This is a genomic window from Streptomyces sp. NPDC030296, assembly GCF_055572815.1.
Window position 1 is genome coordinate 1 of sequence record NZ_JBVICQ010000020.1, and the last position, 85,038, is coordinate 85,038.

The window sequence follows — 85,038 nt, forward strand, 5'->3', positions numbered from 1 at the left end:
GTTACATTCCGAACCCGGAAGCTAAGCCTCACAGCGCCGATGGTACTGCAGGGGGGACCCTGTGGGAGAGTAGGACGCCGCCGAACAATCATTGAGAAAGCCCCCGCCGGGAAACCAGCGGGGGCTTTCTGCGTTTAGGGTCCTTGTATGAGTGACACGGGTGCGGAGAAATACACGGTTCGCTTCATACACGCGGAGGAATGGCCTGCGGTGAAAGAGCTGCGGCTGGCCTCATTGCAGGATCCCATGGCCCACGTCGCCTTTCTGGAGACGTACGAGCAGGCCAAAGGCAAGCCTGATTCCTTCTGGCAGGAGCGGGCCGCCGGCGGTGCCGAAGGGGCACGCGGGGTGCGGCAGATCATCGCCGAACGGGCGGACGGGACATGGGTCGGGTCCGTCACCGTACTGATCGAGGAAGCCGGGTCCACGGACTGGGCCGGGATGCCCGTGGAACGGCAGCAGGGCCATCTCGTCGGGGTGTACGTGCGGCCTGAGGAGCGGGGACGTGGGCTCACCGAGCGGCTTTTCGACGCTGCCGTGGAGTGGGCCTGGAGCCGCCAGGTGGAACGGGTTCGGTTGATCGTCCACGAGGAGAATCCGCGGGCTCAGGCGTTCTACCGCAAGGTGGGGTTCAGGCCGAGCGGGCGGACTGTGCCGGTGGCCGGGCATGGCGGGCAGTCCGAGTTGGAGTTCGTGCTCGACCGTGCGCTAGACCGGTAGCTCGGCGTGAGGCCAGCGGGCTCGGGCCTGCTCGCGGGAGCGGAGGAGGGCCAGTGTCGGCAGGCCCCGGTCCGTTCCGGTGGCGAGGAGGTCGGGCAGCTGGGGCAGCGGGGCCACGGCGGCCACGTCGTCGAGGACCAGGGTGAGTGGTGGGTCGAGGCGGCCGGAGGATGACCGTTCGGCCACGCGCCGGCCGCGCTCGACCACGCTTGAGGCGAGGGCCGTCAACAGCGGCATGGCGGAAGGGTTCGCCTTCGGGTCCTCGATGGGGTCGCCGACCACATAGAGCGTTCCCCCCTCGTGCACAAAGGAATCCAGGACCAGCGAGTCCGCTCGGTTCGGCGTGCAGGATTCCCGGACGTTGACCGTGGAGAGCGCCGAGAGCGCACGAGCCGTCAGAGCCTGGGCGATGTCCCGGCGTTCGGGGTGGGACGTGAGGGCCGACTCCAGTTCGCCCGCGGAGCCGGCCGCCGCCTTCGCGTTCGTACGGAGGATGCGTACGGCTTCCTGGACGTTCGTGCCCTGGGCCCAGCGGTGGAGGTGGCGGACGGTGCGGGAATCTATCGCCGCGGCGTGCAGATAGCTGCGGAGGAGGGTCTCCGCCGCGTCGGTCACTGCCTGGTCGATCTTGGCCGTGGGGCGGATCGGGGCGAGGAGGGCCGTGGCGCGGGCCGCCGCGGTGGGCTTGTCCTCGCAGCCGGAGATGGGGGACCAGTGGAGGCGGGCCGGAGTGTCGCAGCGGTGCGCCGGGTCGTAGAGGAGGACCGGACCCAGCTTCGCCCGGGCGTCCTTGGTGTCCGACCAGAGGACGGGGTCGGAGGTGACGACCAGGGCCGGGCCCTCGGCGTCACGTACCGCCTGGATGGCGGCGGGGCGACGGGTCTCCGCGCCGCCGAGGAGCAGAGCGGGGGTGGGCCGCACGCCCGCCGGCTTCCCGTCGGCCGGGAAGGGGGCCCCAGGGACTCCTGCCCTCGTCGGCAGGGAGGGCGCGGGGGCGGGAACTGGAGGGGCGGGCTGTGCCGTCGCGGCCGGAGTAACAGGGGCGGCCGGGGCGGGCGGAGCAGCGGGGGCGGCTCCTTGGGCGGCGCTCGTCTCGTAGGCGATGTCCGTCCCGGCGGTCACCGTCTCGCGTTCCGTGCCCGTGCCCGGGGGCGTCGCGAAGGGAACCGGGGCCGGGTCGGCGCCGGGGAGGGGAGCGGTGCCGTTCCTCGGTTCCGGGACCGGGGGTGTCGGGACCTGGGTGTGGGGCGGGAGAGGTGCCGGCTGGGCCCCGGCCTGTGCTCGTGCCGCCTTCTCCCTGGCGCGGACGGCTCTCCAGCGGGCCAGGGTGCCCGTGATGAAGACCGTGAGGACGAGCAGGATCATCAGCTGGCCGATGAGGAGGCCCCAGAAGAGGCCGTAGCCGGAGAGCTGGGCGGCCGGGGTGTCGGGCCAGGCGGCCGGGAGGTCCTGCGGGGCCGAGACCAGGCTGCGTACGGCCAGGGGCGTGCGCGTGAACGTGACGCGGTCCGGCCAGGCGCCGTGTGCGAACAGGCCGGCCAGGCCGGTCGCGGACCAGACGAGCAGGGTGAGGCCGACAAGGAAACCGAGGACGGCGATCAGCAGCCCGTCGGGGATGCCGCCTCCGCCCTGCTGGGGGTGCCGGTGTCGGTCGTCTGGTCTCATCGCACGCCGCCGTTCACGCCGTCTCCTCCTGCGCCGTTCACGCCCGTCCCTCGCCGGTACGGTTCGCTCGTCCGCCCGTACCGGCTCGTCCCTCGCTCGCTCAGGCCACCGTGGACTCGGAGGAGCCGTAGCCGTCGACGTCGCTCAGATGCTCCACGAACGCGGCGGCCCGTTGCTCGGCCTCCAGTTCGGCGGCGCGCAGGGCGTCGTCGTCCAGGAGGTGGTCGTCGGAGGACTCGGTCATGGCGCGGTCGGTGAAGACGAGGGGGCGTTCCGTCTCGGTGATCAGGTGTTTGACGACCTGGACGTTGCCGTTGACGTCCCAGACCGCGATGCCCGGGGTGAGGGTCGGGATGATCTCCACCGCCCAGCGGGGGAGGCCGAGGACACGGCCCGTGGCGCGGGCCTCGTCCGCCTTCTGGGCGTAGATCGTCCTCGTCGACGCCATCTTGAGGATGGCGGCCGCTTCCTTCGCCGCCGCTCCGTCGATGACGTCGGAGAGATGGTGGACGACCGCGACGAACGACAGACCGAGGCGTCGGCCGAACTTCAGCAGGCGCTGGAAGAGCTGGGCCACGAAGGGACTGTTGATGATGTGCCAGGCCTCCTCGACCAGGAAGATGCGCTTCTTCCGGTCGGGGCGGATCCAGGTGTGCTCCAGCCAGACACCGACGATCGCCATGAGGATGGGCATGGCGATGGAGTTGCGGTCGATGTGGGAGAGGTCGAAGACGATGAGCGGGGCGTCGAGGTCGATGCCCACCGTCGTCGGGCCGTCGAACATGCCGCGGAGGTCACCGTCGACGAGGCGGTCCAGGACCAGGGCCACGTCCAGGCCCCACGCCCGTACGTCGTCTATGGCGACGTTCATCGCCTCCGCGGACTCCGGCTCGGGGTGGCGGAGCTGCTCGACGATGTCGGTGAGGACCGGCTGGCGTTCGACGATGGTCTCGTTGACGTAGGCGTGCGCGACCTTCAGGGCGAAGCCGGAACGCTCGTCCAGGCCGTGGCCCATCGCCACCTCGATGATCGTCCGGAGCAGCGCGAGCTGGCCCGTGGTGGTGATCGACGGGTCGAGGGGGTTGAGGCGGATCCCGTGGTCGAGGGCGGCCGTGGGGTCCAGGCGGATGGGAGTTATCCCCAGCTCCTGCGCGATGAGGTTCCACTCGCCGACGCCGTCCTCGCCCTGGGCGTCGAGGACGACGACCTGGCGGTCGCGGAAGCGCAGCTGGCGCAGGACGTACGTCTTCTCCAGGGCCGACTTGCCGTTGCCGGACTCGCCGAGGACGAGCCAGTGCGGGGCGGGCAGCTGCTGGCCGTAGAGCTGGAAGGGGTCGTAGATGTAGCCCTTGCCGGAGTAGACCTCGCGGCCGATGATCACGCCTGAGTCGCCGAGGCCGGGCGCGGCGGTCGGCAGGTAGACCGCCTGGGCCTGGCCGGTGGACGTACGCACCGGGAGGCGGGTCGTCTCGACCTTGCCGAAGAGGAAGGACGTGAAGGCGTCGGTGAGGACGGACAGCGGGTCCCGCATGGCCCTACCTTCGGATTCCGGTGGCGAACGGGAGGGTGTTGACGAAGGACCGGTGGTGCTCGCGGTCGCACCACTCCAGCTTCAGGTACGACTTTCCGGCGGAGGCCCTTATGGTCCGCTTGTCGCGGGCGAGGGCCTCGGGGGAGCGGGACGAGACGGTGATGTAGCCGACGAGGTTGACGCCGGCGGCGCCGCTGGCCAGGTCCTCGCCGCGCTGGTCGAGGCGGGAGTGGGAGGCTACGTCGCGCGGGTCGACCGTGCGGTTCATCTTGGCGGCGCGGGACGCCTCCGCCTCGTCGTTGGTCTTCTCCGTGAGCATGCGCTCGATGGCGACCTCGGTCGGCTCCAGGTCCATGGTGACGGCGACCGTGCGGATCACGTCGGGGGTGTGGACGAGGAGGGGCGCGAGGAAGTTCACGCCGACCGGGGTCATCGGCCACTCCTTCACCCAGGCGGTGGCGTGGCACCAGGGGGCGCGGGTGGAGGACTCGCGGGTCTTGGCCTGGAGGAAGTCCGGTTCCGTCGCGTCCAGTTCGGCCGGCCAGGCGTTGCGCTTGGTCATGGCCTGGATGTGGTCGATCGGGTGGTCCGGGTCGTACATGGAGTGGATCAGGGAGGAGAGGCGGCCCTGGCCGAGGGGCTGCCGGACGCGGATGTCGGCCTCCTGGAGGCGCGAGCAGATGTCCGTCAGCTCACGGGCCATGACGACGGCGAGGCCGGCGTCCTTGTCGAGCTTGCGGCCCTGGGGGCGGGCGGCGCGGGCCATGGCGTGCGCCTCGGCGGCCAGTTCGCGGGTGTAGTGCATGCAGGCGACCAGGTACGCGCGGTGCTGCTCGCTGCTCGTGGACACCATGGACTGGAGCTGGTCGTACGACTGCCGCAGCCAGGCCGGGGAGCGGTCGTCGCCGCGCTGGGCGACGTCCTTGGCGTGGGCGTCCGGGTCCGCGGGCAGGGTGCGCGCGAGCATCTGGAGGCGGGTGACGAAGCCGTCGCCGTTGGCCACGTGCTTGAGGAGGGTGCCGAAGCGGTCGACGAGGGCTTCCTGGTCCTCGGAGTCGCGCAGGCCGACGCCGGGGCCCTCGATCTCGATGGCGGCGGTGACGGTCCTGCGGTCGGCGTGCAGCAGGACGGCGATCTCGTCCGGGCCGAACGGGGCGGCGAGCCAGGTGATGCGGCCGATGCCCGGCGGGGGGCCGACCTCGACCTCACGGCCGTCGAGGCTGGTGCCGGCCTCCATGGCGGCGGAGCGGTAGGTGGCGCCGCGGCGGACCGTCCGCTTGTAGCTGCGGTTGATCTCGAACCACTTGTAGAAGGTGCGCCGCTTGTACGGCACGTAGACCGCGGCGAGCGCCAGCATCGGGAAACCCGTCAGCAGGGCGATGCGCGGGACGAGCACCGGGACGAGGAGACCGCACATCATGCCGAGGAACGCGCCCGCGATGATGAGCGCGATCTCGCCGGACTCGCGGTTCCGGCCGATGATCGCGTTCGGCCGGGCACGGCCGATCAGATATGTACGGCGGGGCGTGACCGGATGGGACAGGTGGGACTCGGTCGTCAACGCCCTTCACCTCCCGTGCGGTTGCTGTTGCGGGTGTTACTGGCGTGGGGGGTGTTGGTGGGGCTCGTGCGGGGTGGGGGTGCGGCGGAGGGGACAGTTCCGCCGCCGCCCGCGCGTGAGCTGTGGGCGGCCACGCCACCGGAGACGGGGTTGGCGGGCCGGGGCCCGCCTCCGCCTCCGCCGCTGTTGTTGTCGGCCCGGGTGCTGTGGGTCTTGATGCCCTGGGCGACGAGGGTGGCGGGAGAGCTGATGACGGCGGCGGCCTTGCTTTCGGCGCCGCTCATCAGTCGGTTGTTGCGGGAGTTGGCGATCTCGTCGCCGAAGCCGGGGACGAAGCGGTAGATCATCGCCGAGGCGAAGATGGCCAGGAGGATGATCGCGAGGCCGGAGACGACGGCGGAGAAGGCGTCGGGGCCGTCGTCGGAGGAGAGGGCGCCGGCGAGGCCGAGGACGATCACGATGACGGGCTTGATGAGGATGACCGCGATCATGATGCCGGCCCAGCGGCGGACGTGGCCCCACAGGTTCTTGTCGACCAGGCCGGCGTAGACGACGGTGCCGAGGAGGGCGCCGACGTAGAGCAGGGCGGCGCGGATGACGAGCTCCAACCAGAGGACGCCGGCGGCGAGGATGGAGACGAGGGAGACGACGATGAGCATGATGGGCCCGCCGCCGATGTCCTCGCCCTTCTTGAGGGCGCCGGAGAACGTGCCGAAGAACGTGTCCGTCTGGTCGCCGGTGGCCTTGGCGAGGACCTCGGTGACTCCGTCGGTCGCCGAGACGATCGTGTAGAGGATCAGGGGGGTGAAGGCGGAGGCCAGGACGGTGAGCCAGAGGAAGCCGACGGCTTCCGACAGGGCAGTGGTGAGGGGGACGCCTCGTACGGCCCGCTTGGCGACCGCGAGCAGCCACAGGACGAGCGTGAGGATCGTCGACGCGGCGAAGACGACCGCGTACTGCTGGAGGAACTTGGGGTTCGTGAAGTCGACGTTCGCGGTCTCGTTGACGGCGGCGGACAGCTTGTCGATGGTCCAGGACGCGGCGTCGGCGCAGCCTTGGGCCAGGGAGGAGAGGGGGTCGAGGGTGCCGGTGATCTTGTCGGGGACGGTACTGGTGTCGCCCTTGTCGCCGGATTCTCGTTCGCAGTAGTCCTTGGCGGGGCCGGAGATCAGAGAGCAGGGGTCATTGCTCGACGAGGGGGAGGGCGAAGGGTCGGGTGCGGCGAAGGCACGGGTCGCCAGAAGGCTGGCGCTGACCTGGATGGCCGCCACAGCACCGGTGAGCGTGACTGCGCGACGCGGGCTACCGGGCATACGTGAACCCTCCGAACTCCTCGACCGCCTTGCCGATCTCGTCGGCTCCGGAGACCGGATCGTCTGCGTTGACGGGGGTCGGGCCGGTCTTCTGACTGGTCTCCATGACCTTCCAGTCACCGTCGGCCCACTTCAGCTTCAGGGTCACGGTGAACCAGCCGTTGGTCACCGGATTGGTGGTGTTCTCTCCGGTGAGGCCGAACAGGCTGTTGCACCAGACCTCGACCGTGGCGGCGTCAGAGTTGTACGACGTTGCCTTGGCGCCCACTGGGAGGGTGCGGTTGACGAAGGTGCTCCCCGACGGCGCGCTGCCGTCGTCGTTGAGGCCGAGCGTCTTCAAGAACGCGGCGGAGTAGTCGTCGTCGAATCCGGTTTGGAGGCGCTGCAAGGCATCCGGAGCAGCGATGGTTGCGACGATCTGGTGCCGCTCGGCGCTGTTGAACATGCCGTCCGAGCCCAGCGCGGCGGTGTAGTTGGTCGCCGCGCTCTGCGCACCCTGCTCGCTCCGCGCGTACCCCGTGGGGATACCTGCGGTCTTCGACTTCACCGGCCGCTCGCCCGAGGCCGCCGTAGGGGCCGTCTCCGGCTTGTCCCCGGTCGATGTCCCGTCCGTCGTGTCGTCGTTTCCTCGGTTCGCGAAGGCGATTGCGGCGATGAGGAGGACGATGACGCCGACGATGGTGACGAGGCTTCTGGAGGAGGAGCGGGGGCGGCGGGGGGCGCCGCCGTAGGGGTCGCTGGCGCGGTCGGGGAGTCGGGTGCGGGTCTGGCCGGTGCCGGCGTACCCCCCGTACGTCCCGTCGTCTGTGCCGCGCGAGGACTCGCCGTAGCCGTGGTCGTCGCCGAGACTCATGCCGCGTTCGCCCCTTCAACTTCGACGCCGTACGTGGACGCGTACGAAAACGCGTGGCAATACGACGGTAGCCGCGCTGGTTCCCGCGCGGGCGCGGTGTGGTGACTCGACATCAGGGAGACGCAACCTCAGCCGGTGGGCACGACGGACGGGTGGGGTAGTGGGGGACCGGAAAGCGGGCGAGCCCGGCCGGGACGTGGCCGGACCGCGGTGCTACACGGCCATGCCGTACACGATGGTGAAGAGCGTGCCCAGTGAACCGATGATGAAGACGCCGGTGAGACCGGCGATGATGAGGCCCTTGCCCTGTTCGGCGCTGAACGTGTCGCGCAGGGCGGTCGCGCCGATGCGCTGTTTGGCCGCGCCCCAGATGGCGATGCCCAGGCAGAGGAGGATGGCGACCGCCATCACGACCTCGATCATCACGCGTGCCTCGTTGCCCAGGCTGCCGAAAGGCCCCCAGTCCGGGGCGATTCCGCCGATGATGGTGGTGATGTCGCCCTTGTCGGCCGCAATGAACATGTAAGTCACCGCCCCTAGTGGGTAGTTCCGCTGGCTCTGCATCGCGTCCGGCTCGGCGTCCGCGCTGCGCCCCTGGCGCGGGTGCGCAGAGGTCGGGCCCATTCTCGCTGACAATGACGCTGTCGTATGTCGACTTGGCGTCATTGATTGGCGGGTTTCGTACGTATCCCTTGCTTCCGGCCTGCGTGGGACCCTAACGGGGGACGCGGAGCGGTACACGAAGGGTCGTATAGTCACTCTGTGTATCACGACAGGTTACGCCGGGCAACGAGGTTAAACCGGAACCTGTGGTGTGGTTCCGTCGTTAGTCCCCTTTTTCCGGGTGGTTCGGCCTGGTGGGGCCGGTGGTGGTGAAGCAGCCGGTCCGGTCCCGCTTCTGACGGGGTGTCGGTCCGGTGTTCGCCGGGTTTCGAGTGTGCCTGATGTGGACGCAAGGGGCGCGCCCGGGGCGGGGGTGTCCGGGCGGCCGCGCTCAGAAGGGGCGGGCCGCCTTCAGGAGGCGCGGCGGGAGGTACGGGGTGGTGACGTGTGTCGTCCATCCCCGGCGGTGGGCGTGGCAGGTCAGGGCCAGGATGTCGAGGTTGAGGGCGGCGTCGGTGGTGTTGGCGTGGTCGGCCACCCGGTGGTGGTCGCGGTGGGCCTCCAGGGCATCCAGCAGGGCCAGGTTGAAGCTCTCCTCGTCGCCCTCGACGAGCTGGGAGAAGAGGATCGCGGGCGGTGGGAAGAAGCCCCAGTCCCTGGCCTTGCCGTGGTCGTGCAGGGCCCGCTCCGTGACGGGCTCGGGGTCCTCGCCCCGCAGGTAGGTGAGCAGGGCCTCGCGGTAGGAGGCGAAGGCGGAGTCGTCCTGGGCGAGGCGGGCGGGGCCGGCGAGGACGAGCGGGGCCAGGTGCTCGCGTACGCCGGTGATCAGGGCCAGGTTGACGGCGGTGTGCCAGGCGCCCGGTCCGGCCTGGTCCCCGTGGTACGCCGGGTAGACGAGGCGCCGGCCGTCGATCGTGACCTCGACGTCCGTGCCGGGGGCGGCGAGCGTGGTGCGGAAGAGGGCGGCGCCCATCTCGGCGGCGAGGCGCAGATGGGCGAGCTGCCCGTCCGTGACGTCGGCGGAGTGCGAGGCGCGGGCCTTGAAGAGGATCTCCTGGTAGCCGACGGCCCACGCCAGCTTCGCCGGTGACAGGGGCTTGCCGGGCACCGGGGTGAAGGCTTCCCGCGTGTACTGCTCGTAGTCGGCCTCGCTGGCCGGATGGATCGGCTGAGGGTTCCCCGGGCGTTCGAACACCACCGGTCCGGCGGCCAGTTCGGCGACCGCGTCCCGGCGCCTGTCGCGGCCGAAACCCCGCACCCGCGGGCCGGGCGCCGTGAAGCCGGTGACCAGGGCGTGCGGCAGGTAGTCGGTGTCGAGGGGCGGCGGCCAGCCCTCCCTGCGGTGGGCCAGGGCCGCCAGGGCCAGGGGGAGGAGGGGCAGCAGGGTGGCGGGGCTGGTGACCGGGCCGGAGAGGGCGCTGTACGGCCGGAGCAGTGCCGCCAGATGGGTGCCGAAGGCGGACCGGTCGCCGCTCGCCAGGGCGTGCAGGGCGTGCAGGGCCGTGGTGTGGGGGTGCCGCAGGAGGCCCTGGGCGCCGCCGGTCATGTGGTCCAGGGAGTGGATCCGGGCGTACGCGGCGTCGAGCGCGGCGAGGACGTCCGCCCGGGTGGGCGGGTGGGCGGCGGAGTCGTCCCCGGTGTCGCCGATGACGTACGCCATGAAGCCGCTGATCAGTTCGACCGAGGGGAGGCCCGCGCCGCCTTCCCGGGCGGCCTCGCGGGCGAAGTGGAAGGCCTCGCCGTGCCGTTCGGCCTTGTCGGAGAGGACGGCCAGGCAGAAGGAGTCGAGCCAGCGGTGCGGGGTGGTCGGGGCCGGTGCCTCGGGGTGGCCCGGTTCGGGCTCGTAGTCCCGGCCGAAGTTCACGTAGTTGAGGAAGACCTGGAAGCGGTTGTGCGGGTGGTACACGGTGTACGCGACCGCGCCGGCCGCCGCCTCGGTGGCGTCGTCGAGGACGGCCTTGGCCTCCGGGACGTCGAGGTCGGGGTTCTGCAGGGAGAGGGCGGCCAGGTACTCCACGAGCCGGTCCGAGATCCACCACCACTCGTGGGCCGTCATGGCGCCGGCCCTCGACATCGACCAGACCTCTCCGACGATCCGGTTGTGGAAGCCCTCGCGAACCGCGGATATCGCCGCCGCGTCGACCTGGTGGCGTTCTCTGCGCACTGCTGTCCCGCTCCCCATGGAAGTGATCTTGTTCGCCAGCCTAGGCCGACCTCGGCGCTTGAGGGAGGCTCGGCGGATGGGGCGAGGCCCGGAGGCAGGCCCGAGGGAGCGGTTTCGGCCACCTGGACGGGGTCGCGGGCAGCAGGGGTTTCGGACGGTGGAAGGGGCGTGGGTGGGAGAGGGCGAGCAGGAGGCCGTACGGGCGTTCCTGGCCGGGGTGCGGGTCGGTGAGGTGCTGGGCGGGGTCGTCGCGGAGGTGACGTCCCGTGGGGCGGCCGTGGTGCTGGACGGGTTCCCGTCGCGTCCGCTCGGGGCGGTGGGGGCGCTGGATCTGACGTGGGGGCCGCGGGCGGAGGCGGGCCTGGTGGTGGGGCGGCGGGTGACGGGTGAGGTGATCGGGGTCGATCCGGGCCGGGGTGAGGTGCGGATGTCGACGGCGGCCACCCGACACCCGCTGCTCTGGCGGTTTCTGAGAGGGCTTCGGGCCGGGCGGGTGCTGAGCGGCACGGTCGCCTCGATCGAGAGCTTCGGCGTGTTCGTGGCGCTGGACGAGGGGCCGGCGCATCCGATCCACCCCGGCGTCGGGTTCGTCACCTTCCCCGAGCTCTCCTGGCGGTACTTCGACGACCCCGCGGACGTCGTACGGGTCGGGGAGCGGGTGTCCGGCGCCTTCCTGCACTTCGACACCAGCAACGGCGAGGCCCGGCTGTCCTTGCGGTCGCTGCTGCCGGACCCGTTCCAGGAGTTCGCCGACGCGGTCGCGGTGGGGCAGGAGCTGCGCGGGCGGGTCACCAAGGCGGTCCCGTTCGGGGTGTTCGTCGAGGTCGCCGACGGGGTCCAGGGGCTCGTCCGGCCGCCGAACGGGCCCGCGACCGAGCACCCGGCGGTTCCCGAGAGGGTCGGGGCGGAGGGGGAGGAGGTGACGGTGGCCGTCGTCGAGGTCGACCGGGAGCGGCGGACGCTTCTGCTGTCCCGGGTGCCGGCGCCGGGCGAGCCGGGCGGCGCACCCGGTTCCGGGCGCCCGCCTACTCGGCGGTGACGACGCGTTCGACCGCGGCGGTCACCAGCTGCTCCCGCTCGGCCTCCGAGAAGACGTCGGGGAGGGTGAGCTGTTCGACGATCAGCCAGTTCAGGGTGAGCATCAGGAGCTTGACGGCCATGGCGTCGCCGGGGAGGCCGGACGCCTCGTGGTAGGCGACGTTGGCGTCGACGTCGGCGCGGACGCGTTCGGTGAGGACCTTGCGCAGTTCGGGTCGGCGGGTCGCCTCCAGGCGGAGTTCGAGCAGGGCGAGGTAGCCGGTGCGGAAGGAGGCGACGCGGCCGACGAGTTCGCGCATCAGCTCCACGTACGTCTCCCGGTCGCGGCCGGCGGCCCGCTGGCGGGCGATCGTGGCCTCGTCGGGCTGGAGCCGCTCGTAGACGCGGGCGCCGGCCTGGGTGAGCAGGTCGTCGCGGTTGGCGAAGTAGTTGGACGCGGTGCCGCCCGGGACGGCGGCCTCGGCGTCCACCGCGCGGAAGGTGAGACCGCGGGCGCCTTCCCTGGCCAGGACCTCGATCGCCGCGTCGACGAGGGCGGCGCGGCGCTGGTCGTTCCGTCTCACCATCACACCACTCCATGCGTAGTACTACGTGCGGGACGCTTCAGTAGAGTACTGCGCGGGAGGGGCGCGCCGTGTACCTAGGGGGTGCCCGGCGCCTCGGCCGCGCCCGGCGTCTCGGCTGCCGCCGGTGCCGGGTCCGCAGCCGGTGTCTCGACCGACCCCGGTGTCGGCTCGAACCCCTCCACCCCCGCCACGAAATGGTCGAACTCCCCCGCCTGGACGCCCAGGACGAACGCGTCCCACTTACGGCGGTTGGTGGTGACGACGACGTCGGGGGCGCTGGTCTCGCGGATGTGGACGGGGGCCTCCGGGTCGTCCTCGCCGTCCCCCTCGCCGAAGGCCAGCTCGAACCAGGGGCCCGGGCCGGTGGCGTCCTCGGGGGCCGCGCGGATCCAGTCGAGATCCGGGGGGACGTCGGACATGGCGGGTGCTCCTTGTGGACGAAGGGGACGGAGTGCCGTGAGTGATCATTCCTAAGAAGGAGGGCCGCCTCTACACTTACCGTCGGCGGACTCGCGGGCGGTGAGGGGCGGTTGACGGTGCGTAAGGCATGGATCGTGGTGATCTCCGCTGTCGGCACCGGACTCGCTTTCGTCATGCTGCTGGTCGTCGGTGTCTATCTGGTCGCCGGGAACCTCGCCAACGGGGTCGGCGGAAAGGTCGTCGGACTGGCCAAGGGTGCCGTTCCCGCGGCGTACCAGCCTCTCGTGCAGAAATGGGGCAATCTGTGCGACGCCATCAATCCGGCGTTGCTGGCGGCCCAGCTGTACCAGGAGAGCGGGTTCAACCCGAAGGCGCAGAGCCCCGCCGCGGCCCAGGGGATCGCGCAATTCATTCCGGGGACGTGGGCGACGCACGGGCTGGACGGTGACGGGGACGGCGACCGTGACGTCTGGGACCCGAATGACGCGATTCCATCGGCCGCCTCGTACGACTGCAAGCTCGCCTCGTACGTGAAGGACGTACCCGGGGATCCGACCGCGAACATGCTCGCTTCCTACAACGCGGGCGCGTACGCCGTCATCAAGTACGGGGGCGTCCCGCCGTACAAGGAGACCCAGAACTACGTCAAGACGATCACGACGCTGTCGGAGAGCTTCGCCGCGCCCACGAGCCGCGTCGACCCGAGCGAGCAGGCGGCGGGCGCCATCGCGTACGCCCAGAAGAAGCTCGGCACGCTCTACCTCTGGGGCGGCAACGGCACCGCTGACCAGGGTGGACGCTTCGACTGCTCGGGGCTGACGAAGGCGGCGTACGCGAGTGTGGGGATCACGCTGCCCCGCGTCGCGAACGATCAGTACAACGCCGGGCCGCACCCCTCGCGGGACGAACTGCTGCCGGGTGATCTCGTCTTCTTCTCCGACGACCTCACCAACTCCCGCGCCATTCGGCACGTCGGGATTTATGTGGGGGGCGGATATATGATCAACGCCCCGCGGCCGGGCGCGGTCATCCGGTTCGACCCGATTGACACCCCCGACTACTTCGGGGCCACCCGGGTCACCGAGGATGGCGCGAAAGCGCTGCCCAAGACCGTCTGACGGGCCCGTAATTCTCCGTGAACCCGTGCCCTGAGCTGCGGCGACGCGTCTCTCTTCGATAACGTCTGAGTGATCATTCAGTGGAGGGTGGAACGCATTGGAGAGAAGTGTGCGTTCCTATTTGACGTAGCGCGTTGACGCCTACGGACACCACGGGGGTGGCAGCGCGGCGCACGTACGGGTGCGGTCGCGGGAACGATGACGAAAGGGCCGCAGCACGATGGCTGGACTCGCCGCGCATGCCGCACTTGCCGCTGATTCCGGATCCAATCCCGACGTCGAGCTGCTCTACGACATCAATGGCCTGGCCAAGGACGCCCCGACCTGGCTCGACCGGGTCATGGAGTTCGTCGGCGAGTACGGCCTGCTGTTCGCCATGGTGCTGCTGATCCTGTGGTGCTGGTGGGGCGTGCGCAAGCGCGGCGGCGAGGACGCGGCCTCGTCCGTGGCCGCGCTGGCGTGGGCGCCGCTGGCCGCCGGTGTCGCCGTCCTGATCAACGTGCCGATACGGGGCTTCGTCGAGCGGCCCCGGCCCTTCCTCGACCACGAGGGGCTGGAGGTGCTCGTCTCCGGCAAGACCGACTACTCCTTCGTGAGCGATCACGCGACCCTGATCATGGCGATGGCGGTCGGCCTCTTCGTCGCCAACCGGAAGTTCGGCCTCATCGGCCTCGTCATCGGCCTCCTCGGCGGCTTCATCCGGGTCTACATGGGCGTGCACTACCCGACCGACGTGATCGGCGGCTTCGCGCTCGGCACCGCCGTCGCCCTGCTGCTCTCGCCGCTCGCCATGGCGCTGCTGACGCCGCTGATGAAGGCGATCGAGCGGTCGCCCCGCGTGGCGTGGCTCGTCCGGGCGCGCGGGCGTGACGGTCAGCGCGCCGTGATCCCGGGCGCGCGCGTCGAGACGTCCTCCTCCGAGGAGCGGGACCTGGCGGCGTAGCCGCGACCGCCCGGCCCGACACGACCGAACGGCCCCCTCACCGCGTGTCGGTGAGGGGGCCGTCGTCATGGGGCCGCCGCGGGCCCCGGTGAGCGCTACAGCGCCTGGGGGAAGGTGAAGAAGCGGTTCGGGTCGTACTTCTTCTTCAGGGTGGTCAGCCGGCCGGCCGCGTCGCCGTAGTACGCCTTCCTCCAGTCCGTGAGAGTGGGGTCGGTGTAGTTCTGGTAGGCGGCGCCCGAGGCGTGGCGGGCCATCGACTTGTGGGCGCCGTCCAGCCAGGACTGGGCGGCCGTGCCGGAGGTGCCGGGCTTCCAGGAGGCGATGTACTGGGCCAGCATCCGCGAGCGGCGGTGGACGAAGGCCGTCGCCGTCGGCGAGACGCGGTTCACCTGGCCGCCGAGCGCGGTGAGGGCGATGCTGCCCGCGCCGCTCTTCACTCCGGTGATCCGGGTCAGCAGGGTCTGGATGCCCGCCGAGGAGATCGAGCGGTCGAAGAAGTCGGAGCGGGCGGCGTACGTCTCGCGGCCCAGCCTGCCCTTGGGCGAGCGGCCGGGCGTCGTGCCGGGCAGATGGCACTGGGCGTCCTCGGCGAAGGAGCCGCAGCCCGCGTAGCCCTCCATGGCGTCCTCGTACGTACGGCGCTTGAGGGAGACGCTGCGGGCCGGCGCGCCGACCCGGTCGGCGAGTCGGTCGACGGCGTTCTGGAGCTCGCCGTAGGTGCCGAGGGAGAAGGCGGCGACGGAGACGGTCGGGGTGCCGCCGGCCGCCTTCGCGATGTGGCAGGACGACCAGATCTCGTCGGCCTGGGTGGGCCCCCACTCCTGCCATGCCTTCAGGACGGCGGCGGCCCTGGACCAGGGCCAGGTGAGGTACGCGGTGACGCCGGGAGGGGCCGCGTGGGTCTTGAAGCGGAGTTCGGTGACCACGCCGAAGTTGCCGTTGCCGGCGCCGCGCAGGGCCCAGAACAGGTCCTGGTTGGTGGTGGCGTTCGCCACGAGCTGCTTGCCGTCCGCGGTGACGAGGGTGGCCTGGGTGAGGCTGTCGCAGGTCAGGCCGTAGGCGCGGGACGTCACACCATGGCCGCCGCCGAGGGTGAGGCCGGAGACGCCGACGGTGGGGCAGGAGCCGGCGGGGATCGTGACGCCCTTGGCGGCGAGCGCGCGGTAGACGTCGATGAGCTTCGCGCCGGCGCCGATCACGGCCTCGCCGCCGGAGGCGCGGACCTTGTTGAGCTTGGAGACGTCGACTATCAGCCGGCCGTTGCCGGAGGACCAGCCGGCGTAGGAGTGGCCGCCGTTGCGTATCGCGACCTTGAGGTCGTGGGCCCTGGCGTAGGCGAGGGTGGTGCGGATGTCGTCGGGGTGGGCGACATAGGCGACGGCGGTGGGCTTCAGGGTGTCGAAGCGGGTGTTGTAGAGCTGGCGGGCCGTCGTCCACGCCTTGTCACCGGGGCGGACCAGCGGCCCGTCGAGGTCGCGGGCGAGGGCGGCCCAGTTGACCGCCGTGGGCTTCCTGCCCGCGCCGTGGGCCGTGGTCGTCGTCCGGAGGGAGGCGTTCGTGGCCGTGGCCGAGGCGTCGGAGCCGCCGCCGGAGCCGCAGGCCGAGGCGGTCAGTGCGGTGAGTGCGGCCGCGCCGCCGCCGATGAACGTACGCCGTTCCATGTGCGCCTCCCGGTGCGCCGCGAGTGGGTGTCGTGAGACGAGACGGGGGTTGGTGGGGGTGGGGTTCCCTCCGCCGCCGTGTGCCTTCGGGTGCGCCTGATCGGGGCGCCCATGGGCTCGGGTGCCCGATGTCGTCGTGCGTGTGCGGGTGCTCGGTGGTTCCCCGCGCCCCTCACCCCGCCCGGGTGGACGTGTCTGGTATGGGTGGAGTTTCCTTTTCTTAAGGATTTCTCCGCCTGTGAATTGCATAGATGCCGATCGACCCCACCGCAGGGTGGCAGTGCGAGCGGGTGCTCGGTCCAGAGGGTGGTGGCCGCCGTAAGCATTCCGTTACCTCACCGCACTGTCGGCAGGGGTTCACTCGCCGTTCACTTCCGTCCATCGGCGGCTTCACCTGATCTGCCTAATTTCGGCCTTACCCGGTGCGGGATGTGGGCCGAGAACGCGGCCCCGCCTCCCGTGACGACAGCAGCCAGAGGGACGACGGTGCCCGCAAAAGCACTCCTGAGGCTGATACGACGACTTCGCACGCCGCCATGTGGACGGCGGCTCCTGGAAGGAACCCCCGAAAGTGAAGCTTCAGCGCAAGAACCGGCTGCGCGCCCTTTCTCTCGGTGCTGTCGCCGTCACCGGCGCCCTGACCCTGACGGCTTGTGGGTCGGACGACACGGGTGGCGGCAGCGCGGGCGGCAGCTCGGCGCCGGCCAACAGCAAGATCGACTGCGGCGACGCCAAGGGCCAGCTGCTGGCCGACGGCTCTTCCGCGCAGAAGAACGCCATCGACGCCTGGGTCAAGCAGTACACGGCCGCCTGCAAGAGCGTCCAGATCAACTACAAGGGCAGCGGTTCGGGCGCCGGTATCACCGCGTTCACCCAGGGCCAGGTCGCCTTCGCCGGTTCCGACTCCGCGCTGAAGCCGGAAGAGGTCACCGCCTCCAAGGAGGTCTGCAAGGGCGGTCAGGGCATCGACCTGCCGATGGTCGGCGGCCCGATCGCGGTCGGCTACAACGTCCCGGGCGTCGACAGCCTGGTCCTGGACGCCAAGACCCTCGCGCTGATCTTCGACAGCAAGATCACCAACTGGAACGACAAGGCCATCAAGGCGCTCAACCCCGACGCCAAGCTGCCCGACCTCAAGATCCAGCCGTACCACCGCTCGGACGAGTCCGGCACCACGGACAACTTCACCAAGTACCTGATCGCCGCCGCGCCCGACAACTGGAAGTACGAGGGCGGCAAGGCCTGGCAGGCCAAGGGCGGCCAGTCCGCGCAGGGCTCCTCCGGTGTCGCGCAGGGCGTGAAGGAGACCAAGGGCGCCATCTCCTACATGGAGCTGTCGTACGCCAAGGACGGCATGAGCACGGTCGACATCAAGACCGGCGCCACCGAGCCGGTCAAGGCGACCGTCGAGAACGCCACCAAGGCCATCTCCGAGGCCCAGGTCGTGGGCACCGGCAAGGACCTCGCGCTGAAGCTGAACTACACGCCGACCGCCGAGGGCGCCTACCCGATCACCCTCGTCACCTACGAGATCGTCTGTGACAAGGGCAACAAGGCGGACACCCTGCCCGCCACCAAGTCCTTCCTCACCTACATCGCCTCCGAGGACGGTCAGGGCCTGCTCGCCGACGCCGGCTACGCCCCGATGCCCGAGGAGATCATCACCAAGGTCCGCACGACCATCTCGGAACTGAGCTGACCTGAGTGCGGCCCAGCCCCCACCGGGACTGGGCCGCACCGTCCGGTGCACCGCCGCCAGGAGCCGTTCCGCCACCGCGGACGGCTCCGCCCCGAGTCGCCGTCCGCACGACGGCGGCTCCGCAGACCGGAGAACCTGATGGACATATCCACGACCAAAGACGCTCCCCTCCCCTCCACACCGCCACCGCCCGCCGCGGAGGAGAAGCGCGCCGCGCGCGGCGCCACCCGCCCCGGTGACCGGATCTTCCTCGGCCTCTCCCGCGGCTCCGGCATCTTCCTGCTGGCGATCATGGCGGCCATCGCCGTGTTCCTCAGCTACCGCGCCGCGCTCGCGATCGGCAAGGACGAGGGCAACTTCTTCACCACCTTCGAGTGGAACCCCACCGGCAACCCGCCGGTCTTCGGCATCGCGGTGCTGGCCTTCGGCACCATCGTGTCGTCGATCATCGCGATGGCCATCGCGGTCCCCGTAGCCGTCGGCATCGCCCTGTTCATCACGCACTACGCCCCGCGCAAGCTGGGCGGCCCCATCGCGTACGTGGTCGACCTGCTCGCCGCCGTGCCGTCCATCGTGTACGGCCTCTGGGGCGCCCTCGTGCTCGTCCCGCAGCTCGACGGCCTCTACGGCTGGCTGAACGACTACCTCGGCTGGACCGGCATCTTCGAATGGCAGGGCGGCGCGCCCCGTTCGATGCTCACCGTCGGCATCCTGCTCGCGATCATGATCCTGCCGATCATCACCAACGTGAGCCGCGAGGTCTTCCGCCAGGTCCCGCAGATGCACGAGGAGGCCGCGCTGGCCCTCGGCGCCACCCGCTGGGAGGTCATCCGCATGGCGGTCCTGCCCTTCGGGCGCTCCGGTGTCATCTCCGCCTCGATGCTCGGCCTCGGCCGCGCCCTCGGCGAGACGATGGCCGTCGCGATGGTCCTGTCCTCCAGCTTCGAGATCAACCTCAGCCTGCTCGACCCGGGCGGCGGCACCTTCGCCCAGAACATCGCCAGCAAGTTCAGCGAGGCCACCGAGATGGGCCGGGACGCGCTCATCGCCTCCGGTCTGGTCCTGTTCGTCATCACCCTGCTGGTCAACGGCGCGGCCCGCCTGATCATCGCCCGCCGCAAGGAGTTCTCGGGGGCCAACGCATGAGCAACGCAACTCTCTCCGACAAGCGCCCCAGCTCCCTGCGCGCCGCGTCCCTGCCGAAGTGGTTCTCCTGGGCGGTCGCCGCCGCCTCGGTCGCCCTGGGCCTCGGCATCTCCGCCGCGCTCGGCCTGGAGAGCTCCATCCAGTGGGCCCTGATCGCGGGCGTCCTCTTCGTCGCCGGGACGTTCGGCATCGCCGCCCGCGTCGAGGGCAAGCGGCAGGCCAAGGACCGCGTCGCGACCAGCGTCGTCTGGGTCGCGTTCCTCCTCGCCGTCGTCCCGCTGGCCTCCCTCGTCTGGGAGACCGTCAGCCGCGGTGTGAAGGTCCTCGACACCTACTTCCTCACGCACTCGATGGGCGTGGTCGCCGACACCGAGCCCGGCGGCGGCATCTACCACGCCATCCTCGGCACCCTGGAGCAGGTCGGCCTCGCCACCCTGATCTCCGTGCCGATCGGCGTGCTGACCGCGATCTACCTCGTCGAGTACGGCCGCGGCAAGCTCGCCAAGGCCGTCACCTTCTTCGTCGACGTCATGACGGGTGTCCCGTCGATCGTCGCGGGCCTGTTCATCCTCAGTACCTGGATCCTGATCCTGGACATGGGCCCGTCCGGTTTCGCCGGCGCGATGGCGCTGACCATCCTGATGCTGCCGGTCGTCGTCCGCTCCACCGAGGAGATGCTCAAGCTCGTCCCGAACGAGCTGCGCGAGGCCTCGCTGGCGCTGGGCGTGCCGAAGTGGCGCACGATCCTCAAGGTGGTGCTCCCGACCGCGATCGGTGGTATCACGACCGGTGTGATGCTCGCGGTCGCCCGTATCGCCGGTGAGACAGCCCCGGTCCTGCTGCTGGTGTGGGGTTCGAACTTCATCAACACGAACCCCTTCTCCGACCCACAGGCGTCGCTGCCGATGTACATCTACCTGCAGTACGCCAACAGCGGCGGCTCCGGAGCGGCGTACGACCGTGCGTGGGCGGCGGCCCTGACGCTCATCGCCTTCATCATGATCCTGAACCTGGCGGCCCGCGGCATCGCCCGCTGGAAGGCTCCCAAGACCGGTCGCTGACGCGGCCATACAGCGACCAGTTCCCCCAGCGGATTCCCCGCGAATTCCTCGCGAAAGAAGCAGTGATTCACATGGCCAAGCGAATCGACGTCAGCGGCCTCAACGCCTATTACGGTTCCTTCCGGGCCATCGAGGACATCTCGATGACCGTCGAGCCCCGCACCGTGACGGCCTTCATCGGCCCCTCCGGCTGCGGCAAGTCCACCTTCCTGCGCACCCTGAACCGGATGCACGAGGTCACGCCGGGTGGCCGCGTCGAGGGCAAGGTCATGCTCGACGACGAGGACCTGTACGGCGCCGGGGTCGACCCGGTGTCGGTGCGGCGTGAGGTCGGCATGGTCTTCCAGCGCCCCAACCCGTTCCCGACGATGTCGATCTACGACAACGTGGCGGCCGGCCTGAAGCTCGTCGGCACCAAGAAGAAGTCCGAGATGGACGACGTCGTCGAGAAGTCCCTCAAGGGCGCCAACCTCTGGAACGAGGTCAAGGACCGCCTGGGCAAGCCGGGCTCCGGCCTCTCCGGCGGTCAGCAGCAGCGGCTCTGCATCGCCCGCGCGATCGCGGTCGAGCCGAACGTGCTGCTCATGGACGAGCCCTGCTCGGCCCTGGACCCGATCTCCACGCTCGCCATCGAGGACCTCATCGGTGAGCTGAAGGAACGGTTCACGATCGTCATCGTGACGCACAACATGCAGCAGGCGGCGCGTGTCTCGGACCGTACGGCGTTCTTCAACCTGGCGGCCGTCGGGCAGCCGGGCAAGCTGATCGAGATCGACGACACCGAGCGGATCTTCTCCAACCCGTCGGTGCAGGCCACGGAGGACTACATCTCCGGCCGCTTCGGCTAGGCCGACGCCTCGGCCGGAGGGAGCCGCCGTCCCGGCCTCCGTCCGGCCATGAGAACCCCTCGTGGTGCTGCATGGCGGTGCCGCCACGAGGTAGGTAAAGGGCCCGTCCCCCGGCTCCCGGGGGACGGGCCCGCGCCCTTTTCCGACGGTGCTCCCGTCAGAGGAACGCCAGGTTCACGATCCAGAAACTGGTCGCGGCGACGATGGCAGCCGCCGGCATGGTGATGAACCAGCCGAGGACGATGTTCTTGGCGACGCCCCAGCGGACCGCGTTCACCCGCTTCGTGGCGCCGACACCCATGATCGCCGAGGTGATGATGTGGGTCGTCGAGATGGGGGCCTTGAAGATGAAGGCCGTGATGAACATGATCGACGCGCCGGTGGTCTCCGCGGCGAAGCCCTGCGGCGGGTCGAGTTCGATGATCTTCCGGCCCAGGGTGCGCATGATGCGCCAGCCGCCCGCGTACGTGCCGAGGGACAGCATGACGGCGCAGACGATCTTCACCCAGATCGGGATCGGGTCGCCGTAGTCCTCGACGTCCGCGATGACCAGGGCCATCACCACGATGCCCATCGTCTTCTGGGCGTCCTGGAGACCGTGGCCGAGGGCCATGCCGGCCGCCGACACGGTCTGCGCTATACGGAAGCCCTGCTTGGCCTTGTGCGGGTTGGCCCGGCGGAAGATCCACATGATCGCCGCCATCACCAGGTAGCCGACGACCAGGCCGACCACCGGGGAGACGAACATCGGGATGACGACCTTCTCCAGGACGCCGGACCAGTAGACCGTCGTACCGCCCGCGAGGGCCGCGCCCACCATGCCGCCGAACAGCGCGTGGCTGGAGGAGGACGGCAGGCCGAAGTACCAGGTGACGAGGTTCCAGGTGATCGCGCCGACGAGGGCGGCGAAAAGGATGCCCATCCCCTTCGAACCCTCCGGCGTGGAGATCAGCCCCTCGCTGACCGTCTTGGCGACCCCGCTGCCCAGGAAGGCACCCACGAGGTTCATGACCGCGGCCATGGCGAGGGCCGCGCGCGGGGTGAGCGCCCGGGTCGAGACCGAGGTCGCGATCGCGTTCGCGGAGTCGTGGAAGCCGTTGGTGTACGTGAAGAAGAGCGCGACCCCGATGGTCACGACCAGAGCGAAGGTGTCCATGAAGGGCTCAGGACTCCTTGACCGCGATGGTCTCCACCGTGTTCGCCACGTGCTCGAAGGCGTCCGCCGCCTCCTCCAGCACATCCACGATCTGCTTGAGCTTCAGGACCTCGATGGCGTCGTACTTGCCGCTGAAGAGATGGGCGAGCAGCTTGCGGTGGATCTGGTCCGCCTGGTTCTCCAGCCGGTTCACCTCGATCCAGTACTCGGTGAGGTTGTCCATCGTGCGGAGGTGGGGCATCGCCTCGGCCGTCAGTTCGGCCGCGCGTGCCAGCACCTCGATCTGCTGCTCGACGCCCTTCGGGAGGTCCTCGACGCTGTAGAGGACGACCAGGTCGACGGCCTCCTCCATGAAGTCCATGATGTCGTCGAGGGACGACGCGAGGGAGTAGATGTCCTCGCGGTCGAACGGTGTGATGAACGAGGAGTTCAGCTGGTGGAAGATCGCGTGGGTGGCGTCGTCACCGGCGTGCTCGGCTGCCCGCATGCGCTCCGCGATCTCGGCCCGGGCAGACGTGTCCGCCCCGAGCAGTTCCATGAGGAGCTTCGAGCCCGTGACGATGTTGTCCGCGGAGGCGGCGAACATGTCGTAGAAGCTCGTCTCCCTGGGGGTCAGACGAAAGCGCACAAGGGGTCCTCGGGGTGCATCGGTTTCGGTCAGGCTGATGCTAAGTGCATCATCCGGCCACGGCTAATGGGCCGTCCCCCAGTGTCGCCCATCGGCCGACGGCGTCGACAGGGGGGCTGCCCGGAGGCCGTATACCCGCCAAAGTTCGATACGATATACCCAGTAGGGGTATATGTCTGGAGGACGCGATGACGACCACCGGGGCCGGCGCGCAAGCGCCCTCCGTCGCGGACGCCGTGGAGCCGCCTGTCGTGACCGATCACGACCATGGAATCCATGGGTACCACCACCAGAAGGACGAGCATCTCAAGCGGCTCAGGCGCATCGAGGGCCAGATTCGAGGGCTCCAGCGGATGGTCGACGAGGACGTCTACTGCATCGACATACTCACGCAGGTCTCCGCCTCCACCAAGGCCCTGCAGTCCTTCGCGCTGCAACTGCTGGAGGAACACCTGCGGCACTGCGTCGCCGACGCGGCCCTCAAGGGGGGTGCCGAGGTCGACGCGAAGGTCGAGGAGGCCACGAAGGCCATCGGCCGGCTGCTGCGGACCTGAGCATCGTCCCGGCCGCCCGGTGATCGAATTTCGGCCACCGCCGCGTGCTCGGGGGAGGACTACGGGGCGTCCTGGGCGCGTTCCTCGCCCACGCGGAGGACTTCGTCGATGCGGTCGGGGCTGAGGCGGTCCCCGTCGGTGGCCGAGGCGGCGATGATCAGTTCACCGCAGAGCTCGATCTCGGCGAGGGCCACGTGGTCATGGACCGCCGTACCGCCTGCCGGAGCCACGCGCATCACCTCTTCTCCGCCGTCACCGACTTCCTAGGGTAGGCAGCGGCCCACAGGCCGCGCATGGCACCAACGGACCATTTCCGGCCCCGCACCTTCCCCGAGGGACGGCCGCGAACCGCGGCACGGGACCCGGCCGGAAGGCCCCTAGTCCTCCGCGATCTTCCCCGCGTAGATGTCCTCCGGCCGCGGCAGCCGCACCGCGACGTGGACGCCGAAGTCGTACAGCAGGGTCGTCGAGGCGACGGCCACCGTGTCCTGTTGCCGGCCGTTGACGAAGCTGAACCGGTGGCGGACCTTGCGGATCCGGCCCTCGTCGTCGAGGTACGCGTCGAAGGGGACCGTGGCGGTGGCGAACCCCCGGGCCGCGGCGCGCAGCGGGGCCCGGTTGCTCTCGGAGGCGGCGCGGGAGGCGGCGGTGAGGTCGGCGGTGCCGCGGTAGTGACTCACGGGCGTGCCGTCGACCTGGGCCCGCCCTACGTAGGTCGCGGAGCGGGCGCCGCGCAGCACCTCGGCGGCGGCGAACGGATCGGTGGCGCCGCCGGTGACCAGGTTGCCGTCGGAGAGGGTGCCGGTGTCGACGCGGACCCATTTGTCGGCGGGGACGCCCGCGCCCCGGTTCTTCATGAACAGCGCGCCGGGGGCGAGGAGTTCGGTGACGGGGCGGTGCTCGCTGGCGCCGGCCGGGTCCTGCGGCAGCAGCACCTTCAACCGGCCGAGCTGTCTGCCGTAGTCGTAGACGCCCTCGCCGTGGATGGTGACGCGGGTGCCGCCGGTGGCCATCTCCATCTCCGTACGGGTCTTGGAGCTCCCCGCGCGGACGAGGGCGGGAGCGGCGCGGTGGAGGAGGTCGACGGGGTCGGAGGCGGCGGGGTCGTCGCCGGGGGCGCCGGGGCCGCAGCCCAGGGGGGAGACCAGGAGTCCCGCGGCGACGACCACCGAGCCCGCCCTGCTGTGCCGTCGCCTCACCATCGCCCGCAAACCCCCTGGCCGGTCCGTACCGGGTCCTCCTGCCGTTCGGTTAACGACGGGTAGGGGCGGTCGTCACGCGGGTGCCTCCCGCGCGTGCGGGGACGCGAGTTGGTGAGACGTTCACCTGCCTTGGGTAACGTCACCGTGTGGCACAGCACGACGAGGCGGTATTACCGCAGGAGCACCGCACGACGACCGTCGAACAGGGCCGTTTCTGTGTGGCCCGCTGCACCTGCGGATGGCGCGGCCCGGCGCGCAGAGCCCGCAGCCTGGCCCGGACCGACGCCGAGGGGCATGCCGCCACGGGGTGAGGGGCGTGCGGGGCCGCCGGGGTCAGGCCAGGCGCAGGGCGGCCAGGAACTCGTCGACCAGTTCCCGGTCGCGGGGCTGGGTGAGCCGGGCGCGGGCGGCGGCCGGGCCCAGCCAGAGCACGTCGTCGACCTCGCGGCTGGGGGTGAAGGAGCCGGCGGTCGCCTCGGCGGCCCAGTACGTGACCCGCTTGGCGCGTCCGCCCACGAAGTAGTGGGTCGAGGGCAGCCGCGGGCCGGGCTCGCAGTGGTAGCCGGTCTCCTCCTCCACCTCGCGCAGCGCACCGTCGAGCGGGGCCTCGCCGCGCTTCAACTTGCCCTTGGGGTGGGACCAGTCGTCGTACTTCGGCCGGTGGACCAGACAGATCTCCAGTTCCCCGGCGTCGGGGGAGCGGCGCCACAGGACGCAGCCCGCCGCCTGGATGACGTCGTCGCTCATGACGTCCTCACCGCCTCCTTCTGCCAGGACTGCTGGAACGCGAAGCGGGCCGCCTCGACCTCGTGGCGCTGGTCGGCGTGCAGGACCCCGAGGGCGTAGGCCGTGGCCGGGGCGATCCGGGGGGTGCGGGCGGCGGCCGCCGCGGCGGAGGCCGCCTCGGAGGCGTCGCGATGCCGGTTGAGGGCCTCGCCGGCCGCGAGGAGGCGTACGTCCACGGGGACCGCCTGGGGGTGGAGGACCTCCAGGGCGTAGCGGTGGAGGCGCAGCAGGAGCCGGACCTGGTGCCAGGGGGCGTCCTGGGGGTGGGGGGCGGTGTCGGGGGAGAGGCCGTGGATGAGGGCCTCGGCGTTGTAGGGGTGGCCGGCGGTCAGCAGGGGAAGACCGGCGACGGCGTCGCGGAGGCGGTCGTGGGCGGCGGCGGCCAGGGGGCGCAGGTCCAGGGCGGGGGCGGTGGGGGTGAGGGGGACCTCGCTGGCGAGGACGGCGACGCTGTCGGCGACGGCGTGGAAGCGGGAGGAGCCGAGCGCCTGGAGGGCCGCCGAGTGGGCCCGGGTGCGGGCGAGGGTGAGCTGGCGGTCGAGGAGGGCGCCCGCTTTCGCGGCGCCGATGGTGAGGTTGCCGCGGTCGGGGGTGGCCGGGGCGCGGGTGCCGGTGCCCCCTGGCCCTGACGGGCCCGCGCGTTCCGCTCCGGCGGTGCGGCCGGCCGCGGGGGCGCCGGCCTGGGAGGGGAGGGCGGCGGTGGCTCCGGACAGCCGGTTCAGGGCCGCCACCAGGCGGTCCAGCCGGGCCGCGTAGGCGTGCTCGCGGCCCAGCGTGCCCGACAGCCAGGCCAGTTCGGGGCGGAGGGACTCCGACCAGTCGGCGTCGAGCAGCGGGCGGAAGGTGTGGAGGGTGCCGCTGATGCGGCGGGCCGAGCGGCGCAGGGCGAGCGCCGCGTCGGTCGACTCCTCGGCTCCGTTCGCCGCACCCCCACCGGTCTCCCGGTGGGTGCGCAGCGCGCGGAGGAACTCGGTGGCCTGGGTCCGCAGATACCCGGCGAGGGCGTCGGCGGCGACGGCCGTGGAGTTCCTGGGGTCAAGGTGTTGCTGTGCCACGCCGGCGCCTCCGGGCGTCAATGAGCATCTCCTGGACGTTGCGCAGGGGCTGGCCGTCCGGGTCGGTCGAGTGCCGGGTCCACTCGCCGTCGGGGCCGAGGTGCCAGGAGGAGGTCGTGTCGGACATACCGGTCTCCAGCAGGCGGTTGAGGGCCGCCCGGTGCGCCGGGTCGGTGACTCGTACGAGGGCCTCGATCCGGCGGTCGAGGTTGCGGTGCATCATGTCGGCGCTGCCGATCCACACCTCGGGCTCGCCGCCGTTGCCGAAGGCGAAGATCCGGGAGTGTTCGAGGAAGCGGCCGAGGACGGAGCGGACGCGGACGTTCTCCGAGAGGCCGGGGACGCCGGGGCGTACCGCGCAGATACCGCGCACCCAGATGTCGACGGGCACCCCGGCTTGCGAGGCCCGGTAGCAGGCGTCGATCAGGGCCTCGTCGACCATCGAGTTGACCTTGATGCGGACGGACGCGGGACGTCCGGCGCGGTGGTGCTGGACCTCCTTGTTGACACGGGCGATCAGTCCGTCGCGCAGGGACTTGGGGGCGACGAGGAGCCGGCGGTAGGTCTCGCGGCGGGAGTAGCCGGAGAGACGGTTGAACAGGTCGGAGAGGTCCGCGCCGACCTGCTGGTCGGCGGTGAGCAGTCCCAGGTCCTCGTAGAGGCGGGCCGTCTTCGGGTGGTAGTTGCCCGTGCCGACGTGGCTGTAGCGGCGCAGGGTCTCGCCCTCCTGGCGGACCACCAGGGACAGCTTGCAGTGGGTCTTCAGACCGACCAGGCCGTAGACGACGTGGCAGCCCGACTCCTCCAGCTTGCGGGCCCACTTGATGTTGGCCTGCTCGTCGAAGCGGGCCTTGATCTCGACCAGGACGAGGACCTGCTTGCCGGACTCGGCGGCGTCGATCAGCGCGTCCACGATCGGGGAGTCGCCGGAGGTCCGGTACAGGGTCTGCTTGATGGCGAGGACGTCCGGGTCGGCGGCCGCCTGCTCCAGGAACGCCTGCACGGAGGTGGAGAAGCTGTCGTACGGGTGGTGCAGCAGGACGTCCCGCTCGCGCAGGGCGGCGAAGATGTCGGGCGGCGACGCGGACTCGACCTCGGCGAGGTCGCGGTGGGTCCCGGCGATGAACTTCGGGTACTTCAGCTCGGGCCGGTCGAGGGCGCCGATGCCGAAGAGACCGGTGAGGTCGAGGGGGCCCGGCAGCGGGTACACCTCGGCCTCGGAGATCTTCAGCTCGCGGACCAGCAGGTCGAGGACGTACCGGTCGATGGACTCCTCGACCTCCAGGCGCACCGGCGGCCCGAAGCGGCGCCGCATCAGCTCCTTCTCCAGGGCCTGGAGGAGGTTCTCCGCGTCGTCCTCCTCGACCTCCAGGTCCTCGTTGCGGGTGAGGCGGAAGGCGTGGTGCTCCAGCACCTCCATGCCCGGGAACAGCTCCTCCAGATGGGCCGCGATCACGTCCTCGATCGGGACGTAGCGGCTGGGGGAGGCCTCCAGGAAGCGGGAGAGCAGCGGCGGGACCTTCACGCGGGCGAAGTGCCGGTGGCCGGAGACCGGGTTGCGGACGACCACGGCCAGGTTCAGCGACAGGCCCGAGATGTACGGGAAGGGGTGCGCCGGGTCCACGGCGAGCGGGGTGAGGACGGGGAAGATCTGGTGCCGGAAGAGAGTGAACAGGCGGGCCTGCTCCTTCTCGGTGAGCTCGCCCCAGCGGACCACGTGGATGCCCTCCTCGGCGAGTGCCGGGGCGATGTCCTCGTGGAAGCAGGCGGCATGCCGGGCCATCAGCTCACGGGAGCGGGCCCAGATCATCTCCAGTACCTCGCGGGGCTGGAGACCCGAGGCGGACTTGGTGGCGACGCCGGTGGCGATACGGCGCTTCAGACCGGCCACCCGGACCATGAAGAACTCGTCCAGGTTGCTGGCGAAGATCGCGAGGAACTTGGCCCGCTCCAGCAGGGGCGTGTTCGGGTCCTCGGCGAGCTCCAGGACACGCTCGTTGAAGGCGAGCCAGCTGCGCTCCCGGTCGAGGAAGCGGTTCTGCGGCAGGCGGTCGCCGTCGTACGGCGCCTCCTCGTAGGCGTCGAGGTCGGCGTCCATGTCGGGTTCGAGATCGGAGACGACCGCGGCCACCGTGTGCGGGCGGTGCGCGGCTATGGAGCCGACGGACGGCTGCGCGTGCTGGACCTGTGCCTGGGCGTTGGACTGGCTCATGGCACCATTCTTCCGCGCCGCGAGCATCACAGGCGCGTCGGAGAGCGCCGGAGGGAGCGCGACGGCGTTTCCGGCGATGTCCGCGTCGATCCGCGCGACGACGTCGTCGGTGCCGCCGGGGTGGGCCGCGGTGGCCGCGGGACGGCCGCTCCCCGCGCCCTTCCCGTTGCTTGGGCCGTTGCGTGGGGGAGGCGAGGGCTCGGGCGGGACGGGGTTCATTGCGGAAGCGTCGCAAGGTCGTCTGAATCGCCGGTTACGGAGACCTTACGTGCGGGATAGCGCAGGGAGGCCCGCCGGTTCCCCGAGTGCGCCCCTGCCCGCCCCCGAAGCACCGACCCCGGAAGCGCCCCGTGCCTGTGCACGCCTTCGGCACGCCCCTCCCCCCGTAGGAAGGGCGTGCCGGGTCCGGGGCGCGGTCAGCGGGTGCGGCGGCGCAGCAGCCAGTAGGCGGCGCCGGTGGCCACGACGGCGACGGTGAGGACGACGCCGGTGGTCATCAGGTGCAGGGGCCAGAAGTGGGAGGCGGGGTGGTCGCTGGGGAACCAGCCGCCGTCGGTGCCGGAGAGGGTCCTCGCGGGCCACAGCTCGTGCCAGTGCCTGTCGACGTACAGGTGGAACCAGAGGATCGAGCCGAACGCCACGGCCAGGGCGGGCAGCGAGCGCCGCAGGGCGATGCCCGCGAGGGCGCCGACGGCCAGGGCGCACAGGGCGTACGCGAGGACCGCCGGGCCGCGGTTGAGGAAGGGGTCGGGGTCGTGCCACTCGCCACCCCGCAGGTCCTGACTCGCCGTCCAGAACCAGCGGTAGACCAGGACCAGGACGGTGGTCCCGACGGTCAGCGCGACGGCCGGCACCGCCAGCTTGGCGGTGAGCCAGCGGGTGGGGCTGACGGACTGGGTCCAGGCCAGCTGGGCGGTGCCCCGCTCCAGCTCGCGGCCGATGAGGGAGGCACCGGCCCAGGCGGCGATGCCGTAGGAGGAGTACGCGATGAAGGTGCCGATCCAGCCCTCGTTCATGGAGTGGCTGAACGTCATGACGTCGATGCACCCGCCCTCCACCCTCCGGCAGGCGTCGAGCTCGGCGCGCACCCGCGCGCCCGAGACGTGCTGTACCCAGAGCATCCAGCCGACCATCAGCAGGACGTACGCGCACCACACCAGCAGGGCCGGGCGGTGCACGCGCAGCACGGTCCAGGTCAGGCCGCGCGGGCGGATCCCCCGGTGGGCGACGGGTGCGGTGGTGCCGACGGCGACCGTCATGACGTGCCTCCCGTTCGGTGGCGCAGCAGGTGGAAGGAGGCCAGGACCAGCAGGGCGGTGACGGCGAGGACGACGCCGGTCTCGACGAGCTGGAGCGGCCAGAAGTGGGAGGCGGGGTGGTAGTCGCGGTAGTAGCCGACGACATCCTCGCCGGGCATGCATTCCGTGCTGACCATGCAGAGGTCGGGGATCCGGACACCGCTGGGGGTGATGCCGCCCTCCTCGACGGTCATGCCGAGGTAGGTGGGGCGGCTCTGAGCGGACTGGGTCGTCGCGGTCCTCGCCGGCCACAGGTACGGCCGGGCCACTTCGAGGGCGTACAGCAGACCGCCCAGGGCGAAGAAGCTGTAGCCCATGGAGGCCAGGGAGCGGCGGGCGAGCAGGCCGGCCAGGACGCCGACGGCGAGGCCGAGCAGGACGTGGGCGAGGGCGACGGGACCGTTGGCGACGAAGATCTCGCTGTCGTGCCACTGCTGGACGCCCCGCGCCCCCCACTGGTCGGTGTGGGCCTGCCACATCGTCCGGTGCAGCTGGACCAGCAGGAGCGTGCCGGCGCAGAGCACGGCCGCGGGGAGGGCGAGCTTGGCGGCGAGCCAGCGGGCCGGGGTGACGGACTGGGTCCAGGCCAGGTGCGCGGTGCCGTTCTCCAGCTCCCGCCCGATCAGCGCGGCCCCCGCCCAGACGGCGACGAGCAGCGGCGCGACGGTGATGATCGCGGAGCCCAGGTACATGGCCGTGTCGTACAGCTCGATCGCGGGGGCGTTGAGGTTGCAGCCCTCGTCCACCACTCCGTTGTCGCAGCCCCCCGAGGCGTACGCGGCCCAGGCGGCGTCGACGCCCGCTACCTCGGCCCACAGCAGGCACCCGGCGGCCACGGCGACGAGGAGCGTCCAGAACCACACGGCCGCGGTGTGCAGGCGCAGCAGCGTCCAGGTCAGTCCGCGCGGGCCGCCTCTCGTAGGGGACGCGGTGGTCGTGAGGGCGGTCACGCGGCGCCTCCCGTGCGGCGGCGCAGCAGGTGGAAGGAGGCGAGGACCAGCAGGGCGGTGACGGCGACGACGATGCCGGTCTCGACGAGCTGGAGGGGCCAGAAGTGGGACGAGGGGTGGGACTGGGCCCAGTAGCCGACGACGTCGCTCCGGCCGCAGTCGAGGTCCTCGCAGAGGACGTTGGAGATCCGGTCGCCCGAGGCGGTGATGACGCCATGGTCGACGAGCATGCCCGTCCACAGAGGCTCCGAGGCGGCCCCGCGTGCCTCCGCCACGGGCCACAGGTGGTGCCGGTTCCCCTGGAGGACGACCATGAGGGCGGCCGTGCCCGCGAACCCGGCGGCGAGCGCGGGCAGCGAGCGGCGCAGCAGAAGTCCGGCCACCACGCCGACGGCCAGGGCGAGGAGGGCGTAGGCGGTGGCGAGGGTGCCGTTGCCCGTGAAGGTGGTGACGGCGAACCAGTCGCGGGTGGCCACCGCGTCCCGCAGCGGCTCCTCCCGCCACCACACCAGGCGGTTCAGCAGGGTCAGCAGGACCGTCCCCGAGGCGATCAGGGCGGCCGGGACCGCCAGCTTCGCGGTGAGCCAGCGGGCCGGGGTGACGGACTGGGTCCAGGCCAGTTTCGCCGTGCCGCTCTCCAGCTCGCGGCCGATCAGTGAGGCGCCCGCCCAGGCCCCGATGAGGGCGGGGACGACGGCCAGGGCGGCGGGGGCCAGGGTGACGGCCAGGTCGTAGCGCTGGTACGCGGGGCCCATGTCGCAGTAGTCGGCCTCCTTGCAGCCGCTCCTGAGGTAGGCGTCCCAGACGGCGTCGAACCCCGGTCCGGCGGCCCACAGCAGTCCACCGCCGAACACGGCCACCAGCAGCCCCCAGAACCACAGCGCCGACTGGTGCGGGCGGAGCACCGCGCGGGCCAGGGCGCGGGCGGGGTGCGCGGGGCGACGGTCCGGAGCCCCGGCGGACATGACGGTCACGGCGCTCATACGGAGGCTCCCCGGGTGTGCGTGCCGTTGGTCTCGCCGTCGCCGTCGCCGTCGCCGTCGCCGTCGCCCTCGTCGTACGCGTCGTCCTCCTCCGTGAGGGTGAGCGCCGGGGCGCCGGGGGCTCGCAGGTGGGCGAGGACCAGCTCCTCCAGGGTCGGCTCGGCGGTCTGCCAGCCGGGGGCGATCCGGCCCTCGGGCCGTATCAGCGCGGTGATCTGACGGCCGGTCGTACGGGACTCGACGACGGTGTGCGGGGCGAGGTCGCCGGTAGGGCCGGTGACCAGGGTGTGCGCGGCGATGAGGGCGTCGAGCGGGCCGGCCAGGCGGACGCGGCCGCCGCCGAGGAGGAACAAGTGGTCGCAGGAGCCCTCAAGTTCTGCCACGACATGCGAGGACATGACAACCGTGGTGCCGTGTTCGGCGGAGTCCGCGAGCAGGGTGCCCATCAGCTGGTGCCGGGCGAGCGGGTCGAGGTCGGCCATCGGCTCGTCCAGCAGCAGCAGTTCGGGCCGCTTGCCGAGGGCGAGGGCGAGCGCGACCCGGGTGCGCTGGCCGCCGGAGAGGGAGCGGATCTTGGAACCGAAGTCCAGCCCGCCCTCCTCGACGATCCGCTCGGCCACTGCCGCGTCCCAGCGGCGGGGGTTCAGCTCGGCGCCCATGCGAAGGGTCTCGGCGACGGTGAGCTGCGGGTACAGGGGCTTGTCCTGGGCGACGTACGCCATGCGCTCGCGGGCCGCCGACGGGGTCGTGCCCAGCACGCTGATGCCGCCCTCGGTGGGCGCGAGCAGGCCTGCCGCGTGGGCCAGCAGGGTCGACTTGCCCGCGCCGTTCGGTCCGACGACCGCGCAGACGCGCCCCACCGGGAGCCGCAGCGTGCAGTCGCGCAGCGCCCAGCCCTTCTGTCGCCACCCGAACCTCTTGCCGAGTGCGGCCGCCTCGATGGCCGTGTCGGTCATGCCTCGTCCCCCTGATCTTCCTTGAAGTGTTCATCCAGTACGGAGGTGAACAGCGCCTCGACGTCGCCCCGTTCGAGCCCGGTCTCCTTGGCCCGGACGGTCCACTGGTCCAGCTCCGCGCGCAGCGGGGAGTCGACCGGATGGGCGCCCAACGACTTCCGTACGAAGGTGCCGAGGCCGCGGCGGGCCTCGACCAGGCCCTCGCGCTCCAGCTCGCGGTAGGCCTTCAGCACCGTGTTCGGGTTGATGGCGGTGGCCTCCACGACCTCGCGGGCCGTGGGGAGCTTGTCGCCGGGTTCCAACAGGCCGAGCCGCAGGGCCTGTTTGGTCTGCTGGACGATCTGCACATAGGTGGCGACACCGCTGCGCCGGTCGATGCGGTACTCGACCACTCGAACAACCACCCTTTCACTAATTGAGTAGTGAAAGGGTGGTGCAAGAGAGGGGGCGGTGTCAACACACCGCCCCCTGCTCGTTCCCTGCCTGTCCCGCCTGTCAGGTTTCGCTGCGGTACATCAGATCCGTCTCGTACGTCACGAATCCGAGGCGTTCGTACACGGTCACCGCCGCCTTGTTGTCGGCGTCGACGTAGAGCATCGCGGTCGGCAGGCCCTGTGCGGCCAGGTGGCGCAGCCCGATCGTGGTGAGCGCCTTGCCGAGGCCGCCGCCCTGTGCGCCGGGGCGGACACCCACGACGTAGACCTCGCCGAGCTGTTCGGCGGCGTGCACCTTCGTCCAGTGGAAGCCGACGAGTTCGTCGCCCCGGAACGCCAGGAAGAAGCCGGCCGGGTCGAACCAGGGCTCGGCCTTGCGGTCGTCGAGGTCGCGCTGGGTGAGGGAGCCCTGTTCGGGGTGGTGGGCGAACGCCTCCGCGTTCGCGGCGAGCCAGGCCGCGTCGTCCTCGCCGGGCACGAACGCGCGGACGGTGACACCTTCGGGGAGGACCGGTTCCGGGGGGTCGAAATCGGCCAGCGAGCGGCGCATCTGGCGCAGTTCGCGGAACAGGGTGAGGCCGAGGACCTGGGCGAGGTGGCGGGCCGCGGAGTGGCCGCCGTGCGCCCAGACGCGCAGCCGCTTGCCGGACTCGGCGAGCAGCGCCGAACCGAGGGCCCGCCCGTGGCCGTGGCCCCGGTGCGAGGGGTGCACGACGAGTTCGGCCGCGGGGGCCTCGACGGGGTCGGTGTCCTCCAGCTGGGCGTAGCCGACCAGGGTGTCGCCGACGGTGAGGAGGAGGTGGCGGACGCCCTCGCGGGGGCCGCCGCGGAGTTGGAGGCGGCCCTGCTCGGACACCGCGGGCTGGCCGTCGACCTGGGCGGCCTCGTCGAGGAGGTCGAGGACGGCCGCCCTCTGGTCGGGCGTGAGTTCCAGGCGGGTCTCGATACTGCGGGCGGCTGAGTGGGGCCGGGCGGTGTCGTCGCTGGTCATGGGTTCGAGATTAACCGGGGGCCGCGACGGGAGGGCGCCTCGGAACCGGGTCGGTTCCCCGGGGCGGCGGGCGGGGGTGTGGACGACGAGATCCCGCCACCGCGGTCGAGCGTGCCCGGGGGGCATCCGTGCTCGCGGCGGAGCGGCGCAGGTGGCGCTCCCGCGTCCCTTCCGGGCGGACCGAACGCCCCGTTTTGTCAACCATCCTCCTCGATGGCAACCAGGTCGTAACCATGAACCCCCTGTCGCGCTACGCGCGTTGAATCTACGCTTCGGGCCGACGGGGCCTGTTCTCACGTTTTCCTTACGTCTCTTACGAACCAGGGGGGCACATGTCAGCCACACCCCACGCGCAACGCCGTGGCAGCCGCCGCAACCGGATCGTCGCGGTCGCGGCCGGCATCGCGACCGTCGGTGCGCTGGCCGCCGCCATTCCGGCGAGCGCCGGTGAGGCCAAGCCGGGCAAGACCGAGCCGAGCCGGTACCAGGACGTGCAGCTGCTGTCGTTCAACGACCTGCACGGCAACCTGGAGCCGCCGGCCGGTTCCTCGGGCCGGGTGACCGAGCTGCACGAGGACGGCACGACCACGACGATCAACGCCGGTGGTGTGGAGTACCTGGCCACGCATCTGCGCGACGCCCGCGGGGACAACCCGTACTCGATCACCGCGGCCGCCGGTGACATGGTCGGCGCCTCGCCGCTGCTGTCGGGCCTGTTCCACGACGAGCCCACCATCGAGGCGCTGAACCACCTCGACCTCGACGTCACCAGCGTCGGCAACCACGAGTTCGACGAGGGCGCCAAGGAACTGGCCCGCCTGCAGAAGGGCGGCTGCCACCCCACCGCCGGCTGCTACGTCAAGGGCAAGAAGTTCAAGGGCGCGGACTTCCCGTACCTCGCGGCGAACGTCATCGAGAACAAGACCAAGAAGCCCCTCCTGAAGCCCTACTGGGTGTGGAAGAAGAACGGCGTCAAGATCGGCTTCATCGGTGTGACCCTGGAGGACACGCCGGGCGTCGTCTCCGCCGAGGGCGTCAAGGGCCTCACCTTCAAGGACGAGGTCAAGACGATCAACAAGTACGCCAAGGAGCTGGAGCGCCAGGGCGTGAAGTCCGTCGTCGCGCTCATCCACGAGGGCGGTGCCCCCGCCTCCACGTCGTACAACTACGACTGCGACTCGCCCGGCGCCGGTGACGGCATCTCCGGCCCGATCGTCGACATCGCCAAGAACATCACCCCGAAGGTCGACGCCCTCGTCACCGGCCACACGCACGCCGCGTACGCCTGCACGATCAAGGACCCGTCGGGCAAGCCGCGCATGGTCACCTCGGCCGCGTCCTTCGGCCGCCTCTACACCGACACGACGCTGACGTACGACCGCAAGACCGGCGACATCTCCCGTACGGCCGTGAAGTCCGCGAACCACGTCGTCACCCGTGACGTGGCCAAGGCCGCCGACATGACGGACCTCATCAACCGGTGGAACACGCTGGCCGCCCCCATCGGCAACCGGCCCATCGGCTACATATCCGCCGACATCCCGAGCACCGGCACCGAGTCCCCCATGGGTGACCTCATCGCCGACGCGCAGCTCGCCGCCGGCAAGAAGCTGGACCCGGAGACCGACCTCGCGCTGATGAACCCCGGCGGTGTCCGCGCGCCCCTCACCTACGCGGCCAAGGGCAGCGAGGGCGACGGCGTCGTCACCTACGCGGAGGGCTTCACCGTCCAGCCGTTCTCCAACACGGTGAACCTGCAGAACTTCACGGGCGCCCAGCTCGTGCAGATCCTCAAGGAGCAGGTCAGCGGCTCCAACGCGGCCTCGCCGAAGATCCTGCTGCCGTCGACCGGCTTCACGTACACGCTGGACCTGACGAAGACCGGCGCCGACCGGATCGTCGTCGACTCCATCAAGCTCAACGGCGCGGCCATCGACCTCGCCGCCACGTACCGCGTCGCGACGAACAGCTTCCTCGCGGGCGGCGGCGACGGCATCACCACGCTCGGCCAGGGCACCAACGACCTGGTCGGCGGCGACGACCTCGCCGCGCTGGAGGCGTACCTGACCGCCAACTCGTCGGCGAGCAACCCGATCGCCCCGCCGGCGGCCAACCGCATCACGATCGTCAGCTAGTCCGTGGCTGGTCGGTAGCTGGTCGGTTCGCCGTCACAGTTGAATCCCCGCGTCCCCGTGTTCTCAGGGGCGCGGGGATTCGCGTTCCCGGCCCGCGCGTCTCGCTCAGTCGCCGACGGCGGTCCGCTCCACGGGGATCCACAGCTCCGCGTCCGCCTCGGTGGCGTCGTCCGAGAGGCGGGTGCGGAGGATCTCCGGGCCCGGCCTGCTCTGGTACGGGTTGGACGGGAACCACTGGGTGAAGACGTCCCGCCACAGGTACTGGAGGGACTGCGGGAACGGGCCGGAGTTCTCGAAGACGGCCCACGAGCCGGCGGGGACGACGAGCGAGTCCAGGTCCTCCGGGACGTCGGCCGCGGCGGACGACGTCACCACGGCGTGGTAGTAGTCGAGTTCGGTGCCCTCCGCCCGGCTCGGGTCGAGGTTGTCGCTCACCCCCAGGACGCCCGTCGGCTCCCCGGCGGACAGCGCGGCGATCCGTTCGATCGTGTCCCGCCCGAGCCCCCGGACGAACTCGACGATCCCGGGGTTCATCCCCTCATGGACCAGCGGCACCCTGACCTTCCTCCCCACCACACGGAACTCCTCCTTCTCCACGACCCTGTATCGCATGCTGCTCCTCCCTTCCACGACGAGACGGAAGGACATCCGAGGCTGCGACCGCAGCGCCGCGCGATCCCGCCGGGCCTCTCCCGGCCCCACCCCGTGCATCGCCTTGAACGCCCGTGCGAACGCCTCACCCGAGCCGTAGCCGTGGCGCACCGCGATCTCCAGCAGCGTCCGCTCCCCGGCGAGCACCTCGGCGCCCGCGACGGTGAGCCGCCGGCGCCGGATGTACTCCGACAGCGGCATCCCCGCGAGCGCGGAGAACAGCCGCCGGAAGTGGTACTCCGACGTGGCCGCGATCCGGGCCAGCGCGGTCACCTCGATCGGCTCGGCCGGTTCGGCGAGCCGCGACTCGATGTGATCCAGGGCCTCGTTCAGCCGCTCCAGCACCTCGGTCTCCTTCCCTTGCGCCGTCCACGCTAGGAAGAGGACACCGCACCGCACCCGACATCCTGTGCCCGGTCCGGTGGGGTGGGGTCACTCTGTGTCGGAGACGGGCGCGGCGGTCTCGTCGAGCCGTCGCCCCCGGCTGACGGCGATCCGTACGACGTCCTCCAACGACTCCACGGCCCGCGTGAGCGCGAACCGCAACGCACGCTCCCCGGCCACCGGGTCCGCCAGTACGGCCCTGCCACCGGCCGCGACCTCCTCCGCCGACCCCAGCTGCATCACCTCCACGTGGTCGGCGAGCAGGGACAGGGTGCCCGGGTGCGCGGTGTCCGGGTCGAGATAACAGGGCTTGCCGTCGGGGGAGGTCCAGGGCAGCAGCCGCAACCCGGGCATCACGCGGACACCCCGCCGAGGTCCACGCCGTAGACGTACAGCTCCTCGGGGCTCAGCACGTACGGCCGCACGAAGTTGTCGTAGGGCTCGAAGGGCCAGAGGTCGTCGATGGGCCGGGGGGAGGGGAGCGGAAGGGGCTCGGGTGGCTCGTGGGTATCCACAGCCTGTGGGTCCACGGCGGTGTGCCGTTGCATGAACACCCGGAGTCTCGCGACGAATCCGCGCATGGCAAAGCGTCCCCTTCTCGTCTCAGGGTTATTTCAGGGTCGGGATGACGAGCGGTGATTACCGTTCGCGATCAGATCGTCACGGCTGCGGCATACGTTGGGGAAGAGGCCAGGCGTTGCCTGGAGCGCCAGACAACGGGGAGGGGTGACGTGGGCGAATCGGTTGACGGAAAGTCCGGGTCGGGCCGGGCGGTGCTGGGTCAGACCCTGCGCTTCCTGAGAGAGAAGGCGGGCAGGACGTTGGGGCAGTTGGCCGACGAGACCGGGTACGACAAGAGCTATCTGAGCCGCCTGGAGTCGGGTGAGCGGCTGTCCAAGTTGACCGTGATGGAAGACCTGGACGGGTACTACGGCTCCGCTGACCTGCTGGTCTGCCTGTGGAAGGTGGCTCGGATCGATGCCTTCAAGGACAAGTACAAGGAGTACATGCGGCTGGAGGCGTCAGCCCGGATCGTGCACGTGTACACACCGGATGTGCCGGGGTTGTTGCAGACCGAGGAATTCGCCCGCGAGGTGTTGTCTGAGCCCCAGACAACACCCAAGGACGCCGAAGTGATCGAGGAGCAGGTGGCCGCGCGCCTGGGCAGGCAGCTGCTGTTGAACAGAGATCCGGCGCCCAGCATCCGCTTCGTGATCGATGAACCGGCGCTCCGACGTCGAGCGTCCAGCGCGGAGACGTGGCACGGCCAGTTGCTGCACCTGGAGGCAGCGGCACAGCGGCCCAACGTGGTGGTTCAGGTTCTGCCGTTCACCGCGGGGATCCACCACTTCGTGGGGAAGGGATCGCTGACCCTGTTGTGGCAGCAGGACGCAACCGGCGTGGCCTATACGGAAGGTGACAGCAGCGGACTGTTGATGGACGATCCGGAGGACGTGCTGCACCACCGTTTGTCCTACGATCGGCTTCGGGATCTGGCACTGTCCCCCTCGGACTCGCTGACGTTCATCAGGGACGTACTGAAGGAGCACAGATCATGACGCGCATCCCCGACCTCAGCACTGTCACTTGGCGCAAGTCGAGTTACAGCGACGGGGGAGCCAACAACTGCCTGGAGGTCGCCGACGGCCCCCTCCGCATGGTCCCCGTCCGCGACAGCAAGACCCCGAACGCTCGTCCCCTGATCTTCTCGGCCGCTTCCTGGGCCTACTTCGTGGACGGCGTCAAAGTCGGCCGGGCCTGGTGAACGTCTGCAGGCGGGGCGCTCTCGGCCCCACACCCCCGCGTCCAGCACATCCGTCGTGCCATCCAGGAGGAACCTCCGGCATGGTCTTCTGGCAGTAACCGCAGCCCTCGTTACGCTATCTCAGGTGGCTCCGGTGGAGGGGTGGCCGCGCCCGGCAGTCGAACCGTCGCCAGTGTGCCGCCGCCCTCCGCTCGGGTCAGGGTGACCTCGCCGCCCGCCTGTTGGACCGTGCGGGCCACGATGGACAGGCCCAGGCCGGAGCCGGGGAGGGCCCTCGCGCTGGGGGAGCGCCAGAAGCGGTCGAAGACGTGGGGGAGTTCGTCGGCGGGGATGCCGGGGCCGTGGTCCCGCACCGTGAGGACACCGGACTCCAGCGTCACCTCGATCGTGCCGCCCACGGGGCTGAACTTCACCGCGTTGTCCAGGATGTTGACGATCGCCCGCTCCAGCGCCGACGGCTCGGAGCGTACGTACCAGGGCTGGAGGTCCGACGTGATCGTCAGCTCCGGGCCCCGCAGCCGGGCCCGGCGCAGCGCGGCCTCGACCGTCTCCTGGAAGTCGACGATCTGCAGCCGGCCGCCGTTCTGACCGGAGTCGGAGCGGGACAGCTCCTGCAAGTCGCCGATCAGCGAGGCCAGTTCCGTCATCTGCGCCTTCACCGAGGCGAGCAGGGCCTTGCGGTCGTCGGCCGGGATGGGGCGGCCCGTCTCCTCGCTGCGGCTGAGCAGCTCTATGTTCGTCCGCAGGGACGTCAGCGGGGTGCGGAGTTCGTGTCCCGCGTCGGCGATCAGCTGCTGCTGGAGGTCACGGGAGCTGGCCAGCGCGCTCGTCATCGAGTTGAAGGAGCGGGACAGCCGGGCGACCTCGTCCTCGCTCTCGTCCTCCACCGGGATACGGATGCTCAGGTCCTCCGTGCGCGCCACGTGCTCGACGGCGTCCGTGAGCTTGTCGACGGGGCGCAGTCCCGCACGGGCCACGGCCAGCCCCGCCGCTCCGGCGCCGACCACTCCGATACCGGAGACGAGGAGGAGGATCAGGGCGAGGTCGTTGAGGGTGGCTTGGGTGCCGTGGAGGGGGAGGGCGGCGATCAGAGCCGCGTTGGACAGCTCGCCCGTCTCCGGATCGGCGATACTCACCGGCTGGGTCTTGACTCGTACGTCGTTTCCCTTGGTGTCGGTGCCGTTGTGGTAGATGGCCTCGGTGCGCTCGGTGCCGTTCACCACCTCCATGTCGGTGTGGGTCACCTTGACCAGACCCGAGGAGAAGTCCAGAACGCAGGATGTCTCATCGTCCAGCACCACCTGGAAGTAGGTGTTGCGGGGACCGAAGCGGGGGTTCTGCTCGCCGACGGTCTGCGTGCAGTTGTTGACCGCGTACCTGGCCTGGTCCTGGATCGCCCCCATGCCCATGGCCTTGTCGAGTTGGTCGTCGACCAGGTCGTACAGCTTCCCCTGCACGATGAACCAGCACGTCACCGATACCGCCGCCACCGCGAAGGCGACCGCTGCCGCGACCAGGAGGGACAGGCGGGTGCGGATCGGCAGCGTGCGGTAGCGGCGGAGGATCTTCTTCACTCCGCGCCGCCTTGTCGCAGGACGTACCCCACGCCCCGCACCGTGTGGACGAGGCGGGGCTCGCCCGCCGCCTCCGTCTTGCGGCGCAGATACATGACGTACACGTCGAGGGAGTTGGAGCTGGGCTCGAAGTCGAAGCCCCAGACGGCCTTCAGGATCTGCTCGCGGGTGAGGACCTGGCGCGGGTGCGCCATGAACATCTCCAGCAGCGTGAACTCCGTACGGGTCAGTTCCACCGGCCGGTCGCCCCGCCGCACCTCACGGGTCGCCAGGTCCATCCGCAGGTCCGCGAACGCGAGCGCCTCGTCCTCCTGTGCGGTCTCGGCGACGGCCGCCGCGTACGAGCTGCGGCGCAGCAGCGCGCGGACGCGGGCGAAGAGTTCGTCCAGTTCGAAGGGCTTGACCAGGTAGTCGTCGGCGCCCGCGTCGAGGCCGGTGACACGGTCGCCGACCGTGTCGCGGGCCGTCAGCATCAGGATGGGGGTCGTGTCGCCCGCGCCACGGATCCGGCGGGCGGCGGTCAGGCCGTCCATGCGGGGCATCTGGATGTCGAGGATCACCAGGTCCGGCCGGTACGCGATCGCCTTCTCCAGCGCGTCCGCGCCGTCGACCGCGACCTTCGTGTCGTACCCCTCGAAGGCGAGGCTGCGCTGGAGTGCTTCGCGCACCGCCGGCTCGTCGTCGACGATGAGGATGCGCTGGGGTTCACGGTCGCCTTCGGCGGGGCTCATGGTCGTGTCGTTCCTCGGGTGCGGTGGGACGTGGAGGGGGAGCGGGAGCGAGGAGTGGTCGATCCGGACTCAGCCTCGCACGTTCCAGGGCGCCGGGTTGGGCAGGGCTGTGGATAAGTCGAGCCTCAGCCGATCATCCGACTGTCGTACGGCGGCGGTGGGCCGCCGTGGCCATCGACGTCCGTCGGGGAGCCGTGGCCCGGGTCGGGGCGGGCGCGACCTCGGGGGCCCGTGTGACCGGCGGGTGCAGCTCGGCCGCCACCGCGAGGGCGAGACCGATTCCGGAGGGGCCGTCGGCGGCCGGGACGTCGTGCGCAACCTGCTTGATCATGTCGACCTCCAGGTCGAAGGAGAGTCAGTCGGTGGCCGCGGTGGCCGCGGTGGCTGCCACGGGCGCGGTGGCACGGTGGCCACCGTGGTCCTCAGTCCGAGCCGCCCGCCCGCAGCGTGCTCAGGTCGGACTTGACCGTGTTGATCGGGATGGCGAAGCCGAGGCCCGCGCTGCCGGCGTCGCCCGAGGAGGACGCGGAGTACATCGCGGAGTTGATGCCGATGATGTTGCCGTTCATGTCGATGAGGGCGCCGCCGGAGTTGCCCGGGTTGAGGGACGCGTCGGTCTGGAGCGCCTTGTACGTGGTCGTCGAGGAACCGGTGTCGCCGTTGAACTCCTGGCCGCCGAACTCGAACGGCCACCCGCCGCCACCGCCCTGCTGTTGCTGCTGGCCCTCGTCCGTCGAGACCGTCACGTCACGGTCGAGCGCGGAGACGATCCCGCTGGTCACCGTGCCGGTGAGCCCTTCGGGGGAGCCGATCGCCACGACCTGGTCGCCGACCTTGACCCCGTTGCTGTTGCCGAGGGTCGCCGCCTTCAGACCGGAGGCGTCCCGCAGCTTGATGAGCGCGAGGTCCTTCTTGCTGTCGGTGCCGACGACCTCGGCGCTGTACGTCTTGCCGCTGTGGGTCGTCACCTTGATCCGGGAGGCGCCGGAGACCACGTGGTTGTTGGTGACGATCTCGCCGTCGCTGGTGATGATCACACCGGAGCCGGTGGACTCACCCCCGTTCGAGCTGGCGTTGATCTCCACGATGCTCGGGCTGACCGCCGAGGCGACCCCGGCGACGGTGCCCTTCTGGCTGGTGGGCACCACACTCGTGCTGGTCGAGCTGGAGGCGACGGTGTCGTTGCCGGTCAGCTCCTGGATCCCGTACGCCGTACCACCGCCGATCGCCGCCGCGACGATCGCCACGGCCGCCACCAACGCGAGCGGGCCCTTGGCGCGCTTCTTCGGCGACGACGTGGACGGGGACGAGGCCGCCGCCGCGGGATCGGCACCGGAGGACACCGGCTCGGAGAGGAGAGCGGTCGGGGCGGACCCATACCCGGCCGAGCCGTGTCCGGCCGAGCCGTGGTGCGGTGCGCCGTACGCCGTCGAGCCATGGTGGGGCGCGCCGTACCCGGTCGAGCCGTATCCGGTCGAGCCGTGCTCGGCGGAGCCGTACGCGGGCGCCGCCGTCGGCGGAGTCGGCTCGTAGGCCGGCGGGGGCGGCCACTCCGGGTTCACCGGAGAGGTGCCGTGCTGCTGCTGGTCACCCTGATAGGGGTTCTCGTGTTCGCCGCTGCGGCGGAAGCTCTCGGTCATGGCACAGAGCTTCGCGCGCCACCATGAGAGCTCCCTGAGTGCTCCCTGAGAAGCCCGACAGAACCTCGTATGCCCCATATAAAGGCGCCCGGCCCCGGTCGCATGGGAAACAAAGGGGCGAGAGCCGTGGCGATGCCGCACAACGCGGCGGCCACCACGCCGTCCCGGCGCTCCGGTGCATCGAACGCCGCCGGGTCTTCCGACGAGGAGCTTGCCGAGCGGGCCGAGGCGGCACTGGCCGTTCTCGGGGACGGAGCGCTGGTGGAGGCCGGCGTGGAGAAGGCGATCGACGGAGTGCACACCGAACCTGACCTCAAGGACGGCAAGCCGTACCGGAACACGCGGCTCCGCCGCGCGGGCGCGACCAGCCACGGCGGGCGGACCCGCGGTCGACCACGCGCCCGAGCGCCTCTACGGCGCCGACCCCCCGCCTCCAGGGCGCCGACCCGCCCCCGCCGGAGGCTACGCGCAGCCGCAGGACCGTCGTGTGACCAGCTTCGACGGGAAGAGCTTCACCCGTTCCCGGTGGGAGCCCGCGACCCGCAGGCCGTCGTCGAGGACGAGGTCGACCGCGGCGCGGGCCATGCCCGTGCGGTCCGTCGCGACCGTGGTCAGCGGCGGGTCGGTCAGCGCCGCTTCCTTGACGTCGTCGAAGCCGGCGACCGCCAGCTCGCCGGGCACGTCGATACGCAGCTCACGCGCGGCGCGCAGTACGCCGATGGCCTGGTCGTCGGTGGAGCAGAAGATCGCCGGGGGACGGTCCGGGCCGGAGAGCAGGTCGAGGGCCACGTTGTACGCGTCGTAGCGGTTGTACGGGGCCTCGAAGAGGCGCCCCTCCGTGGAGATGCCGGCGTCGTCCATCGCGCGGCGCCAGCCCTCGACGTGGTCGGAGACGGGGTCGCCGACCAGCGGGGTCTCGGCGATGCCGCCCAGACAGGCGACGTACTCGTGTCCGTGCGAGAGGAGGTGCTCCACGGCGAGCTGGGCGCCGCCGAGGTCGTCGGTCACCACGGCGACGTCGTCGATCGCCTCGGGCCGCTCGTGCAGCAGCACCACGCGCGCGTCCCACGCCTCTATCTCGGCGGCGGCGTTGTCGTTGAGGGCGTGGCTGACCAGGATCAGTCCGGAGACACGCATCCCGAGGAACGCCCGCAGATAGTGGACCTCGCGCTCGGCGATGTAGTCGGAGTTCCCGACGAGGACCATCTTGCCGCGCTCGGCGGCCGCCTGTTCGACCGCGTGCGCCATCTCGCCGAAGAACGGCTGACGGGCGTCCGGGACGATCAGGCCTATCAGCTCGGTGCGCCGCGACGCCATGGCCTGGGCGACCCGGTCGGGCCGGTACCCCAGCTCCTTGATCGCGGCGAGGACACGCTCGCGCGTGGCCGGGGCGACCGGCCGGGGTCCGTTGTTGATGACGTAGCTGACGACGGCGGTGGAAGTTCCCGCCAGTCGCGCCACATCATCCCGAGTCACCTTGGCCACGCGCGGAGTCTACGCGGATGGACCGCCCCTGGGCAGGGCGTACAGGCGCTCGTCTGCGCGAGAGCCGCACGTCCGCCGTGCGCCGAGGGCGGGATGGGGCGGCGCACTACGCCTCGGCCGCGACCTCGGCGGCCTCCAAGGGCGCCGTCTCGTCCGCATCCTCCGTCTTTGAGCGCTCGACCTTGGCCTTCGCCTCGTCGCTCGCGCGCTCGCCCTTCTCAGGAGTAACGAATCGATAACCGACGTTCCGGACGGTGCCGATCAGCGACTCGTGCTCGGGGCCGAGCTTGGCGCGCAGCCGTCGTACGTGGACGTCCACGGTGCGGGTGCCGCCGAAGTAGTCGTAGCCCCAGACCTCCTGCAGCAGCTGGGCGCGGGTGAAGACGCGGCCGGGGTGCTGCGCGAGGTATTTGAGGAGCTCGAACTCCTTGAAGGTGAGGTCGAGGACGCGTCCCTTGAGCTTGGCGGAGTACGTCGCCTCGTCGACCGACAGGTCGCCGTTGCGGATCTCCATCGGGGAGTCGTCGTTGACGATCTGCTGCCGGCCCATGGCGAGCCGGAGCCGTGCCTCCACCTCGGCGGGGCCGGCGGTGTCGAGGAGGACGTCGTCGATGCCCCAGTCGGCGGTGACGGCGGCGAGGCCGCCCTCCGTGACGACGAGGATGAGCGGGCAGCCCGGCCCGGTGGAGCGCAGCAGCTGACACAGGCTGCGGACCTGCGGGAGGTCACGGCGCCCGTCGATGAGGATCACGTCGGCACCGGGGGTGTCGACGAGGGCGGGCCCTTCCGCCGGGGCGACCCGCACATTGTGCAGCAGCAAGCCGAGAGCCGGGAGCACCTCCGTCGATGGCTGGAGGGCATTGGTCAGGAGCAGCAGAGAACTCATACGTCTGGTTCCTCCTCGGTCCCTGCGAGGACGTTTACGGCACTGCGAACTGCACTGCGGAACTTCACAGCGTTCTGCTCTGCGTTCCCGGGGCCCGTACACCTGCGGTCACCTGGTGTTTCCCGCTTTGTATACAACGCTTCCGAAAGCACAAAAGGACCCGGGGGCTACGTTGCCCGAGTCCTCTGTCCAGCAGAATAGCCCACATGAGCGCTGGTCCGGCAGGTGATGTGACGCGATCCTTCGATATCCCGGACTCTGAGACGGGGGACCGAACCACTTCCCGACCGCCTACGAGCCCTTTGCGCAGGTTTCTGAGCACGGAAGACGGGGTGAACATCGAGGCCGTATACGACCCGGGCAGTGTCGTATACAACGCCTCTCACCTTCTCTCCGACGGCACCGGAAAGCCACTGGGAAGCCTTCCGGTAATCGTCGTCGCGCACGGTTTCACGGGCGGTGTGGATCGGCCGCACGTTCGAAGAGTGGTGGCGGCCCTCACCCGGTACGGCTCCGTCGTGACCTTCTCCTTCCGCGGCCACGGACGGTCCGGCGGCCACTCCACGGTGGGCGACCGCGAGGTCCTCGATCTGGCGGCGGCCGTCCGCTGGGCCCGCGATCTCGGGCACGAACGCGTCGTCACGGTCGGTTTCTCCATGGGCGGCTCGGTCGTCCTGCGCCACGCGGCCCTGCCGGACGCGGGCGTCGACGCGGTCGTCTCGGTCAGCGCGCCCGCCCGCTGGTACTACCGGGGCACGGCCCCCATGCGCCACCTCCACTGGCTGGTCACCCGCCCCGCCGGCCGTCTCGTCGGCCGCTACGGCTTCGGCACCCGCATCCACCACCGCGAATGGGACCCCGTCCCGCCCTCCCCGGTCGAGTCGGTCCCCCTGATCGCTCCGACGCCGCTGCTGATCGTCCACGGCGACAGCGACGGCTACTTCCCGGTCGACCACCCCCGGATGCTCGCGGAGGCCGCGGCCGGGCACGCCGAACTGTGGCTGGAGGAGGGGATGGGCCACGCGGAACACGCGGCCACCGGGGAGTTGCTGGACCGTGTGGGGGACTGGGTGCTGGGGACCGGGCGCTGAGGAACGGGCCGGGCGGCACGATCGGCCCGCGCGGTTTCTCCACGGCACGGACTCCCCCGTAGCCTGAACCCCGTCACGACTAACCAAGAGGAACGCAGATGCCAAAGGGCACTGTCCGCTACTGGGCCGCGGCCAAAGCCGCCGCCGGCATCTCCGAGGAGCCCTACGACGCGGACACCCTCGCCGAGGCCCTCGACGAGATCCGCGAGCGACACCCCGACGAACTCGTCCGGGTACTGCGGCGATGCTCGTTCCTCGTCGACGGGAACCCCGTGGGCACCCGTGAACATGAGACGGTACGTCTGGCCGAGGGCGGCACGGTCGAGGTGCTCCCGCCGTTCGCAGGAGGGTGACCCCCACATCATGAGCAACCAGCCGTACGGGTACGAGGGCCACCAGGGGCACCCCGGCTACGACGCCCACCAGCAGCCGGAGCAGCAGCCGCCGCCGTACGCGGCGCAGCCGCAGTGGCAGGGGTACGACGAGGGGCAGGCCGCCCAGGCGCAGCAGTACACGCAGCAGTGGGAGGGCCAGACCTGGGAGACCCAGGTGCAGCCGCAGACCGCCCCCTTCGCGGCGAACCTGACGGAGACGGCGTACCTGCCCCAGCAGACGGACGGCCGCCCCGCACAGTACGCCCCGGACCACCAGCCCGGACAGCATGGGCAGGCCGGGTCGCACGGCCAGCCCGGTCCGCGGGGGCAGGCGTACCCCCAGGGCCAGGGGTCCGCCCAGGGCCAGGGGTTCGCCCAGGGGCAGGCGCCGGTGGTTCCGCACGACCACGCCCAGGGGGGCGATCCCGCCGGCTCCGGCGAGGCCAGGCCCGCGTACGGGCCGCCGACGCTCACCGGGAACGCGCGGATCACCGACGCGCAGCGGGCGCGGGCCGAGGGACGGTCGCCGATCATCGAGCCCGGCATGCAGCCGGCACTGATCACGGCCGTACTGGGGCTGCTGCTGGCGGGCGCGGCGGCGATCGGGGAGTACGCCCTCGCCGTACCGCTGGTGATCCTCCAGGCCGTGACGGCGGCGGGCTGGTTCCGGCTGAACGGCATGTGGCCGGCCCGGCAGGGCATCGTGCTGGCGTTCGCGGGCGCGCTCGCGGCGGACGCGGCCCTGTTCGCGGCCGGGCGGGAGCACGCGCCCGCGGCGATCCTCGGGACACTCGGGGTGTGGGTGCTGCTCGGCATCGTGCTCGGGCTGCGGAGCCACGCGGACCCGGACGAGCGGATGTACGGGCTGATGGCGACGATCGCCTCGGCGGCGCTGGCGATCATCGCGAGCGGCTATCTGGCGGCGGCAGCGAACGCGGTCACCGTCGGCGGGGTCGCTGTCGCGGTGGCCGTGGTGGCGCGGGCACTGCCGTTGCCGACGGCGGCGTCGGTGGTGGTGGCGCTGCTGGCGGCGGCCGGTGCGGGGGTCGCCGTCGGCGAGGTATCCGATCTCGGTAGCTCCGGTGCGCTGTTGGGGGCGGGGGCCGGGCTGTGCGCGCTGGTCGGACACCGGGTCGCGAGCTATGACTACCCGTCCCGATTCGTGCACTTCACGGCGGGGGTGGCGCTGCCGCTCGCCGCGGCGGCGCCGGCGGTGTATCTGCTGGGCCGGGCGCTGGGCTGACGCCAAGGGCGCCTTGTGGCTCGGGGCCGGGCGCCTGATGACTCGGGGGTGCGGGTGCGGGTGCGTTGGCGGCCGCGGGTGGGTGGGGGCTGGTCGCGCAGTTCCCCGCGCCCCTAGAGGGACGGGCCTGCGGCCCGCCCTCCCCCTGAAGGGCTGGGCCTGCGGCCCACCCTTCGGCCTGAAAAGCACGGGGCGCAGCCCCGGTCGCTTTTCAGGGGCGCGGGGAACTGCGCGACCAGCCCCCACCCACCCGCACCCGAAGGGCGGTCCGCCCCCGCCCGCGTCCTGTCACAGGTGATCAACAACGTTCAGGACTTCGCCCCGGCTTCACTTCCGCGCGATTACTCTCCCCCGGAGCGGCCACTCTGGTCGTTGAGCGGGCAGGCCGCCGAGTGGACAACGTGGGGGGCACCGAGACATGCGCGCACTGCGGATACTTGTGATCGTCGCCGTGATCCTGGGCGGCGTCTTCGTGGTCGCGGACCGCGTGGCCGTCGGGTTCGCCGAGGACGAGGTCGCTCAGAAGCTCAAGAGCAGCGAGGGCCTGACCGCGACCCCGGACGTGTCCGTCAACGGCTTCCCCTTCCTCACCCAGGTCGCGGGCGGCGAGCTGGACGACGTCGAGGTCGGCATCTCGGACTACGAGGCCACCACCGGCAAGTCCGGCGAGAGCATCCGCATCGCGGACCTCACGGCGCACATGCGCGGCGTGAAGTTCTCCGGCGACTACAGCTCCGCCACGGCCGCCTTCGCGATCGGCACCGCGACCATCTCGTACGACGAACTCCTCAAGGCCGCCAAGTCCGAGCCCACCCGGGTCGCCCCCGGCACCACCGCCCGCGTGGTCGGCCTCTCCGACGGCGGCAACGGCAAGATCAAGGTCGCGATCGAGGCCGACATCCCGATCCTCGGCAAGAAGACGTTCCCCGTGCTGAGCACCGTGAGCGTCAAGGACGACACCGTGGAGGTACGCGCGGACTCGCTGCCCGACCTCGGCGCCGCACTGGCCGAGAACGCGGTCCGGTCGATCACCGACTTCCAGCAGGCCATCGACGACCTGCCCGGCGGCATCAAGCTCGACAAGGTCGAGGCCGCGCCGGACGGGGTGGACATCTCGGTGAAGGGTTCGAACGTCCAGCTGGCCGGGTAGTCCCGTAGCCGGGAACATGGGCGGGGCGGCGAGCAGCGTTGTCCGAAAGGCGAGACGGCGGCGTCCGTACCGTAGATGTGGCGACGGCCGCACCGACCCGGCCGCCCCTTCCGCACCGGCCTTCCGGGGAACTCATCCCACAATCCGGACGATCGTGTCTCAGAATACGACATGCCGGTGACACGCCCGCCTGTCCGTCCCTACGATCGACAACCATGAAGCGACAGGCGGATCTCACGAAGCGGCGGGCAGTAGACCTGTGCCGCGTCGCCGCCATGCTCTGTCGCACTTTCTGAGCGGCAGCCCAGGCCTGCCGCGTTCCCCCCGCCCTGCCCAGCCAGGGCACACACCCGTGCGCGCCCGGCCGAACCGCCGGAGGCGCTTCGCACGCCCCGCCGCAACTGCCCCGGAGGAGAAACAGCATGAGCCGCAGCGACGTCCTGGTCGACGCCGACTGGGTCGAGGCCAACCTCGACGACCCGAACATCGCCATCGTCGAGGTCGACGAGGACACCACCGCGTACGAGAAGAACCACATCAAGAACGCGATCCGGATCGACTGGACGAAGGACCTCCAGGACCCGGTCCGCCGTGACTTCGTCGACCAGGCGGGCTTCGAGAAGCTGCTGTCGGAGAAGGGCATCGCCAACGACACCCTCGTCGTCCTCTACGGCGGCAACAACAACTGGTTCGCGTCCTACGCCTACTGGTACTTCAAGCTGTACGGCCACGAGAACGTGAAGCTGCTCGACGGCGGCCGCAAGAAGTGGGAGCTGGACGCCCGCGAGCTGACCGACGAGGTGCCGGTGCGCCCCGCCACCGAGTACAAGGCCAAGCCGCAGAACACCGCGATCCGCGCCTTCCGCGACGACGTCGTGGCGGCCATCGGTTCGCAGAACCTGGTCGACGTGCGCTCGCCCGACGAGTTCTCCGGCAAGCTGCTCGCCCCTGCCCACCTGCCGCAGGAGCAGTCGCAGCGTCCGGGCCACGTCCCGTCCGCCCGCAACATCCCGTGGTCGAAGAACGCCAACGACGACGGCACCTTCAAGTCGGACGAGGAGCTCAAGGCGCTCTACGCCGAGGAGCAGGTGGACCTCGCCAAGGACACCATCGCCTACTGCCGCATCGGTGAGCGCTCCGCGCTGACCTGGTTCGTCCTGCACGAGCTGCTCGGTGTCGAGAACGTCAAGAACTACGACGGCTCCTGGACCGAGTACGGCAGCCTCGTCGGCGTCCCGATCGAGCTCGGCGCCAACAAGTAAGCACCCCCAGCGGTACCCGCACACCCCCGTTCGTCCCGACCGGCCTTCCTTCCGGTCAGACCCCTGATGGAGAAAGACATGTGTGGAGCGAAGGCCGGCGGCCCGGACGCCTCGACGATCAAGCCCGGTGAGACCACGATCCAGGGTCAGGTGACCCGCGACGGCGAGCCGGTGACGGGCTACGTCCGTCTGCTGGACTCGACCGGCGAGTTCACGGCGGAGGTCCCCACCTCCGCGACGGGCCAGTTCCGCTTCTACGCGGCCGAGGGCACCTGGACCGTCCGCGCGCTGGTCCCCGGTGGCACCGCCGACCGCACGGTCGTCGTCGCCGAGAAGGGCGCGCTCGCCGAGGTCGCGATCGCCGTCTGAGGCACCCCGTGCACGGCACCCCGTGAACGGCTGAAGGGCCGCGCCCCCCTGGGTTGGACGCCTGGGGCGCGGCCCTTCGGCATGCCCGGACTCCGGGGCGCCGGTCCTGGGGCATGCCGGGACCGGCCGTCCTACCCTGGAGTCATGTACGCGCGGCGGCGCCACCGCTACTTCGTCATGATGGGGACGTGCCTCACGCTCTTCGTCCTGGCCTGGGGAGTCGTACGCCTCTGGTCGGTCCCCGTCGCGGTCGGCATGTGTCTGGTCGCCATGGTCATCCCGCCGCTGGCCGCGGTCGTCGCGAACCGGCGGGGGCCCGAGGACCGCTGGTGGGACGACCCGTCCGGCGATCCCAAGTCCGACGAGTGGTGGGACGAACTGGACGGCAAGAAGCGCCCAGGACGACAGCCCTGACCGGCGGCCACCGTCGTCTCAGTAGACGAGCGCCTGGGTGTCGTCGGCCAGCGTCTCCTGCACGAAGACCTGCGCGCCCGCGATCCGTACGCCCTTGATGACGTCCTGCTCGGTGATGTCCCGCCGCGCGGCGCACTGCGTGCACAGGGTGAGGCGGCCGCCGGCCAGGATCGAGTCGATCAGATCCGGCAGCGGCGCCGCGTGCGGCAGCTCGAACTCGGCGGCCCGCCCCGGCAGCGCGAACCACGCCGACTCACCGGTCAGCCACAGGGAGACCTCCACCCCGCTGGCCACGGCCACCGCGGCCACCGTGAACGCCTGGGAGCAGCGCTCGGGAGCGTCCGCCCCCGCCGTCACCTTGATCACGAGCTTCTTCGCCATGCCCGCAGCGTAGTCCGCCGGCCTCCCGGCGGTCCGCCGACCGCGCGGGGCGCCGACCGCAGGGGCGCGACCACGCGGACCTCGACGACCGTCCCCGGACCGGGCCGCGTAAGCTGGGGGCCGGCCCTGTGTAGTACCGAACCTTCGCTCATTTCGAGGAGCACCCCGTGGAACTCTTCTTCGAACTCCTGCTGGTCGCGGTCTGCGTCGGCGTTCTCGCCTTCACCGGACTGGCTGTGAAGAAGCTGTACCAGGGCCAGCGCTGACCGACCACCCCAGGAACCGCCACTCATGATCGAGATCCCGTCCGACCTGCACAAGGACCTCGTCCCCCTCGCCTTCCTGCTCGGGAACTGGTCCGGTGCGGGCGTCCACGACTTCCCCGGCGCCGAGAAGTGCAACTTCGGCCAGGAGGTCTCCTTCACCCACGACGGCCGGGACTTCCTCGAGTACCACTCCCACTCCTGGGTGCTGGACAACGAGGGCGACAAGGTCCGTCCGCTGGAGTCCGAATCCGGTTTCTGGCGGATCGACGCCGACCGCAAGGTCGAGGTCACCATGGTCCGCAACGACGGTGTCGTCGAGGTCTGGTACGGCGAGCTCGCCGACAAGAAGCCCCAGATCGACCTGGTCACCGACGCCGTCGCCCGGACCGCCGCCTCCGGCCCCTACACCGGCGGCAAGCGGCTGTACGGCTATGTGAACAGCGACCTCATGTGGGTCGGCGAGAAGCAGACCCCCGAGGTCGAGCTGCGCCCCTACATGTCCGCCCACCTGAAGAAGGTCGTCACCCCGGAGGACGTCGAGCGCTGGGCCAAGGCCCTCCCCGACGACATGCCCGACGACGGCATCGCCTTCTTCAAGTAGTCACCAGGGGGTGTTTGAAAGTCCGGCACAGCACCCGACTTTCACACCCCCTAGACTTCCAGTGTGGTGAGCACCGACTGGAAGACTGATCTGCGGCAGCGCGGTTACCGCCTGACGCCGCAGCGGCAGCTTGTGCTCGAAGCCGTGGACACCCTGGAGCACGCGACCCCCGACGACATCCTCGCCGAAGTGAGGAAGACGGCGTCGGGGGTCAACATTTCCACCGTCTACCGGACCCTGGAGCTCCTGGAGGAGCTGGGGCTGGTCAGCCACGCCCATCTGGGGCACGGCGCGCCGACGTACCACCTGGCCGACCGGCACCACCACATCCACCTCGTGTGCCGGGACTGCACCACGGTCATCGAGGCCGATGTCTCGGTGGCCGCCGAGTTCACGGACAAGCTGCGCGAGACGTTCGGCTTCGACACGGACATGAAGCACTTCGCGATCTTCGGCCGCTGCGGGGACTGCTCCGCGAAGGCCGAGAAGGCCGCGCGCACCGGGAAGGCCGCGCCGAGCGGCGGCGGTGGGGGTGACACGGGCCGGAGCGCCCCGGACGACCTGAAAGATTCAAATACCGAGTCGTAGGCTTGGTCGTATGAAAAGCCCTCTGCTGTCCCTGCCCGGCGCCGTCCCCGCGGAGGGCGTGGACGAAGGTGTCGCCGCCCACTACGGCGATCTGTTCCGCGAACAGCGCGCCCTCGCCGACGGCACCGGTTTCGTCGACCTCTCCCACCGGGGCGTCATCACCGTCACCGGCCAGGACCGGCTCAGCTGGCTGCATCTGCTGCTCACCCAGCACGTCAGCGAACTCCCGACCGGCCAGGCCACCGAGGCCCTCATCCTCTCCGCCAACGGCCACATCGAGCACGCCCTGTACCTCGTCGACGACGGCGAGACGGTCTGGGCCCACATCGAGCCCGGCACCCGGGAGGCGCTGCTCGCGTACCTGGAGTCGATGAAGTTCTTCTACCGGGTCGAGGTCGCCGACCGCACGGACGACTTCGCGGTCGTCCACCTCCCCGCCGGGTCGATCACCGAGGTCCCCGAGGGTGTCGTCGTCCGCGAGACGCCGTACGGCCGCGACCTGTTCCTCCCGCGGGCGGACCTGGAGGCGTACGCCGAGAAGTCCGGCCCGGCGGCGGGCCTGCTCGCGTACGAGGCGCTGCGGGTCGAGCAGCACCGGCCCCGCCTCGGCTTCGAGACCGACCACCGCACCATCCCGCACGAGCTCGGCTGGATCGGCTCGGCGGTGCACCTCCAGAAGGGCTGCTACCGCGGTCAGGAGACGGTCGCCCGCGTGCAGAACCTGGGCAAGCCGCCGCGGCGGCTGGTCTTCCTCCACCTCGACGGCAGCGAGGTGCACCTGCCGCCCCCCGGAACGGACATCCGGCTCGCCGACGACGGCCCCGAGGGCCGCAAGCTCGGCTTCATCACCACGTCGGTACGCCACCACGAACTGGGCCCGGTCGCGCTGGCCCTGGTGAAGCGGAACGTCCCCGTGGACGCGCCGCTCCTGGCGGACACGACCGCGGCGGCCCAGGAAGTGATCGTCGAGCCGTAGAACCTGGCCTCAGGGGCCCGTTCGGCCCAGGTGAGGGCGCTCGGCCGTGGTCGGGCGGGCGCCCCTACATCTCCAGCAGGACCGTGAAGGGGCCGTCGTTCGTCAGGGACACCCGCATCTTCGCGCCGAACCGTCCCGTCGCCACCGTCGCCCCCAGCGCCCGCAACTGTGCGACCACCTCGTCGACGAGCGGCTCCGCGACATCGCCCGGCGCCGCCGCGTTCCACGTGGGCCGGCGGCCCTTGCGGGCATCCCCGTACAGCGTGAACTGGCTGATCACGAGCAGCGGCGCGTCGACGTCGCTGCACGACTTCTCGTCGTTCAGCATCCGCAGCGACCACAGCTTCCGTGCCAGCTGCGCGGCCTTCTCCTTCGTGTCCTCGTGGGTCACCCCCACCAGGACGCACAGGCCCTCGCCCTCGATCGCCCCGACCGTCTCACCGTCCACGACGACGCTCGCGCCGTCGACCCTCTGCACCACCGCACGCATGCCGACCATCATGCCGCCGCCGTCCATCAGCCGTGTGTGAGGGGGTCCTCCTTCCGGGGGGTTTGTGATCACGGGCGTTTCAAGCGCACTTTGCCCGGTCTTTCTTATTGATCCATTAGCGACCATCTGGGGGTGGATCGGGGGGACTCGGTCACCCAGCGGCCACCGAGAGTGGCACCATGCTCACACACACCGGTCGAGGGGACGGTTGAGGCGCATGAGCACATCGAGTATTGGGCAGCCCCCGGGCACTGCCACGTTTGCCCGGACGGGGCCGGGGCCCGCACCCGGGATCCGCCGGCCGCCGGTCCAGCGCACGGACAGCGAACCACTGCTGCCGCCGGACCCGCCGGAGCACGACCTGTCCCGGCTGCGGCTGCCGGAGCTGCGCAGCCTGCGCCGGGACGCCCAGCGGGACGAGGCCGACCTCAGCTATGTGCGGCGGCTGCTCCAGGGCCGGATCGACATCCTGCGCGCCGAGTTGGCAGGCCGACGGGGTACGGCACAGCGGTCCGGCTCCGACGGGCGTACGCCGGCGCTGGTCGACCGGCTCTCCGAGATCCTCACCGACGCGCCGGCCCGGCACCGTTCGTCGGCCCGGCACGTCACGGTGGGGACGCCGCACGGCGAGGAGTACCGGCTGCTGGCGGCCGAGATGCTCGCCGAGGTCGAACTGTCCGACCTCGGCGCCCGCACCGACGAGGAACTCACCGCCGGGCTCGCCCGCCTCGTCCGCTACGAGCAGCAGGTGTCCGGCCGCCGCCAGCGGCTCCAGCGCACGGCGGACGAGTGCAGCGCCGAGATCGCGCGGCGGTACCGCGAGGGCGAGGCACAGGTGGACGACCTGCTCGTCTGACACACCGGGTACGACCGCCCCGGCTGAAACACCGGGTACGACCGCCCCGGCTCCGGTGACCGCGGAGCCGGGGCGACGTGCATGGCGCGGCGGGCATGGTGGGGCGGGGATGGTGTGGCGGGTGGCCGGTGTTGGGTACCGGAGTGAGATCCCGCCGCTCCCGTACCGGAAGGTGACCGCCGATGCCCGCGAAACCCATAGAGCCGGAGATACCCGCCGGGTCCGGTGAGGTGCCTGTTCCGCCCGTTCTCGCGGAGGTCGTGCGGTCGGGGTTCGTCGAGGGGCGGCACCGGGGGAGCCTCGTGCTGCTGGGCGCGGACGGGGCCGTGGAGCGGGCCTGGGGCGACGTGACGGCGCCCGTCTTCCCCAGGTCCGCGAACAAGCCGATGCAGGCCGCCGGTGTGCTGCGGGCGGGGCTCGACCTCGGGGGCGAGCGGCTGGCGTTGGCCGCCGCGAGCCACTCGGGGGAGACGTTCCACCGGGACCTCGTACGGAAGATGCTCGCGGAGTCCGGGCTCGACGCGCAGGCGCTGGGGTGCCCGGAGGATCTGCCGCTGGACCGGGTGGAGGCGGAGGAGTATCTGGCCGCCGGCGGTGTCCGCGACCGGGTCACCATGAACTGCTCCGGCAAGCACGCGGCGATGCTCGCGGTGGCGGCGCTGCGGGGGTGGCCCCTCGCGTCGTACCTGGAGCCCGGGCATCCCCTGCAGCAACTGATCCGCACGGTCGTGGAGGAGGCGGCGGGGGAGCCCGTGGCCGCGGTGGGTGTGGACGGCTGCGGTGCCCCGTTGATGGCGATCAGCCTCACGGGGCTGGCCCGCGCGTTCCGCTCGTTCGTGCTCGCGCCGGAGGGTTCCGCGGAGCGCCGGGTGGCCGACGCGATGCGGGCCCATCCCGAGTACGTCGCCGGTACGCGCCGCCACGACACGTGGCTCATGCGGGAGGTGCCGGGTGCCCTGTCCAAGATGGGGGCGGAGGCGGTCCAGGCGGTGGCCCTGCCGGACGGCCGGGCCCTCGCGTTCAAGGTCGACGACGGTGGGGGGCGGGTGCTGGGGCCGGTGCTGGGACGGGCGTTGACGTTGATGGGGGTGGAGGGGGCGGTGATCTCGCGGATCGGTCGACTGCCGTTGCTGGGGGGTGGGCGGATGGTGGGGGAGGTGCGGGCCGTGTTCTGAGGGGGTGCCTGCTAGCTCGGGGGCGGGCGGTTCGTCGGCGGGTGCGGGTGGGTGGGGGTTTCTCGCGCAGTTCCCCGCGCCCCTGAAAAGCGACCGGGGCTGCGCCCCGTGGTTCTCAGGCTGAGGGGCGGGCCGCAGGCCCGTTCCCTTCAGGGGCGCGGGGCGGTGACACATGCGGCTCCGCCGCGTGGGCGCGAGAAACCACAACGGACCCGTACCCGGCGACGCACAAGCCCCCCCCCGGCCCTCTCCCTCGGCGCCCGAAAACCCCGCGACAGCCGCTCCGCGCACCCCCTAGCGTGGGTTCATGAGCCCCTCCCAGGACATCGTCGTGCGTGCCATCGACGAGGACGACAAGGCCGATTGGATCCGCGCGCTGAACACCGGGTTCCTGCGGCCGCCGGAGACCTGGTCCGAGCAGGAGCTCAAGGACCGCACCGCGCACATCGTCCCGGCCCGGACGCTCGGCGCGTTCGACGGGGACCGCTGCGTCGCCACGTTCCGTTCGTTCGCGCAGCGGCTGACGGTCGTGGGCGGCGCCGCCGTCCCCGCCGACGCCATCTCGAACGTCACGGTCAGCCCCACACACCGCCGACGGGGCCTGCTGACCCGGATGATGGCCGAGGACCTCGCCGCCGCGAAGGACCGCGGAGACGTCGTCGCCACGCTGATCGCCGCCGAGTACCCGATCTACGGACGCTACGGCTTCGGCCCCGCGACCTGGACCACCGAGTGGACGATCGACGTGCCGCGCACCGGACTCGACCCCCGCTGGTCCGGCCCGGCCGACGGCGGCCGCATCGACCTCATCGACGGGGCCGACGTACGCAAGCTGGGCCCGGAGCTGCACGAGCGGCTGCGTCGCGCCCAGCCGGGTGCCGTGGACCGCGACGAGCGCTGGTGGCGGCTCAACACCGGTGAGCGGGGCATCGTCTCGTCGTGGACCGAGCCGTTCTACGCCGTGTACCGTTCGGCGGCCGGCGAGGTCCAGGGCCTCGTCTCGTACGAGTCGGACGACAACTGGCACGACAAGCAGCCGCACAACACGGCCGACGTCAACTGGCTGATCGCGACGACCCCGGCCGCCGAGCGCGCCCTGTGGCACTTCCTGTGCTCGATCGACTGGATCACCAAGGTCAAGACGGGCTGGCGGGCCCCCGACGACCTCCTCCCTCACTTCTTCCCCGACCCGCGCGCCGCGCGTGTCACCGCCCAGGCCGACTGGTTGTGGGTGCGGATCCTGGACGTCGTACGGGCGCTGGAGGCGCGGACGTACGCGGGCACCGGCACGCTGGTGCTGGAGATCGTCGACGGAGGCCGCTTCGCGGCCGGGCGTTACCGGCTGGACGCCGGTCCGGACGGGGCGAGTTGTGTGCCGACGAGCGAGGACGGGGATCTGGTGCTGGACGTCGCGGACCTCGCCGCGCTGTGGCTGGGCGACGAGTCGGCGGTGCGGCTCGCCGCGCTCGGCCGGGTCGGGGAACAGCGGAAGGGCGCCGCCGCTGTCGCCGACGCCCTGCTGCGGACGTCCAGGCGCCCGTGGTGCCCGGACCTCTTCTGATGACGGGTCCGCCGCCGGGACCCGGGAGTTGTCGTTCGACCTTTCCTCGGTGTGCGGGTGTGCTGCATCCGTAGCTATTCAGTTGTGGTTGTGGCTGCGCATTCAGTTGTGGCTGTGCCATTCAGTTGTGACTGTGCGAACCGGTCGAACTCCCGGCTCCCCTCCGGAAGGGAGGTCGATCGGTCGGTCTGTGTGAGCCGGGTCACCAACAAGCTGAAAGTTTGACCATGTCAGCGAAGTTGGTGACCAACTCTTCCTTACTTATCTCCGCTTGGAGTCGTCTCATAACCACCTTCACATGAACTGCCGCAAGATGGCGCGAAGTTGTAATGTTTGTTCGTGGAGCGGGAACGTGCGGCCGTCGATCGACGGAAGTCGTCACAGCGGCCCCAGAGGTCACATCACGAGGTGGCCGACGTGTTGCGCCGCCGGATCAGGTCCGGCGAGCTGCGACCGGGACAGCGCATGCCCACCCAGGCCAAGCTCGCCGACGAGTTCGGCGTGGAGCGCGGTGCCGTCCGCCAGGCGCTGCGCATCCTCCAGTCGGAGCAGCTGCTCACCAACGTTTCCAAGGGGAGCCCCGCGACGGTGGCTCCGGACCTGGCAAAGACGTTCACCGGTGGCCCCGGAGCGCCGCCGCGCCCCACCATGGTGGAACTCGCCCCGCGCATATCCGCCGCCTTCGCCGCCCCGCACGTGGTGATCGACGCCCTCTGCCTCACGGCGGTGTCCCTCACGCTCGCCGTGGGTGAGCCGTTGCGCGAGATTCACGCGGGGCGCATAAAACCGGCCAGGGTCGACGTGCGGGTGCTGCTGCCGAGCCGGGACATCCCGCTCGCGTTCCCCACGCCGGTCGACGCCTCGGTCGACGGCCGGCTGCAGCGCCGCTGGCTCGCCCAGCGCAACGCCCAGGGCCAGGTGCTGCGGCACAACCTGCTGGCCCTGCGGTCCACGCACGGCATCGACGTCCATGTCACGTTCCGCGCGCTGCCGTTCACCCCGCCGGTGAAGCTGTACCTCCTCAACGGCACGGAGGCGCTGTTCGCGTACTACACCGTGCAGCGGACGGAGGCGGAGGTGGACAGCGAGCAGCTGGAGATGTACGACGCCGAGGGCACCCAGTCGATGCTGTTCGCCTTCGAGCGGGGCGCAGCCTCGGCCCCACGGGACGCGAGCTTCGTCGAGCAGTCCCGGCTGTGGTTCGACGCCCTGTGGGAGACGATCAGCTCGGAGCTGGTGCTCACGAGCTGACGTCGGCCTGGGCGGGCCCGCGGCCCAGGCGTGATCCAACGACAGGCCTGGGCCGGGTCAGAAGGCGGGGCCCGCGAAGAGCAGTGCGAGGATGACGGCGCCGATGGAGCTGCACGTGTGGTTGCGTGCCTTCAGGCCGACGGTGAGGAACAGCAGGCCGACGATCCCCATCGTGCCGTAGCGCCACTCGACCGTCTGCTCGAAGGCGACGACGGCGATGGCGGAGAGAAGGGCGATGGCGGGCATGGTGGTACCTCCTTCGAGGCGCTGAGGCGGGTCGGACAAGAGGAGGCAGAACTTCCGCCAACTTCATCAAGTTGGTTACCAACTCTGCATAGATGGTGCCCACTTGGTCGATACTCATAACCACCTTGCAGTGAACTCCACAAAGATGGATCAAAGTTGTAGCGTTTTGGTCGTGACCCAGGAGAATGTCGCAGTGAACGGCAGCAGAAGGCTCTCGTCCCAGGAGATCGCCGACACCCTGCGGGAACGCATCCGCAGCGGCGCCCTGAGGCCGGGCGAACGGCTGCCCACCCAGGCCGAACTGGCCGACGAGTTCGGCGTCGAGCGCGGCACCGTGCGACAGGCCCTGCGCGTCCTGCACGAGGACGGGTTGCTGAGCAATGTGAGCAAGGGCAGCCCGCCCCGCGTCGCCGAGGCCACCCGCCCCACCGGCACCGAGCCCCAGCCCACGATGGTGGGACTCGCGCCCCGGCTCGCCGAGGCGTTCTCGACACCGCACGTCCGGGTCGACGCCGCCTGTCTCACCGCCGAGACCCTGATGCTGGCGCTCGGCGAACCGGTCCGCCTCATCCACGAGGGAACGATCCGCCCCGAGTCGATCGACGTCCGGATCCTCCTGCCGTCCCGGAAGATCAACCTGGCCTTCCCGGTGCCGGTCGAGGGCCGCGGCGAGGACGACGAGGAGGACCCCGTCCACAAGCGCTGGCTGGACCAGCGCAACGCCCAGATCCGCGTGCTGCGCCACAACCTCCGGGCGCTGCGCACCTCCCACGGCATCGACGTCCGCGTGACCTTCCGGGCGCTGCCGTTCACCCCGCCGGTGAAGCTGTACCTCCTCAACGGCACCGAGGCCCTCATCGCGTACTACACGCTCATGAAGCGCGAGGAGCAGTTGGAGGGCGGCCCACTGGAGATGTACGACGCGTTCGGGACCCAGTCGCTGCTGTTCTCGTTCGCGCGGGAGACCAGCCGGCGGGACGAGGCGTTCGTGGAGCAGTCTCAGCAGTGGTTCGACGCCCTCTGGGAAACCATCACCACGGACCTGACACTCTCCTAGTGACGCCTGATACGACGCAGACTGATGCGGTGACGGTTGAGACAGAGATCCTGCGTGAGCTGATCGCTCCTGTTCGTTACGTGGTGTTCGACTTCGACGGCCCGATCTGCCGGCTGTTCGCGGGCCACTCCGCGGAGCAGGTGGCGAAGGACCTGGTCGCGTGGCTGGAGGGCCAGGGACTGCACGGCCTGCTCACCGATGAGGAACGGGTCCACCCGGACCCGATGGTCGTGCTGTACGCCATCAACCGGAGGCGCCCGCGCAGCGATCTGGTCGCCGAGCTGGAGGAGAGGTTCACCCAGCTGGAGCTGAAGGCGGTCGTCTCCGCCATGCCCACCGCGTACGCCGATCCGCTCATCCGCACCTGGTCGGCGCTCGGCAGCCGGCTCGCCGTGGCCACCAACAACTCCCCGCGTACCGTGGCCGATTATCTCGCCGGCCGGGGCCTGGCGGGCTGCTTCAGCCGGCACATATACGGCCGGACGAGCGACCTCCACCTGCTGAAGCCGGACCCCCACTGTCTGAACCGGGCGCTCGGCGCACTCGGCGCCACACCGTCCGCCGCCCTGATGATCGGCGACACCCCGACCGATCTGATCGCCGCCGAACGGGCGGGAGTGCCGTTCCTCGGCTACGCCCGTGACGAGGACAAAGGAAGACAGCTGCGGGACGCGGGCGCCCGGGTCGTCGTCCGATCGCTGGAGACCGTCCTGAAAGTGCTGCGGTCCCGGTCGTAGGCCCTCCCGGACGGGTGAGCCGGGCGCAAGTAAGGAACGAGCCATTGGCCGGGTGGCGCGGGGCTCAGCCCATTACAGTGTCCCCACTCTCACTTTCGTCGCATGAACATCAGAGGCGACGCACGGCTGTTCAGGAGTGACCCTTGGATGGTCCACCCATGCCTGGTGCCCGGAGGACGGCGTACGACGACTTCGTGCGCCGTGCGGAAGCTCTGGGCTCGGCCGGCCGGGGCCATCACCATCTGAACCACACGGTGCGGACGCCGACCGAGGCCGACCGGCGCCTCCTGGGCTGCGAGGCCGGGCAGCCCGTCACCGTGCGCCGCCGCCTCCGCTCCGCGCTGCCCGTGGTCGTGCGGACCTGGCAGGACGAGGCGGAGGTCCTGCGCGCGGTCCACCGGTTCCTGCCGCACACACCGCGGTGTCTCGTACGGCACCGGGACCTGACCGTCCTGACCCATGTGCCGGGCGTACCGCTGTCCGGCGTCCACCCCGACGGCACACCGCTGGACGCCCGGCTGATCCAGGGCCTCGCCGGACTGCTGGCGGACATGACCCGGGTGCGCAGGAAGGACCTGCCCCCGCTGCCGCAGTCGTGGCCCCGGTCGAGCAGGGACAGCCGGGCCTTCCTGCGGGCGCTGGCCCTCGCGGCGGAGGAGCAGATCAGACGGCGCAACTGGGGCACGTTCGGGGGGCTCTTCGCGACCCTGGGCATCCCCGACGACGCCCTGGTGCGGTTCGCCGAACGGGTGCCGACGATGACCAGCCGCCCGTTCAGCCTGCTCCACACCGATCTGCACCGCGACAACGTGATCGTGCCGTACGACGGTGATCCCCCGCTGGTCTGCGTCGACTGGGAGCTGGCGACCTACGGTGACCCGCTGCACGACCTCGCCACCCATCTGGTGCGCACCCGCTACCCGATCGAACAGTGGGCGCAGGTGACGGACGCGTGGGGCGAGGCCGTGGGCCGGCTGCGGGGTGAGGCCGTGAGCGGCCTCGACCGGGACCTCGGGCACTACCTCGCCTTCGAGCGGGCCCAGTCCGTCTACCCCGACGTCATGCGCGCGGCGACCTCGCTCGGCGACTCCTTCGACCAGCACGACCTGGACGAGGCGACCCGCGCGGTGCACCGGGCGCTGGTGGCGGCGGAGGAACCCCTGCGGCTGCGGCGGGTGCCCGACGAGCGCGCGATCGAGCGCGTCCTGTTCCGCTGGAACGTGTCCCACGCCCGACGGCACAGCCGGGAGCGGGCGGTCTCCGCCGTCTTCTGGCAGCGCGACCCGAGGGTGCCCGAGCACCCGGAGTTCCCCGCGTCGGCGGTGCGGGAGGCGCTGTTCGAGGAGGGCGCGGCCACCGCGGACCGGGTGTTCCGGGGGACGGCCCACCTCAGTACGGCCGTGCGCGTGTCCGGCTTCCCGCGTCCCGTGATGGTGCGGCGCAAGGTCGGCACGGCCGTGCCCCGGGAGCGCCGCTTCCTCAACGAGCACGCGGTCCTGCGGGCCGTCGAACGGTCGTGCCCGGGGGTGCGCGCCCCCCGGGTGCTGGCGCTGGGCACCAGCGCGCTCGGCGACCTGTTCACCATCCACTCCTACGAGGGGCCGACGGGAACGATCCGGCACCCCGACCACCCGGTGCACGGCCTGCTGCCGCACGAGGCGGACGACCTCGTGGACCAGCTCGCCGAGTTGACCCGCGCGGACCACGAGGAGCTGGACCGCAGCGCGTCCCTCGACGACTTCTACCCCCGCCTGTGCGACGAGCTGATCCGGATGGTCGCCGAACTGCCCAAGGAGACCATCGACCTCGCCCGGGAACTGGGACTGCCCGGCAGCGGCCGGCTGGGGGAACTCCTGCGGCGCCATCTGCTGGCCCCGCGCCGCCCCTCCCTCCTGCACGGCGACCTCAACCCGTGGAACCTCGTACGGCGCGAGGACGGTGCCGGGCTCACCCTCATCGACTGGGAGATGGCGATGGTGGGCGACCCGCTCTACGACCTGGTCCGCCATATGCACCTCACCCCCACCCTCGCGGACATCCGGGAGCGGCTGTTCACCCGCTGGTCCCGGCTCCTGCCGGAGGAGTGCACCAAGGGGTGGAGGGACGACTGGCGGGTCTACCGCTGGATCGAGACGGTCCGCTCGGCCTACGTCGACCTCGACCGTCTCGTCACCGGCGACGGCCTGGAGGCGCCCAACGTGCGCCGGGCGGTGGACGGGTACGCCATGACCCTGACCGCCGCGACGGCAGGCCTGGGACTCCACGCCAGGTCGCACGCCTTCCACGGCGCCCGGGCCTCCCTGGGCCGCGCCCCTCTCGGTGCCCGGCCCTCCCTCGGTTCGCGGCCCTCCCTCGGCGCCGGGTCCGAGGCCCGCGTGCCTGCGTAGGCTCGACCCATGAGTGAGACCGGCCTGCGGGAGCGCAAGAAGCGGCGGACGTACGAGACGGTGTCCGAGATCGCGATCGAGCTGTTCCTGGAGAAGGGCTTCGACGCGGTCTCCGTGGCCGAGGTCGCCGCGGCCGCCGAGATCTCCAAGCCGACCCTCTTCCGCTACTTCCCGGCGAAGGAGGATCTCGTCCTGCACCGGATCGCCGACCACGAGACCGAGTCGGCTCGGGTCGTGGCGGGCCGGGCCGAGGGCGAGTCGGTGGTGGGGGCGCTCCGGGCGCACTTCCTGTCCGGACTGGCCCGGCGCGACCCGGTCACCGGACTCAACGACCACCCACGCGTCCTCGCCTTCCACCGGCTCCTGTACGGCACGCCTTCGCTGGTCGCCCGCATGTACGGCCACCTGGAGCGGTCCGAGGAGGCGCTCGCGGAGGCCCTGGGCGGCGGACTCGACGCGCGGGTGGCCGCCGGGCAGCTCGTCGCCGTACGACGGGTGCTGGCGATGGAGAACTGGCGGCGGGTCGAGCGGGGGGAGCGGGTGGAGGAGATCGAGCGGGACGCCGTCGCGGCGGCCGAGCGCGTGTTCGGGCAGCTGGAGCGGACGCTGGTCGTGTGAGAGGCGGGGACCGGGAACAGCCGCGATTCGCTGAGCCTCGGTAAAAAATTTAACTCGGTTACGTTATTTCGGTACGCTCGGCGGAATGACGTCCACTCGTGCGCCCGAGAACCCGGCCGACCCGTCCCCCTCCCTGCGGCACGCCCTCGCCCGTGAGCGCGCCCATCACGACGCCTGCCGCGCCGCCCTCGCCGCCATGGTGGAGGGGGCGGGGGAGCAGGTGGTGATCGGCGAGGACGTCTCCGCCTCGGGGGCCGACGCGGAGGTGCTGGGGTACCGGCTCCGCAGTCAGGCCAAGGCGCTCCGGGAGTTGCCGGAGGGCCCGCTGTTCTTCGGGCGGCTCGACTTCGGTGACGACGGCCCCGGCGGCGAGCACGCCGGGCAGAGCTACCACCTCGGGCGGCTGCGCATCACCGAGCATCCGGGTTCGCCGCCGCTGGTCGTGGACTGGCGCGCGCCGGTGGCCCGCGCCTTCTACCAGGCGAGCGCCGGCGACCCGAGGGGCGTGGCCGTGCGGCGGCGCTTCGGCTGGGCCCCCGGCAGCCGGGGCGACTCGGCCGACCTCACCGGGTTCGAGGACGAACCCCTGGGCGGCGCGGCCCGCGGCGGCGGGGGCGGGGTCCGCGTGGGCGTGGGCGGTGAGGGCGTGGGCGGTGAGGGCCCCGCGCCCAGCCGCTTCCTCGCCGCCGAGATCGAACGGCCGAGGACCGGGCCCATGCGGGACATCGCCGCCACCATCCAGCCGGAGCAGGACGACCTGGTACGCGCCGGTCTCGCGACCTCCGTCTGTGTGCAGGGCGCCCCCGGCACCGGCAAGACGGCGGTCGGTCTGCACCGGGCCGCGTACCTCCTCTACACCCACCCCCAGCGCATCCGCCGCGGCGGCATGCTGATCCTCGGCCCCAACCGGACCTTCCTGTCGTACATCGCGGAGGTCCTCCCGGCGCTCGGCGAGGTGGGCGTGCGCCAGTCGACCGTCATGGACGAGATCGTCCGGCAGCCGGTCACCGCCGAGGACGACGAGCGGGCGGCCGCACTCAAGCACGACGCCCGGATGGCGCAGGTGCTCCGCCGGGCCCTGTACGCCCGTACCGCCACCGGGCGGCCCGACGCGCTGGTCGTGCCCGACGGCACGTACCGCTGGCGGGTGGAAGGCGACCGGCTCGAACGGATCGTGGCGGACGTACGGCGGGAGGAGCCGGAACCGCCGTACGACACCGGGCGGGAGCGGGTCCGGGCGCGGATCGTGGGGCTGCTGCGGGAGCAGGCGGAACGGCGGGCCGGGCCGCAGTCGAACGCCTGGGCGTGGCGGATGTCCCGGTCGCGGCCGGTGGGCGCGTTCCTCGACTCCGTGTGGCCGCGGGTCCGCCCGGAGGAGGTCGTGGCACGGCTGCTGACCGACCCGGAGGCGCTGGCCGCCGCGGCGGAGGGGCTGCTCGACGCGGCGGAGCAGAAGGCCGTGCTGTGGTCGAAGCCGCCGCGCTCGTGGCGGTCGGCGCGCTGGTCGGCCGCCGATCTCGTCCTCCTCGACGAGGTGGCGGGGCTCCTCGAACACCCCGAGGGATACGGGCACATCGTCATCGACGAGGCGCAGGACCTCTCGCCGATGGAGTGCCGCGCGATCGGCCGCCGGGCCGTGTTCGGCTCGGTGACGGTCCTGGGCGACCTGGCCCAGGGAACCACCCCCTGGGCGGCCCGCGACTGGTCCCGCCTCCTCGCCCACCTCGGCAAACCGGACGCGACCGTCGTACCCCTGACGACGGGCTTCCGGGTACCGCGGGCCGTGGTCGAGGTGGCCAACCGCCTGGTGGGACGGCTGGACGTGGACGTGCCGACGGCCCGATCCCTGCGGGGGGACGGGGAGTTGCGGATGCGGAGGGCGGGGGATGAGGGTGAGGCGGGGGAGGTGGGGGCCGCCGGGGGCACCGGTCTCCTGGACGCCGTGGTCGAGGAAACCGTCACCGCCGTGCGGGAGGCCCTCGCCCGCGAGGGCTCCATCGGGGTGATCGCGCCCGACGCCGAGACCGTACGGCTGCGGGAGGCACTCGCCGCGGCCGGCATCGCGGCCGGCGGCGCGGACGACCTGCGGGCGCGGGTCGCGGTGCTGGGGGCGCGGATGGCGAAGGGCCTGGAGTACGACCATGTCGTGGTCGTCGAGCCGGCCGCGATCGCGGCGGCGGAGGCGCGGGGTCTGCACCGGCTGTACGTCGCGCTGACACGGGCGGTGTCGCGCCTGGACGTGGTGCATGGGTGGGGGGTGCCGTGGTGAGGGGGGAAGGGCGTCAGACGGGGCGGACCGGTGCCGGACGGGGCCGGTGTCACGGGTGTTACCCGATAGCGGCGTAGTCATGACCTGGCGCGGACCTCGGCGCCGGGCTGGGTGACTACGGTCGGAGATGCCGGTGAGCGGCGGAACGCACGAGCCCGATCTCCCTCCCCCCAGGGGGCTCGTCCGCCGCTCACCGGCTTGTCCGTGTACGGGTCGGCCCACCTGCCGCCCGCCGGGTCAGTCCGCGGTCGAGGCGGCGTCCAGGGCCGGGATCAACTGCTGTTCCTCGTAGTCGAGATGGGCTTCGAGCTCGGCTGTGAGCCGCTCCACGTCGGCGAGTACGGCCCCGGTGCCGGCGTTCTCCGTGGCCGTCAGCACCTGGCGCAGATCCTCGACCAGGGCGGCGATCCGCTCGTGCTCCTCACCGAGGCGCGTGAGGGTCGGGGCCAGCTCCGGGTGCCGGTCGGCCAGGAACGGGAACAGCATGGTGTCCTCGCCGGTGTGGTGGTTGTGCAGCCCCTGGCAGAAGGTGAGGCAGTTGACGCGGAGCTGCGCGCCGAGCGTGGTCGTGCCGTCGCTCGCGATCAACTCCTGCTTGATCAGCGCGAGTTCACGACGGAAGGCGTCGTGGACGACCTTGATGGCCTCGCCCATGGAGCCGGCGTTGATGTGCGGAGGGCCCGCCACAGGGACCTCGCGGAGGGCGACGACCGGGATCGTACGGTCCGTCTTCGCCTGGTACTCGGCCCACCCCGGGTCGGACTCGACGGCACGGGCGAACGCCCGGTCGCGTTCCTCGCCGTCCAGGACGACGGCGTCCGCCTCGTAGGTGAACACCCCGCTCTCGACGGTCACGCGGGGGTTGGCGAGGACGTTCCGGTACCAGTCGGGGTGCTTGGGCGATCCCCCGGCCGACGCGATGACGAGGACCGTGCCGTCGCCGTCGGGGAGGTAGCCGAGGGGAGTGGTGTGCGGGTTGCCCGTACGGGCGCCGATGGTGGTGAGGAGGATCAGGCGGGCGCCTTCGAACATGCCGCCGACCTTGCCGTGGTTGGCGCGGAACTCTTCGATGACCGGCTGGTTGAAGGGGTTGGGCATTCTCAGCTTTCTGTCGAGGTCGATGCCGATGCCGACGACGACCCGCGAGGTGCGACGGCGCATCGGCGTCGTGGGTGTCGCGGGTGTCGTGGTGTGCGGGCAGGGGTGATCGCCGCGCTGTGCGCGTTACGGCGGGAAAGGAGGAGCAGCGCGGTGCGGTGCACGCGATGTCGTCCGACGCGGTGCGGGCGATCTCAGACGGTGCGCTGCACGTGACGCCCTACGGCACGATGCACGCGGTAGCCGTGGTGTGCTGGGGCGCGGTGCTCCCACGCGCCACGACAGGCGGCCCCCTGGCCCGCCCCGACCTCACTCAGAGGCCGGGCAACCCATTCGCTCACGGCCCAAGGCCGACCCGGCAGTCATGAGGGCAACGGTAGTGGGCGCAGACGGAAGCGGGCAACGAGTTATCGGGGGACGACTGATCGGGGGACGACCGCGAAGGGCACGCGCTGGCGGTGTGGCCAGGCACGAGGCGGAGTACCACCGCTCCGGCCCGTCGACTCGCTCCACCGCCACCTCACTTGCTCTCGCCGGGCACCGGCCCCGCCTCACGCTCGAGGCGTCCCTCGGGGGCACCCTCCAGGTCCCCCTTCGACTCGATCTTCGACTTGGCCTTCGACTCGCCCTGCGGTTCGCCGCCGATGACCCCGCGCCTGCTCCCCCAAGCCCACAGCACCGTGGCCATGAGGGCCAGGGCGATGGTGGCGAGGCCGGAGGAGGCGAGGACGGGGCGGGGGCCCAGCGCGGCGGTGAGGGGACCGCCGAGAGCCGTGCCGACGGGGGCGGCGGTGAGGAGGGCGGCGCCTCGGGCGGCCAGGACCGTGGTGAGCCAGGCCGGCGGCGTACGGTCCTGGAAGAGCGTGTAGGACAGGGCGGTGAAGGGGCCGTAGATCACGCCGCCCAGCGCGAAGCAGGCGAGGGTCACGGCGGCCGGGGCGCCCAGCCCGAACGGCACCAGCACGCAGCCCCACCCGGCGACGATCGCCAGGGTGACGGGCCACAGCGGGAGTCTGCTCAGGGCGCCGACGGCGAGGCCGCCCACGACGGCACCCACGCCGAAGAACGTCCAGTACAGCCCGAGCAGACTGGACTCGGCGTGCAGATCGGCGGTGACGTGGAGCGGGAGCGCGACCTCGACGGGGCCGTAGAGGAAGTTGAAGAACCAGGTGAGGGCGAGGACGCCGAGCAGTTCGGGCTGCCTGCGCAACAGGTGGAGCCCGGCCGCCGACTGGCCGGTGTCGACGGGCGCGGCGGTCTCCGCGGTCGTGGCGGCGCCGCCGAGGCGGCCGACCTGGAAGGCGAGTACGGCGAAGGACGCGGCGTCGACGCCGATGATCCAGGCCGGGCTCAGCACGGTCGCCAGGAACCCGGCGATGGCGGGGCCGATGATGATGGAGGCCGAGGCGCTCGAACTGACCAGGGCGTTCGCGGCGAGCCGCTGCTCCGGCGGCAGGATGCGGGCGAGGAGGGAGTACTTGCCGGCGCTGCCCCAGGCGTGGAGCACCGACGAACCGGCGAGCAGGACGACGTACAGGACCGGGTGCAGTACGCCCAGCAGCCAGGCGAGCGGCACACAGCCGAGGAGCGTGGCGCGGATCCAGGCGTCCGCGGCCACCAGCCGCTGGGCGGGCAGCCGCCGCAGCCACCGGCCGAAGACCAGCGCCCCCACGGCCCCGGGCAGTGCGTACGCGGCGATCGCGGCTCCGACCAGCAGACCGGACCGGTCGGGCGGCGCGATCTCCACGGCGAGCCACGCCACGGCCACCACGCTCATCCCGTCCCCGAGATCCGAGGCCGCCAGCGCCGGCAACAGCCGCCGGAACTCGACGTGGCCGAACAGGGGCCGGTACGCGGACGGCAACAGACGGGAAGCCCAAGACGAAGTCACCCGCAAAGCCTCGCGGATCAAGCACAGTTGAGGTCAAGGCTTTAGGCGTCACGTCCCGTGCGCGGTCGGTCGGCGGTGATCACCCGGCTTCCGCCGACCCGGTGTCGGCAGGAGGGTCATCGGTGGCCTCGAGGGTTGAGGCATCGGCCGCGTCGGCCGCATCGGTGCCGACGGTGATACCGGCGGCTACGGCGTTCGTGGTGGCGGTGGGGATGGCGGCCGGGCCGAAACCGGCCTCCGTCAGGATGTCGGCGGCGACCCCACGCCCGACCCCGGCGAGCCCGACCAGCAGGTCGTCGCAATCGATGCGCTCGGCACCCCGCTCCCTGGAGCGCGCCTCGGCCAGGGCGATCGCCTTGCGGGAGTATGGCGTCCAGGCGATCCGCTCGGCCGCCTGCGAGGCGCCCATGCTCAGCCGGCCGCCGACCGAGCGGTGGACCGTCTCCGGCGCGATCCCGGCGGCTCGCAGCAGCCGGGTGGCGGTGTTGTCCTCCGAGGTCAGCCCCCACAACAGGTGTTCGGTGCCGATGTAGTTGTTGCGGTGGTGCACGGCGGCCTGCTTGACGTGGACCATGGCCTGGCGCAGCCCGTCGGTCATCGTCTCGGGCCCGTAGCGCTTGTGCGGGGCATGGAAACGCTGCTGCACCGCCTGCCGGCTCACTCCGAGCGCCCCGCCGATGTCCGTCCACGACGAGCCGTGCATACGACAGTGCTCGACATAGTCCTCGACCAAGTCATCCGCCAACGCCTGCAACTGACCGGCCAGCTGCGCCGCGACCGTCAGCAGCGCGAGCCAGTCGGGCTGTTCCTGACCACCGGGGCGGTGCGCGGTGTCGCACCGCCGATCGACTTCCGCGATGAGATCGTCCAGATCCGGGAGCGTCATGAGGCAAGTACGCCTTGACAGTCTGGAATTGTCAACGAGTTCTTGCCTTTTTGCCTTGGCTCCCTCGATGCGGCGCGGAGGGTGTCCCGGTCGGCCCATGTCCGGTCCCGCTCAAGGTGAGGCAGCGTGAGTGTCTGACCTGGGGTGCCTCAGTTTGAGCGAGACGGGGGCGGACTGGCTGTCTCGCTCAATCCTGTTGGCGCTCTTTGAAATCCCCACCCGCGCTCGCCGTGTTCCTCCAGACCTGCTCATCGGAGGTCCCCGCGCTGGATGGCATGTGGCTGGCTCGGCCTCGACGCCCCTGCTCAGCTCTCCCCGGGCAGCGGGTGTTCCTTGACGAAGCGGCGGAGCTCCGCGGTGAGGCCCAGCGGGTTGTCGAACTGGACGAGGGTGCGGGCGTCGGGTATCTCCACGTAGCGGGCGTTCGGCAGCAGCTCCGCGAGACGGCGCCCGGTGGCGGGCGGCATCATGCGGTCCTCGGCGCCCCAGGCGACCAGCGCGGGGCGGGTGAAAGAAGGCAGGTTCGCGGCGGCCTTCAGATAGCAGTCCGGGTCCGCGCTGCGGCAGAACTTGGCGAAGTCGCGCCGGATGTCGCGGCTGCTCAGCAGTGGGCCGTACCAGCTGGCGATCAGCTCCTTCGGGAGCTGCTTCTTCGCCATCCCGCCGAGTGACGTCTGCATGCGAGCCAGGGCCGGGAAGCGGAAGGACTGGAGGAGGAGGAAGAGGCCGCCGGGAATCTTGCTGGCCCAGTGGAGTGTTCTGCCCTGAATGCCAGGTGGGTAGTTGTCCAGGGCCTCGCAGGAGGTGAGGACGAGCCGGGCGATGCGATGGTCTCGTACGCCGACAAGGAGTTGAGCCGTTCCGGTGTCGTTCTGGACGAGGGTGACATCACGGAGGTCCAGGCAGTCCATGAACTCGGCCAGAAGCGACGCGATGCCGTGCGCGGACAGGTCGGCGTCCGGCCGCATCGGCCGCCGGTGGCTCCCGATCGGCAGTACGGGGACCAGCACACGGAAGTCGGGCTGGAGGTCGGAGACGACCTCGCTCCACACCGACTCGTCGAAGCCGAGGCCGTGAGCCAGGACCACGACGGGGCCGTCACCGCCCGTGTCCTCGTAGTCGATCGTCCCTGCGCTCAACTCGATCTCGGGCATGGCACTGCCTCCGGCTCGGTCGCACATTTCTTGATAGATCGTTCTAGTGAGAGATATGGCCCGGGTGCCGAGATCCGTGTGGCCTGCCTGCATGGGGGCAGCGGCGACCAGCAGCGCGGCGAACACGATGGGGGCGGCTGTCTGGTACCCCATCCAGAGTTCACCCCCGGCGCTGCTGCCCTGTCGCGCCATCAGGAGGCCGACCAACGCCGCCAACACCCAGCCACCGTCGTAAGCGATCATGAGCTGCGTGTAGGTGCGCATCGACCGGCTGCGCGTGTATCTGATCTCGATGCCGCCGCCGATCAGCAGGGCCACGCCTGAGACGACCATCAGCCAGGCCGGCGTGCCGAGTAACCGGCCGAGCGGGGCAGCGCCGGCGATGTAGACACCGGCGAGCAACACCTTGAAGGCGCCATCGGCGATGGCGCCCACCGTCTGGCGGGTCACCCGCGGTGCCACGACCTGGGCCATGAGCCTCCTCCTCAAAGCTCGTCCCGACTGGTTCCATAACGAGATTACGGCAATAATCAAACTATGAGAATGACGAGAGCGGAGGCCAAGGAACGCAACCGCCGGGCCTTGCTGGACGCCGCGTTCCAGGTCGTTGCCCGGGACGGGTACCGGGCCAAGCTTGATGAGATCGCCGAACGCGCCGACCTGACCACCGGCGCCATCTACTCACTCTTCGGGAGCAAGAACGGCCTGGTGGTCGCCCTGGTCGCTGACTACCTGCGGCCGTACTACGAGGAGATCGAGCAGGCGGTTCCCGCTGGACTTGATCTACTGGAAGCGGTCGACGCCTTCGCGCGGTACTACCGGCGCAGTTGTGACGCCCCGGACGCGCTGTCTCGTCTGTCGCTCCAGATCACCTTGCTGGACATGGTCCTGCATGACCCAGAGCTGGGGTCCCAGCTCGCCACGTCCATCCGGGCGCAGGAGAACCATCTGATCGCGCTGTTCACCGGGAGATCGCACAACGGAACCGTCGTGACGTCGCAACAGGCGAAACGCCTGACCACCGCGCTCAGGGCACTGTTCGTCGGTCTCAGCCAGGGCGTCCCGCTCGGTCTTGCCCCTGGTGCCGACGAGCAGTACTTCGCCGACGTCGCCCGCGCTCTGGCATCCGGGATGTCCCTCATCGATCACGATGAGGATGCTTCGTGATGGGCAGTCAGGATGAGGACTCCTCGGGTTCACCGTCGTGAGTCGGTGTACATCGATTCCTTCTGGAAGCTCATCGATGAGTGCCGACGGCAGACGCGGGGCCGGGACGAACGGCTGACGTGGTTGCGTGACGAGTTGTCGCGGAGGCCGCTGACAGAGATCGTGCAGTTCCAGCTTCGCCTGGACGAAGTGACGCACGAAGCCTTCACCTGGGAGCTCTGGGCTGCTGCGGAGCGGATCTTCGGCGGTTGGTGTTCGGACGACGGATTCTGCTATTTCGGCCTGTGGATGGTGGGGCTCGGTCGGAAGCCTTCGAGCAGGCAATGATCGATCCCGACGCTCTGGCCGACACTCCAGAGGTTCAGTGCCTGGTGGGTCGCCCTCGGAAGCTCTGGAACGATGACTGGCCGGAGTGGGAGTCTCTCGACTACGTCGCCATGGAGGCGTATGGACTACTCACCCGCGCGGATGACGACTGCGGCGACGCATTTTATGAAGCCGTCGAAGCCGAGCAGGGCGCTGTAGGCGGCAATCCAGGGCCGCGCGGCGAGCAGTGGGACGTGCGATGCGAAGACGAGGCGATGCGCAAACTGCCGAGGCTGAGCGCGATGTTTCCCCTCCGGCCACTGGCCCGGTAGGCGCGAAAGCGCGAGGAATCAGGCTGAGGCTTCGGGGGTGTCGACAGACAAGCGATGCCACGCGTGGCCGCAACCGTCGGAGCAGAAGCGCTCTCGTCGGCGTTCCCCTCGGCTCTCTCCAGCTCCTCCGCTCGCGTACCCGCGCCGTCGGTGAGCGGCTCCGCCCACGCTGCGGCAAAGTCCCGAACTCGCGTACCCGCGCCGTCGGTGAGCGGCTCCGCCCACGCTGCGGCAAAGTCCCGAACGAAGGCCCAGGCTCGCGCCCTGTCGGGTATCCCACCGCGCAGAGCTTGAGCCACATCGAACGCGTCAACCATGCGGTGGACCGTACAGGCCGGCCAGCTTCGCCGGGACTCCGCCACCTCGTTCGCCAGAACCACCGAGACTCGCCACATCTACTGGGAACGGACAGCCCACCCCGGACCGGGTGGTCGGGCGACGTGGCGTGGCGCACTTTTGCAAGCAGGTGCTTGCAATAGTTAGCGGGGGTGGGGCATGGTGGAGGCATGGCAACGCTCAACGTCGGCAATCTCGGTGAGTACCTGCGTGAACAGCGGCGAAACGCGCAGCTGTCGCTCAGGCAGCTCGCCGACGCCGCCGGGGTGTCCAATCCGTATCTGAGCCAGATCGAGCGCGGGCTGCGCAAGCCGAGCGCGGAGGTCCTCCAGCAGGTCGCCAAGGCGCTGCGGATCTCCGCCGAGACGCTGTACGTGCGGGCCGGGATCCTCGACGCCGAGCGGGACCGGGACGAGGTGGAGACGCGCGCCGTCATACTCGCCGATCCCACGCTGAACGAGCGGCAGAAGCAGGTGCTGCTCCAGATCTACGAGTCCTTCCGCAAGGAGAACGGGTTCGAGGTCCTCATAGGCGACGGCGACGGCGACGGCGAGGACGGAGAGCCGGGTGCGGTCCGGGACGCGGACCGCACCGACGCGGAGACCGCCGACGGCAACGGCGCCGGAGCGGCCGCCGGCCCCGCTTCTCCCGCCTCCGACGGCGGCGGTGCCGGTGCTGGTCCGCGCCTGACCGCGAGATGACGGAGCCAAGGTCCCTCGGACCGCACACCCGCACACCCGTAGCCCCGTAAGTCGCACGACCGCACAACCGCATCACCCCGTACGCGCGGACCCGCATCGACGCGGATCCGCACCCGCACAGACCGGAGATCCGGCCTCGTCGATTACGTCGAGCACGTCTGACGCGTTGACCGACTCGGACGCGGAACCCGTGGACGACGTCGACCGCGGGCCGGACCCACACAAAACCCTCAGCCGAACGCCAGACCCGGAGGACCATCACCATGGCCATCACTGACGACATCCGCAAGGCCGTCACCGACCCGACGCCGCTCTACTTCGCCGCCGGCACCGCCGACCTCGCCCTCCAGCAGGCCAAGAAGGTGCCCGGCCTCGTCGAGCAGCTGCGCGCCGAGGCGCCGGCCAAGATCGACGCCGTGCGCAACACCGACCCCAAGGCCGTCCAGGAGAAGGCGACCGCCCGGGTCAAGGAGACGCAGGAGACCCTCCAGACCAAGGTCACCGAGCTGATCGGCACCCTGGACACCGACCTCAAGAAGCTCGGCGAGAGCGCCCAGGACCTGGCGCTGCGCAGTGTCGGCGTCGCCGCCGAGTACGCCGTGAAGGCCCGTGAGGCCTACGAGCGCGTCGCCGAGCACGGCGAGCAGGCCGTGCGCACCTGGCGCGGCGAGGCCGCGGAGGAGATCGAGGAGCTCGCGATCGCCGTCGAGCCGAACACCGCGCCCAAGGCCGAGCCGGTCGCGGTCAAGGACGAGCCGGCCAAGCCCGCCGAGGCCAAGCCCGCGCCCGCGCCCGCGCCGGCCGCCGCCGCCAAGAAGCCGGTCGCGAAGAAGCCTGCTCCGGTCCGCAAGCCGACGACCGCGAAGAAGACCACGCCGCCCGCCAAGTAGGGGGTACGCGCCCACCGGAGGACGGTGCGGCGCCGCAGGACACGGTACGGGGACGGGCCGGGCACCTTTGGGGTGTCCGGCCCGTTCTACGGGTACGGTTGGCCCCGTAGGAGTGTTCGGAAGACCGTGACCGTGAGAACCGCGAAGGCGAAGAGAACGGGTGGTGGTGGGCAGCATGCTGATGAACGGCTTCGCTGGGTTCATGGGACTGTTGCAGCTCGCAGTGATCGCCCTCGCCGCGTTCGCGCTGATCGACGCCACGTTCCGGCGTGAGGACGCGTTCCGGGCGACCGACAAGCAGACCAAGGTGTTCTGGCTGATCATCCTCGGGATCGCGCTCGTCGTGAGCGTGCTGTTCCCGCTCCTGTCGTTCCTGCCGATCATCGGCCTCATCGCCAGCATCGTCTACGTCGTCGACGTGCGCCCCGCCGTGCGGCAGATCTCCGGCGGCGGTGGCCGGGGCGGCAGCCGCGGCTCCAGCAGCGACGGACCGTACGGGCCGTACAACGGCGGTCGCTGACCTCACCCGACCCCGGACCGTGCGGGCCGGACGACCGGACCGCCGGTGACGACCGGACCACCGGTGCGTCGGGCAGGCGGTGCGTCGGGTAAGCGGGGCGTCGAGCAGGCCGGGCGGGTCAGCCCTCGCGGTCCAGCAGGAGTACGGCCACGTCGTCGGTCAGCTCGCCGCCGTTGAGGTCGCGTACCTCGTTCACCGCGGCGCGCAGCAGTTCCTCGCCGCGCAGGCCCGCGGCGAGCTGGCGGCGGACCATCGCGACCATGCCGTCCTGGCCGAGCCGCTCCTTGCCCTCGCCGATCCGGCCCTCTATCAGCCCGTCCGTGTAGAGCATCAGGCTCCAGGCGGCGCCCAGCTGGATCTGCGTGCGCGGCCAGCGCGCGTTCGGCAGCAGCCCGAGGGCCGGGCCGCCGTTGTCGTACGGCAGCAGCTCGGCCGGCGGCGCGGCGCCGTCCCGCCCGTGGCGGACGATCAGCGGCGACGGGTGGCCGGCCAGGCACAGGCCCGCCCGGCGGCCGTCGGGCGCGATGTCGACCGTGCAGAGCGTCGCGAAGATCTCGTCGTTCTCCCGCTCGTGCTCCAGGACACGCTGGAGCGTCGAGAGCAGCTCGTCGCCGCACAGCCCCGCGAACGTCAGCGCCCGCCAGGCGATGCGCAGCTCCACACCGAGCGCCGCCTCGTCCGGGCCGTGCCCGCAGACGTCGCCGATCATGACGTGGACCGTGCCGTCGGGGGTACGGACGGTGTCGTAGAAGTCGCCGCCGAGCAGCGCCCGGGAACGGCCGGGCCGGTAGCGCGCCGCGAACCGCAGGGACGAGCCCTCCAGCAACGGCGTCGGCAGCAGGCCTCGCTCCAGGCGCGCGTTCTCCTGGGCACGCAGCCGGGACTCCGTGAGCCGGCGCTCGGCCGTGTCCGACCGCTTCCGCTCCACCGCGTAACGGATCGCCCGGCTCAGCAGCCGGCCGTCCAGCTCGTCACGGAACAGATAGTCCTGCGCGCCGACCCGCACGGCCTCCGTGCCGCGCTCGGTGTCACCGGAGTCGGTGAGGGCGAGGACGGCGTGGCGGGGGGCCAGCTCCAGGACCTGCTTGAGGACGGAGAGCTCGTCGATGTCGGTGACGGTCTCCGTGGCGGTGCCGCCGGAGGAGGCCGGGGCTTCGGGGGCGCGGGCCGGGGCCGGCAGTGCCAGGTCCAGGAGGATGCAGTTGACGTCGTCGGTCAGCAGCCGCTGGGCCTCGGTGAGGTTGCGGGCGGTGCGGACACGGATCGGCTTGCCCGCGGAGTCGAGCAACTCGGGCACGTTGAGCGAACCGGCCGGGTCGTCCTCGATCAGCAGCACCGTGAGGTTGGTGGGGCCGGTCGGGGCGACGGCACCGGCGGTCGGACCGGCCGGGTGTGTGGACTTGTCGGCAGGGGCCTGGGCCGAGGCGTTCAGGGCCGCCCCCTCTCCGGACGGGCCGCTGGGTGCGGACACGGCGTGCGCCTGACCACTCTCCGCGGCCGGGATCGCTCTCTGCCGCGGTACGGGTACGGGCATCGTCTTGGGTTCCTTCCCTCCCCCCGAGGGCACGGGCGGGGCGAGGGACCTCGACCCACCGACGGGGACCTTAGCGTCAGGCGCCGCCGCAACGGAATGCTTGGCGAGGCACCGGACGGCAATCGGCCACCGTCATATGCCGCATCCAGTAGCGCATTTGGACATGACAGGGCTTTCCCCAGGGATGACGAATGTCACGCGACGGGGGTTGAGCCGACGGCCGAAGGTGGTGAGAGTCACGTGTGATGGGTCACTTGGCCGCCGAGTGGCTCACGGATTCGCGGGATTTCGGTGCATTGCGGGCGTAATGCGAACGGGGCGGGGTGAGCGCGACGGGCCGAACACGGGCCGGTCGGGGGCGAGTTGCGGCCGGTCGCGTCGCCCGTCGGTCATGTCCCCCGCCGGTCACGCGTCGGGGCGTACGACTCCCAGGATCGGCATGGTTCCCGCTCCCGCGATCGTCACCGTCCGCCCCGGTCGCGGGGCGTGGACGATCGCGCCGTCACCTATGTACATGGCGACATGGCTCGCGTCGGCGTTGTAGATGATCAGGTCGCCGGGGCGCATGTTCTCGACGGGGATGTGCTTGAGCTGCCGCCACTGCTCCTGCGAGGTACGGGGGATGCCCCGGCCGGCCGCGATCCACGCCTGGCTGGTGAGGCCGGAGCAGTCGTACGTCCGCGGGCCCTCGGCGCCCCATTCGTACGCTTTGCCGATCTGGTCCGTCGCGAACTTCACGGCCTTCTTGCCCTGCTCGGAGGCCTTGCCGTCGATCTCGTCGAGGATGCCGGAGTCCAGCCAGGCGGCCTGCTTCTGCCGCGCGGCGTCCTCCTCCAGCTTCGCCAGCCGCTCCCGCTCGTCGTCCTCCAGATCGGCCTCCAGCTTCTCGGCGGCGGCGATCTGCTTCTTGATCTTCTTCTTGGCCTTCTCCTTGGCCTTGCGGTTCGCCTCCAGCTTCTGCCAGCGCGCCGAGGCGTCCTTGGAGTACTGCTCCAGGTCGTCCTGCGTGCGGTTCATCTCGGCGAGCAGACCCTTGGTCGCCAACTGCCCCTGGCGCAGCCGGTCCGCGCCCTCCAGGAACTCCTGGGGGTTCTCGCTCAGCCACAGCTGCACCTCGGGCGGCAGACCGCCGCCCCGGTACTGGGCGCGGGCCGCGGCACCGATCAGGTCCTGCAACTTGTCCAGCTTCTCCTGGCCCTCGACGATCTCGTTCGCCAGATCGACGAGTTCGGCGGACTGCTTGTCGGCCTTCTCCTCCGCCGCGTTGTACGCGTCAGTGGCGACCGCCGCGTCGTGGTAGAGGCCCTCCAGCTTCGCGCGTACGGCCTCCAACTCCTCGTTGGTGACCGGCGCGGAGTCCGCGTCGGGGGTGCCCGTGCCCGAGGGGGAGGGGGTCGGTGTCGGGGTGGGCGTCGGGTCGGTCGGCTGCGTCTGGCTCGCGTACGCGGTGACCGGTGCGCCCAGCACGGTCAACGCGCAGACCACGGCCACGGCCGCCATGGTCAGGCTCCGCTTGCCGGCTCCCATAGCCCTTGCCCCCAAACCCGTCCCGGCGCTGATGACGCACGCCAAGAGAACTGATTAACCGTCAGTAACTTCTGGCGCCTGGGTGATCGTGCCATGGAGTCGCGCAATGCGACAGAGGCGGGCGAGAACTCCCTTCCCCCTGCTCCCTCCCGTAAGACGGCGCCCCCGCCTGTGTGACGAACGACTCACCGAGTTCGTTCCCAGGGGAGTTGAGGTGGTGGTGGGGGGCAGGCTGCGTGGTCGTTCCGGTGCCGCTCAGGAGCGAGGGGCCAACGCCTCCCACGCCACCGTCACTTCGCCCTGGCGCCAGCGTGTGACGCCGTCCCGCACCGGCCAGTCCGCGCGCAGATCGCGGATCGTGCGGATCCAGCGCTGGCGGGCACCGTACGAGGCGTACGGGGCGGCGGCGGCCCAGGCGCGGTCGAAGTCGCGCAGGAAGGCATGGACGGGCTCGCCCGGGACGTTGCGGTGGATCAGCGCCTTGGGGAGGCGCTCGGCGAGGTCCGAGGGGCGCTCCAGGGAGCCCAGCCGGGTGGCGAACGTGACCGTGCGGGGGCCCTCCGGGCCGAGGGCGACCCAGACGTGCCGGCGGCCGATCTCGTCGCACGTGCCCTCGACGAGCAGTCCGCCCGTGGAGGCCGGCAGACCGCAGGGTGACGGCGGACCGCCCGGCGCGAGACGGGCGCACAGCCGCTCCCACACGGCGGCGACCTCCTCCTCGTCGTACTGCCGCAGGACGTTCGCCGCCCGGATGAGCGTCGGACGGCCCGGTACGGGCACCTCGAAGCCGCCGTGCCGGAAGGTGAGCCCGTCGCAGGCGTACGGTTGCGCCGCCGTGACCCTGGCCGGGTCGATCTCGATGCCGACGACCTCGGTACGGGGAGCTGCCGCGCGCAGCCGCCGCAGCAGCTCCAGTGCGGTCCAGGGGGCGGCGCCGTAGCCGAGGTCCACGGCGAGGGGGGTGGCGGCACGGCGGAGTTCGGCGCCGTGGGTGGCCGCGATCCAGCGGTCCATGCGGCGCAGACGGTTGGGGTTGGTGGTGCCGCGGGTCACCGTGCCGACGGGGCGTGCCATGGGCTGAGCGTATGTGTGCGGGGGTGGGCGGGGCGTCCGCAGGGCCCCCGCGGCTGCCCCGCATCCCACCCTGGTCGAACGGTTGAGCGAGCATCGGTAATTCTTTTGCAAAGAGGAAATGGAACCGCCTCGTCCGGTGTTCCCCCTGCCGAGAGGGTCCGCACGCCCTCCGAACGGCATGCCCGCAGCAAGGAGGAACGCCACGTGAGCCACTACGTCAGCAGGCTCGGGCGACGCTCTCCGACCGCCGCGTCCCGGTTGAGACTGCACAGGAAACCCCGCCGCGTGGCGATGCTGTCCGTGCACACCTCACCGCTGCACCAGCCGGGCACGGGCGACGCCGGCGGTATGAACGTCTACATCGTGGAGCTGGCGCAGCGTCTCGCGGCGCTCAACATCGAGGTGGAGATCTTCACGCGGGCCACCACGGCCGCCCTCCGGCCGAAGGTCGAGCTGGCGCCCGGTGTCCTCGTCCGGCACGTCGACGCGGGCCCGTACGAGGGCCTGGCGAAGGAGGACCTGCCCGCCCAGCTGTGTGCCTTCACGCACGGGGTGATGCAGGCGTGGGCCGGGCACCGCCCCGGCTACTACGACCTCGTCCACTCGCACTACTGGCTCTCCGGCCACGTCGGCTGGCTCGCCGCCGAACGGTGGGGCGTCCCCCTGGTGCACGCCATGCACACCATGGCGAAGGTCAAGAACGCCGCGCTCGCCCTCGGCGACACCCCCGAGCCCGCCGCCCGAGTCATCGGCGAGACCCAGGTCGTACGGGCCGCCGACCGCCTCATAGCCAACACGGCGGAGGAGGCCGACGAACTCGTACGCCACTACGAGGCCGACCCCGCCAAGGTGGCCGTCGTCCACCCCGGTGTGAACCTCGACCGCTTCCGCCCCGCCGACGGCCGCGCCGCCGCCCGCGCCCGCCTCGGCCTCCCGCAGGACGCGCTGATCCCCCTCTTCGCCGGACGTATCCAGCCTCTCAAGGCCCCCGACGTGCTGCTGCGCGCCGTGGCCGTGCTGCTGGGCGAGCGGCCGGAACTGCGGTCGAGGATCGTCGTGCCGGTCGTCGGCGGACCGAGCGGCAGCGGGCTCGCCAAGCCGGAGGGGCTGCAGAAGCTGGCCGCGCGCCTCGGCATCGCCGATGTCGTGCGCTTCCGGCCGCCGGTCGGCCAGGAGCAGCTCGCGGACTGGTTCCGGGCGGCGTCCGTGCTGGTCATGCCGTCCTACAGCGAGTCGTTCGGGCTCGTCGCCATCGAGGCGCAGGCGGCCGGTACGCCGGTGCTGGCGGCCGCGGTCGGCGGCCTCCCGGTGGCGGTACGCGACGGACACACCGGTTTCCTGGTCCAGGGGCACGATCCGGCGGCGTACGCGCGCGTGCTGCGCGATTTCGCCGACACCCCCGAGCTCTCCGCCCGCATGGGCGAGGCCGCCGCCCGCCACGCCGAGTCCTTCGGCTGGGACACGGCCGCGCAGTCCACGGCCGACGTGTACACGGCGGCGACCCACGACCACCGGCGGCAGGGAGTACGGGCCCACCACGGGTAGGCCGCACGCCACCGATGCCGCCTCCAGCCCCCGCTGCCGCACCCCGTCCCCCGGCTGCCGTACCCCTCCCCCTACCGGCGGGTACGCTCAACCCATGGCTGACGCAGCGGCGATCATCGAGCAGGTCCTCACCGAGGCCGAGCTGGAGTGGGAGAGTCCGGACAGCGGCAACTACGTCGTGAAGCTCCCCGGGACACGCAAGCTCTCCACCACGGTCTCGCTGCTGGTCGGCAGGCACTCCCTCTCCCTGAACGCCTTCGTGATCCGCCACCCCGACGAGAACGAGGCCGGCGTCCACCGCTGGCTCCTGGAGCGCAACCTCAAGCTGTACGGGGTGAGTTACGCCGTCGACCAGCTCGGCGACGTGTACGTCACCGCCAAGCTGCCGCTCGCCGCCATCACCCCCGAGAGCATTGACGGCCTCCTCGGCCAGGTCCTGGAAGCGGCGGACGGCGCCTTCAACACCCTCCTGGAACTGGGCTTCGCCTCCGCGATCCGCAAGGAGTACGCGTGGCGGGTGTCGCGCGGGGAGTCCACCCGCAACCTGGACGCGTTCAGCCATCTGACGCGGGACGCGGGGGCCCCGGAAGCCCAGGGGGCCCCGGGGGAATCAGGGGCTCAGGTGGCCGACGGTCGGAGCTGATCTCCGGGAGCGGGGCTCGGGGAGGTGGCGGACGCGGCGGACGTAGCGGATGTGGGGGACGTAGCGGATGTGGCGGACGTGGCGGGGATCGCGGGGACCACCGAGGCCCCGTTCGCCGCAGGCACGCCGGACCGGTCCTCCTCCAGCGCGCACTTCTCCGCCGCGCCCTCCTCCAACGTGCCCGCCTCTGCCGTGCTCCCCTCCAGCGCGCCCTCATCCGGCATCCGCCGCATGAGCAGCCAGTACCCGGCACCCGCCACGGTCCCGACCACCGCGCACAGCCCCCACAGCCACTCCGCGCCCCACCGGTCGATGACGACACCGGACATGACCGGCGCGACGAGGGCGGCGACGGACCAGGACATCGTGTACATGCCCTGGTAGCGGCCCCGGCCGTGCACGGGGGAGAGGCGGACGACGAGGCTCGTCTGCGTGGGGGCGTTCACGATCTCGGCGAGGGTCCACACGCAGACGGTGAGGGCGAAGACCCCGATCGAGCCGGCGAAGGCGGTCAGACCGAAGCCGTACCCCGCGAGCACGGACGAGATGACGAGGAGCCGCCCGGTGTCGCGGTGCTCGATGAACCGCGTGACCGGGATCTGGAGCGCGACGATCAGCACGCCGTTGACGGCGATGGCGAGGCCGTAGTCGGCGGGGGTGAAGCCCGCCTCGCCCATGGCGACGGGCAGCCCGACCGAGCCCTGCTGGAAGATCACCGCGACGAGGAAGGACAGCCCGACGACGCTCATGAACCGCCGGTCGCGCAGCACGGTCCCGAGGCCGACCTCGTCGGCGGCGGCCTTCTCCGCCGTCGTCCGCTCGGGCCGGGACTCGGGGAGCTTCAGGAAGACGACGATCGCGCAGACGAGGGTCATGCCCGCCTCGATGAGGAAGCCGGCGAGATAGCTGACCTCGGCGATGAAACCGGCGGCCATGGAGGAGACGGCGAAGCCGAGGTTGATGGCCCAGTAGTTCAAGGAGAACGCGCGGACCCGGTCCTCGGGGCGCACGATGTCCGCCATCATCGCCTGCACCGCCGGGCGGGAGGCGTTGCTGGTGGCGCCGACGAGGAAGGCGACGGCGGCGATGGCGACGGGGTCCTGCACGAAGCCGAGCAGGGCCACGGAGAAGGCCGTGGAGGACTGGGCGATCAGCAGGGTGGGCCGCCGCCCGAGCCGGTCGGCCATGACACCGGCGCCGAGGGAGGAGACGACGCCGCCCAGCCCGTGGAGGGAGGCGACGAGACCGGCGTACGAGGCGGAGTAGCCGCGGTCGAGCGTGAGATAGAGCGCCATGAAGGTGGCGACGAACGCGCCGAGCCGGTTGACGAGCGTGCTGGTCCACAGCCACCAGAACTCGCGGGGCAGCCCCGAGACGGACTCCCGGACAGCGCGTCTGGCAGCGGCGAGTGGCATGACGGTCCCCCACGACGTAAGCGGCTAAAGCGGCGAACACAACTTACGAACGCGGGCGCACCCCCGACCACCCAATTAACAGACACCGTCAACTGACGGCCGTGACCGGAAGCGACGACCGAGCCGCGCGCCGCAACACCCCTCGCGCCCCCTCCCGTGCCCGCCTCCCACCGCCCGCCGGAACTGTCCGCCTGTCGGCCGTATGGGCGACGTCTCCCGGCCGTCGATTACGCTCGGGGCCATGGCCGACGCACCGTACAAGCTGATCCTCCTCCGCCACGGCGAGAGCGAGTGGAACGAGAAGAACCTGTTCACCGGCTGGGTGGACGTCAACCTCACGGCGAAGGGCGAGAAGGAGGCGACGCGCGGCGGTGAGCTGCTGAAGGACGCCGGCCTGCTGCCCGACGTACTGCACACCTCCCTCCAGAAGCGCGCGATCCGCACCGCCCAGCTGGCCCTTGAGTCCGCGGACCGCCACTGGATCCCCGTCCACCGTTCCTGGCGCCTGAACGAGCGCCACTACGGCGCCCTCCAGGGCAAGGACAAGGCGCAGACGCTCGCCGAGTTCGGCGAGGACCAGTTCATGCTGTGGCGCCGCTCGTACGACACGCCGCCGCCCCCGCTGGAGGACGGCACCGAGTACTCCCAGTCGGGCGACGCCCGCTACGCGTCGATCCCGCCGGAGCTGCGCCCCCGCACGGAGTGCCTGAAGGACGTCGTCGTCCGCATGCTCCCGTACTGGTACGACGGCATCGTCCCCGACCTCCTCGCGGGCCGCACGGTCCTCGTCGCCGCCCACGGCAACAGCCTCCGCGCCCTGGTCAAGCACCTCGACGGCATCTCCGACGCCGACATCGCGGGCCTGAACATCCCCACGGGCATCCCCCTCTACTACGAACTCGACGCCTCCTTCACCCCGGTCACCCCCGGCGGCAAGTACCTCGACCCCGAGGCGGCCGCGGCAGCGATCGAAGCGGTCAAGAACCAGGGCAAGAAGAAGTAAGCAGAGCTGAAGAAGCCCCCTACCTGCGGGTTCTCCGCTGGTAGGGGGCTGTTTGGTGGGGCTGGGCCGTCTCTGGGCCGTCAGGTGCGACGACGCCAGCGGCGGACCCGGATGTCGAGGATGATCAGCAGTGCCACAACTCAGTCGGTCGGCTGACCCTGTGCCGCTGAAGATCATCGATTACGCCTGGGTCGTGGTCTTCTGCTTGAGGCGTTCGTAGGGGGTCTGGTCGCCGAGGCCGCCGTGGGGGCGATGGTAGTTGTAGTAGTCCTCCCACTCGCGCAGTTT

Annotated in this window: 84 protein-coding genes, 1 rRNA gene and 2 pseudogenes; 42 read left to right on the forward strand and 45 right to left on the reverse strand. The window is 71.0% G+C overall.

Annotated elements, in window-relative coordinates:
• Window positions 1–86 (forward strand): 5S ribosomal RNA (rrf, locus tag ACZ4Z3_RS37730); the annotation flags it as partial.
• Window positions 87–147: 61 nt separating this feature from the next.
• Complete coding sequence (locus tag ACZ4Z3_RS37735) at window positions 148–720, forward strand: GNAT family N-acetyltransferase (RefSeq protein ID WP_468505295.1); 573 nt, start codon at window positions 148–150, stop codon at window positions 718–720.
• Here ACZ4Z3_RS37735 and ACZ4Z3_RS37740 read toward each other — a convergent pair.
• From ACZ4Z3_RS37740 to ACZ4Z3_RS37770, 7 genes are all read right to left on the reverse strand, one after another.
• The gene (locus ACZ4Z3_RS37740; RefSeq protein WP_468505296.1) at window positions 709–2,385 is read right to left on the reverse strand and encodes a type IV secretory system conjugative DNA transfer family protein; all 1,677 of its coding nucleotides are present in this window, start codon (window positions 2,383–2,385) and stop codon (window positions 709–711) included. The genes ACZ4Z3_RS37735 and ACZ4Z3_RS37740 overlap by 12 nt on opposite strands.
• Window positions 2,386–2,485: 100 nt before the next feature.
• Complete coding sequence (locus ACZ4Z3_RS37745) at window positions 2,486–3,916, reverse strand: ATP-binding protein (protein WP_468505297.1); 1,431 nt, start codon at window positions 3,914–3,916, stop codon at window positions 2,486–2,488.
• A 4-nt stretch (window positions 3,917–3,920) separates the two neighbouring features.
• Window positions 3,921–5,477 carry an SCO6880 family protein gene (locus tag ACZ4Z3_RS37750; RefSeq protein WP_468505298.1) on the reverse strand — a complete coding sequence of 519 codons (1,557 nt, stop codon included), beginning with the start codon at window positions 5,475–5,477 and terminating at the stop codon, window positions 3,921–3,923.
• Window positions 5,474–6,790 (reverse strand): hypothetical protein, encoded by a 1,317-nt coding sequence (locus tag ACZ4Z3_RS37755; protein WP_468505299.1) that lies wholly within the window; start codon window positions 6,788–6,790, stop codon window positions 5,474–5,476. Before ACZ4Z3_RS37755 ends, ACZ4Z3_RS37750 begins: the two co-directional genes overlap by 4 nt.
• Complete coding sequence (locus ACZ4Z3_RS37760) at window positions 6,780–7,643, reverse strand: DUF8175 domain-containg protein (protein WP_468505300.1); 864 nt, start codon at window positions 7,641–7,643, stop codon at window positions 6,780–6,782. Before ACZ4Z3_RS37760 ends, ACZ4Z3_RS37755 begins: the two co-directional genes overlap by 11 nt.
• Window positions 7,644–7,856: 213 nt before the next feature.
• Entirely contained in the window at window positions 7,857–8,165 is a 309-nt protein-coding gene (locus ACZ4Z3_RS37765) for a hypothetical protein (protein ID WP_055519934.1), read from the reverse strand.
• Window positions 8,166–8,637: 472 nt separating this feature from the next.
• The gene (locus tag ACZ4Z3_RS37770; RefSeq protein WP_468505301.1) at window positions 8,638–10,410 is read right to left on the reverse strand and encodes an immunity 49 family protein; all 1,773 of its coding nucleotides are present in this window, start codon (window positions 10,408–10,410) and stop codon (window positions 8,638–8,640) included.
• Window positions 10,411–10,582: 172 nt separating this feature from the next.
• Here ACZ4Z3_RS37770 and ACZ4Z3_RS37775 point away from each other — a divergent pair, with 172 nt between their 5' ends.
• Entirely contained in the window at window positions 10,583–11,449 is an 867-nt protein-coding gene (locus ACZ4Z3_RS37775; protein WP_468505302.1) for a S1 RNA-binding domain-containing protein, read from the forward strand.
• Here ACZ4Z3_RS37775 and ACZ4Z3_RS37780 read toward each other — a convergent pair.
• Window positions 11,436–12,014 carry a TetR/AcrR family transcriptional regulator gene (locus tag ACZ4Z3_RS37780; RefSeq protein WP_468505303.1) on the reverse strand — a complete coding sequence of 193 codons (579 nt, stop codon included), beginning with the start codon at window positions 12,012–12,014 and terminating at the stop codon, window positions 11,436–11,438. The two genes, ACZ4Z3_RS37775 and ACZ4Z3_RS37780, sit on opposite strands and share 14 nt — an antisense overlap.
• Window positions 12,015–12,175: 161 nt before the next feature.
• Window positions 12,176–12,433, reverse strand: a pseudogene (locus ACZ4Z3_RS37785) (DUF397 domain-containing protein); the annotation flags it as partial.
• 111 nt (window positions 12,434–12,544) lie between these two features.
• Between ACZ4Z3_RS37785 and ACZ4Z3_RS37790 the strand changes: the two are divergent.
• The gene (locus ACZ4Z3_RS37790; RefSeq protein WP_468505304.1) at window positions 12,545–13,552 is read left to right on the forward strand and encodes a C40 family peptidase; all 1,008 of its coding nucleotides are present in this window, start codon (window positions 12,545–12,547) and stop codon (window positions 13,550–13,552) included.
• Window positions 13,553–13,772: 220 nt separating this feature from the next.
• On the forward strand, window positions 13,773–14,495 hold the full coding sequence (locus tag ACZ4Z3_RS37795; protein ID WP_468505305.1) for a phosphatase PAP2 family protein: 723 nt from the start codon (window positions 13,773–13,775) through the stop codon (window positions 14,493–14,495).
• Between the two features lie 95 nt (window positions 14,496–14,590).
• Here ACZ4Z3_RS37795 and ACZ4Z3_RS37800 read toward each other — a convergent pair whose 3' ends face one another.
• Window positions 14,591–16,156 carry an FAD-binding oxidoreductase gene (locus tag ACZ4Z3_RS37800; protein WP_468505306.1) on the reverse strand — a complete coding sequence of 522 codons (1,566 nt, stop codon included), beginning with the start codon at window positions 16,154–16,156 and terminating at the stop codon, window positions 14,591–14,593.
• Between the two features lie 571 nt (window positions 16,157–16,727).
• Between ACZ4Z3_RS37800 and pstS the strand changes: the two genes are divergently transcribed.
• The 4 genes from pstS (at window position 16,728) to pstB (ending at window position 20,910) form a co-directional block, all read left to right on the forward strand.
• Window positions 16,728–17,855, forward strand: coding sequence for a phosphate ABC transporter substrate-binding protein PstS (gene pstS / locus ACZ4Z3_RS37805; RefSeq protein ID WP_468505307.1), 1,128 nt, complete (start codon window positions 16,728–16,730; stop codon window positions 17,853–17,855).
• Between the two features lie 138 nt (window positions 17,856–17,993).
• Complete coding sequence (pstC, locus tag ACZ4Z3_RS37810; RefSeq protein WP_468505308.1) at window positions 17,994–19,001, forward strand: phosphate ABC transporter permease subunit PstC; 1,008 nt, start codon at window positions 17,994–17,996, stop codon at window positions 18,999–19,001.
• A complete protein-coding gene (gene pstA / locus ACZ4Z3_RS37815) occupies window positions 18,998–20,062 on the forward strand; it encodes a phosphate ABC transporter permease PstA (protein ID WP_468505309.1) in 1,065 nt (354 codons plus the stop codon). Before pstC ends, pstA begins: the two co-directional genes overlap by 4 nt.
• Before the next feature lie 71 nt (window positions 20,063–20,133).
• Window positions 20,134–20,910 carry a phosphate ABC transporter ATP-binding protein PstB gene (gene pstB, locus ACZ4Z3_RS37820; protein WP_055538694.1) on the forward strand — a complete coding sequence of 259 codons (777 nt, stop codon included), beginning with the start codon at window positions 20,134–20,136 and terminating at the stop codon, window positions 20,908–20,910.
• Between the two features lie 157 nt (window positions 20,911–21,067).
• Here pstB and ACZ4Z3_RS37825 read toward each other — a convergent pair whose 3' ends face one another.
• Both ACZ4Z3_RS37825 and ACZ4Z3_RS37830 read right to left on the reverse strand, forming a co-directional pair.
• Window positions 21,068–22,066, reverse strand: coding sequence for an inorganic phosphate transporter (locus ACZ4Z3_RS37825; RefSeq protein ID WP_468505310.1), 999 nt, complete (start codon window positions 22,064–22,066; stop codon window positions 21,068–21,070).
• Window positions 22,067–22,073: 7 nt separating this feature from the next.
• Complete coding sequence (locus ACZ4Z3_RS37830) at window positions 22,074–22,694, reverse strand: DUF47 domain-containing protein (protein WP_468505311.1); 621 nt, start codon at window positions 22,692–22,694, stop codon at window positions 22,074–22,076.
• A 188-nt stretch (window positions 22,695–22,882) separates the two neighbouring features.
• Here ACZ4Z3_RS37830 and ACZ4Z3_RS37835 point away from each other — a divergent pair, with 188 nt between their 5' ends.
• Window positions 22,883–23,248 (forward strand): metal-sensitive transcriptional regulator, encoded by a 366-nt coding sequence (locus ACZ4Z3_RS37835; RefSeq protein ID WP_468505312.1) that lies wholly within the window; start codon window positions 22,883–22,885, stop codon window positions 23,246–23,248.
• A 59-nt stretch (window positions 23,249–23,307) separates the two neighbouring features.
• On the opposite strand, the gene ACZ4Z3_RS37840 is transcribed toward ACZ4Z3_RS37835, so the two are convergent.
• Together ACZ4Z3_RS37840 and ACZ4Z3_RS37845 are read right to left on the reverse strand one after the other, a co-directional pair.
• Window positions 23,308–23,478 carry a hypothetical protein gene (locus ACZ4Z3_RS37840; protein WP_167738840.1) on the reverse strand — a complete coding sequence of 57 codons (171 nt, stop codon included), beginning with the start codon at window positions 23,476–23,478 and terminating at the stop codon, window positions 23,308–23,310.
• A gap of 147 nt (window positions 23,479–23,625) precedes the next feature.
• On the reverse strand, window positions 23,626–24,450 hold the full coding sequence (locus ACZ4Z3_RS37845) for an SCO4651 family lipoprotein (RefSeq protein ID WP_468505313.1): 825 nt from the start codon (window positions 24,448–24,450) through the stop codon (window positions 23,626–23,628).
• A 146-nt stretch (window positions 24,451–24,596) separates the two neighbouring features.
• Between ACZ4Z3_RS37845 and ACZ4Z3_RS37850 the strand changes: the two genes are divergently transcribed.
• Window positions 24,597–24,761 (forward strand): hypothetical protein, encoded by a 165-nt coding sequence (locus ACZ4Z3_RS37850; protein WP_468505314.1) that lies wholly within the window; start codon window positions 24,597–24,599, stop codon window positions 24,759–24,761.
• Window positions 24,762–24,783: 22 nt separating this feature from the next.
• Here ACZ4Z3_RS37850 and ACZ4Z3_RS37855 read toward each other — a convergent pair whose 3' ends face one another.
• From ACZ4Z3_RS37855 to mshD, 9 genes are all read right to left on the reverse strand, one after another.
• Window positions 24,784–25,197 carry an NUDIX hydrolase gene (locus tag ACZ4Z3_RS37855; protein WP_468505315.1) on the reverse strand — a complete coding sequence of 138 codons (414 nt, stop codon included), beginning with the start codon at window positions 25,195–25,197 and terminating at the stop codon, window positions 24,784–24,786.
• Window positions 25,194–26,291, reverse strand: a complete 1,098-nt coding sequence (locus tag ACZ4Z3_RS37860) for a CHAD domain-containing protein (RefSeq protein ID WP_468505316.1) — start codon at window positions 26,289–26,291, stop codon at window positions 25,194–25,196. The genes ACZ4Z3_RS37855 and ACZ4Z3_RS37860 overlap by 4 nt, the downstream gene beginning before the upstream one ends.
• Window positions 26,272–28,722 carry an RNA degradosome polyphosphate kinase gene (locus ACZ4Z3_RS37865; RefSeq protein ID WP_468505317.1) on the reverse strand — a complete coding sequence of 817 codons (2,451 nt, stop codon included), beginning with the start codon at window positions 28,720–28,722 and terminating at the stop codon, window positions 26,272–26,274. The genes ACZ4Z3_RS37860 and ACZ4Z3_RS37865 overlap by 20 nt, the downstream gene beginning before the upstream one ends.
• A gap of 197 nt (window positions 28,723–28,919) precedes the next feature.
• Entirely contained in the window at window positions 28,920–29,762 is an 843-nt protein-coding gene (locus ACZ4Z3_RS37870; RefSeq protein ID WP_468505318.1) for an ABC transporter permease, read from the reverse strand.
• Window positions 29,759–30,751 (reverse strand): ABC transporter permease, encoded by a 993-nt coding sequence (locus ACZ4Z3_RS37875; RefSeq protein WP_468505319.1) that lies wholly within the window; start codon window positions 30,749–30,751, stop codon window positions 29,759–29,761. The genes ACZ4Z3_RS37870 and ACZ4Z3_RS37875 overlap by 4 nt, the downstream gene beginning before the upstream one ends.
• Complete coding sequence (locus tag ACZ4Z3_RS37880; RefSeq protein WP_468505320.1) at window positions 30,748–31,734, reverse strand: ABC transporter permease; 987 nt, start codon at window positions 31,732–31,734, stop codon at window positions 30,748–30,750. Before ACZ4Z3_RS37880 ends, ACZ4Z3_RS37875 begins: the two co-directional genes overlap by 4 nt.
• On the reverse strand, window positions 31,731–32,690 hold the full coding sequence (locus ACZ4Z3_RS37885; protein WP_468505321.1) for an ABC transporter ATP-binding protein: 960 nt from the start codon (window positions 32,688–32,690) through the stop codon (window positions 31,731–31,733). The genes ACZ4Z3_RS37880 and ACZ4Z3_RS37885 overlap by 4 nt, the downstream gene beginning before the upstream one ends.
• A complete protein-coding gene (locus tag ACZ4Z3_RS37890) occupies window positions 32,687–33,082 on the reverse strand; it encodes a GntR family transcriptional regulator (protein ID WP_468505366.1) in 396 nt (131 codons plus the stop codon). Before ACZ4Z3_RS37890 ends, ACZ4Z3_RS37885 begins: the two co-directional genes overlap by 4 nt.
• 103 nt (window positions 33,083–33,185) lie before the next feature.
• On the reverse strand, window positions 33,186–34,115 hold the full coding sequence (mshD, locus tag ACZ4Z3_RS37895) for a mycothiol synthase (RefSeq protein WP_468505322.1): 930 nt from the start codon (window positions 34,113–34,115) through the stop codon (window positions 33,186–33,188).
• Between the two features lie 332 nt (window positions 34,116–34,447).
• Between mshD and ACZ4Z3_RS37900 the strand changes: the two genes are divergently transcribed.
• Window positions 34,448–36,250: a bifunctional metallophosphatase/5'-nucleotidase gene (locus tag ACZ4Z3_RS37900; protein ID WP_468505323.1), complete on the forward strand. Its 1,803-nt coding sequence runs from the start codon at window positions 34,448–34,450 to the stop codon at window positions 36,248–36,250.
• A 105-nt stretch (window positions 36,251–36,355) separates the two neighbouring features.
• On the opposite strand, the gene ACZ4Z3_RS37905 is transcribed toward ACZ4Z3_RS37900, so the two are convergent.
• The 3 genes from ACZ4Z3_RS37905 to ACZ4Z3_RS37915 all read right to left on the reverse strand — a co-directional run bounded on the left by ACZ4Z3_RS37905 (window position 36,356) and on the right by ACZ4Z3_RS37915 (window position 37,866).
• Window positions 36,356–37,246, reverse strand: coding sequence for an AraC family transcriptional regulator (locus tag ACZ4Z3_RS37905; RefSeq protein ID WP_468505324.1), 891 nt, complete (start codon window positions 37,244–37,246; stop codon window positions 36,356–36,358).
• Window positions 37,247–37,333: 87 nt separating this feature from the next.
• The gene (locus ACZ4Z3_RS37910; protein WP_468505325.1) at window positions 37,334–37,639 is read right to left on the reverse strand and encodes a hypothetical protein; all 306 of its coding nucleotides are present in this window, start codon (window positions 37,637–37,639) and stop codon (window positions 37,334–37,336) included.
• Complete coding sequence (locus ACZ4Z3_RS37915) at window positions 37,639–37,866, reverse strand: hypothetical protein (RefSeq protein ID WP_468505326.1); 228 nt, start codon at window positions 37,864–37,866, stop codon at window positions 37,639–37,641. The genes ACZ4Z3_RS37910 and ACZ4Z3_RS37915 overlap by 1 nt, the downstream gene beginning before the upstream one ends.
• Before the next feature lie 150 nt (window positions 37,867–38,016).
• On the opposite strand from ACZ4Z3_RS37915, the gene ACZ4Z3_RS37920 reads away from it, so the two are divergent.
• Window positions 38,017–38,844, forward strand: coding sequence for a helix-turn-helix domain-containing protein (locus tag ACZ4Z3_RS37920; protein ID WP_468505327.1), 828 nt, complete (start codon window positions 38,017–38,019; stop codon window positions 38,842–38,844).
• Window positions 38,841–39,050 carry a DUF397 domain-containing protein gene (locus tag ACZ4Z3_RS37925; RefSeq protein ID WP_468505328.1) on the forward strand — a complete coding sequence of 70 codons (210 nt, stop codon included), beginning with the start codon at window positions 38,841–38,843 and terminating at the stop codon, window positions 39,048–39,050. Before ACZ4Z3_RS37920 ends, ACZ4Z3_RS37925 begins: the two co-directional genes overlap by 4 nt.
• Window positions 39,051–39,160: 110 nt before the next feature.
• Here the strand turns inward: ACZ4Z3_RS37925 and ACZ4Z3_RS37930 are convergent, their stop codons facing one another.
• From ACZ4Z3_RS37930 to ACZ4Z3_RS37955, 6 genes are all read right to left on the reverse strand, one after another.
• A complete protein-coding gene (locus tag ACZ4Z3_RS37930) occupies window positions 39,161–40,624 on the reverse strand; it encodes a sensor histidine kinase (protein WP_468505329.1) in 1,464 nt (487 codons plus the stop codon).
• Window positions 40,621–41,355: a response regulator transcription factor gene (locus ACZ4Z3_RS37935; RefSeq protein ID WP_468505330.1), complete on the reverse strand. Its 735-nt coding sequence runs from the start codon at window positions 41,353–41,355 to the stop codon at window positions 40,621–40,623. The genes ACZ4Z3_RS37930 and ACZ4Z3_RS37935 overlap by 4 nt, the downstream gene beginning before the upstream one ends.
• Window positions 41,356–41,488: 133 nt before the next feature.
• The gene (locus ACZ4Z3_RS37940) at window positions 41,489–41,686 is read right to left on the reverse strand and encodes a hypothetical protein (RefSeq protein WP_468505331.1); all 198 of its coding nucleotides are present in this window, start codon (window positions 41,684–41,686) and stop codon (window positions 41,489–41,491) included.
• A gap of 91 nt (window positions 41,687–41,777) precedes the next feature.
• Window positions 41,778–42,995 carry a S1C family serine protease gene (locus ACZ4Z3_RS37945; protein WP_468505332.1) on the reverse strand — a complete coding sequence of 406 codons (1,218 nt, stop codon included), beginning with the start codon at window positions 42,993–42,995 and terminating at the stop codon, window positions 41,778–41,780.
• A 462-nt stretch (window positions 42,996–43,457) separates the two neighbouring features.
• Window positions 43,458–44,480, reverse strand: coding sequence for a LacI family DNA-binding transcriptional regulator (locus ACZ4Z3_RS37950; RefSeq protein ID WP_468505333.1), 1,023 nt, complete (start codon window positions 44,478–44,480; stop codon window positions 43,458–43,460).
• Between the two features lie 106 nt (window positions 44,481–44,586).
• A complete protein-coding gene (locus ACZ4Z3_RS37955) occupies window positions 44,587–45,366 on the reverse strand; it encodes a response regulator transcription factor (protein ID WP_468505334.1) in 780 nt (259 codons plus the stop codon).
• 206 nt (window positions 45,367–45,572) lie between these two features.
• Here ACZ4Z3_RS37955 and ACZ4Z3_RS37960 point away from each other — a divergent pair, with 206 nt between their 5' ends.
• The 7 genes from ACZ4Z3_RS37960 to ACZ4Z3_RS37990 all read left to right on the forward strand — a co-directional run bounded on the left by ACZ4Z3_RS37960 (window position 45,573) and on the right by ACZ4Z3_RS37990 (window position 51,269).
• Window positions 45,573–46,457 carry an alpha/beta hydrolase gene (locus ACZ4Z3_RS37960; protein WP_468505335.1) on the forward strand — a complete coding sequence of 295 codons (885 nt, stop codon included), beginning with the start codon at window positions 45,573–45,575 and terminating at the stop codon, window positions 46,455–46,457.
• Between the two features lie 98 nt (window positions 46,458–46,555).
• Entirely contained in the window at window positions 46,556–46,810 is a 255-nt protein-coding gene (locus tag ACZ4Z3_RS37965) for a MoaD/ThiS family protein (protein WP_468505336.1), read from the forward strand.
• A gap of 10 nt (window positions 46,811–46,820) precedes the next feature.
• Window positions 46,821–48,074: a hypothetical protein gene (locus ACZ4Z3_RS37970; protein ID WP_468505337.1), complete on the forward strand. Its 1,254-nt coding sequence runs from the start codon at window positions 46,821–46,823 to the stop codon at window positions 48,072–48,074.
• Between the two features lie 418 nt (window positions 48,075–48,492).
• Window positions 48,493–49,224, forward strand: a complete 732-nt coding sequence (locus tag ACZ4Z3_RS37975) for an LmeA family phospholipid-binding protein (RefSeq protein ID WP_468505338.1) — start codon at window positions 48,493–48,495, stop codon at window positions 49,222–49,224.
• 422 nt (window positions 49,225–49,646) lie between these two features.
• Complete coding sequence (locus ACZ4Z3_RS37980) at window positions 49,647–50,486, forward strand: sulfurtransferase (protein WP_468505339.1); 840 nt, start codon at window positions 49,647–49,649, stop codon at window positions 50,484–50,486.
• A gap of 78 nt (window positions 50,487–50,564) precedes the next feature.
• A complete protein-coding gene (locus ACZ4Z3_RS37985) occupies window positions 50,565–50,855 on the forward strand; it encodes a DUF1416 domain-containing protein (RefSeq protein WP_043502058.1) in 291 nt (96 codons plus the stop codon).
• A 144-nt stretch (window positions 50,856–50,999) separates the two neighbouring features.
• Window positions 51,000–51,269: a DUF3099 domain-containing protein gene (locus ACZ4Z3_RS37990; protein ID WP_468505340.1), complete on the forward strand. Its 270-nt coding sequence runs from the start codon at window positions 51,000–51,002 to the stop codon at window positions 51,267–51,269.
• An 18-nt stretch (window positions 51,270–51,287) separates the two neighbouring features.
• Here ACZ4Z3_RS37990 and ACZ4Z3_RS37995 read toward each other — a convergent pair whose 3' ends face one another.
• The gene (locus ACZ4Z3_RS37995) at window positions 51,288–51,650 is read right to left on the reverse strand and encodes a DsrE family protein (RefSeq protein ID WP_055537811.1); all 363 of its coding nucleotides are present in this window, start codon (window positions 51,648–51,650) and stop codon (window positions 51,288–51,290) included.
• 291 nt (window positions 51,651–51,941) lie between these two features.
• Here ACZ4Z3_RS37995 and ACZ4Z3_RS38000 point away from each other — a divergent pair, with 291 nt between their 5' ends.
• The 3 genes from ACZ4Z3_RS38000 (at window position 51,942) to ygfZ (ending at window position 54,081) form a co-directional block, all read left to right on the forward strand.
• Entirely contained in the window at window positions 51,942–52,517 is a 576-nt protein-coding gene (locus tag ACZ4Z3_RS38000) for a heme-binding beta-barrel domain-containing protein (protein WP_468505341.1), read from the forward strand.
• Window positions 52,518–52,580: 63 nt separating this feature from the next.
• Window positions 52,581–53,105, forward strand: coding sequence for a Fur family transcriptional regulator (locus ACZ4Z3_RS38005; protein WP_468505342.1), 525 nt, complete (start codon window positions 52,581–52,583; stop codon window positions 53,103–53,105).
• Window positions 53,106–53,115: 10 nt separating this feature from the next.
• On the forward strand, window positions 53,116–54,081 hold the full coding sequence (gene ygfZ, locus ACZ4Z3_RS38010) for a CAF17-like 4Fe-4S cluster assembly/insertion protein YgfZ (RefSeq protein WP_468505343.1): 966 nt from the start codon (window positions 53,116–53,118) through the stop codon (window positions 54,079–54,081).
• A gap of 64 nt (window positions 54,082–54,145) precedes the next feature.
• On the opposite strand, the gene dtd is transcribed toward ygfZ, so the two are convergent.
• Complete coding sequence (gene dtd, locus ACZ4Z3_RS38015; RefSeq protein ID WP_468505367.1) at window positions 54,146–54,571, reverse strand: D-aminoacyl-tRNA deacylase; 426 nt, start codon at window positions 54,569–54,571, stop codon at window positions 54,146–54,148.
• Between the two features lie 217 nt (window positions 54,572–54,788).
• Between dtd and ACZ4Z3_RS38020 the strand changes: the two genes are divergently transcribed.
• From ACZ4Z3_RS38020 to ACZ4Z3_RS38035, 4 genes are all read left to right on the forward strand, one after another.
• Window positions 54,789–55,427, forward strand: coding sequence for an RsiG family protein (locus tag ACZ4Z3_RS38020; RefSeq protein ID WP_468505344.1), 639 nt, complete (start codon window positions 54,789–54,791; stop codon window positions 55,425–55,427).
• Between the two features lie 182 nt (window positions 55,428–55,609).
• Complete coding sequence (locus tag ACZ4Z3_RS38025; RefSeq protein ID WP_468505345.1) at window positions 55,610–56,602, forward strand: asparaginase; 993 nt, start codon at window positions 55,610–55,612, stop codon at window positions 56,600–56,602.
• A gap of 307 nt (window positions 56,603–56,909) precedes the next feature.
• Window positions 56,910–58,163, forward strand: coding sequence for a GNAT family N-acetyltransferase (locus tag ACZ4Z3_RS38030; RefSeq protein ID WP_468505346.1), 1,254 nt, complete (start codon window positions 56,910–56,912; stop codon window positions 58,161–58,163).
• Window positions 58,164–58,571: 408 nt separating this feature from the next.
• Complete coding sequence (locus ACZ4Z3_RS38035; RefSeq protein WP_099963494.1) at window positions 58,572–59,414, forward strand: winged helix-turn-helix domain-containing protein; 843 nt, start codon at window positions 58,572–58,574, stop codon at window positions 59,412–59,414.
• Between the two features lie 57 nt (window positions 59,415–59,471).
• Here the strand turns inward: ACZ4Z3_RS38035 and ACZ4Z3_RS38040 are convergent, their stop codons facing one another.
• Window positions 59,472–59,660, reverse strand: coding sequence for a hypothetical protein (locus ACZ4Z3_RS38040; RefSeq protein WP_123542903.1), 189 nt, complete (start codon window positions 59,658–59,660; stop codon window positions 59,472–59,474).
• Between the two features lie 193 nt (window positions 59,661–59,853).
• Between ACZ4Z3_RS38040 and ACZ4Z3_RS38045 the strand changes: the two genes are divergently transcribed.
• The 5 genes from ACZ4Z3_RS38045 to ACZ4Z3_RS38065 all read left to right on the forward strand — a co-directional run bounded on the left by ACZ4Z3_RS38045 (window position 59,854) and on the right by ACZ4Z3_RS38065 (window position 66,728).
• A complete protein-coding gene (locus ACZ4Z3_RS38045; RefSeq protein ID WP_468505368.1) occupies window positions 59,854–60,717 on the forward strand; it encodes a GntR family transcriptional regulator in 864 nt (287 codons plus the stop codon).
• Between the two features lie 29 nt (window positions 60,718–60,746).
• A complete protein-coding gene (locus tag ACZ4Z3_RS38050; protein ID WP_468505347.1) occupies window positions 60,747–61,454 on the forward strand; it encodes an HAD family hydrolase in 708 nt (235 codons plus the stop codon).
• 158 nt (window positions 61,455–61,612) lie between these two features.
• On the forward strand, window positions 61,613–63,841 hold the full coding sequence (locus tag ACZ4Z3_RS38055) for a phosphotransferase family protein (RefSeq protein ID WP_468505348.1): 2,229 nt from the start codon (window positions 61,613–61,615) through the stop codon (window positions 63,839–63,841).
• Between the two features lie 9 nt (window positions 63,842–63,850).
• Window positions 63,851–64,459 (forward strand): TetR family transcriptional regulator, encoded by a 609-nt coding sequence (locus ACZ4Z3_RS38060; RefSeq protein ID WP_468505349.1) that lies wholly within the window; start codon window positions 63,851–63,853, stop codon window positions 64,457–64,459.
• A gap of 85 nt (window positions 64,460–64,544) precedes the next feature.
• Window positions 64,545–66,728, forward strand: a complete 2,184-nt coding sequence (locus ACZ4Z3_RS38065; RefSeq protein WP_468505350.1) for a HelD family protein — start codon at window positions 64,545–64,547, stop codon at window positions 66,726–66,728.
• Window positions 66,729–66,965: 237 nt separating this feature from the next.
• Here ACZ4Z3_RS38065 and ACZ4Z3_RS38070 read toward each other — a convergent pair whose 3' ends face one another.
• From ACZ4Z3_RS38070 to ACZ4Z3_RS38090, 5 genes and pseudogenes are all read right to left on the reverse strand, one after another.
• A complete protein-coding gene (locus ACZ4Z3_RS38070; protein ID WP_468505369.1) occupies window positions 66,966–67,826 on the reverse strand; it encodes a nitroreductase/quinone reductase family protein in 861 nt (286 codons plus the stop codon).
• Between the two features lie 520 nt (window positions 67,827–68,346).
• Window positions 68,347–69,717 (reverse strand): MFS transporter, encoded by a 1,371-nt coding sequence (locus ACZ4Z3_RS38075; RefSeq protein ID WP_468505351.1) that lies wholly within the window; start codon window positions 69,715–69,717, stop codon window positions 68,347–68,349.
• Window positions 69,718–69,796: 79 nt separating this feature from the next.
• A complete protein-coding gene (locus tag ACZ4Z3_RS38080; protein ID WP_468505352.1) occupies window positions 69,797–70,603 on the reverse strand; it encodes a Clp protease N-terminal domain-containing protein in 807 nt (268 codons plus the stop codon).
• Window positions 70,604–70,908: 305 nt separating this feature from the next.
• On the reverse strand, window positions 70,909–71,850 hold the full coding sequence (locus ACZ4Z3_RS38085; RefSeq protein ID WP_468505370.1) for an alpha/beta fold hydrolase: 942 nt from the start codon (window positions 71,848–71,850) through the stop codon (window positions 70,909–70,911).
• Window positions 71,842–72,231 (reverse strand): annotated as a pseudogene (locus ACZ4Z3_RS38090) (hypothetical protein); the annotation flags it as partial. The pseudogene ACZ4Z3_RS38090 and the gene ACZ4Z3_RS38085, both read right to left, overlap by 9 nt.
• A gap of 69 nt (window positions 72,232–72,300) precedes the next feature.
• On the opposite strand from ACZ4Z3_RS38090, the gene ACZ4Z3_RS38095 reads away from it, so the two are divergent.
• The 6 genes from ACZ4Z3_RS38095 (at window position 72,301) to ACZ4Z3_RS38120 (ending at window position 76,009) form a co-directional block, all read left to right on the forward strand.
• On the forward strand, window positions 72,301–72,924 hold the full coding sequence (locus ACZ4Z3_RS38095; RefSeq protein ID WP_468505353.1) for a TetR/AcrR family transcriptional regulator: 624 nt from the start codon (window positions 72,301–72,303) through the stop codon (window positions 72,922–72,924).
• Window positions 72,925–72,969: 45 nt separating this feature from the next.
• Window positions 72,970–73,251, forward strand: coding sequence for a DUF4240 domain-containing protein (locus ACZ4Z3_RS38100; protein ID WP_468505354.1), 282 nt, complete (start codon window positions 72,970–72,972; stop codon window positions 73,249–73,251).
• Complete coding sequence (locus ACZ4Z3_RS38105) at window positions 73,248–73,562, forward strand: hypothetical protein (RefSeq protein ID WP_468505355.1); 315 nt, start codon at window positions 73,248–73,250, stop codon at window positions 73,560–73,562. Before ACZ4Z3_RS38100 ends, ACZ4Z3_RS38105 begins: the two co-directional genes overlap by 4 nt.
• Before the next feature lie 506 nt (window positions 73,563–74,068).
• On the forward strand, window positions 74,069–74,599 hold the full coding sequence (locus ACZ4Z3_RS38110; protein WP_468505356.1) for a helix-turn-helix domain-containing protein: 531 nt from the start codon (window positions 74,069–74,071) through the stop codon (window positions 74,597–74,599).
• A gap of 263 nt (window positions 74,600–74,862) precedes the next feature.
• Complete coding sequence (locus tag ACZ4Z3_RS38115) at window positions 74,863–75,489, forward strand: hypothetical protein (RefSeq protein WP_468505357.1); 627 nt, start codon at window positions 74,863–74,865, stop codon at window positions 75,487–75,489.
• Between the two features lie 175 nt (window positions 75,490–75,664).
• Window positions 75,665–76,009: a DUF2516 family protein gene (locus ACZ4Z3_RS38120; protein WP_468505358.1), complete on the forward strand. Its 345-nt coding sequence runs from the start codon at window positions 75,665–75,667 to the stop codon at window positions 76,007–76,009.
• Between the two features lie 118 nt (window positions 76,010–76,127).
• Here the strand turns inward: ACZ4Z3_RS38120 and ACZ4Z3_RS38125 are convergent, their stop codons facing one another.
• The 3 genes from ACZ4Z3_RS38125 to ACZ4Z3_RS38135 form a co-directional block, all read right to left on the reverse strand.
• Complete coding sequence (locus ACZ4Z3_RS38125; RefSeq protein WP_468505359.1) at window positions 76,128–77,543, reverse strand: PP2C family protein-serine/threonine phosphatase; 1,416 nt, start codon at window positions 77,541–77,543, stop codon at window positions 76,128–76,130.
• Between the two features lie 405 nt (window positions 77,544–77,948).
• Window positions 77,949–79,070, reverse strand: coding sequence for a C40 family peptidase (locus tag ACZ4Z3_RS38130; RefSeq protein WP_468505360.1), 1,122 nt, complete (start codon window positions 79,068–79,070; stop codon window positions 77,949–77,951).
• A 255-nt stretch (window positions 79,071–79,325) separates the two neighbouring features.
• Window positions 79,326–80,144, reverse strand: coding sequence for a class I SAM-dependent methyltransferase (locus ACZ4Z3_RS38135; RefSeq protein WP_468505361.1), 819 nt, complete (start codon window positions 80,142–80,144; stop codon window positions 79,326–79,328).
• A 204-nt stretch (window positions 80,145–80,348) separates the two neighbouring features.
• On the opposite strand from ACZ4Z3_RS38135, the gene mshA reads away from it, so the two are divergent.
• On the forward strand, window positions 80,349–81,689 hold the full coding sequence (gene mshA / locus ACZ4Z3_RS38140; RefSeq protein WP_468505362.1) for a D-inositol-3-phosphate glycosyltransferase: 1,341 nt from the start codon (window positions 80,349–80,351) through the stop codon (window positions 81,687–81,689).
• A 94-nt stretch (window positions 81,690–81,783) separates the two neighbouring features.
• Complete coding sequence (locus ACZ4Z3_RS38145; RefSeq protein ID WP_468505363.1) at window positions 81,784–82,332, forward strand: type III secretion system chaperone family protein; 549 nt, start codon at window positions 81,784–81,786, stop codon at window positions 82,330–82,332.
• Here the strand turns inward: ACZ4Z3_RS38145 and ACZ4Z3_RS38150 are convergent.
• On the reverse strand, window positions 82,308–83,747 hold the full coding sequence (locus tag ACZ4Z3_RS38150) for an MDR family MFS transporter (protein ID WP_468505364.1): 1,440 nt from the start codon (window positions 83,745–83,747) through the stop codon (window positions 82,308–82,310). The genes ACZ4Z3_RS38145 and ACZ4Z3_RS38150 overlap by 25 nt on opposite strands.
• A gap of 241 nt (window positions 83,748–83,988) precedes the next feature.
• Between ACZ4Z3_RS38150 and ACZ4Z3_RS38155 the strand changes: the two genes are divergently transcribed.
• Complete coding sequence (locus ACZ4Z3_RS38155; protein ID WP_468505365.1) at window positions 83,989–84,750, forward strand: phosphoglyceromutase; 762 nt, start codon at window positions 83,989–83,991, stop codon at window positions 84,748–84,750.
• Window positions 84,751–84,930: 180 nt separating this feature from the next.
• Here the strand turns inward: ACZ4Z3_RS38155 and ACZ4Z3_RS38160 are convergent.
• Window positions 84,931–85,038, reverse strand: a 108-nt coding sequence (locus ACZ4Z3_RS38160) for an integrase core domain-containing protein (protein ID WP_468505371.1), incomplete at its 5' end; no start/stop codon positions are given.

Bases quoted from the DNA above. Each gene is read 5' to 3' on its own strand.
- ACZ4Z3_RS37735 (WP_468505295.1), top strand. From the start codon at position 148: ATGAGTGACACGGGTGCGGAGAAATACACGGTTCGCTTCATACACGCG.
- ACZ4Z3_RS37740 (WP_468505296.1), bottom strand. From the start codon at position 2,385: ATGAGACCAGACGACCGACACCGGCACCCCCAGCAGGGCGGAGGCGGC.
- ACZ4Z3_RS37745 (WP_468505297.1), bottom strand. From the start codon at position 3,916: ATGCGGGACCCGCTGTCCGTCCTCACCGACGCCTTCACGTCCTTCCTC.
- ACZ4Z3_RS37755 (WP_468505299.1), bottom strand. From the start codon at position 6,790: ATGCCCGGTAGCCCGCGTCGCGCAGTCACGCTCACCGGTGCTGTGGCG.
- ACZ4Z3_RS37760 (WP_468505300.1), bottom strand. From the start codon at position 7,643: ATGAGTCTCGGCGACGACCACGGCTACGGCGAGTCCTCGCGCGGCACA.
- ACZ4Z3_RS37765 (WP_055519934.1), bottom strand. From the start codon at position 8,165: ATGTTCATTGCGGCCGACAAGGGCGACATCACCACCATCATCGGCGGA.
- ACZ4Z3_RS37780 (WP_468505303.1), bottom strand. From the start codon at position 12,014: ATGGTGAGACGGAACGACCAGCGCCGCGCCGCCCTCGTCGACGCGGCG.
- ACZ4Z3_RS37795 (WP_468505305.1), top strand. From the start codon at position 13,773: ATGGCTGGACTCGCCGCGCATGCCGCACTTGCCGCTGATTCCGGATCC.
- ACZ4Z3_RS37800 (WP_468505306.1), bottom strand. From the start codon at position 16,156: ATGGAACGGCGTACGTTCATCGGCGGCGGCGCGGCCGCACTCACCGCA.
- pstC (WP_468505308.1), top strand. From the start codon at position 17,994: ATGGACATATCCACGACCAAAGACGCTCCCCTCCCCTCCACACCGCCA.
- pstA (WP_468505309.1), top strand. From the start codon at position 18,998: ATGAGCAACGCAACTCTCTCCGACAAGCGCCCCAGCTCCCTGCGCGCC.
- pstB (WP_055538694.1), top strand. From the start codon at position 20,134: ATGGCCAAGCGAATCGACGTCAGCGGCCTCAACGCCTATTACGGTTCC.
- ACZ4Z3_RS37825 (WP_468505310.1), bottom strand. From the start codon at position 22,066: ATGGACACCTTCGCTCTGGTCGTGACCATCGGGGTCGCGCTCTTCTTC.
- ACZ4Z3_RS37835 (WP_468505312.1), top strand. From the start codon at position 22,883: ATGACGACCACCGGGGCCGGCGCGCAAGCGCCCTCCGTCGCGGACGCC.
- ACZ4Z3_RS37845 (WP_468505313.1), bottom strand. From the start codon at position 24,450: ATGGTGAGGCGACGGCACAGCAGGGCGGGCTCGGTGGTCGTCGCCGCG.
- ACZ4Z3_RS37855 (WP_468505315.1), bottom strand. From the start codon at position 25,197: ATGAGCGACGACGTCATCCAGGCGGCGGGCTGCGTCCTGTGGCGCCGC.
- ACZ4Z3_RS37865 (WP_468505317.1), bottom strand. From the start codon at position 28,722: ATGAACCCCGTCCCGCCCGAGCCCTCGCCTCCCCCACGCAACGGCCCA.
- ACZ4Z3_RS37870 (WP_468505318.1), bottom strand. From the start codon at position 29,762: ATGACGGTCGCCGTCGGCACCACCGCACCCGTCGCCCACCGGGGGATC.
- ACZ4Z3_RS37880 (WP_468505320.1), bottom strand. From the start codon at position 31,734: ATGAGCGCCGTGACCGTCATGTCCGCCGGGGCTCCGGACCGTCGCCCC.
- ACZ4Z3_RS37885 (WP_468505321.1), bottom strand. From the start codon at position 32,690: ATGACCGACACGGCCATCGAGGCGGCCGCACTCGGCAAGAGGTTCGGG.
- mshD (WP_468505322.1), bottom strand. From the start codon at position 34,115: ATGACCAGCGACGACACCGCCCGGCCCCACTCAGCCGCCCGCAGTATC.
- ACZ4Z3_RS37900 (WP_468505323.1), top strand. From the start codon at position 34,448: ATGTCAGCCACACCCCACGCGCAACGCCGTGGCAGCCGCCGCAACCGG.
- ACZ4Z3_RS37910 (WP_468505325.1), bottom strand. From the start codon at position 37,639: ATGCCCGGGTTGCGGCTGCTGCCCTGGACCTCCCCCGACGGCAAGCCC.
- ACZ4Z3_RS37915 (WP_468505326.1), bottom strand. From the start codon at position 37,866: ATGCGCGGATTCGTCGCGAGACTCCGGGTGTTCATGCAACGGCACACC.
- ACZ4Z3_RS37925 (WP_468505328.1), top strand. From the start codon at position 38,841: ATGACGCGCATCCCCGACCTCAGCACTGTCACTTGGCGCAAGTCGAGT.
- ACZ4Z3_RS37935 (WP_468505330.1), bottom strand. From the start codon at position 41,355: ATGAGCCCCGCCGAAGGCGACCGTGAACCCCAGCGCATCCTCATCGTC.
- ACZ4Z3_RS37940 (WP_468505331.1), bottom strand. From the start codon at position 41,686: ATGATCAAGCAGGTTGCGCACGACGTCCCGGCCGCCGACGGCCCCTCC.
- ACZ4Z3_RS37945 (WP_468505332.1), bottom strand. From the start codon at position 42,995: ATGACCGAGAGCTTCCGCCGCAGCGGCGAACACGAGAACCCCTATCAG.
- ACZ4Z3_RS37955 (WP_468505334.1), bottom strand. From the start codon at position 45,366: ATGAGTTCTCTGCTGCTCCTGACCAATGCCCTCCAGCCATCGACGGAG.
- ACZ4Z3_RS37960 (WP_468505335.1), top strand. From the start codon at position 45,573: ATGAGCGCTGGTCCGGCAGGTGATGTGACGCGATCCTTCGATATCCCG.
- ACZ4Z3_RS37965 (WP_468505336.1), top strand. From the start codon at position 46,556: ATGCCAAAGGGCACTGTCCGCTACTGGGCCGCGGCCAAAGCCGCCGCC.
- ACZ4Z3_RS37970 (WP_468505337.1), top strand. From the start codon at position 46,821: ATGAGCAACCAGCCGTACGGGTACGAGGGCCACCAGGGGCACCCCGGC.
- ACZ4Z3_RS37975 (WP_468505338.1), top strand. From the start codon at position 48,493: ATGCGCGCACTGCGGATACTTGTGATCGTCGCCGTGATCCTGGGCGGC.
- ACZ4Z3_RS37980 (WP_468505339.1), top strand. From the start codon at position 49,647: ATGAGCCGCAGCGACGTCCTGGTCGACGCCGACTGGGTCGAGGCCAAC.
- ACZ4Z3_RS37985 (WP_043502058.1), top strand. From the start codon at position 50,565: ATGTGTGGAGCGAAGGCCGGCGGCCCGGACGCCTCGACGATCAAGCCC.
- ACZ4Z3_RS37990 (WP_468505340.1), top strand. From the start codon at position 51,000: ATGTACGCGCGGCGGCGCCACCGCTACTTCGTCATGATGGGGACGTGC.
- ACZ4Z3_RS37995 (WP_055537811.1), bottom strand. From the start codon at position 51,650: ATGGCGAAGAAGCTCGTGATCAAGGTGACGGCGGGGGCGGACGCTCCC.
- ACZ4Z3_RS38000 (WP_468505341.1), top strand. From the start codon at position 51,942: ATGATCGAGATCCCGTCCGACCTGCACAAGGACCTCGTCCCCCTCGCC.
- ygfZ (WP_468505343.1), top strand. From the start codon at position 53,116: ATGAAAAGCCCTCTGCTGTCCCTGCCCGGCGCCGTCCCCGCGGAGGGC.
- dtd (WP_468505367.1), bottom strand. From the start codon at position 54,571: ATGCGTGCGGTGGTGCAGAGGGTCGACGGCGCGAGCGTCGTCGTGGAC.
- ACZ4Z3_RS38020 (WP_468505344.1), top strand. From the start codon at position 54,789: ATGAGCACATCGAGTATTGGGCAGCCCCCGGGCACTGCCACGTTTGCC.
- ACZ4Z3_RS38025 (WP_468505345.1), top strand. From the start codon at position 55,610: ATGCCCGCGAAACCCATAGAGCCGGAGATACCCGCCGGGTCCGGTGAG.
- ACZ4Z3_RS38030 (WP_468505346.1), top strand. From the start codon at position 56,910: ATGAGCCCCTCCCAGGACATCGTCGTGCGTGCCATCGACGAGGACGAC.
- ACZ4Z3_RS38040 (WP_123542903.1), bottom strand. From the start codon at position 59,660: ATGCCCGCCATCGCCCTTCTCTCCGCCATCGCCGTCGTCGCCTTCGAG.
- ACZ4Z3_RS38055 (WP_468505348.1), top strand. From the start codon at position 61,613: ATGCCTGGTGCCCGGAGGACGGCGTACGACGACTTCGTGCGCCGTGCG.
- ACZ4Z3_RS38060 (WP_468505349.1), top strand. From the start codon at position 63,851: ATGAGTGAGACCGGCCTGCGGGAGCGCAAGAAGCGGCGGACGTACGAG.
- ACZ4Z3_RS38065 (WP_468505350.1), top strand. From the start codon at position 64,545: ATGACGTCCACTCGTGCGCCCGAGAACCCGGCCGACCCGTCCCCCTCC.
- ACZ4Z3_RS38070 (WP_468505369.1), bottom strand. From the start codon at position 67,826: ATGCCCAACCCCTTCAACCAGCCGGTCATCGAAGAGTTCCGCGCCAAC.
- ACZ4Z3_RS38080 (WP_468505352.1), bottom strand. From the start codon at position 70,603: ATGACGCTCCCGGATCTGGACGATCTCATCGCGGAAGTCGATCGGCGG.
- ACZ4Z3_RS38085 (WP_468505370.1), bottom strand. From the start codon at position 71,850: ATGCAGGCAGGCCACACGGATCTCGGCACCCGGGCCATATCTCTCACT.
- ACZ4Z3_RS38095 (WP_468505353.1), top strand. From the start codon at position 72,301: ATGACGAGAGCGGAGGCCAAGGAACGCAACCGCCGGGCCTTGCTGGAC.
- ACZ4Z3_RS38105 (WP_468505355.1), top strand. From the start codon at position 73,248: ATGATCGATCCCGACGCTCTGGCCGACACTCCAGAGGTTCAGTGCCTG.
- ACZ4Z3_RS38110 (WP_468505356.1), top strand. From the start codon at position 74,069: ATGGCAACGCTCAACGTCGGCAATCTCGGTGAGTACCTGCGTGAACAG.
- ACZ4Z3_RS38115 (WP_468505357.1), top strand. From the start codon at position 74,863: ATGGCCATCACTGACGACATCCGCAAGGCCGTCACCGACCCGACGCCG.
- ACZ4Z3_RS38120 (WP_468505358.1), top strand. From the start codon at position 75,665: ATGCTGATGAACGGCTTCGCTGGGTTCATGGGACTGTTGCAGCTCGCA.
- ACZ4Z3_RS38125 (WP_468505359.1), bottom strand. From the start codon at position 77,543: ATGCCCGTACCCGTACCGCGGCAGAGAGCGATCCCGGCCGCGGAGAGT.
- ACZ4Z3_RS38130 (WP_468505360.1), bottom strand. From the start codon at position 79,070: ATGGGAGCCGGCAAGCGGAGCCTGACCATGGCGGCCGTGGCCGTGGTC.
- ACZ4Z3_RS38135 (WP_468505361.1), bottom strand. From the start codon at position 80,144: ATGGCACGCCCCGTCGGCACGGTGACCCGCGGCACCACCAACCCCAAC.
- ACZ4Z3_RS38145 (WP_468505363.1), top strand. From the start codon at position 81,784: ATGGCTGACGCAGCGGCGATCATCGAGCAGGTCCTCACCGAGGCCGAG.
- ACZ4Z3_RS38150 (WP_468505364.1), bottom strand. From the start codon at position 83,747: ATGCCACTCGCCGCTGCCAGACGCGCTGTCCGGGAGTCCGTCTCGGGG.
- ACZ4Z3_RS38155 (WP_468505365.1), top strand. From the start codon at position 83,989: ATGGCCGACGCACCGTACAAGCTGATCCTCCTCCGCCACGGCGAGAGC.